The sequence below is a fragment of the Alphaproteobacteria bacterium genome (assembly GCA_023898725.1).
GTDB lineage: Bacteria > Pseudomonadota > Alphaproteobacteria > JAUHZC01 > JAUHZC01.
Genome location: CP060236.1, coordinates 115,343 through 230,685, shown reverse-complemented (window position 1 = coordinate 230,685; position 115,343 = coordinate 115,343). Strand labels below are relative to the sequence as shown.

102 protein-coding genes and 5 tRNA genes (2 of these 107 running past the window's edge) are annotated in these 115,343 nt (G+C 46.8%); 79 read left to right on the top strand and 28 right to left on the bottom strand.

What is annotated here, in order from left to right:
* A protein-coding gene (locus H6849_01085) for an NAD-glutamate dehydrogenase (protein ID USO01631.1) crosses the window boundary here: on the top strand, positions 1-1,403 show its 3' portion. 3,010 nt of this gene lie to the left of the window's left edge; the window shows 1,403 of its 4,413 coding nt (coding positions 3,011-4,413); the start codon falls outside the window, past its left edge; it ends in the stop codon at positions 1,401-1,403.
* Here H6849_01085 and H6849_01080 read toward each other — a convergent pair.
* Positions 1,393-1,986: a superoxide dismutase gene (locus H6849_01080; GenBank protein ID USO01630.1), complete on the bottom strand. Its 594-nt coding sequence runs from the start codon at positions 1,984-1,986 to the stop codon at positions 1,393-1,395. The genes H6849_01085 and H6849_01080 overlap by 11 nt on opposite strands.
* 170 nt (positions 1,987-2,156) lie before the next feature.
* Between H6849_01080 and H6849_01075 the strand changes: the two genes are divergently transcribed.
* From H6849_01075 to ald, 8 genes are all read left to right on the top strand, one after another.
* Positions 2,157-2,786: a hypothetical protein gene (locus tag H6849_01075; protein USO01629.1), complete on the top strand. Its 630-nt coding sequence runs from the start codon at positions 2,157-2,159 to the stop codon at positions 2,784-2,786.
* Positions 2,779-3,354 carry a hypothetical protein gene (locus H6849_01070; protein ID USO01628.1) on the top strand — a complete coding sequence of 192 codons (576 nt, stop codon included), beginning with the start codon at positions 2,779-2,781 and terminating at the stop codon, positions 3,352-3,354. Before H6849_01075 ends, H6849_01070 begins: the two co-directional genes overlap by 8 nt.
* A gap of 10 nt (positions 3,355-3,364) precedes the next feature.
* Positions 3,365-4,699: a type VI secretion system baseplate subunit TssK gene (locus H6849_01065; GenBank protein USO01627.1), complete on the top strand. Its 1,335-nt coding sequence runs from the start codon at positions 3,365-3,367 to the stop codon at positions 4,697-4,699.
* Positions 4,700-4,855: 156 nt separating this feature from the next.
* On the top strand, positions 4,856-5,644 hold the full coding sequence (locus H6849_01060) for a DotU family type IV/VI secretion system protein (protein USO01626.1): 789 nt from the start codon (positions 4,856-4,858) through the stop codon (positions 5,642-5,644).
* Entirely contained in the window at positions 5,641-9,945 is a 4,305-nt protein-coding gene (locus H6849_01055) for a hypothetical protein (GenBank protein ID USO01625.1), read from the top strand. The genes H6849_01060 and H6849_01055 overlap by 4 nt, the downstream gene beginning before the upstream one ends.
* Entirely contained in the window at positions 9,942-11,240 is a 1,299-nt protein-coding gene (gene tssA, locus H6849_01050; GenBank protein USO01624.1) for a type VI secretion system protein TssA, read from the top strand. Before H6849_01055 ends, tssA begins: the two co-directional genes overlap by 4 nt.
* 110 nt (positions 11,241-11,350) lie before the next feature.
* Positions 11,351-12,460, top strand: coding sequence for an MFS transporter (locus H6849_01045; protein ID USO01623.1), 1,110 nt, complete (start codon positions 11,351-11,353; stop codon positions 12,458-12,460).
* 69 nt (positions 12,461-12,529) lie between these two features.
* Positions 12,530-13,657 (top strand): alanine dehydrogenase, encoded by a 1,128-nt coding sequence (ald, locus tag H6849_01040; GenBank protein ID USO01622.1) that lies wholly within the window; start codon positions 12,530-12,532, stop codon positions 13,655-13,657.
* 47 nt (positions 13,658-13,704) lie between these two features.
* On the opposite strand, the gene xth is transcribed toward ald, so the two are convergent.
* From xth to H6849_01015, 5 genes are all read right to left on the bottom strand, one after another.
* Complete coding sequence (gene xth / locus H6849_01035; GenBank protein ID USO01621.1) at positions 13,705-14,475, bottom strand: exodeoxyribonuclease III; 771 nt, start codon at positions 14,473-14,475, stop codon at positions 13,705-13,707.
* 15 nt (positions 14,476-14,490) lie between these two features.
* Positions 14,491-14,910, bottom strand: coding sequence for a holo-ACP synthase (gene acpS / locus H6849_01030; protein ID USO01620.1), 420 nt, complete (start codon positions 14,908-14,910; stop codon positions 14,491-14,493).
* 334 nt (positions 14,911-15,244) lie between these two features.
* Complete coding sequence (locus tag H6849_01025; GenBank protein ID USO01619.1) at positions 15,245-16,657, bottom strand: Rpn family recombination-promoting nuclease/putative transposase; 1,413 nt, start codon at positions 16,655-16,657, stop codon at positions 15,245-15,247.
* Between the two features lie 343 nt (positions 16,658-17,000).
* The gene (locus H6849_01020; protein ID USO01618.1) at positions 17,001-18,425 is read right to left on the bottom strand and encodes a PD-(D/E)XK nuclease family transposase; all 1,425 of its coding nucleotides are present in this window, start codon (positions 18,423-18,425) and stop codon (positions 17,001-17,003) included.
* Positions 18,426-18,981: 556 nt separating this feature from the next.
* Positions 18,982-20,079: a hypothetical protein gene (locus H6849_01015; GenBank protein ID USO01617.1), complete on the bottom strand. Its 1,098-nt coding sequence runs from the start codon at positions 20,077-20,079 to the stop codon at positions 18,982-18,984.
* 397 nt (positions 20,080-20,476) lie between these two features.
* On the opposite strand from H6849_01015, the gene H6849_01010 reads away from it, so the two are divergent.
* From H6849_01010 to H6849_00980, 7 genes are all read left to right on the top strand, one after another.
* Positions 20,477-21,841: an Rpn family recombination-promoting nuclease/putative transposase gene (locus tag H6849_01010; GenBank protein ID USO01616.1), complete on the top strand. Its 1,365-nt coding sequence runs from the start codon at positions 20,477-20,479 to the stop codon at positions 21,839-21,841.
* 211 nt (positions 21,842-22,052) lie between these two features.
* Positions 22,053-22,241, top strand: a complete 189-nt coding sequence (locus H6849_01005) for a hypothetical protein (GenBank protein USO01615.1) — start codon at positions 22,053-22,055, stop codon at positions 22,239-22,241.
* Between the two features lie 75 nt (positions 22,242-22,316).
* Complete coding sequence (locus tag H6849_01000) at positions 22,317-23,126, top strand: lysozyme (GenBank protein USO01614.1); 810 nt, start codon at positions 22,317-22,319, stop codon at positions 23,124-23,126.
* Between the two features lie 78 nt (positions 23,127-23,204).
* Positions 23,205-24,050, top strand: a complete 846-nt coding sequence (locus H6849_00995) for a hypothetical protein (GenBank protein ID USO01613.1) — start codon at positions 23,205-23,207, stop codon at positions 24,048-24,050.
* Positions 24,051-24,168: 118 nt separating this feature from the next.
* Entirely contained in the window at positions 24,169-25,557 is a 1,389-nt protein-coding gene (locus H6849_00990; GenBank protein USO01612.1) for an Rpn family recombination-promoting nuclease/putative transposase, read from the top strand.
* A gap of 343 nt (positions 25,558-25,900) precedes the next feature.
* Positions 25,901-27,277: an Rpn family recombination-promoting nuclease/putative transposase gene (locus H6849_00985; protein USO01611.1), complete on the top strand. Its 1,377-nt coding sequence runs from the start codon at positions 25,901-25,903 to the stop codon at positions 27,275-27,277.
* A 159-nt stretch (positions 27,278-27,436) separates the two neighbouring features.
* Positions 27,437-30,079: a valine--tRNA ligase gene (locus tag H6849_00980; GenBank protein USO01610.1), complete on the top strand. Its 2,643-nt coding sequence runs from the start codon at positions 27,437-27,439 to the stop codon at positions 30,077-30,079.
* A 170-nt stretch (positions 30,080-30,249) separates the two neighbouring features.
* On the opposite strand, the gene H6849_00975 is transcribed toward H6849_00980, so the two are convergent.
* Positions 30,250-30,326: transfer RNA gene (locus H6849_00975), tRNA-Arg, on the bottom strand.
* A 183-nt stretch (positions 30,327-30,509) separates the two neighbouring features.
* On the opposite strand from H6849_00975, the gene tolQ reads away from it, so the two are divergent.
* The 5 genes from tolQ (at position 30,510) to H6849_00950 (ending at position 34,623) form a co-directional block, all read left to right on the top strand.
* Positions 30,510-31,247, top strand: a complete 738-nt coding sequence (gene tolQ, locus H6849_00970) for a protein TolQ (protein ID USO01609.1) — start codon at positions 30,510-30,512, stop codon at positions 31,245-31,247.
* 3 nt (positions 31,248-31,250) lie between these two features.
* A complete protein-coding gene (gene tolR / locus H6849_00965) occupies positions 31,251-31,691 on the top strand; it encodes a protein TolR (protein USO01608.1) in 441 nt (146 codons plus the stop codon).
* Between the two features lie 15 nt (positions 31,692-31,706).
* A complete protein-coding gene (locus H6849_00960) occupies positions 31,707-32,513 on the top strand; it encodes a hypothetical protein (GenBank protein USO01607.1) in 807 nt (268 codons plus the stop codon).
* A gap of 222 nt (positions 32,514-32,735) precedes the next feature.
* Entirely contained in the window at positions 32,736-34,088 is a 1,353-nt protein-coding gene (gene tolB, locus H6849_00955; protein ID USO01606.1) for a Tol-Pal system protein TolB, read from the top strand.
* 91 nt (positions 34,089-34,179) lie between these two features.
* Positions 34,180-34,623 carry an OmpA family protein gene (locus H6849_00950; protein ID USO01605.1) on the top strand — a complete coding sequence of 148 codons (444 nt, stop codon included), beginning with the start codon at positions 34,180-34,182 and terminating at the stop codon, positions 34,621-34,623.
* Positions 34,624-35,167: 544 nt separating this feature from the next.
* Here the strand turns inward: H6849_00950 and mgtE are convergent.
* On the bottom strand, positions 35,168-36,544 hold the full coding sequence (gene mgtE, locus H6849_00945) for a magnesium transporter (protein USO01604.1): 1,377 nt from the start codon (positions 36,542-36,544) through the stop codon (positions 35,168-35,170).
* A 388-nt stretch (positions 36,545-36,932) separates the two neighbouring features.
* Between mgtE and H6849_00940 the strand changes: the two genes are divergently transcribed.
* From H6849_00940 to H6849_00895, 10 genes are all read left to right on the top strand, one after another.
* A protein-coding gene (locus tag H6849_00940; GenBank protein ID USO01603.1) for an IS5 family transposase occupies positions 36,933-37,687 on the top strand; the annotation gives its coding sequence in 2 pieces (ribosomal slippage) (positions 36,933-37,251 and positions 37,251-37,687; 756 coding nt in all).
* A 433-nt stretch (positions 37,688-38,120) separates the two neighbouring features.
* Positions 38,121-39,326: a hypothetical protein gene (locus tag H6849_00935; protein ID USO01602.1), complete on the top strand. Its 1,206-nt coding sequence runs from the start codon at positions 38,121-38,123 to the stop codon at positions 39,324-39,326.
* A gap of 65 nt (positions 39,327-39,391) precedes the next feature.
* Positions 39,392-41,509: a hypothetical protein gene (locus H6849_00930; GenBank protein ID USO01601.1), complete on the top strand. Its 2,118-nt coding sequence runs from the start codon at positions 39,392-39,394 to the stop codon at positions 41,507-41,509.
* Entirely contained in the window at positions 41,509-42,072 is a 564-nt protein-coding gene (locus H6849_00925) for an SMI1/KNR4 family protein (GenBank protein ID USO01600.1), read from the top strand. Before H6849_00930 ends, H6849_00925 begins: the two co-directional genes overlap by 1 nt.
* Positions 42,073-42,278: 206 nt before the next feature.
* On the top strand, positions 42,279-43,004 hold the full coding sequence (locus tag H6849_00920) for a hypothetical protein (protein ID USO01599.1): 726 nt from the start codon (positions 42,279-42,281) through the stop codon (positions 43,002-43,004).
* A gap of 23 nt (positions 43,005-43,027) precedes the next feature.
* Positions 43,028-43,543 (top strand): hypothetical protein, encoded by a 516-nt coding sequence (locus H6849_00915; protein USO01598.1) that lies wholly within the window; start codon positions 43,028-43,030, stop codon positions 43,541-43,543.
* 132 nt (positions 43,544-43,675) lie between these two features.
* Positions 43,676-44,029, top strand: a complete 354-nt coding sequence (locus H6849_00910; protein USO01597.1) for an IS5 family transposase — start codon at positions 43,676-43,678, stop codon at positions 44,027-44,029.
* 209 nt (positions 44,030-44,238) lie between these two features.
* Positions 44,239-45,336, top strand: a complete 1,098-nt coding sequence (locus H6849_00905) for a lipase family protein (GenBank protein ID USO01596.1) — start codon at positions 44,239-44,241, stop codon at positions 45,334-45,336.
* A gap of 30 nt (positions 45,337-45,366) precedes the next feature.
* A complete protein-coding gene (locus H6849_00900) occupies positions 45,367-46,593 on the top strand; it encodes a hypothetical protein (GenBank protein ID USO01595.1) in 1,227 nt (408 codons plus the stop codon).
* 11 nt (positions 46,594-46,604) lie between these two features.
* Complete coding sequence (locus tag H6849_00895; protein USO01594.1) at positions 46,605-47,606, top strand: hypothetical protein; 1,002 nt, start codon at positions 46,605-46,607, stop codon at positions 47,604-47,606.
* 106 nt (positions 47,607-47,712) lie between these two features.
* Here the strand turns inward: H6849_00895 and H6849_00890 are convergent, their stop codons facing one another.
* Positions 47,713-47,877 (bottom strand): hypothetical protein, encoded by a 165-nt coding sequence (locus H6849_00890; protein USO01593.1) that lies wholly within the window; start codon positions 47,875-47,877, stop codon positions 47,713-47,715.
* Between the two features lie 166 nt (positions 47,878-48,043).
* Here H6849_00890 and H6849_00885 point away from each other — a divergent pair, with 166 nt between their 5' ends.
* The 8 genes from H6849_00885 (at position 48,044) to H6849_00850 (ending at position 59,536) form a co-directional block, all read left to right on the top strand.
* A complete protein-coding gene (locus H6849_00885) occupies positions 48,044-54,229 on the top strand; it encodes a hypothetical protein (GenBank protein ID USO01592.1) in 6,186 nt (2,061 codons plus the stop codon).
* A 3-nt stretch (positions 54,230-54,232) separates the two neighbouring features.
* Entirely contained in the window at positions 54,233-54,787 is a 555-nt protein-coding gene (locus tag H6849_00880; protein ID USO01591.1) for an SMI1/KNR4 family protein, read from the top strand.
* Positions 54,788-54,825: 38 nt separating this feature from the next.
* Positions 54,826-56,460 (top strand): hypothetical protein, encoded by a 1,635-nt coding sequence (locus tag H6849_00875; GenBank protein ID USO01590.1) that lies wholly within the window; start codon positions 54,826-54,828, stop codon positions 56,458-56,460.
* Positions 56,460-56,909, top strand: coding sequence for an immunity protein 39 (locus H6849_00870; GenBank protein ID USO01589.1), 450 nt, complete (start codon positions 56,460-56,462; stop codon positions 56,907-56,909). The genes H6849_00875 and H6849_00870 overlap by 1 nt, the downstream gene beginning before the upstream one ends.
* A 59-nt stretch (positions 56,910-56,968) precedes the next feature.
* On the top strand, positions 56,969-57,706 hold the full coding sequence (locus tag H6849_00865; GenBank protein USO01588.1) for a hypothetical protein: 738 nt from the start codon (positions 56,969-56,971) through the stop codon (positions 57,704-57,706).
* A gap of 98 nt (positions 57,707-57,804) precedes the next feature.
* Positions 57,805-58,152 carry an immunity protein 39 gene (locus tag H6849_00860; GenBank protein ID USO01587.1) on the top strand — a complete coding sequence of 116 codons (348 nt, stop codon included), beginning with the start codon at positions 57,805-57,807 and terminating at the stop codon, positions 58,150-58,152.
* A 59-nt stretch (positions 58,153-58,211) separates the two neighbouring features.
* The gene (locus H6849_00855; GenBank protein USO01586.1) at positions 58,212-59,018 is read left to right on the top strand and encodes a hypothetical protein; all 807 of its coding nucleotides are present in this window, start codon (positions 58,212-58,214) and stop codon (positions 59,016-59,018) included.
* Positions 59,015-59,536, top strand: coding sequence for a CdiI family contact-dependent growth inhibition immunity protein (locus H6849_00850; protein ID USO01585.1), 522 nt, complete (start codon positions 59,015-59,017; stop codon positions 59,534-59,536). The genes H6849_00855 and H6849_00850 overlap by 4 nt, the downstream gene beginning before the upstream one ends.
* Positions 59,537-59,681: 145 nt before the next feature.
* Here H6849_00850 and H6849_00845 read toward each other — a convergent pair whose 3' ends face one another.
* On the bottom strand, positions 59,682-59,945 hold the full coding sequence (locus tag H6849_00845) for a conjugal transfer protein TraD (protein USO01584.1): 264 nt from the start codon (positions 59,943-59,945) through the stop codon (positions 59,682-59,684).
* Positions 59,946-60,790: 845 nt separating this feature from the next.
* On the opposite strand from H6849_00845, the gene H6849_00840 reads away from it, so the two are divergent.
* The 8 genes from H6849_00840 (at position 60,791) to H6849_00805 (ending at position 66,964) form a co-directional block, all read left to right on the top strand.
* Positions 60,791-61,315 carry an HNH endonuclease gene (locus H6849_00840; protein ID USO01891.1) on the top strand — a complete coding sequence of 175 codons (525 nt, stop codon included), beginning with the start codon at positions 60,791-60,793 and terminating at the stop codon, positions 61,313-61,315.
* A gap of 54 nt (positions 61,316-61,369) precedes the next feature.
* Complete coding sequence (locus tag H6849_00835; GenBank protein ID USO01583.1) at positions 61,370-61,687, top strand: SMI1/KNR4 family protein; 318 nt, start codon at positions 61,370-61,372, stop codon at positions 61,685-61,687.
* A 13-nt stretch (positions 61,688-61,700) separates the two neighbouring features.
* Positions 61,701-62,189 carry an SMI1/KNR4 family protein gene (locus H6849_00830; GenBank protein ID USO01582.1) on the top strand — a complete coding sequence of 163 codons (489 nt, stop codon included), beginning with the start codon at positions 61,701-61,703 and terminating at the stop codon, positions 62,187-62,189.
* A gap of 717 nt (positions 62,190-62,906) precedes the next feature.
* The gene (locus H6849_00825; protein ID USO01890.1) at positions 62,907-63,146 is read left to right on the top strand and encodes a hypothetical protein; all 240 of its coding nucleotides are present in this window, start codon (positions 62,907-62,909) and stop codon (positions 63,144-63,146) included.
* Positions 63,143-63,586 carry a hypothetical protein gene (locus H6849_00820; protein USO01581.1) on the top strand — a complete coding sequence of 148 codons (444 nt, stop codon included), beginning with the start codon at positions 63,143-63,145 and terminating at the stop codon, positions 63,584-63,586. The genes H6849_00825 and H6849_00820 overlap by 4 nt, the downstream gene beginning before the upstream one ends.
* 232 nt (positions 63,587-63,818) lie before the next feature.
* A complete protein-coding gene (locus H6849_00815; GenBank protein USO01580.1) occupies positions 63,819-65,963 on the top strand; it encodes an HNH/ENDO VII family nuclease in 2,145 nt (714 codons plus the stop codon).
* Positions 65,960-66,382: an SMI1/KNR4 family protein gene (locus tag H6849_00810; GenBank protein USO01579.1), complete on the top strand. Its 423-nt coding sequence runs from the start codon at positions 65,960-65,962 to the stop codon at positions 66,380-66,382. Before H6849_00815 ends, H6849_00810 begins: the two co-directional genes overlap by 4 nt.
* 18 nt (positions 66,383-66,400) lie before the next feature.
* Positions 66,401-66,964, top strand: coding sequence for a hypothetical protein (locus tag H6849_00805; GenBank protein ID USO01578.1), 564 nt, complete (start codon positions 66,401-66,403; stop codon positions 66,962-66,964).
* A 41-nt stretch (positions 66,965-67,005) separates the two neighbouring features.
* Here H6849_00805 and H6849_00800 read toward each other — a convergent pair whose 3' ends face one another.
* Both H6849_00800 and H6849_00795 read right to left on the bottom strand, forming a co-directional pair.
* A complete protein-coding gene (locus H6849_00800) occupies positions 67,006-69,276 on the bottom strand; it encodes an NADP-dependent malic enzyme (GenBank protein ID USO01577.1) in 2,271 nt (756 codons plus the stop codon).
* A gap of 54 nt (positions 69,277-69,330) precedes the next feature.
* A tRNA-Leu gene (locus H6849_00795) sits at positions 69,331-69,419 on the bottom strand.
* A gap of 64 nt (positions 69,420-69,483) precedes the next feature.
* On the opposite strand from H6849_00795, the gene lipB reads away from it, so the two are divergent.
* Positions 69,484-70,128, top strand: coding sequence for a lipoyl(octanoyl) transferase LipB (gene lipB, locus H6849_00790; protein ID USO01576.1), 645 nt, complete (start codon positions 69,484-69,486; stop codon positions 70,126-70,128).
* Here lipB and H6849_00785 read toward each other — a convergent pair.
* Entirely contained in the window at positions 70,102-70,509 is a 408-nt protein-coding gene (locus H6849_00785) for an arsenate reductase (protein ID USO01575.1), read from the bottom strand. The two genes, lipB and H6849_00785, sit on opposite strands and share 27 nt — an antisense overlap.
* Positions 70,510-70,622: 113 nt before the next feature.
* Between H6849_00785 and H6849_00780 the strand changes: the two genes are divergently transcribed.
* From H6849_00780 to H6849_00765, 4 genes are all read left to right on the top strand, one after another.
* Positions 70,623-70,955: a rhodanese-like domain-containing protein gene (locus tag H6849_00780; protein ID USO01574.1), complete on the top strand. Its 333-nt coding sequence runs from the start codon at positions 70,623-70,625 to the stop codon at positions 70,953-70,955.
* Positions 70,956-70,963: 8 nt separating this feature from the next.
* Positions 70,964-72,385, top strand: coding sequence for a TolC family protein (locus H6849_00775; protein USO01573.1), 1,422 nt, complete (start codon positions 70,964-70,966; stop codon positions 72,383-72,385).
* Positions 72,386-72,468: 83 nt separating this feature from the next.
* Entirely contained in the window at positions 72,469-73,269 is an 801-nt protein-coding gene (locus H6849_00770; GenBank protein USO01572.1) for a DUF2497 domain-containing protein, read from the top strand.
* A gap of 39 nt (positions 73,270-73,308) precedes the next feature.
* Complete coding sequence (locus tag H6849_00765; protein USO01571.1) at positions 73,309-75,600, top strand: GAF domain-containing protein; 2,292 nt, start codon at positions 73,309-73,311, stop codon at positions 75,598-75,600.
* On the opposite strand, the gene H6849_00760 is transcribed toward H6849_00765, so the two are convergent.
* Together H6849_00760 and H6849_00755 are read right to left on the bottom strand one after the other, a co-directional pair.
* Entirely contained in the window at positions 75,593-76,489 is an 897-nt protein-coding gene (locus tag H6849_00760) for a hypothetical protein (GenBank protein ID USO01570.1), read from the bottom strand. The two genes, H6849_00765 and H6849_00760, sit on opposite strands and share 8 nt — an antisense overlap.
* A gap of 53 nt (positions 76,490-76,542) precedes the next feature.
* The gene (locus H6849_00755) at positions 76,543-76,932 is read right to left on the bottom strand and encodes a DUF4280 domain-containing protein (protein ID USO01569.1); all 390 of its coding nucleotides are present in this window, start codon (positions 76,930-76,932) and stop codon (positions 76,543-76,545) included.
* A gap of 147 nt (positions 76,933-77,079) precedes the next feature.
* Here H6849_00755 and H6849_00750 point away from each other — a divergent pair, with 147 nt between their 5' ends.
* Positions 77,080-77,595, top strand: coding sequence for a sel1 repeat family protein (locus tag H6849_00750; protein USO01568.1), 516 nt, complete (start codon positions 77,080-77,082; stop codon positions 77,593-77,595).
* 19 nt (positions 77,596-77,614) lie between these two features.
* On the opposite strand, the gene H6849_00745 is transcribed toward H6849_00750, so the two are convergent.
* Positions 77,615-78,685: a P-loop NTPase gene (locus H6849_00745; protein ID USO01567.1), complete on the bottom strand. Its 1,071-nt coding sequence runs from the start codon at positions 78,683-78,685 to the stop codon at positions 77,615-77,617.
* A 74-nt stretch (positions 78,686-78,759) separates the two neighbouring features.
* On the opposite strand from H6849_00745, the gene hflK reads away from it, so the two are divergent.
* From hflK to H6849_00730, 3 genes are read left to right on the top strand one after another with little or no spacing between them, the layout of a single operon-like run.
* Positions 78,760-79,866: an FtsH protease activity modulator HflK gene (gene hflK / locus H6849_00740; GenBank protein ID USO01566.1), complete on the top strand. Its 1,107-nt coding sequence runs from the start codon at positions 78,760-78,762 to the stop codon at positions 79,864-79,866.
* Positions 79,844-80,716, top strand: coding sequence for a protease modulator HflC (locus tag H6849_00735; protein USO01565.1), 873 nt, complete (start codon positions 79,844-79,846; stop codon positions 80,714-80,716). The genes hflK and H6849_00735 overlap by 23 nt, the downstream gene beginning before the upstream one ends.
* Before the next feature lie 12 nt (positions 80,717-80,728).
* Positions 80,729-82,258 (top strand): PDZ domain-containing protein, encoded by a 1,530-nt coding sequence (locus tag H6849_00730; GenBank protein ID USO01564.1) that lies wholly within the window; start codon positions 80,729-80,731, stop codon positions 82,256-82,258.
* 31 nt (positions 82,259-82,289) lie between these two features.
* Here H6849_00730 and H6849_00725 read toward each other — a convergent pair whose 3' ends face one another.
* Positions 82,290-83,423, bottom strand: a complete 1,134-nt coding sequence (locus H6849_00725) for an extracellular solute-binding protein (GenBank protein ID USO01563.1) — start codon at positions 83,421-83,423, stop codon at positions 82,290-82,292.
* A gap of 85 nt (positions 83,424-83,508) precedes the next feature.
* On the opposite strand from H6849_00725, the gene rplM reads away from it, so the two are divergent.
* Together rplM and rpsI are read left to right on the top strand one after the other, a co-directional pair.
* On the top strand, positions 83,509-83,967 hold the full coding sequence (rplM, locus tag H6849_00720; GenBank protein ID USO01562.1) for a 50S ribosomal protein L13: 459 nt from the start codon (positions 83,509-83,511) through the stop codon (positions 83,965-83,967).
* Between the two features lie 18 nt (positions 83,968-83,985).
* The gene (gene rpsI / locus H6849_00715; protein USO01561.1) at positions 83,986-84,450 is read left to right on the top strand and encodes a 30S ribosomal protein S9; all 465 of its coding nucleotides are present in this window, start codon (positions 83,986-83,988) and stop codon (positions 84,448-84,450) included.
* A 657-nt stretch (positions 84,451-85,107) separates the two neighbouring features.
* Here rpsI and ychF read toward each other — a convergent pair.
* The 3 genes from ychF to H6849_00700 form a co-directional block, all read right to left on the bottom strand.
* Entirely contained in the window at positions 85,108-86,208 is a 1,101-nt protein-coding gene (ychF, locus tag H6849_00710; GenBank protein ID USO01560.1) for a redox-regulated ATPase YchF, read from the bottom strand.
* Between the two features lie 9 nt (positions 86,209-86,217).
* Entirely contained in the window at positions 86,218-86,793 is a 576-nt protein-coding gene (locus H6849_00705; protein ID USO01559.1) for an aminoacyl-tRNA hydrolase, read from the bottom strand.
* Between the two features lie 113 nt (positions 86,794-86,906).
* Entirely contained in the window at positions 86,907-87,530 is a 624-nt protein-coding gene (locus H6849_00700; GenBank protein ID USO01558.1) for a 50S ribosomal protein L25/general stress protein Ctc, read from the bottom strand.
* A gap of 201 nt (positions 87,531-87,731) precedes the next feature.
* On the opposite strand from H6849_00700, the gene H6849_00695 reads away from it, so the two are divergent.
* Together H6849_00695 and H6849_00690 are read left to right on the top strand one after the other, a co-directional pair.
* A tRNA-Ala gene (locus H6849_00695) sits at positions 87,732-87,807 on the top strand.
* 90 nt (positions 87,808-87,897) lie between these two features.
* Positions 87,898-89,094 carry a MotA/TolQ/ExbB proton channel family protein gene (locus H6849_00690; GenBank protein ID USO01557.1) on the top strand — a complete coding sequence of 399 codons (1,197 nt, stop codon included), beginning with the start codon at positions 87,898-87,900 and terminating at the stop codon, positions 89,092-89,094.
* A gap of 130 nt (positions 89,095-89,224) precedes the next feature.
* Here the strand turns inward: H6849_00690 and uvrA are convergent, their stop codons facing one another.
* On the bottom strand, positions 89,225-92,050 hold the full coding sequence (gene uvrA / locus H6849_00685) for an excinuclease ABC subunit UvrA (protein USO01556.1): 2,826 nt from the start codon (positions 92,048-92,050) through the stop codon (positions 89,225-89,227).
* 236 nt (positions 92,051-92,286) lie between these two features.
* On the opposite strand from uvrA, the gene H6849_00680 reads away from it, so the two are divergent.
* Positions 92,287-92,871, top strand: coding sequence for a non-canonical purine NTP pyrophosphatase, RdgB/HAM1 family (locus tag H6849_00680; protein ID USO01555.1), 585 nt, complete (start codon positions 92,287-92,289; stop codon positions 92,869-92,871).
* On the top strand, positions 92,868-94,025 hold the full coding sequence (locus tag H6849_00675; GenBank protein USO01554.1) for a coproporphyrinogen III oxidase: 1,158 nt from the start codon (positions 92,868-92,870) through the stop codon (positions 94,023-94,025). The genes H6849_00680 and H6849_00675 overlap by 4 nt, the downstream gene beginning before the upstream one ends.
* 8 nt (positions 94,026-94,033) lie before the next feature.
* Here H6849_00675 and H6849_00670 read toward each other — a convergent pair whose 3' ends face one another.
* The 7 genes from H6849_00670 to tilS form a co-directional block, all read right to left on the bottom strand.
* Positions 94,034-94,708, bottom strand: coding sequence for a hypothetical protein (locus tag H6849_00670; protein USO01553.1), 675 nt, complete (start codon positions 94,706-94,708; stop codon positions 94,034-94,036).
* 198 nt (positions 94,709-94,906) lie between these two features.
* Positions 94,907-96,460 (bottom strand): NTP/NDP exchange transporter, encoded by a 1,554-nt coding sequence (locus H6849_00665; GenBank protein ID USO01552.1) that lies wholly within the window; start codon positions 96,458-96,460, stop codon positions 94,907-94,909.
* 220 nt (positions 96,461-96,680) lie between these two features.
* The gene (locus H6849_00660; GenBank protein ID USO01551.1) at positions 96,681-97,415 is read right to left on the bottom strand and encodes a response regulator transcription factor; all 735 of its coding nucleotides are present in this window, start codon (positions 97,413-97,415) and stop codon (positions 96,681-96,683) included.
* A gap of 159 nt (positions 97,416-97,574) precedes the next feature.
* Positions 97,575-97,650: transfer RNA gene (locus tag H6849_00655), tRNA-Phe, on the bottom strand.
* A 100-nt stretch (positions 97,651-97,750) separates the two neighbouring features.
* On the bottom strand, positions 97,751-98,119 hold the full coding sequence (locus tag H6849_00650; protein ID USO01550.1) for a hypothetical protein: 369 nt from the start codon (positions 98,117-98,119) through the stop codon (positions 97,751-97,753).
* A gap of 21 nt (positions 98,120-98,140) precedes the next feature.
* Entirely contained in the window at positions 98,141-99,985 is a 1,845-nt protein-coding gene (locus H6849_00645) for an ATP-dependent zinc metalloprotease FtsH (GenBank protein USO01889.1), read from the bottom strand.
* Positions 99,986-100,193: 208 nt separating this feature from the next.
* Entirely contained in the window at positions 100,194-101,201 is a 1,008-nt protein-coding gene (tilS, locus tag H6849_00640) for a tRNA lysidine(34) synthetase TilS (protein ID USO01549.1), read from the bottom strand.
* A 208-nt stretch (positions 101,202-101,409) separates the two neighbouring features.
* On the opposite strand from tilS, the gene rpsB reads away from it, so the two are divergent.
* From rpsB to H6849_00555, 17 genes are all read left to right on the top strand, one after another.
* Positions 101,410-102,315 carry a 30S ribosomal protein S2 gene (rpsB, locus tag H6849_00635; GenBank protein USO01548.1) on the top strand — a complete coding sequence of 302 codons (906 nt, stop codon included), beginning with the start codon at positions 101,410-101,412 and terminating at the stop codon, positions 102,313-102,315.
* A gap of 65 nt (positions 102,316-102,380) precedes the next feature.
* A complete protein-coding gene (locus H6849_00630) occupies positions 102,381-103,304 on the top strand; it encodes an elongation factor Ts (GenBank protein ID USO01547.1) in 924 nt (307 codons plus the stop codon).
* 114 nt (positions 103,305-103,418) lie between these two features.
* On the top strand, positions 103,419-104,078 hold the full coding sequence (locus tag H6849_00625) for a UMP kinase (protein USO01888.1): 660 nt from the start codon (positions 103,419-103,421) through the stop codon (positions 104,076-104,078).
* Between the two features lie 25 nt (positions 104,079-104,103).
* Positions 104,104-104,661 (top strand): ribosome recycling factor, encoded by a 558-nt coding sequence (gene frr, locus H6849_00620; GenBank protein USO01546.1) that lies wholly within the window; start codon positions 104,104-104,106, stop codon positions 104,659-104,661.
* 1 nt (position 104,662) lies between these two features.
* On the top strand, positions 104,663-105,409 hold the full coding sequence (gene uppS, locus H6849_00615; protein ID USO01545.1) for a di-trans,poly-cis-decaprenylcistransferase: 747 nt from the start codon (positions 104,663-104,665) through the stop codon (positions 105,407-105,409).
* The gene (locus H6849_00610; protein USO01544.1) at positions 105,390-106,100 is read left to right on the top strand and encodes a phosphatidate cytidylyltransferase; all 711 of its coding nucleotides are present in this window, start codon (positions 105,390-105,392) and stop codon (positions 106,098-106,100) included. Before uppS ends, H6849_00610 begins: the two co-directional genes overlap by 20 nt.
* 64 nt (positions 106,101-106,164) lie before the next feature.
* The gene (locus tag H6849_00605; GenBank protein ID USO01543.1) at positions 106,165-107,265 is read left to right on the top strand and encodes a site-2 protease family protein; all 1,101 of its coding nucleotides are present in this window, start codon (positions 106,165-106,167) and stop codon (positions 107,263-107,265) included.
* Between the two features lie 19 nt (positions 107,266-107,284).
* Complete coding sequence (bamA, locus tag H6849_00600) at positions 107,285-109,555, top strand: outer membrane protein assembly factor BamA (protein USO01542.1); 2,271 nt, start codon at positions 107,285-107,287, stop codon at positions 109,553-109,555.
* An 88-nt stretch (positions 109,556-109,643) separates the two neighbouring features.
* Positions 109,644-110,117 carry an OmpH family outer membrane protein gene (locus H6849_00595; GenBank protein ID USO01541.1) on the top strand — a complete coding sequence of 158 codons (474 nt, stop codon included), beginning with the start codon at positions 109,644-109,646 and terminating at the stop codon, positions 110,115-110,117.
* Entirely contained in the window at positions 110,117-111,169 is a 1,053-nt protein-coding gene (gene lpxD / locus H6849_00590) for a UDP-3-O-(3-hydroxymyristoyl)glucosamine N-acyltransferase (GenBank protein USO01540.1), read from the top strand. Before H6849_00595 ends, lpxD begins: the two co-directional genes overlap by 1 nt.
* A 15-nt stretch (positions 111,170-111,184) precedes the next feature.
* The gene (gene fabZ / locus H6849_00585) at positions 111,185-111,673 is read left to right on the top strand and encodes a 3-hydroxyacyl-ACP dehydratase FabZ (GenBank protein USO01539.1); all 489 of its coding nucleotides are present in this window, start codon (positions 111,185-111,187) and stop codon (positions 111,671-111,673) included.
* On the top strand, positions 111,670-112,488 hold the full coding sequence (gene lpxA / locus H6849_00580; GenBank protein USO01538.1) for an acyl-ACP--UDP-N-acetylglucosamine O-acyltransferase: 819 nt from the start codon (positions 111,670-111,672) through the stop codon (positions 112,486-112,488). Before fabZ ends, lpxA begins: the two co-directional genes overlap by 4 nt.
* Positions 112,489-112,494: 6 nt before the next feature.
* Positions 112,495-113,307 carry a UDP-2,3-diacylglucosamine diphosphatase LpxI gene (gene lpxI / locus H6849_00575; protein ID USO01537.1) on the top strand — a complete coding sequence of 271 codons (813 nt, stop codon included), beginning with the start codon at positions 112,495-112,497 and terminating at the stop codon, positions 113,305-113,307.
* 2 nt (positions 113,308-113,309) lie between these two features.
* The gene (gene lpxB / locus H6849_00570; GenBank protein USO01536.1) at positions 113,310-114,455 is read left to right on the top strand and encodes a lipid-A-disaccharide synthase; all 1,146 of its coding nucleotides are present in this window, start codon (positions 113,310-113,312) and stop codon (positions 114,453-114,455) included.
* 53 nt (positions 114,456-114,508) lie between these two features.
* A tRNA-Pro gene (locus tag H6849_00565) sits at positions 114,509-114,585 on the top strand.
* Positions 114,586-114,611: 26 nt separating this feature from the next.
* Entirely contained in the window at positions 114,612-114,971 is a 360-nt protein-coding gene (locus H6849_00560; GenBank protein ID USO01535.1) for a divalent-cation tolerance protein CutA, read from the top strand.
* Positions 114,972-114,976: 5 nt separating this feature from the next.
* Positions 114,977-115,343 carry the start of a class I fructose-bisphosphate aldolase gene (locus H6849_00555; GenBank protein USO01534.1) on the top strand. It continues 545 nt past the right edge of the window, so 367 of the gene's 912 nt are visible here — the first part of the coding sequence; it begins with the start codon at positions 114,977-114,979; the stop codon falls past the right edge of the window.

The window sequence follows — 115,343 nt, the reverse complement described above, 5'->3', positions numbered from 1 at the left end:
TTCCAACGACTATGACGGAAATTAAACCAGATGATTTGATACGAGCAATTCTATCTGCACGCGTAGATCTTCTGTGGTTGGGTGGGGTTGGAACGTTTGTGTGTGCGAGTTTTGAAACATCTGACACAGTCAATGATACCACGAATAACGCCGTACGTGTCTTTGCTAATACATTGCGGTGCCGTATTATTGGTGAGGGAGCAAATCTTGGCATTACTCAACAAGGTCGCATTGAGTTTTCACGACTGGGAGGGCTTTTAAACACGGATTCAATTGATAACTCAGCAGGTGTGAATTGTTCGGACTATGAGGTCAATCTGAAGATACTTCTGGGACATGCGCAAGCAGCCGGTAAAATCAGCGTTTCTCAACGCAATGCATTGCTTCGGAAAATGACACAGGATGTGGTGGCATGTGTCCTGAAAAACAATCATAATCAAAATCTTCTCCTGTCTCGTATGCAGCGTGAGGTGAAGATGAACCCAACTCGAATTCAGTTATTGATTACGTATTTAGAATCAAAAAAGATCATTCAAGCGGGTAGGGAACTATCTCGTGACTATTCCTTGATTTCGATGACACGCCCAGAGCTTTCACTCGTTGTGGCGCATGCAAAAAATTTATGGATTATGCATGGACTTGAAAATGACTTTGATCACAAAGCGTTTAAAACAGTTTTATACCAGTATTTCCCAGCTATTTTGGTGACCAAATATTCTGCTGAAATAGACAATCATCCCCTGGCCCCGAATATTATCTTAACGGAACTTATTAACACACTGATCAATACAATGGGTCTTGGTTTTTTGCCTATTGTTATGAGGGAGTCTGAACAAAGTTTATTGCGGTGTGTGCGTGCCTGGTTTGTGCTTCACCAGAATTTTCTGCACACAGAGTTTTTGGAGGACGTTCATTACGCTACAGTGATGCAAATTGCGTGTGTTTATTTGCTTAACACAAGCACAAGAGGGAGCGTGTGTCTTGATGATGATGATCTTGCTATTTGTATGCAAAACTTACGTCTTTCAAGTGCCATTGCTGATATTCCTGCTGCAATGATTTTTCTGGGTCTTACGATATATATGGGTGTGCATTGTCGCAGGAAGATTGTTGATACGGAAAAATTTGCAGATGCCTTGGCATCAGAAACTCTACGGTCGGTGGTGTCCATGCTGATACCGGAGCCGTCGGCGTCCCTTGCCGAGCATACGCTTTTTTCGCACGAACTTTGTCTTGTCATGAATGCGTGTGGCGCTTGTTTTTCAAAAGGATATGGGTTACAGCCCCCTGATCATCAAGAGATACCCGAAAACAGTGCTGATCTCACGTGCGCGGAGCGTGTTGTGTATGCGCGTGCGTATGTGAACGCTCTCACGGCGGCAATGACTACACCTATTGATTGAGGTTTTTGTTCGCAAAATCCCAATTTACAAGGTAATCAAGAAAAACTGATACATAGTCGGGTCTGCGATTCTGAAAGTCCAGATAATACGCATGTTCCCAAACATCGCATGTCAGTAAGGCCTTTTGCCCATGTACCAGGGGAAGATCTGCATTTCCTGTTTTTGTAATAGCCAAGCGCCCCTGGTCTTCAATAAGCCATACCCACCCACTACCAAACTGGGTGCTGGCTGCCTTTGTAAAGGCTTCTTGAAAAGCGCTGTAGCCTCCAAGTTCAGCGTCGATACGTGCAGCAATAGCCCCGGTTGGGGATCCTCCCCCGCGAGGTGTCATGCTTTTCCAATAAAACGTATGGTTCCATACCTGGGCGGCATTGTTGAAAATCCCTCCCTCTTTCTTATGGTGACTTTGGGTGATGACTTCTTCCAGCGACAAAGAGGCCTGGGGTGTATCGTGTATAAGGTTGTTGAGGTTCGTGACGTATGTTTGATGGTGCTTGGTATGGTGAAATGTCAGCGTTTCTTTGGATATATGAGGTGCTAACGCATCGTAAGCGTAGGGAAGGTCGGGTAGTGAAAAGGACATGTTTTTTCTCCTTGGGTTTGATCAGTAGAGCGCGCATGGGTTTAGGGGTGGGCTTATGTGGTGACGTTCTGCCCCGCTGCAAAACCTATACCATGAGTAACCTATGTTGATATAAAGCAATCTTCCGTGATAGTATCAGACTGATACCTAGGGAGGTAGTTTTTTTTGCGATGAACCAAATATCACTAATTGGTATTATTTTTGGTCTAATCTTGTTGAGCTTTTTATCGTTCACTGCAGGATTCATAACGTCATATGTGATGGTTTCTCAGGGGGGAAGTTCTTATGGGGCGACAGTTTCAGTAGCAAGCAATCCTCCTGCCTCCGTGATGCCATCGGGTGGGGAGCCTGGTGCACCTTCTGGTGCTCCGCAAGATTCGGCTGCTGATGCATCGGGCGCATCAGCCCCGGATTCAGCAGCTAGTGCGGCGTTATCGCCAGAGGCCACTATGGCTGTCCAGATCGAAGAGCAAAGTGAAAAAACAGCTTCTGCACGAATACCCACCGAGGGTGATGCCGGGAAGTTCTCTGTAAAACTAAAAACGGTAGGAGATAGGGTATCAGCTGTACAAATGATGGCTACACTGCGTCGTTTAGGGTATGGTGTTTATGCTGTACGCAGTCAGATGCAAAGTAGTAGCTCCATCACCCGAATAATCTATGATTTGCGTGTGGGGGTTTTTGAAGACTATGTGGCTGCTAATCAGTTTGCTTATAAGCTTCGTTTGATTGGCCATCGCATGGCAACAGTCACGGTCATTCCTAACAACTTAAAAATAGTGGTAAATCTTAATGATTAGCACACAAACATTGCGCGATAAGATTTGGTATTGTTTTCGTACAGGAATGTTGTTGTCCGCATTTCTCTCTTTAGGAGGTTGTCCCGCACTACAATTGCTGAGTGGGGGACTTAACCCATTTGCTCAGTTTATGGGAACCCCGGGAGCACCCACCGGCAAGGGAGATGACGGAACCCCAGCAGGGCCTGCTGTAGAGCTTGACAAACTGACAATCGTTCCGCAACCAGACGCTAATGACGGAAGCCCTTTGTGGGTTGGTATCGCTATCATTTATAAGGATGGCCCTGTGAGTCAGGTGCGGAGCATGGATGCGAAAACATTCTTTGATCGCTATGAACAGCTTTTGCGTGACTTTCCTCAACGAATTGAAGTGTTTCATGAGGTGGTTGTCGTTGGCGGAGGTCCTGTGGATAAGCCAATTCCGCGCACAGGCGCAAAGCCGATTGCTGGTTTTATTTTTGTGAACTACGACAAAACTGGAACGCATCGATTGCAGTTAGGATCAGGGGAACACTTGAAATTACTCCTGATGAAAGATGGCGAATATCTCAGCTTAATGAATAAATAAGGAGAAACATATGAAGTATGATCTTGACTTGATACAGTGGCACGAAGGTATGCTTTTGTCACCACAGCATTTTCAGGCATCGGATCATCAGAAGCAGGAGGAAATTTGGTTTCATCTGCGCAACAATGATCCCTTTCACTGGGGTGTTGCACACATTGAGGTAGATAACATTCTTTTGATGAGTGGGGCTTTGCGCGTTCAGGCTTTGGAGGCAATCATGCCAGATGGTTGTCCCGTTTCAGTTGCGCGGGCAAAAGAAGGTTTAGAAATAGACTTAGTCCCGCACCAAGATGCACTTATCGCCTCACCCCAAACGGTATACCTGTGCATACCCCCTTATCGAAGGGGGTATGGGAATGCAAGCGTAGATGCAGAGTTGCCGCGTTATGTTTCTTACGAAGTAAAAAATGTACTGGATGAAAATACGGGTGAAAATGCGATTCACGTGCCGCGCTTGCGTCCTAATTTACGGCTTGTTTTAGGAAAAGAACCGCCGGCGGGGTTTGTTTCTCTTCCGCTGATGCGGATCGAGTTTCGTTCCAATGCATACGTTGCAACATCCTATTTGCCTCCTTTTTTGCTTCTTGGTTCTGAAAACCCTGTGCATAAAAATTTTGCTGGATTGGCCAAGCGCTTGCGTAAAAAAATAGCATTTTTGGTTGAGCGAATGCGCGCAAATTCACGAGGATTATTATCCAGAGAAAGCGAAGATGCGGTGCGCATTTTGTCCGGAACACTTCTTCCGCTTGAGGCAGTTTTGAATCAAGCGAATCACCCTTACGCTGTGTATCAGCTTTTGTGTCAGTGTGCGGGCACCATTGCGGGAATTGATCCTGGGCAAATTCCCCCTACATTTCACGGATATGATCACCTTGATTTGCAGCGAAGCTTCACAGAGGTTCTTGCTTTTATGAATTCAATGATTGATCGCATTCAAGAAGGATATTCTGTTGTTCCCTTTCTTCTTAAGGAATCTCTCTTTGAGCTTAATCTCAAGGGTCTCGCTGTGAATGATACGCTCATTTTAGGTGCCCGGGGCAATGTAATGATGAGTGAAAAACAGTTAGCGGAGTGGGTCAGTGACGCTGTCATTGCCTCTCAAAATTATGCTGAAGCCGCAAGAGATATGCGCGTGCGTGGGGCAGAACGTAAATTGCTCGAACAGGTAGAAAGCTTGCAATTAATGCCTGCAAAGGGAATGGTTTTATTTGCTGTTAATGTGAGTGAAAAAATGATCGATGGTGATGATGTTCTTCAAATATTCAATGCGTCAGATAGTGATGATCTGCGCCCTGTTGAGATTGTTATGTACGTACCAAAAAAACAAAAGGACTCAAGCGCATAAAATCTTTTTTGAGAAAAAACGTATAGAAAGACTTCAAGCCTTAAGCGTATAAAAAATCCTTAGGAATGTTCGAGAAATTTAACTAAAATTTTACACAAATCCGCTTAACTGAAGATGGTGAATGCTATCTAATAAACGGAAATAGGCTTAAATAAAGTGAATAAGCAGCTAAAAAATGCAGAAACATCTTTTGTTATTCGCTTCTTTGAGGAGTTTGTGGCAAAGGTTGCTTATTACAAAAAGCTAATCGATCAACAGGCGTGGATTCCTTCCGAGGATTATCCAGGGCCGTGTGCCGCCAGCATGGCTGTTGTGACGGCACGTAACCTGAAGGAAACGCTTGACCGACAGGCTTTGGAGGCCCCGCGTTTTGGTGGAGAGTTTGCTTCGCAATTCTATCGTGAGGCCCAGTTCATCATGGCCGCGTATGCAGATGAAGTTTTTATCCATCATGTTTGGGCAGGCCAGAAAACATGGGAAAAAAACTTGTTGGAAAATCAAGTTTTTGGCAGCCACACGGCCGGTGAAAAATTTTTCACGAATCTTGATGATTTTCTCCAGAAGCGTGATGCGATGCGTGCGGATATTGGATACTTATATTTAATGGCCTTAGGTCTTGGGTTTTTGGGGCGATTTCGTGGTCATGACAACCTGATGGACTTGCATCACTATCGTCGCCAATTGTACGTATTCATTCACCATGAAGAACCTGAAATTGAGAATGTGAAAAAACCTCTTTTTGTCAGTGCTTATGTAAACACCCTTGAGGGTGGAGAATCAAAGTCGTTACACAACTTTCGTCCGTGGATTGTTGTTTTCTTTGTCATGGTCTTGACGCTTCTTCTGGCCTCGTATCAAATTTGGCATCACAACACACGCCCCTTGCTTGTAAAATCGGATGATATTGTGCGCTTACACGAAGCATTAAAGGGGCGTTCCCCATGATAGCCCTCCTGGAGCAACTTTCACCATATCTTGTGTATGCGATTTGGGGGTCAATGCTTTTGGCATTGATTATCGCCATAGGTGTTATTGTGAGCGCATCGTTGGCGCTCAAACGTGCGGCTAAACGTCGGGCTCTGGCTCCACCCATTCCCAAAGAAGATGAAACACCCCCTGAACCACAAAAATCTCTCTGGGAAAGATTTATTGGGTTCTTTAAGGGGAGTGCCAGTGATGACTTAGCATTATCTTTTGACAAGGCTATTGAGGTTCTCAAAACCTATATCCCAGGGAATAATTTTAAGTATGAAATCCCTTGGTATTTGATGATTGGCGCTCAAGGATCTGGAAAAACAGAGTTTTTGAACCATGTAAATCTTGAACTTCCAATCGGACGCCCCGACTTTGCAGAAAGCATGTCTAATAGTTATTGCCAGTGGTGGTTTTTCGATCGCGGGATTATCCTGGATACTGCAGGCGATCTTCTTGTCGGAAAAAAGACACCACACGGTGACGATAAGGGTTGGAAATACCTTCTCAATCTCATTGCCCGCCATCGCCCTCGCCGACCTCTAGACGGTATTATTCTAACAATCCCTGCTGATGAACTTGTCGGCGCCAATGTTTTGACACACGATGAGTTAACAGACCGAGCAAAACAGATTCATCAGCGGTTATGGCAGCTGCAAGCACAACTGCAAATGAAAGTTCCTGTGTATGTTGTTGTGACAAAGTCTGACTACTTGGAGGGCTTTAAAGAGTTCGCACACGAAATACCCCCCGAGCGCCGCAAGGAAATATTTGGTTGGTCATGTCCTTATGCTCTTGATGTTAGCTACTCGCCCCAGTGGGGCTATGACTTTTTCCACCATATGCGTTATATGGTCCAAAAGCTGCGAGGGTTAGTTTTTACGCAAGATGGTGATGCACAAACGCGGGAAGGGACTTTCCTGTTTCGTGAAAGTGTTGAGTCCGTCGAAAAAAACTTGCGCCTGTACATGGATAATATTTTTCGCGATAGCGCCTATCATGAATCTTTCTTTTTGCGGGGTGTCTATTTTACAGGCGATGAACACGCAAGCGCTACAAATACTGTAATACCTCCTCGTAAGAATATTGCCGCTGATTCACATGCTGATACAGTGACGAACAACCAGCAACCCTCACCAGAACCCCCCCAGAGTGTTTCGGTATCATCCCCACCTATCATGAATGCTGGCCCAAGAAAAATTGCTTTTGTAACGCATCTTTTTGAGTACAAAATTTTCCGTGAGGCAAATCTTGCGCAACCGATTTTACATATTCTTGTCTCTACTAACCGGGCCTTGAATTTTGCTAAAGGTATGATGGCTGTTGTGTGTCTTGGGTGGTTCATAGGGCTTTTATGGGTGAACGAAAATCTGACAAACACACACAAGCTGACATATCCATTGTTGCATCAGATTCACCGCGCAGTTGATGGCGTTCATAAATTGCAAGGACCTCGTAAAGAAGCCCAACGGAATATCTTTCTTAATGAACAAACGCGCTCAATTATTAATCTGATGGGGGGCGTTTCAACAACAAAAACGTGGAGTCTTTTTATCCCTTCTTCCTGGTTTGTTTCGTTGCAGGATCGGATTAATGATTCTTTGACTGTGGCCTATGATGATATTATTCTGGCGGCGATTCACAATGAATTGCGCAAAAAAGGGGATGTTATTACATCGTTGAGTCACTTAGAGGTAGACTTTGAACATGAAGTGTCCGCAAGCATTGATCCTATAAAATTACCAGAATTTCGGAACTTACGCAATTATGTGGCAGAAATAAGCGAATACGAAAAGCATATTGCTCTCTACAACGACATTGAAGTGAGCCAGAGCATTGATAATGTTCTTAAGCTTATTCGGTATGTGTATGACCGCGATTTTTCGGGGCAAAAATTTCAGAATAAAAGTTATTACCGTGTAGCTCTTTCAGATACGACCGATATCAATGTTCACGTACAAGGGATTAGGCGAAAAGCAGAAGAAAAGCTGAACCAGCGCCTTTCTGCCTTTATGGCAGCCTCATTTAACACAGAAAAAAACCTACCCCAGGTCATCAAATTGCGCGATCAGCTTGATGTGCTCAGCCGCCCAGGGGGGCTTGAAACAGATGATAAAGATTTGCGAAACTTGTATGCGCTTACGCAAGTAGTTATGCAAGATCTTTCATCGCCTACCATCAAATGGATTGAGAGTTCTGTTTTTAACCCTGGTGAGGATTTTTCCGAACTTATGACCACTATTGCAAGCTCAGAAATTTTGGGCATTGCGATAGCCAGTCAGGTCTCAGAAAAGATTCGCACAAGATTTGAGAAGTTTAAAGAAGAATTGCTTGCCATGCGAACACCTCTTTCGTCACATTTTTTTGTGCGTGCGAATAATGTTCTGCGAGCGGGGGTCTCCGATGGTCTTAAAAACCTTCATAAGGTTTTGGAGGATTTTCTCAAGCAAACGTTTATGATTGAAGATGCGGTTGTACAGAAATTACGTCCTGTACCTCCTGGAAAACTTCTTGTTTGGGATTCAGTAACCCTTGGTAATGCTGAAAAACTGATAGATACCTACACCCACTTTGTTGAAAATACCATGATGGAAATTCAGGGCCAATTCCGAGCGATTCTCAAGTTTGTTGCAACCAATAGCCTGCGTAAGAAAATTCTTAGTATTCTTGGAAAGTCACAGACTTTTTTTGATGCGCCTGTCCAGTTTATGAGCTATGGCGCGCAAGAGCGTCTTAATTCACAGGTGCAAAATATCCGGGTTGTTACCCCACAGTTCCGTAAAATTCTCTCAGTTTTTAACGTCAGAGACATTAAGTTTAAAGAAACGGGCCTTCCAGAGCTTCTCATTACGCAAACATATGACATGCTGCGGCGTGTTGATAAAATGCTCGACACACAAGATTTATTTAGCGTACGCAATGGAAATTTTGATTGGTGGGAGGGGGAAACAAATGTTGGATATAGGGCCTTTTCTGTTGATGATCAAGAGGGACTTGAGACATATCTTACAGCTCAAATTCAGCGTGTCTCTTATTTTGCAAAAGAACTGGCCCATCCGCTCCTTGATTTTTTGCGCTTAACAAATCTGGAGGATACACCCAGTGATCTTCCAACCATCCATCGCTGGGAGCGTGTCCTTGGTCAACTGGATTACTATACGCAAAAAAAACCGGGGAATTCCGTGGCCTCTTTGGAAGAGTATGTGATTAAAAATATGAATCTTGTCAGTATGAATAATTGTGGCATGCAGGTTTCTGAGGGAACGGGAGACTATTTTCTTGAGCGTCGTGGAAAAATCCAAACACTTTTGAGTAAGCGTTGCATCGGTCTGTCCCAAGGACGCTTTAAAGAGCGCTACAATCGCCTTGCAACGTTTTTTAATAGTACGCTTTCTGATCGCTTCCCCTTCACCAAGCGTGCCTATATGCCCGGCGAACGTGAGGCCTCTTTGCGTGACATGCACACATTCTATAAGTTGATGGATCTCTTGACACCGTATGATTATGAGCTTCTGGAAAAAGAAGCGCGACGTTCGCCATTAAAATCCAGGATTCTTCATTTCTTGAAGTTTATGCGGGCTTCTCGCCGGTTATTACATGCAGGGGGTAATAATGCCCAAGGTGAAGACATTGACGGTCTTACATTTGAGGTCGATGTTGATGCAAAGAAAAAACTGGAAACACAAAATAATTTTGTCATGCGCCGCATTTTTCGAGTGGGGGATCCGTCCGGTGGGCACGATAGCATGACTGCCATTCGCAATGGTGACAAACTCAAGACATTTGATTATTACTCAGGAGATAATACCCATCTTGAATTACAGTTTGTCAAAAGCACGGCAAACAAGAAATATCCCGCTCCAACGGCCAATCACGATAATGCCGCCTATGAAGTTGAGGAGGAAACAAAAGCTCTTTTCTTTTATGAGGGTCAGTGGGCTATGTTACATCTTCTAAAAGAAAACAAAGCGGAAATTGTAACTCCTAATGCAGGTGTCGAGCGTCATTGGACCGTGAAAATTGATATTCCAATTATGTTTCCTGAAACACCTGGGGCAAACGGTGCCCCTCCCAGCACCCAAAAAGGTGTGAGCACAATAATTTATGACATTAAGTTATTAGAAAAAAAGGGTGAAGGATCCCCAGAAGACTCTGCTAAAGAAGCCCAAAAAAGACTCTTGGATCGGGCGTTGTCATCGCTAAACTTCCCCACGCAATCACCGGTAATTCCCTCGGATGATGGCCTGGATCAGGAGGGAGGAGGCAGTGAATGACTGATCTAAACTACGCCCTTCTGTTGAAACCTCTTTCTGAAAAAAAACCATCTGGTGAAGATATTCGTCATGGTGATGAGTACGATGTGATCCAAGAAGCACGCAGAGAGGATGACCCAACCTTACCCCAAGGTGTCTGGAAAATAGAACTAAAACGGGCAGACTGGACAAAAATAATTCATCTGTGTAGCCAAATTCTTGCAGAAAAATCGAAAGATTTGCAGGTTGCTTCTTGGCTCATGGAGGCAGCCATCAAGAAAGATGGCCTCCGGGGACTTTCTGCAGGACTCAAGGTATTTGGAATGATATTTGATATGTTTTGGGACAGTTTTTTCCCGAATATGAAGGATGGTGATATTGATGCTCGGCTTGCCGTTCTTGATTGGGTTAATGAAAAAATACCCGAGCGCATGTATGAACTTTCCATTGCTGAAAAACTGGAAGAATCCGATACCTTCACGTTTGGTGAGTGGACCATTGTCAGCGCAAATCAAAAGGTTGAGGGTAATCGCGTTCGCCTTAAGCGGTTGCGCACGGCAATTTCTCGCACAAACCCTGTGGTATATCAGGCGTTTCAGAAAGATCTTGAATCTGCTCAAAAAACCCTTGCGCAGCTTGATGCACTCATGGGGGAAAAGCATCAACAAACCCAGGGTAGTTTATATAAGCTGAAGCGCGTGTTGAGCGATTTTGGTTCCTTCATTGATGAGGTTATTCGTGACATATGTCCGATTCCTCACAAAGCGATCCCCCATGAAAAAACCGATAAAAGCACCACAATTTTATGCGACTCTTCCCTTTCAGATAAACAAACACCACAGTCAGACACACACAGTGATTCTGGTTCAGAAGCTACCCCTCTTGCACACCATTCGGGCCCCCTTATGAGCCGTAAGGATGCATACAAACAGCTAGCAAATGTGGTGGCGTATTTTTCTGCTTATGAGCCGCATAATCCCGGACACTATTTGTTGCGTAAGGTTATGAGTTGGTCGGATCTTGATCTGGGGGAGATCATGAAAGAAATCATGCAATATCCCCAATTCTACCAAAACACATTTGAGCAGTTTGGGGCAAAACAGGGAAAAACGCTAGCGCCACAAGTTTCCCACACGCCAAACCCCGGGGTTACACCCTCGGGTGAAGAGAGAGCTTTTCCACAAGGAGAGTTTTATCCTATTCAACCAAAGAGTTCCCATGCACAGTATCAGAGACAGTATGATGCCCTGCGCCAATTTGGTGATGGGAATCCCCCTGTAGAAACACCTCCCCTTTCGTCCAAGCGGGGAAGTTAGATTACAGGTATTCTCTTGAGACCGTCGCAAAAAATAGTTTTGACTAGAATTTATGGAAACCTTCGTTATGATGTGGCATATTTTATAACCCATGCCAGATCATAAAGATATTGATGCCTATCCGTTCATCACGCTCAGGAATTGCCTTGGCCCTTACGCTTGTATTCGTATGTGCCGCCCTTCCCCTTGATTTGTTTTCACTTATTATCCCGGCCCTTTCTGTAAGGCCTGGTTTTACAAGTGAGGGGGTGAGCTTATATGTTCAGTTGTACCTGATGGGCTATTCGGTGGGGCAGTTAGTGTGGGGGATTGTCTCGGATTTTTTGGGTAGGCGTCGGGTTTTACTCATGGCTTTAGGGGGAATTTTCATCCTTAATACGCTTTTTTTGTGGGTCCCATTACATGAGGGCCGCGCTGTGTTGCGGTTTGGGTCTGGGGTGTTTGCCTCTGCAGGTCTTTGTTTGCCGCGCGCTATTTTTCGTGATCTGGCGCAAGGAAAGGAAATGGCGATTTTTTCGTCTCGGGTGACAATGTTTTCCGAATGTTTTATGACGCTTTCTCCTGTGATTGTGGGGTTTTTAGTCTGCCGCCATGGCGCAGAGGCCCAATTTGTTGTGGTAAGTATTCTTGTTTTTATGACGGCTGTTGCGACCTATGTGTATTTGCCAGAAACGCTAAAGACGAAGAAGAATTTTGCGTTTTGGCCATTTATAACTTCTTTAGGAGCAATCATGAGAGAGCCAAAGTTCCTTTTTTTTACTCTTTTGGCCGGTTTTTCCTACTTTGTTTTGATGTTTTATCTTTCCAATGGGGGAAGAGTTTGGGAGAATCACTTTGGGCTTTTGATAGCAGATTGGACCCCATTCCACAGTGTTATTTTGAGTGGACTGATCTGGGGAAGCCTTATTAATGCAATAATTTTACGTTATACATCAGTTCTTGTGATGATTTATGCGGGTCTTTTTTTGAGTGCCCTGATGATTGTTTTGGTCAGCCTATTTGGCTTGGAAAGCACTTACATGTTTACGGGAATTATGCTTATTCTGATGACGAGTATTGGTACACTTTTTGCCAATTGTCTTGCTAAGGCTATGGAACCCTTTGCTCATGAAGCGGGTGTGGGAAGTTCTTTGTATGGAGCTGTACAAGTCTTCACAGCATCTCTTTTAATGTACGTGGGGGATTTTTGTGTGCGTGCCGTTCCTTTTCTTGCGCACTAACACGCTTGCTTTTTCTTCCATTTGTGCGTAATTTCGGCGGATGATACGCACAGAAAAAAGCAAATTAGAATGATTATTGGTGTCCCCAAAGAGTCCAAGATTCACGAATACCGCGTAGGACTTGTTCCATCAAGCGTAAAAGAGCTTACAAGCCGTGGTCACATGGTTCATGTTGAGGCCAGCGCTGGCTTGGGTGCAGGATTCGCGGATGAGGATTACAAAGCTGTAGGGGCAAAGGTTTTATCCACGGCACCTGATATCTGGAAAATTGCAGATCTTATTGTGAAGGTGAAAGAACCTCTTTCGCACGAATATAGCCTCATGCGTCAAGAGCAGGTGCTGTTTACGTATCTGCATCTTGCTCCTGATCCTCAACAAGCCGAAGCACTGGTTCGTTCTGGTAATATTGCGATTGCTTACGAAACAATTACAAACCATCAGGGCCAACTTCCTTTGCTGGCTCCTATGAGTGAAATTGCTGGGCGTGTTTCTATTCAAGCCGCCGCCCGCAGCCTTGAGTGCCACCAAGGGGGCGCAGGCGTTCTTTTGGGGGGTGTTCCGGGTGTTTCTCCAGGAAAAGTCCTCATTATTGGTGGGGGTGTTGTGGGAGTGAACGCTGCGCGCATTGCCGTGGGAATGGGGGCACATGTTACCGTGCTTGACCTATCCCTTCCGCGGTTGCGAGAAATTGATAGTGCGTTCAATGGTCGCGTGCAAACACTCTACTCTAATGCGCATAATCTAGAAATGATGCTGTCACAAGCGGATGTCGTGGTGGGTGCTGTGCTTGTTCCTGGGGGGGCTGCGCCCAAAGTGATTCGCAGACACATGCTGTCATGGCTGAAAAGAGGAACCGTTCTTGTGGATGTGGCCATCGATCAAGGAGGGTGCTTTGAAACAAGCCGTCCAACAACCCATGAAAATCCAACCTATGAGGTTGACGGGATCATTCATTATTGTGTGACGAATATGCCCGGGGCTGTAGCCAAAACCTCAGCGCAGGCATTGAACAATGCAACACTGCCCTTTGTTCTGGCTCTAGCAAACAAGGGGTATGCGAAGGCGTTGTGTGATGACGAGCATTTCAGAAATGGTCTGAACGTGTGCTGTGGGCACATTACGCACCCTTTGGTGGCGCAGGATCTTCAGATGCCGTATGTGGATCCTATGACGTTTCTGTGTGAGGGTGTGAACTGACAACCGTTGCTTGTACCACTCGAGATTTTTGTGCCTGGGCAAGACAGTTACGTGCGTAACGCTACCCAAATAGGCGCATGATCAGAGGGACGCTCCCATCCGCGGGTATGGGTATCAATGCCTGCGTGTGTGATGCGATCACAGGCGCGCGCATTGAGTAAAAACTGGTCGATACGGTATCCCCGATTGTATTGCCAGGAACCCGCGCGATAATCCCACCAACTGAAAGCTTGTGTATCATAAGGATGAAGGGCACGAAACACATCAATATATCCAGAGTTTATCAGCATACGCCAGGCTTCTTGTTCTTGGGGAGAGCACAAAATGTGGTCTGGTCTGGGTGTGTGGTCGTGAATATCGTTGATGGTTGGGGCAACATTGAAATCTCCACCAATAAAAACATCTTCATCATTGGCGTGCAGAGTTTTCATATGCGCGTCTAGCGCTGCATAAAACTGCATCTTGTACGCGTATTTATCGGAGTCGATACTTTGGCCATTGGGTACATAGACACTTGATACACGGACTCCTCCCGTGAATGCAGAAATATACCGGGCATTTTCGTCGCTATAGTCAGGAATGCCTCTTATCACATCATCCAAGGGATGCTTGCTCACAATGGCAACCCCATTATAGGATTTTTGACCATATATGGCTAAGTTATAGCCTATGTCCTCCAACGGCTCTCTCGGAAATGTTTCATCCCGTGTTTTTAACTCCTGTAAAAGCATAACATCGGTTTTTGTTTCTGTGAGGTAGCGACAAAGGTGATCCAATCGCGCACCAATGGCGTTAATGTTCCAAGAAGCAATGCGCATTTTCATATCCTCTCGTTAGAGTAATGGCGGAATATTAATGGATTCACGAATAATCTCAAGTGTAACCATGGCAATTGCATCGTTACACGTATCAGAGGTGCTAACGTGTGTGCGCAAGATATAGTTGGAAGGGATTGTCTGCGTTAGTCGTGCATGAAGCGCAGGGGAGAGGTGCAAAATAGGGCGCCCTAGGGTATCATGCGTTGTCCACATATCTTGAAAAGTGACATCTTCACGAAATCCTGTTCCTAGTGCTTTTACGGCTGCTTCTTTCGTTGCCCATCGTTTGGCAATAAAAGGAATTTGATCGTTAGCGGGTATGCGTTCAATTTCCACTAAAGTACAGATACGTTTGGTAAATTGATCACCAAACTTTCCGACCATATCAGCAATGCGTGAAAGTTCGATAATATCAATTCCTGTGCCAATAATCATAGGTTAGGGGTTCATCGTGTGGTGCTCGTGTACTCTCAACCTACGCTGTAATTGAGAAAGAGTAAATCCTGATCTCATGTTTGTAGAGGTTCATAGGATATGAGACAGATCGCATATCTGCGGCATCTACACAAACGACACGCATCCATAAAGCAGATAGCAGCAACGTATCATTTTGAAGGATAGCTTTTTAGGCAGAGACAGGCGTTAGTGGCTTTGTCGCTCAAGAGTTTCTCCTGACCTTCTGTGCCATCATCCTTATATAAGCGTTCCTATCGTGTGGGAGAGAACAATCTTCTAAGGGTAGAATAAGGGTAGAATATGATCCGCTTCGTTAAGCGCGTTTGCTGGAGTCTGCTTCTGCATGCAGAATGGTGGTTACCGTTGTTACGTCTTCGTCAAGAAGCGCTGCAATCTCAGCAGGGGTTTGTCCAGCACGCGCAAGTCGTGCCATCACTTCCCGGAGTTTCTCCTGCGCTCCTTCTTCTTTTCCTTCTACTCTTCCTTGCGCTAATCCTTCTTCCTTTCCTTGCGCTAATCCTTCTTCCTTTCCACGGGCATGTTCTTCAGCCGTGTAGATTGAGAAACGATCATACTCAAGACCTTCAGCAACATATGCGTCGTGCACATCTTCGGGAAGGTTGGTGATCCGAATCATCTCAAAAGCCCTCTTGACAGCGGGGGTAGCGATGGTTGCCTCAACTTCAGTGGCACTCATAAGATGGGCACGCGTGAAGAACGTCAGCCAATCTTGTTGCTCACGGGAATCCACAACTGCAGGCGCATTAGCAAGCGAATACTGTACCAGTTCAATCCCATCAATAAAGCGCCGCGGCGTATGGAGTTGTTCTTGCATGCGATATCGTCGCACGTATTGTTCGGGGGTGTCGCGCCAATGATCCCCGCGTACACCCGCCAAAATGTTAATCCCAATGACTTTCTTGAGATCACGCCAATGGTCCCCACGGCGCAGTTGATTGCCATAAAAGGCGGCCACATAGGCAAGCGCACGTTCATCCCAATAGTCCTGAGGGATGACTTGCGTTTCGATCAAGGCATATTCACCCGTTTCTAACTGGCAGACAAAGTCCATGGTGCCGTTATACCGGACCTTTGGAAAAGCATGAACAAGATCATCAAACGATGCCACCATGCGGCGCAACAACTGGGTGGCTTGGGGATGTAGGGCTAACTCATCTTCGAGGGTATCTTGTAAGTGAACCTGAACCTGACGGGCACCGTCAAGTTCAGCAACAGTTTGACGGGTGTCCGCCCGATGAAGGAGGGTGCGCAAGGTTTGCATTTCTTGCAAGGGGTTCATGTGGTCATCCAGGCGTTTGGATTCCACAATCCCGATGTCGGGCACAAAGGCATGCAAAAAAGAGGGACGCACCTCATCGTCGGCAAGCACCAACTTAAAGGGGGCATCAAAGGTTGGGACTGTATAATCCTGTTGGCGTCCGCGGGGAAAGGCACTGATACTGTCGCGGGTGTTATCTGGGCCTCTTTTGGGTTTGGTGGCAAACCCACGACCAGGAACAATGCCCACCCAAGGAGCTAAAACGCTTCTTGCACTTTTTGGTGGGGTCTTAGCCCAGAAAACAGCTCGGGTTGATCCTCCCGCTGCGCGTGATCCCACCAGACAGAGTTCTTCAGCAGCGACCTTCCAGCTGGCATGCCAGCTGGCATGTAGGGGTGCGTGCAGAGAGCTTAAAGAGATAAAGGCAACAAGTAAAAACGGCATCATGGATAAAACCTCCAACAATTCACACAAAACCTATCAAAAGATTCCCAAATAGTCAAGATTTCATACACGGGTGGCACCCTGAAGGATAGGTAGATAGCTTCATAGGATATGAGACAGATCGCATATCTGCAGCATCTACACAAACGACACGCATCCATAAAGCAGATAGCAGCAACGTATCATTTTGAAGGATAGCTTTTTAGGCAGAGACAGGTGTTAGTGGCTTTGTCGCTCAAGAGTTTCTCCTGACCTTCTGTGCCATCATCCTTATATAAGCGTTCCTATCGTGTGGGAGAGAACAATCTTCTAAAGGTAGAATAAGGGTAGAATATGACCCGCTTCGTTAAACGCGTTTGCTGGAGTCTGCTTCTGCATGCAGAATGGTGGTTACCGTTGTTACGTCTTCGTCAAGAAGCGCTGCAATCTCAGCAGGAGTTTGTCCAGCACGCGCAAGTCGTGCCATCACTTCCCGGAGTTTCTCCTGCGCTCCTTCTTCTTTTCCTTCTACTCTTCCTTGCGCTAATCCTTCTTCTTTTCCTTGGGCTAATCCTTCTTCTTTTCCTTGCGCTAATCCTTCTTCTTTTCCACGGGCATGTTCTTCAGCCGTGTAGATTGAGAAACGATCATACTCAAGACCTTCAGCAACATATGCGTCGTGCACATCTTCGGGAAGGTTAGTGATCCGAATCATCTCAAAAGCCCTCTTGACAGCGGGGGTAGCGATGGTTGCCTCAACTTCAGTGGCACTCATAAGATGGGCACGCGTGAAGAACGTCAGCCAATCTTGTTGCTCACGGGAATCCACAACTGCAGGCGCATTAGCAAGCGAATACTGTACCAGTTCAATCCCATCAATAAAGCGCCGCGGCGTATGGAGTTGTTCTTGCATGCGATATCGTCGCACGTATTGTTCGGGGGTGTCGCGCCAATGATCCCCGCGTACACCCGCCAAAATGTTAATCCCAATGACTTTCTTGAGATCACGCCAATGGTCCCCACGGCGCAGTTGATTGCCATAAAAGGCGGCCACATAGGCAAGCGCACGTTCATCCCAATAGTCCTGAGGGATGACTTGCGTTTCGATCAAGGCATATTCACCCGTTTCTAACTGGCAGACAAAGTCCATGGTGCCGTTATACCGGACCTTTGGAAAAGCATGAACAAGATCATCAAACGATGCCACCATGCGGCGCAACAACTGGGTGGCTTGGGGATGTAGGGCTAACTCATCTTCGAGGGTATCTTGTAAGTGAACCTGAACCTGACGGGCACCGTCAAGTTCAGCAACAGTTTGACGGGTGTCCGCCCGATGAAGGAGGGTGCGCAAGGTTTGCATTTCTTGCAAGGGGTTCATGTGGTCATCCAGGCGTTTGGATTCCACAATCCCGATGTCGGGCACAAAGGCATGCAAAAAAGAGGGACGCACCTCATCGTCGGCAAGCACCAACTTAAAGGGGGCATCAAAGGTTGGGACTGTATAATCCTGTTGGCGTCCGCGGGGAAAGGCACTGATACTGTCGCGGGTGTTATCTGGGCCTCTTTTGGGTTTGGTGGCAAACCCACGACCAGGAACAATGCCCACCCAAGGAGCTAAAACGCTTCTTGCACTTTTTGGTGGGGTCTTAGCCCAGAAAACAGCTCGGGTTGATCCTCCCGCTGCGCGTGATCCCACCAGATAGAGTTCTTCAGCAGCGACCTTCCAGCTGGCATGTAGGGGTGCGTGCAGAGAGCTTAAAGAGATAAAGGCAACAAGTAAAAACGGCATCATGGATAAAACCTCCAACAATTCACACAAAACCTATCAAAAGATTCCCAAATAGTCAAGATTTCATGCACGGGTGGCACCCTGAAGGATAGGTAGATAGCTTCATAGGATAGGTGGATAGGTAGATAGGTAGATAGCTTCATAGGATATGAGACAGATCGCATATCTGCGGATTGGTGTTTTGAATGTATTGCATGGGGTAAGTTTTTTTGACAGAGAAGGGGTTCTGTATGTGTTATATTTTCAATAGCCCTTTCCCAACTCCCCGCAGATTTCTCCGAGGCTATTAGGCAGGATATCTGTCTGGGCATAGAATTCCTCCCGCATGGTGCCATTCTCCCTTATTCACCTCGCCACCGTATGGGGGACTTTGGGAGGAGGCACATAGAACAGTATCCTCCGCTCACCAGTGTCACTTTTCTTTGAACTCATTCAGTTTGGGCGGAAAACCCTAGACTGTGGGATCAGTGGGTGGTGTTTCAAAATAGGGCACAGGGGTTCCATGTTCGCCAAAGGGATTTTCCAGGTGTGCACCATGTAGTTGAATTGATGGATTCACTTATGGCAGGCGCTCTAAGTGGTAGTTTATTTTTCTGGGCTTTCCATTGATTTGATCCGTCGATGGAACTTTTTTCACCGTATAGCGTTGGCAATATTTTCCTGGTTTAATGAGGCTAAAATCAATATCCATAATCTTCGGTATATAGGAAAATCCCTTAATCCCAGATCTGGAGTAGCGATACACACGAGGTCCTAGATAGGAGTCTGCGCTTATAAACTCTGTACACAATTCAATGTCTGTCGCATTGATATGTGTGTAGGTGGGTATTTTTCCATTGTCCAGGGCGGTGAGTTTGTGAAGACTAGGCTTCCCTCCTGTTGCAAGGTGGGCGCTTTCAAGGGTTTCGGGAAGTTTAGTATGCCTTGCAAGATAATACTTGATATTATCAACTGCGTTTTCCAGGGCTAAGAAGCTACGTATATCTGTGCGAACTGCAGCTAACTTCCAGGGGGGTGAAAAGAGCAGCGTCACGGAAACACTAGCGATCAAAAATGCCATAGTGACCTTCGTGGTAATGGAGTTTGCAGTTCTTAAGGTGACTCTTGAGCAAGATTTTAAATAGTTAAGGTAAAAATACCCAGAGCCGATGCACAGCATTATGATGGTAATGATTCCAGGCAACAAGACTTTGAGGTGATTAACGCCGCTCAAGTATTGTCCCAGCAATAGGAAAAAATTGACCGAAGACAATACTAGGAAAATGATAGCAAGCGGGATATCATATTTCTTTTGGAGTGCGAAGTATTCACTGTTTCCATAGTTTTTATTGATGTGTGGTTCTATAAAGTTTCCAAACAGCATGATCCCCCCCGCAACAAGAGATAACGCAAGCGCAAGTGCATAGGAGCTACCCAAAATATACACGGGCGTCACCGTAAGCATGAAGGTATCTTCGACGGCGAAATGAAAGATTTTTGTAACACCGTAACTGAAGAGGAACAGAAAAAGGATCCTTCCTGCATGCGTCAGGGCTGTGAGTGTGTCTCCTCCTCTGACACCTGGCAGCATGCGCACAATAAAAAATCCTAAAACTGTGGCTAATCCTATAAGAATAAAAAAAACACAATAAAGTAAAAAGGATAAATCTCCACCCATAAAATAGACCCTTATTAATACTAGTAGTTTTTTATTATAGCTCACTAATTAAGCAAAGTCATCGCATAAAGTCTCTCGATGAGAAAATTTTTTCTCAAAGCTCTCCCACACGATAGGAACGCTTATATAAGGATGATGGCACAGAAGGTCAGGAGAAACTCTTGAGCGACAAAGCCACTAACACCTGTCTCTGCCTAAAAAGCTATCCTTCAAAATGATACGTTGCTGCTATCTGCTTTATGGATGCGTGTCGTTTGTGTAGATGCTGCAGATATGCGATCTGTCTCATATCCTATGAAGCTATCTACCTATCCTTCAGGGTGCCACCCGTGTATGAAATCTTGACTATTTGGGAATCTTTTGATAGGTTTTGTGTGAATTGTTGGAGGTTTTATCCATGATGCCGTTTTTACTTGTTGCCTTTATCTCTTTAAGCTCTCTGCACGCACCCCTACATGCCAGCTGGAAGGTCGCTGCTGAAGAACTCTATCTGGTGGGATCACGCGCAGCGGGAGGATCAACCCGAGCTGTTTTCTGGGCTAAGACCCCACCAAAAAGTGCAAGAAGCGTTTTAGCTCCTTGGGTGGGCATTGTTCCTGGTCGTGGGTTTGCCACCAAACCCAAAAGAGGCCCAGATAACACCCGCGACAGTATCAGTGCCTTTCCCCGCGGACGCCAACAGGATTATACAGTCCCAACCTTTGATGCCCCCTTTAAGTTGGTGCTTGCCGACGATGAGGTGCGTCCCTCTTTTTTGCATGCCTTTGTGCCCGACATCGGGATTGTGGAATCCAAACGCCTGGATGACCACATGAACCCCTTGCAAGAAATGCAAACCTTGCGCACCCTCCTTCATCGGGCGGACACCCGTCAAACTGTTGCTGAACTTGACGGTGCCCGTCAGGTTCAGGTTCACTTACAAGATACCCTCGAAGATGAGTTAGCCCTACATCCCCAAGCCACCCAGTTGTTGCGCCGCATGGTGGCATCGTTTGATGATCTTGTTCATGCTTTTCCAAAGGTCCGGTATAACGGCACCATGGACTTTGTCTGCCAGTTAGAAACGGGTGAATATGCCTTGATCGAAACGCAAGTCATCCCTCAGGACTATTGGGATGAACGTGCGCTTGCCTATGTGGCCGCCTTTTATGGCAATCAACTGCGCCGTGGGGACCATTGGCGTGATCTCAAGAAAGTCATTGGGATTAACATTTTGGCGGGTGTACGCGGGGATCATTGGCGCGACACCCCCGAACAATACGTGCGACGATATCGCATGCAAGAACAACTCCATACGCCGCGGCGCTTTATTGATGGGATTGAACTGGTACAGTATTCGCTTGCTAATGCGCCTGCAGTTGTGGATTCCCGTGAGCAACAAGATTGGCTGACGTTCTTCACGCGTGCCCATCTTATGAGTGCCACTGAAGTTGAGGCAACCATCGCTACCCCCGCTGTCAAGAGGGCTTTTGAGATGATTCGGATCACTAACCTTCCCGAAGATGTGCACGACGCATATGTTGCTGAAGGTCTTGAGTATGATCGTTTCTCAATCTACACGGCTGAAGAACATGCCCGTGGAAAAGAAGAAGGATTAGCGCAAGGAAAAGAAGAAGGAGCGCAGGAGAAACTCCGGGAAGTGATGGCACGACTTGCGCGTGCTGGACAAACCCCTACTGAGATTGCAGCGCTTCTTGACGAAGACGTAACAACGGTAACCACCATTCTTCATGCAGAAGCAGACCCCAGCAAACGCGCCTAACGAAGCGGGTCATATTCTACCCTTATTCTACCCTTAGAAGATTGTTCTCTCCCACACGATAGGAACGCTTATATAAGGATGATGGCACAGAAGGTCAGGAGAAACTCTTGAGCGACAAAGCCACTAACACCTGTCTCTGCCTAAAAAGCTATCCTTCAAAATGATACGTTAGGATTATACAGTCCCAACCTTTGATGCCCCCTTTAAGTTGGTGCTTGCCGACGATGAGGTGCGTCCCTCTTTTTTGCATGCCTTTGTGCCCGACATCGGGATTGTGGAATCCAAACGCCTGGATGACCACATGAACCCCTTGCAAGAAATGCAAACCTTGCGCACCCTCCTTCATCGGGCGGACACCCGTCAAACTGTTGCTGAACTTGACGGTGCCGGCAGAGGTTGAGAATATTGACCATTTGACAAATTTAATAGCCGGATTACACGTAAAATGTATCAACAAACATGAGGAGTATGAAAAATGATACGTCAAAATCTAAAGCTGGGTTCTCTCGCCTTAATCGCCTCCTTTCTTGCCAATGCCGCAAATACCCAGGCATCGGATGCGTCGGTATCGTTAATCAAGAGATTTGAAGGAGACCCCTTTTTAATGCCTGGCAATGACCCTGCAGGCATTTTAACGCTTGGTTACGGGCACAGAGTCTACCCCGAAGATTGGGGTGGTGTTTTAGCAGAATTGGGAATGGGCAAGGCCCGCTTTTATAAACCACAAGGTGCTGACGATGACTGGGAGCCATCACCATTAGATGAGCCTGAGGCAGCTGAGTTATTGCGTGCGGATATAACGAATCGCGCCGATGTTGCGGGGGTCGTGCCTGTCGATGATCTTACCGATAATCAGATTGCAGCGCTTACAAGTTTAGCGTTTAATATTGGTATGGGGGCGTTTAGCTCAAGTCCTGTTTGTGCGGCAGTGTGTGGTTCAGATAGTTATCACAGTGACGCGTTGGGGACGGATTTTGCTGGACCTGCACAAATGCGTATGCTCTCTCACGAAGGTTTCGCGTGGTATCGACGCGCCGGGGGCGTTGTGATGCCGGGAATGATTAAGCGCAGGTTTGCGGAGATGTATGTGTTTGCTGGGCGAGCGATGGGGGCTGATGAAGATAGCCCTTCTGATTTCTTCGGCTTTACAGAGACGGTAGAGGACGATGGAGGGGCAGCCGAAGAAAAACCATTATTGATGACGATCTCAGATCAGAATTGGGCAAATGGAAATTTTACAGTGGCACATAAAACCGAGGCACAGGAGATCGCAGAATCTGTTTAATGCGAAAGATTTAAATTTTGCATTTGACGTGGGGTCAGTAATGGCCCCATTTTATAAGATGCTTGGAGAAGAGGTTTTATGAAGCGTGTGATGCTACTTATTTTGGTTTTTCTATCTTCACTTGATTGTGCAGGGGGGGTGCGCAATAATTTGCAAGTAACAATTAAAACTGATGGTTGCCCTAATCATATGCAGGCCTTGCTTGAAGGTGGTAAGAATTTGAGGGTTCATGTGCTTTCAATTGAGTCTCCACTCAGATACGAACCACTGTCGTCAGTTAAAGACACAAGTAATCTGGATTTCCCGCGACTCAACAATCTTCGCATCGAGGGTGCAGGATATTTCTTTGCACCGGCACCTCAATTTTCAGAGTTATTTCTCAAGTATTTTAGTCGCTCCCCGCTTAAGAAGCTGACAATTTCTGGGGGATGGATATATCCAGTACATATGCGTCAGCTTGCCCAGGCTACGTTTGCGCAAAACCTTGAAGTCCTTGAGCTGGTAAATGTCAAGTTTCATTTAGATCTGAAGGACGGTCGCCATGTTTCGGGTGGGGATCTGTCGTGGTTAGGGAAGTTCCCAAATCTACGTGTATTGAAGATCGTGGAGTGCCGTGTTGGTGATTGTGAAATGCAAACACTGCCGCTGGAAAAATTCCCTTACCTGAAAGAGATTAACATCTCTGGAAACGCACAGGGTGCATGCGATGTTATATGTGCGAAAGTGAAACAAGCGAAGCGCACCATTAAGGTACACGGCCGGGGGATGTTCACGATACCCTATTTTAAAAACTTGCCTGCCAGAGGATATGGCTATTACAGTCCTGACACAATCAAACCTTGGCAAAGCGGCGTCCATTACCGAACCATGCCCCGCTGCACATGCGGGAGTATGATTCAGGATTTCTTTACGGTGCCCGAATAAAAGAGGGTTCTTGTAAAGGACTCTACACAGCTAAGCCCTCTCCCCATAAAGCGCATGAAATCTTGACTATTTGGGAATCTTTTGATAGGTTTTGTGTGAATTGTTGGAGGTTTTATCCATGATGCCGTTTTTACTTGTTGCCTTTATCTCTTTAAGCTCTCTGCACGCACCCCTACATGCCAGCTGGAAGGTCGCTGCTGAAGAACTCTATCTGGTGGGATCACGCGCAGCGGGAGGATCAACCCGAGCTGTTTTCTGGGCTAAGACCCCACCAAAAAGTGCAAGAAGCGTTTTAGCTCCTTGGGTGGGCATTGTTCCTGGTCGTGGGTTTGCCACCAAACCCAAAAGAGGCCCAGATAACACCCGCGACAGTATCAGTGCCTTTCCCCGCGGACGCCAACAGGATTATACAGTCCCAACCTTTGATGCCCCCTTTAAGTTGGTGCTTGCCGACGATGAGGTGCGTCCCTCTTTTTTGCATGCCTTTGTGCCCGACATCGGGATTGTGGAATCCAAACGCCTGGATGACCACATGAACCCCTTGCAAGAAATGCAAACCTTGCGCACCCTCCTTCATCGGGCGGACACCCGTCAAACTGTTGCTGAACTTGACGGTGCCCGTCAGGTTCAGGTTCACTTACAAGATACCCTCGAAGATGAGTTAGCCCTACATCCCCAAGCCACCCAGTTGTTGCGCCGCATGGTGGCATCGTTTGATGATCTTGTTCATGCTTTTCCAAAGGTCCGGTATAACGGCACCATGGACTTTGTCTGCCAGTTAGAAACGGGTGAATATGCCTTGATCGAAACGCAAGTCATCCCTCAGGACTATTGGGATGAACGTGCGCTTGCCTATGTGGCCGCCTTTTATGGCAATCAACTGCGCCGTGGGGACCATTGGCGTGATCTCAAGAAAGTCATTGGGATTAACATTTTGGCGGGTGTACGCGGGGATCATTGGCGCGACACCCCCGAACAATACGTGCGACGATATCGCATGCAAGAACAACTCCATACGCCGCGGCGCTTTATTGATGGGATTGAACTGGTACAGTATTCGCTTGCTAATGCGCCTGCAGTTGTGGATTCCCGTGAGCAACAAGATTGGCTGACGTTCTTCACGCGTGCCCATCTTATGAGTGCCACTGAAGTTGAGGCAACCATCGCTACCCCCGCTGTCAAGAGGGCTTTTGAGATGATTCGGATCACTAACCTTCCCGAAGATGTGCACGACGCATATGTTGCTGAAGGTCTTGAGTATGATCGTTTCTCAATCTACACGGCTGAAGAACATGCCCGTGGAAAAGAAGAAGGATTAGCGCAAGGAAAAGAAGAAGGATTAGCCCAAGGAAAGGAAGAAGGAGCGCAAGAGAAACTCCGGGAAGTGATGGCACGACTTACGCGTGCTGGACAAACTCCTGCTGAGATTGCAGCGCTTCTTGACGAAGACGTAACAACGGTAACCACCATTCTGCATGCAGAAGCAGACTCCAGCAAACGCGCTTAACGAAGCGGGTCATATTCTACCCTTATTCTACCTTTAGAAGATTGTTCTCTCCCACACGATAGGAACGCTTATATAAGGATGATGGCACAGAAGGTCAGGAGAAACTCTTGAGCGACAAAGCCACTAACACCTGTCTCTGCCTAAAAAGCTATCCTTCAAAATGATACGTTGCTGCTATCTGCTTTATGGATGCGTGTCGTTTGTGTAGATGCTGCAGATATGCGATCTGTCTCATATCCTATGAAGCTATCTACCTATCCTTCAGGGTGCCACCCGTGTATGAAATCTTGACTATTTGGGAATCTTTTGATAGGTTTTGTGTGAATTGTTGGAGGTTTTATCCATGATGCCGTTTTTACTTGTTGCCTTTATCTCTTTAAGCTCTCTGCACGCACCCATACATGCCATCTGGAAGGTCGCTGCTGAAGAACTCTGTCTGGTGGGATCACGCGCAGCGGGAGGATCAACCCGAGCTGTTTTCTGGGCTAAGACCCCACCAAAAAGTGCAAGAAGCGTTTTAGCTCCTTGGGTGGGCATTGTTCCTGGTCGTGGGTTTGCCACCAAACCCAAAAGAGGCCCAGATAACACCCGCGACAGTATCAGTGCCTTTCCCCGCGGACGCCAACAGGATTATACAGTCCCAACCTTTGATGCCCCCTTTAAGTTGGTGCTTGCCGACGATGAGGTGCGTCCCTCTTTTTTGCATGCCTTTGTGCCCGACATCGGGATTGTGGAATCCAAACGCCTGGATGACCACATGAACCCCTTGCAAGAAATGCAAACCTTGCGCACCCTCCTTCATCGGGCGGACACCCGTCAAACTGTTGCTGAACTTGACGGTGCCCGTCAGGTTCAGGTTCACTTACAAGATACCCTCGAAGATGAGTTAGCCCTACATCCCCAAGCCACCCAGTTGTTGCGCCGCATGGTGGCATCGTTTGATGATCTTGTTCATGCTTTTCCAAAGGTCCGGTATAACGGCACCATGGACTTTGTCTGCCAGTTAGAAACGGGTGAATATGCCTTGATCGAAACGCAAGTCATCCCTCAGGACTATTGGGATGAACGTGCGCTTGCCTATGTGGCCGCCTTTTATGGCAATCAACTGCGCCGTGGGGACCATTGGCGTGATCTCAAGAAAGTCATTGGGATTAACATTTTGGCGGGTGTACGCGGGGATCATTGGCGCGACACCCCCGAACAATACGTGCGACGATATCGCATGCAAGAACAACTCCATACGCCGCGGCGCTTTATTGATGGGATTGAACTGGTACAGTATTCGCTTGCTAATGCGCCTGCAGTTGTGGATTCCCGTGAGCAACAAGATTGGCTGACGTTCTTCACGCGTGCCCATCTTATGAGTGCCACTGAAGTTGAGGCAACCATCGCTACCCCCGCTGTCAAGAGGGCTTTTGAGATGATTCGGATCACCAACCTTCCCGAAGATGTGCACGACGCATATGTTGCTGAAGGTCTTGAGTATGATCGTTTCTCAATCTACACGGCTGAAGAACATGCCCGTGGAAAGGAAGAAGGATTAGCGCAAGGAAGAGTAGAAGGAAAAGAAGAAGGAGCGCAGGAGAAACTCCGGGAAGTGATGGCACGACTTGCGCGTGCTGGACAAACTCCTGCTGAGATTGCAGCGCTTCTTGACGAAGACGTAACAACGGTAACCACCATTCTTCATGCAGAAGCAGACCCCAGCAAACGCGCTTAACGAAGCGGATCATATTCTACCCATATTCTACCCTTAGAAGATTGCTCGCTCCTATGCGTATTATTTTTGCTGTTCACCCACGGACAGTCATGTTGAGTCAGGAAGAAATTCCTGATAATACGGGTATTACCTGATACATGTTCCTGAGAGGTTCATCACATGCTTGATAAAACATATAACCCGCGAAATCTTGAGAATAAATGGATTGCTGCGTGGGACGAGTCTGGCCTAACCGCTGGTAATACAGCTTCTGGTAAAAAACCATATGTCATCATGATGCCCCCCCCTAACGTGACGGGATCCTTGCATATGGGGCATGCGCTGAACTACACACTTCAAGATATTATGATTCGTTACAAGCGTTTGAAGGGCATGGATGCCTTTTGGCAACCCGGTATGGATCATGCGGGGATTGCAACACAAATGATTGTCGAGCGCCAATTGGCAGAGGAAAAGCGCACGCGTCATGATCTTGGTCGCGATGCCTTTATAGCGCGCGTGTGGGAATGGCGTGCGGAGTCCGGAAACCGAATTTTTGATCAGCAGCGTCGCTTAGGCATAACACCGGATTGGAAACGGGCCCGTTTTACAATGGATGAAGGGCTGAATGAGGCTGTGCGGGAGGTGTTTGTGCGGCTTTATAATGAGGGATTAATTTATCGTGCGGAGCGTTTGGTCAATTGGGATGTTGTTTTGCAAACAGCTGTCTCTGATCTTGAGGTGGAAACTAAAGACATCAAGGGTCATTACTATCACATTGCTTATCCTCTCTGCGATAGTAAGGACTCCCTTGTCATTGCGACCACTCGTCCCGAAACACTCTTTGGAGACACGGCTATCGCGGTGAATCCTAAAGATGAGCGTTATGCCCACCTTGTGGGAAAAAAGGTTCGGGTGCCGCTTACTGATCGAACCATTCCTGTTATTGCAGATGATTATTCAGATCCGGAGAAAGGAACAGGAGCAGTTAAGATTACCCCTGCTCATGACTTTAACGATTTTGAGGTAGGTCGTCGCCATGGGTTGCCACACATTACGGTGATGGATAAAGGCCTCAGATTGCTCCCGGGAGTTGTCCCAGAACGTTTTGTTGGCCTCGATCGGTATGCGGCGCGCAAAGCAGTAGTTGCAGCGCTTGATGCAACAGATCAGCTCATCACAGTCGAAGAAACGACGCGCCCTGTTCCGCATAGTCAACGCAGTGGTGTTGAGGTTGAGCCATATATGACACTGCAATGGTTTATGAATGTTGAACCGCTGGCTGCTAAAGCAATACAAGCCGTAGAAGAAGGGAAAACAAAGTTTGTTCCCGAAAAATGGACGGCAACGTACTTTGAGTGGATGCGGAATATTCAGCCGTGGTGCATTTCGCGCCAGATTTGGTGGGGTCATCAAATTCCCGTGTGGTATGGTCCGGATGAGGCTCACTTCGTGGCTCATGATGAAGAAGAAGCCCAAAAACTGGCGATAGCGCATTACGGAGAAGCGGTTTCCCTGAGGCGCGATGCTGATGTTTTAGACACATGGTTTTCTTCTGCTTTGTGGCCTTTTAGTACTCTGGGGTGGCCGCATCAAACAACTGAGCTTGCACGTTATTATCCTGGTGACGTTCTTGTGACGGGTTTTGATATTATCTTTTTTTGGGTGGCGCGCATGATGATGATGGGAATACATTGTATGGGTGAGGTACCCTTTCATACCGTTTATATGAATGCGCTGGTGCGTGACGAGCATGGTCAAAAAATGTCTAAGTCAAAAGGCAATGTGATCGATCCTTTGGTGCTGATAGACAAATATGGCTCTGATGCGTTGCGCTTTGGTATGGCTTCATATGCGGCCCCAGGGGTGGATATTAAATTTAAAGAATCTCAAATTGAGGGATACAGGAATTTTGGCACAAAATTATGGAATGTGGCGCGATTATGCGAGCACTATCAATGCCAGTACCGTAGGGCATTTGACCCATGTAGCGTGACGTATCCTGTCAATCAGTGGATTGTGGATCAAGTCTATGCCCAGAGTCGCGTGCTGGAAGCACATTTAGAAAACTACCGCTTTGATCGTGTGACGCACAGTGTTTATCAGTTCGTTTGGGGGGCGGTCTGTGATTGGTATGTGGAGCTCGCAAAGCCTGCCTTACAAAACAACACGCATAAGGCTCATCGTGAAACGCAAGAAACGCTTATGTGGGTGTTGCGCCAAGTATTGATTTTTGTAAACCCGTTGATGCCCTTTGTGACGGAGGAAATTCATGCGCATTTCTATGCGGAAGAAGGTATGCTCATAGCTACAGAGTGGCCCTCTTTTTCAGAGGCGTTAGAGGCGGACAAACACGCCATTGCAGGGATTGATACATTGATTCGCTTGATCAAAGATCTGCGAGGGTTGAGGGCTGATGCAGGTATTGCACCAGGGAAAGGCCTTGACCTGTTGGTTGAGACCAACAGTCAGCTGCCCTTTATTTTTGCCCAATTTCCGGATCTATGCACGATAGTAGCAAAGATTAATACCATTACCCCGGCGACGGATTTCCCCGATCAAGCGCTTCAATTTGTTTTTGATGGCACGACCATTCACGTGCCAGTCATGCATGCGCTTGACTCTGGAGAAGAACGCAAACGTCTGGAAAAAGAGCTTGCTGCGTTTGTAGCTGAGTGTGATGTCAATGCTCAAAAACTTGCAAATAAGAACTTTGTCAGCCGCGCCAGTCCTGATGCTGTCGCAAAAATACGCGCCAGACACGATGCTGCTCAGGCTGCACAAGAGAAAATCCTTCAAGCGTTGAAGCGGCTCCCCCACTAATGGATTTATGGCGGATGTGTTTATCGGATCTGTAGATTGCAACCAGCTATCTGCCTGGATCGTTGAGCGACGCAACTGTTTACCTTCCGGCGAATGTGTGGTGTCCCACCTCAGCGTTTCTTTGCCAGTAGAAAGTTTGGATCTACTATAATCCTGTGCCCTGGAAAGGGTGGTGCGTCCTGCAGGATTCGAACCTGCGACCCACAGCTTAGAAGGCTGTTGCTCTATCCAGCTGAGCTAAGGACGCGCAAACCATTTGTAATGTAAAGAAAGATTCCCCCAACGTAAAGGCTGTGCATAAAAAATGTGGTCTGCAGATTTTTCTCGCTGCGATCATTAACCACAACGGCTATGAACCCCTCTCTTGTTCTTGTCCGACCGTGTAATTTCACGTATACTGCTTCCATTACACAATTACTTTGTCGCACATATGTCTGTATCTCCCTCTTTGCCCGCCGTACAATCCCTGACGCCGAGTGCTGTGCAGTCTGCGGATCTTTCTTTGTGGCGTTTATTTGTTGAGGCTGACGTTACGATTCAATTTGTTATGCTTCTTTTGGTTGCTGCGTCTCTGGCGACGTGGGCGATCTTTATCTCACGGTACTTGTTAATCAAGCGTATGCAAAAAAAAGCAAATGCGTTTGAAGATATTTTTTGGTCAGGATCAAACTTGGATAAGGTCCATGGACAAGTAGATTATGATGATCCGGATCCCTTAAGTGCTGTTTTTATAAGTGGAATGCGAGAGTGGGAGCAATCAAAATCATCCAATCGGCTGACAAGCGAACAGCGTGCCAATGTGCTTGTGCGCATGACTCGGGTGATGAATGTAGCAATGGATCGTGAGCTTGAGCTCCTTGAGGGTGTTTCAAGTTATCTTGCATCGGTAGGATCTACGGCGCCTTTTGTTGGCCTTTTTGGGACCGTGTGGGGCATTATGAACAGCTTTCAAAGCATTGCGGCCAATCAAGCGACCAATCTTGCGGTTGTCGCCCCAGGCATTGCGGAGGCCTTATTTGCCACAGCAATGGGGTTGGTTGCCGCTATTCCGGCGGTTTTAGCCTATAACAAAATTTCCAGTGATGTGAACCGTTTTGCTACACGGATTGGCGGATTTATTGAGGAGTTTACAACCGTTTTTTCTCGTCAACTTGATAGCAAGGCATAATTTATGGGCATGAACGCAACACAGCTAGCATCATCACGCCGGCGGCGCAGCCGTCGTCAGCCCATGGCAGAAATCAATGTAACTCCTTTCGTGGACGTCATGCTTGTATTGCTTATTGTCTTTATGGTAACGGCGCCCATGTTAACGGTGTGTGTGCCCGTTAACTTGCCAAAAGTCGCAGCGAAATCATCCACAGAGCAAAAAGAACCCCTAACAGTCAGTATGAACCGTCAAGGTGACGTTTTTATCCAAGACCGTAAGGTAATCTTTAAAAATCTGGTGCCTCAATTAAAAGCTATTACCCAATCAGATCCGCAGGCACGTATTTATGTGCGCGGAGATAAGCGTGTCAGCTATGGTGCGATCATGAATTTGATGGCACACTTGCAATATGGAGGATTCCGTCACGTTGGTCTTGTGGCAACGCCTCCGGGTAAATCTTAAGAAAGCTTAGGGAACATGGAGCGCTCATCTGCCACTCTTAAGGCTCTGCATGCACGCAAAACATATACCCAATTCTCGCTGGTTGTAGGACTCCGATGGTCGGTAATTTTTCATGTGTGTGCGATACTCGCCTTGGCGCTGGACTATATTTTTTGGGCACGCTCGCAACCCATTGTTTTGGGTGGGGCTGTTGAAATTATTATGAACGATACATTGCCTTCACAAAAAGAGGCTCTTGGTCGTCATCAATCAAAAATTCCCTTACCCCCCAAGGTGATAGAAAAATTTAAACCAGCACCAACAAAGCCTTCAGATGTCAGTGACCCAGACGCGTATCGTTCGAAGCCAGCCCCTAAAAAACCGCAAGAAATCCCTAAGGAAAAACGGCCTCCTTCTCCACGACCAAAGACTAAGCCACAACCTCAGGGGGCACTAAAAAACTTGCAAGATGTTACAGAAAAACCCACAGATAAAGCCAATGTTCGGCATGGCTCTGCGGATGGTTCGGAAAGTGATGATGAAATTCGTACAATTCTTATGCGCCAATTTAATGCGTGTTGGAACAAGGGTACCTTTATGCACGCACCAAATTCTCGCACGTTTGTCGTGGTCGTAAGCTTGCTAATGAATCAAAATGGTACGGTAAATAAAGCAGAAATAATTTCACCCAAAAATACGCAAAATGCGTTGTACCAAGTAGCGGTAGATGAGGCACGAAATGCTGTGCTTGACCCACGTTGTCAGCCAATTGCTCTTCCTGTACAAAAGTACTCACGCTGGAAAGAGCTTGAGATTGTCTTTGATCCTAAGGCTATGAACTAGTGTATAACGAACAGGTGATGGGTTCGATGAAAGTTGTGTGATGAAGAGTACACGCACAGGGGTCACGTGGTGCTTATGACAAAAGCCTCCTGGATAAATGGTTTCCTAGACAGGGCGATTGAGAGAGAGCTTATGAACCATAATACACCATAGGCATGCGCTCTTTTTTTTGCTAATAATACTCTTATAATTCGTAATCAATATATTTTTCGTGTGGATCTCATGAATACTTCTTCAATTTTTTATCGCATGGTTGTTTTGGCTATGCTGTGCATTTTGCCAGCTCAGGCTAAAATTCACGTAAAATTGACCCAGGGATCGGCAACTGACCATCCCATAGCTGTAACAGACTTTCAGGGAGCAACACCGGAGCATGCCCAGTTTGGTCGGGAGATGGCAAGGGCGATGCGCACGAACTTTACCAATGCTGGTGTGTTTAATGTTATTAGTCAGAAGGCATTTATTCAAAATGCTGACGATGCCCTTAAAGAGCCAAAATTTAGAGATTGGCGTGTGATCGGTGCGCGATCCTTGGTGGTGGGGAAGCTCTCGCCAACCATGGATGGTCGGGTGCAGTTTAGTTATATTCTTTATAATGTTCTGACACAGAAGGAAGTTGTCTCTCACACGCTTACCACCGATAAACGATCATGGCGCCGTTTGGTACATATGGCCAGTGATGATATCTACAAACGCCTAATGGGGGAAGATGGGTTCTTTGACTCTCAAGTTGCCTATATTGCTGAGCGCAAGCAGGGTACACAAGCAATAAAGCAGTTAGCTATCATGGACCAAGATGGTGAAAATCATCGGTATCTGACTATGGGGAAAAATATTGTTTTGACACCTCGCTTTTCACCGACGCGCAATGAAATTGTGTATCTGGACTATGGCATCACAAACACGGTTCCTAAGGTTTATATCTTAAACCTTAAAACAGGCATGCGGACCCTGGTGGGGCGATTTCCCGGAATGACCTATGCGCCGCGCTATTCTCCGGATGGTAAGAAAGTCTTGATGAGCGCAACAGATAAGGGCGCATACTCTCACATATACGAGATGGACCTGGGAACAAAATCCATTCGCAAGCTTACTGAGGGTAAGTATATTGACACATCTCCTAGCTATAGTCCCGATGGAAAGAAGATCGTATTTAACTCAGATCGTCCTGGAACCCAACAGCTGTATGTTATGGACAGTAACGGCAAAAATATAAAGCGAATCAGTTTTGGCCCTGGTGGGCGTTATGCTGCGCCTGTTTGGTCGCCGCGTGGAGATATGATTTGTTTCACGAAAATTTTTGATGGGGCTTTTCATATCGGTGTTATGCGCACAGATGGCAAAGGAGAGCGCTTGCTATCAACGGGCTACATTGTGGAGGACCCATTCTGGTCACCGAATGGTAAGGCCATTATCTTCACCCGTCAGGATCGAGCCAAGGAAAAAGGGAAAAATGGAGACCGCCGCATTCGCATTATTGACCTTGCGGGCTTTTATGAGCGTAATCTTCCCACACCATCGGGAGTGAATGCAGTGACGGCAACTTGGTCACCTTCCCGGGACAAAATTTTATAAATTCTTGATTTCTTAAAATTTTACTTAATACCATAGGTTTTTTTTGATAGTATTGATTTGTCGTACAGAAAATAACTCTAGGAAATTAGACATGTTAAAAAATATACTCAGTATCTTGATCGTTGGCCTCAGCCTTGCTGGCTGTGCGTGCGATCGTAACTCATGCGCACAAGTTGGGCCTGGATCTTGCACAGACTTTCAACAATCAACCGCTGAGCGTGTGCATTATGATTACAACTCTGCCTCTCTTCGGGCGGATGCAAAAGATGCATTAGATGGGCAAGTGGCATGGTTGGCCAAATATCCAAATGTGAGCATTTTGGTTGAAGGGCATTGCGATAAGCGGGGCACGCGTGAATACAACTTGGGTCTTGGCGAACGTCGTGCAGCAGCTGTTCGTGATTATTTGTTCAGTCACGGGGTATCCAAAGAGCGCGTCCGTATCGTATCTTATGGAAAAGAGCGTCTTGCCGTTGAAGGCGATGACGAGCAAGCCCATACATATAACCGTCGTGCGGTTACCGTTGTTGAATAAAGAACTACTGCTATAGAATGAAAAAAACCTCTCGTCTGGGAGGTTTTTTTATGTCTGTCTGTATCAAAATTTACTAGTACTAAGGCCAGTTAAATAGGCCTAGCGAATATATGTACTTTGATTAAAAGTATATGACAAAACAATTTGTGTGTTGTCACGAAGATGACGATCAATAACAATAGGAAAATTTTTCCGTGATAATTCAAATGTTTATCTAGAGGGAATGAGTTGTTCGGACATGCGAGGGCCTATAATTTTTGTGAAATACTACCCTTTGGTGCCTGTTTTTTTTATCTGGCTTCATAGTATACGGGGCAATACCAATCACCGGAATCCTTCTTGCCAATTGTGTAGATCCAGTGTCAGTACTTATGGCACAAGATTTTCCTGTTCCCAAGGCAATAAGCAAAGACAATAAAAGCGCGATAAAAAATGCATAAGTAGTAATGGGGTAACTTCTGTTCTGGCCACAAGAAAGAACCCTACCGCCAGTTTTTTGCTCGGTTTTTCTTTGAACGCTTACACAAAATTGCAGTACAACATTTTATGTGCCAAAAATAAGTGTAGCCAGACTCAAGTAAATAAAATAACCCAGAACATCAGTAAGAATTGTCAGCATCGGGCCAGCGCCAATTGCGGGGTCCATGTCCAGTCGGCGTAGCATCACGGGAAGGAGTGTTCCTGCAAGACCGGCTAAAATCATATTAAAAATTAGTGCCCCCCCCACAACAAGCCCTAACCGTACATCACTTTCCCAGTAAGATGCCAGTGTCCCAAACACAAGAGCAAAGATAATCCCATTGAAATTGGCAACGGTGAGCTCTTTAATGACGGTGCGCATCTGATTTTCTTTACGCAATTCCTGTGTGGCGAGTGCACGCACGATAATGGTGATAACTTGCAGCCCAGAGTTCCCAGCCATTGCAGCAGAAACGGGCAGATAAAATGCCAGCGCGGTGACTTGGTCAATAAGCGTTCGGAAGTGACTCAGAACAAAAATCGAAATCATTACGTTCACCATCGTAATAACAAGCCATGGGATGCGCTGATAAGTTGTTTCGACTGGGCCAGCGTAAAAATCTGATTCGCGTACACCGGCAAGATTGAGCAAGTCTTCTTGGGCTTCTTCTGTAATGACGTGCACAATGTCGTCAACAGTGATCATCCCAATAATATGATTTTCTGTGTTGACAATAGGAGCGGACACAAGCCCATATTGGCGAAAAAGTTGCGCTACTTTTTCTTGGTCCATATCTGCGGGAATTAACCGAATATTCTCGTCAATAATTTTTGCAAGTGGTACATCGCGTTCCTCGCGAACGAGTTGGGTGAGTGAAACAATGCCCTGTGGTTTATCGCGAGGATCAACAATATACAAATCATAATAAGTATCAGGGAGATCCGTTGTCTTGGCAATATAGTCAAGAGCTTCTCCCACTGTCCAAAAACCTGGCACACAAGGGACATCCGTTTGCATGATACGCCCAGCAGTCTTTTCTGCATACTGGAGTGCTTTTTCAAGCACTTCGCGGTCTTCTTTTGAAATATGACTGAGCGCTTTTTCTTTCACATCATCGTCAAGTTCTTCAATGAGCTCAACGGCATCCCCGGTGTCTAACTCCGTAATGGCATTCGCAAGCTGTTGGGGGTTAAGGCGTTCAAGAACGAGGGGACGAAAATGATCCTCAAGCTCAGCCAAAACTTCTGGTAGCGCCTCAGCAGGAATCAAAGGAATAAAATGATTGCGCTCAGACCCATCAAGCAGTTGGATAATGTTAGCGATATCAGAAGCATGCAGCGGAGCCACGGTTTTTTTCAGGCGTGCCCATTTGTGGGCCCGGAGGTGTTGGCGCACCTCCTGTAGAACCTCAGAGGTTACTCCAACGTGATTCGCAAATGTGGGGTGTGTGTCACGGCTCATAAAGGTGCTTAAAACAATCTTGAATCAGTTAATTATCAGTGTATCAGGAAAATATCTATAGGTCAGTGACAATCTACGCGGTAGCAGGGTATAATATCAGCTTTGGTGATTATTTCTTTTTTTTGTTGTTATCACTTACAGCATAGGTGTTACATTTTTCATCCTCATGCAGGAATTTTCCCTAAAAAACGCCCTATTGCATAATGTGCCTGAAAGTACCTTGCTCATGTTAGAAAAAACTAGGTTACAAAATGGAACTCTGAAAGGCTACTTGGCCTGACACGTGTGGATGGCTGTGCCGCAAGTTTTCGTGACCTAGGATCAGGATCTATTAAATTGATTTAATAGATTAGTAGAATATGTTTCACTTATAAAAAAGGAGCGTTTTATGAGTGAAATACTTTGGTTAAGTGAGAAGCAATTTCAAGCGATCAAGCCCTATTTTCCATTGCCTCATGGGGTTCCTCGGGTTGATGATCGTCGTGTTGTGAGTGGGACTATCCATGTTTTAAAGCGTGGTTTACAATGGCGTGATGTGCCGGAGGTTTATGGTCCTCATAAGACCCTTTATACCCGCTTTCGTCGATGGTCTCTCTTAGGCGTATTTGATAAAATATTTGCTAACCTGGTCGCTGAAGGTGGTGCGCCAGAGCATCTGCAAATTGACGCCACACATTTGAAAGCCCATCGAACAGCAAGCTCGCTGTTAAAAGGGGGGATGTTGCCCGTGCTATCGGGGGAACAAAAGGTGGATTAAACTCAAAGCTTCATGCTGTATGCGATCAAGATGGCAAACCCGTTGCGTTGCATCTTAGCGCAGGACAAGTCAGTGATTATAAGGGTGCGAGAGCTTTGATAGATACGCTTCCAAAAGCCCAAGCCTTACTTGCTGATCGTGGTTATGATGCAAGCTGGCTAAGACAAGCCCTTAAAGCCAAAGGGATAGAGCCATGCATTCCACCAAAAAAGAACAGAAAAAAGCCCATATCTTATGACAAAACCTTATATAAACAACGCCATAAAGTTGAAAATATGTTCGCCAAGTTTAAAGATTGGAGGCGAATTGCAACACGTTATGACCGAAGGGCTGACATCTTCAAGGCCGCAATTACCATCGCTTGCATCGTTATATGGTGGATTTAATAGATCCTGAGCCTAGATTCCATTATCAATGATGTTCTTTTTTTATCATCATAATTAATTACCTAAATCTTCCGTTCTTTCTCAAGTGAGCTCTAAGGGTGTACAATATTTGGAGTATCTGAGGGCGCCTACCACTCCTCATCCGGCTTTAAGAGTTGCAAACCGTAGATGTGTTGGTGGATTAGGAAAGGCCTTATACGGGTATGTATAAACCATCTTCTAAATTTTTCGCCAACTTTATCCTTCATGGAGTATGTTAATTTTCACTTATGAGTATGCAAAAATACGTTTGTGTCGCAAGCACCTATATAAATAAGGGCATTGTCGTATTTAGAGGAAAAGTACCCCTGGACACATTCGTAAAACTCATTTGACGAATAGTTCAAATTCTTTCTAACCTGCCAGTAATTGGATGATACATTGAGGTATAGGTATGGATAAACATTCTTGGGATTATAGGGTTTTTCTCACACGCGTACTGACCGGGCGTTTATTATTCCGGGCACTTGTCGGTCTTACGTTTCTTGGGCTTCTCCCTTTAACCGCCTCTGATGGGCCTGACCCGGATCATCGGTTGCGGGTTCTCTCGACTTCTGCCGCATTTAAAGATGCTGAGGCGTTTTTAGCCGGAGTTTACGTTACTCCCGAAGACGCCCCCGCGGTTGCGGTTGCGGAACATACGCTTGGAAGTGCCTATACACGTTTATTGATGCGTACATCAGAGGGCGGCGGATATAATCTTTTGGCCGCAACAGCTGATGGGCCTGAAGTTCTTCTGCATTCTCTTGGAACCACAGATGCATTTACCCATGAAGAGGTTGCTGTCCATAATGGCGAGGCCGTTTATGTCATTGATGTTGATACCGCGCCAGATGGACGCCTTATTTTTAATGCGATTCGCGGCACCACTGAAATGGATTTTGCGTTAGATGATTGCCGTTTGGGGCGGAATAAAATTAACTGTTGTGAAGTTGATACAGGGCGCAATAATCTGACGATCAAGGCGCGCGCATTTTGCCTTGATTTCGGGCGCATGAACGCCCATACCACCCGGATCGAAAGTGAAACTGATCCGGTGTTTGGGAACTATATCCCCGCTGATGAAGAACAAACGGCAACTGTGGCAGGTGTGCCTTTTAAATTGCGCCCGCACATCCCGAATGGGAGTCGTATGGACATTAGTGGTGACCTTATCTTGGTTGGTCCCGAAGGGGGCCACATTTATCTGAACTACCTTGATATCGAGATTGATTCAGGGCTCAGCGTGAACATAACATTCAATCCGGCAGGTTATTTTGAGCCTCTCTCTCGCTTAGGTTTCCTCCACATGAGTAGCTGCCATATCAAAATGGTAGGATCAATGTTTGCAAATGCAGAGACACGAGAACTTATGCAAATGGGGGATACACGTGAGCATCGCGGAAGTGGGGGTGTCAGCCATGTGAACTTCGCCATTGCCCGGCCCCCGTATCTTGAAATTGGGGGCCAATCCCATATGTTGGCAGGAACATTTGCTTTTGGTTCAGAGGATGGAAGGCTCCCCAATGGTCACGATGGCGCGCCCTGTGGTATAAAGCCGGAGAGGATTGCCCACACGGGAGTGTTAAACTCCAACCCGTATCAGCGGCAAATACCATAATTGATCTTACACCGATTCCAATTCCAAGCCCTTATTTTGGCCGACGGGGACCGCTCGGGTTTGGTATGGGTGCCCTTGGCATGGCCGCGGGCGAAATGGATCGGATGCGTCATGCGGCTATGGCAATGTCGCCTGCCCGGGCAATGCGCTACGACGTGTCGCTGCCAAGTTCTTCGGCGATGCTCGCCTCTGTTGCCCATCGCTTATCAACCCCGGCGGGACAAGCCATGCACGCCATTGAGGTGCAAGCTCGCCAAGAACGGCGCTTGCAAGAAGCCCGCGCAGCGGCTATGGCGCGGCGTACCTTCGAAAGTCCTGATTACGCTAAGGCGGCAGCTGTTCCTCGCGTCGAATCTGATGCGCTACACAAAAGCATTCGCGCCGCCTCTCCGCCGAAAGATACCAAACCTGTCCAAGGGGAACCGGCTGCACCCTCTGCGGTTGTGCGTAGTCTTCCCCCTGAGGCCATTCAAACGGTTGAAGATATTCTGGCTATTGGCCAAGATGTTCATGCGCGCACTGCCGCCCGGGCAGGCGCCCTGGTGCCGGGACTCTCCCCGATAGATGCGGAGCATTTACAAGCGCGTATTTGGCGCGCGGTGGCCGTTGATGCTGAAACAGGTGAACTTGTGGCGGATGCTTCGGCGGGGGCTGAAGCGCCGCCGTTAAGCGAGGATGCTCCACGCAAACCCCTGGGATATTTACCGGACGGCGATGTTGAATCAACCATGCCTGCCCTCGGGGCCGCGGTAGAACGAGGGTTTGGCGTAGCCGGGCGCTACGTATGGGATCGTATCGGGGAAGGTTCGCCGTTGATCCCTGCAACAGTTGAAGCCCTTACCGATGCTCATGATTATTATCGCACGCACATGCTTGCTACCTATGAAGAGGGCCCTGAAGCCTATATGCGCGCACGGGAGGCTGATTATAACGCCACCGAAGGCGAGGGGGCATTTGCAGGGTTATCGCAACGGGATCGTGGGCGTCTTGTTTCTGAATGGGCGGATGACTTTAATAACCTGCGCCCCTTGGGCGTTGTGGGCACCCTTGTTGATGGGATCACGCATACGGCGGTTGCTGCAGGAGAGGGGGTTCACTGGGTCTCGCATGCTGGAGGAGTTCTTCTTGCCCGGGGTCTTTTAGAAGCAGGTGTACCTGCTGCTATGGCCCAAGATGTGGGATATACAGTTGATGTTGCGGGGCAATGGATAATTCCGTGGCAGGCGCCGCGCTTGGTTGGTGCCGCTGCTGCAGGTGCCGGAGCGGTGAGCCGCTCTGTGGTGCGCACGGGACGCAGTATCATGGCCCGGGGTTTTGCCCGGAACTTGAGTCGTGAGTTAGCGGCGCAACGGTTGGCGCGCACGGCTCTGATGATTGAGGCGCAACAGGGTTCTCAGGGTCTTCAGGCGTTAAATCTGAATCTTTCGACCCGTGCGGTAAACATGAATACCCATCCGCTTCCACCGGTCTTTGCTCGGGCAGTTGGTGCCGAGACAGCCGCTATGGGGGGTGCTGCACGTGCGCCAGTATCTGGGGGAGAGGGAACCCTTATGCGTGCCACAGGTGGGGGAGGTGGCCCCCGTCCCGCGGCAGCGGCCAGTTCTGCCCGCCCAGCTCCTGCAACTGGTGCCGCTTCAGGAGGTGGTGCTTCAGCGCGCGCGGGAAGAGCGGCAGGCCCTACTGCACCGACAAGTGAAACCCTTTCTTCCGCACGGGCAGGGGATTTGGCCACATCAGGGCAAACCGGGATTTCGCGGCGTGCGGTCTTAGCAGCTCATTATGTGCGTGACATGGAAAGAATGTCTGGCGTATCATTTACAACAAAGCAGAAGTCACATCTGGAGCATGCCTTGCGTACACAGCGTTTTTCACGATTAGCTGCAGCGGAAAAGTCGACTCATACGAGTAAGTTTGGAGGGCTTAGAGAGTCTCTGATATCTGAGTGGGAAAGAGAAACTGGAAATCTCTGGCCTACTTATAGAGAACGAGTGTTTTCTAGAAGAACTGGGGATGTAATAGGTGAAATAGGGGAGAGATATCAAGCTCATCATATCATTCCACAACAAAACGGAGGTCCACATAAATGGTGGAATATGAAACCAGTGCGCATAGATGATCACTTGGGAGGGCTGCACGGTTCTGGTTCAGCCTTGAGAATGCTTCAGGCTATTGGAGCAGAATAGTGAAATACGAATATTTAATGAAATTTCGATATGAACCATTTGCCACACCGGTACATAAGAATTTTTTATCTATGCCCCGTTTAATAGATTTAAAAGAGGCAGAAGAGGAAATAGGCTATCAATTTCCATCGGAACTTAGAGAGTTTTATCAAAGCTTTAGTGGCGGACGAATTAGAGAGTCAAAAGGCGGTAATTTGGAAGATTATAATACAAGTATGATTCTTCCTCCTAAAGTCGTTGCAACTTTTCATAATGCTATCATAGAGGCTTTAGATACCCCACCTGATACCCCAATAGAGTGCGATGGAATGTACATGGATGACTCGATTCTCGATATGTTTGAACCAGGGGACATTCCGTTTTTTGATATTATTCAAGGTTCAAGATATTTGGTTCTAAAGCCAAACTCAGAAAACCCCAATGCAGTTTGGTATATGTCTAATAACATAAAAATAGAAGATTCATTCGAGAAGTTCATTTGGAACCTTTATCACAAATCTCCTTCTTACTTCGAGAAAATCATAGAAGACCAGTTCAATATACAGAACAACCTTTATCAATAAAGTACGAGGAAGCGCTGGAAAACTACCAGTCTATGCTTTTTCACGAAATGTACCATAGTAAAGATGGCGAGAATATGGAGCTTAAAGATATTCTGGCCCGAGCTCGCGCGAAAAACAAACCCATCATCTTAGGCGCTCAATCAGGCAAGAAATAAGGCTGAACAAGTCTTCAGCGCGATCTGACCCGTAGGTTAGCGGCGCAACGGTTGGCGCGCACGGCTCTGATGATTGAGGCGCAACAGGGTTCTCAGGGTCTTCAGGCATTAAATCTGAATCTTTCGACCCGTGCGGTAAACATGAATACCCATCCGCTTCCACCGGTCTTTGCTCGGGCAGTTGGTGCCGACGAGACAGCCGCTATGGGTGCTGCACGTGCGGCAGTATCTGGGGGAGAGGGAACCCTTATGCGTGCCACAGGTGGGGGAGGTGGCCCCCGTCCCGCGGCAGCGGCCAGTTCTGCCCGTCCAGCTCCTGCAACTGTTGCGACCTCTGGCGGGGGATGTGGTGTTGGAAGCGCGGGCGTGCGATCAGGCGGGAGGCCTGTCGCTCCAACAACCGCCGAAGGTACTGTTTCTCGTATAGAAAGAGCAGTAACAGGGGAGGGCGCACGTCCTTCCGTGGTTCCCAGTGAAACTCTCACTTCAGCAAGAGCCGGTGATTTGGCTGCTACGCCTGCTTCAGTTGCTGGGCGTTTACCAGCTAAGCTCTTTAAGAAATATGGAGATCGTATAGACTTAGGTAGAATGACTGTGAGAGTATCTCAAAGAAGAGCAGCACCTCTTTTTAAAGATCCGAAGACAGGATATGCAATTCAGCGTGATCGTGCAGTTCATTCTGGATCAGGGGCTCATGGACCTAGTTATTGGAAGCTATATGATAAAGAATTACGTTGCGTAGCAACTCTTGATAAGCAGGGTAGAGTATTTAAATAAAAAAGATCAGGGGGTCTTGCTATATGAATAGAAAAAAACATGAAAACTTTGTCCGTAGGGTCTATCGGTCGATAGAAAATGAAACGGATGTAGAGAGTGTTTCTCTTCCCACACGAAGATTAGATAGGTTTGACCACTGGTTGACGGGTACAGAGTATCAGCAGGAATTATTTATGGCGTTTAGACAGGTGAAAAGTAACCATCACTTTCTTGAGTCATATCTTGAACTCGAGAATAAATTCACAAATTTTTATGCAGACTTATTTGCGCTTGATAAGCCATACCTCGTGTTTACAGAAGATAGCTCTTCTAAATCATATGATATGTTTTTTCAAGAAGAAAGGGATCTCCGAAGCTTCAAGACCAAAATTATCTCAAGTTTACGAGAAGAGGAAAGATACGATTTTATGTTTCCTGGGTTAGGTGTTCTTTCGACGGGCTACAATGATATTTCAACATACTTATATTTTGAGAATGAAAAGGAGATTAACCAGATCGAGATACTTGCTAATCAACATGAATTGTATCTTCTGAAGTAAGCGTGGGAGATTAATATTCTATGATGTTAAATGAAGACTTCTCTGTACAAGAGAACTATAAAAGTAGGGGAGAGATATCAAGCTCATCATATCATTCCACAACAAAACGGAGGTCCACATAAATGGTGGAATATGAAACCAGTGCGCATAGATGATCACTTGGGAGGGCTGCACGGTTCTGGTTCAGCCTTGAGTTTGATAGATACGCTTCCAAAAGCCCAAGCCTTACTTGCTGATCGTGGTTATGATGCAAGCTGGCTAAGACAAGCCCTTAAAGCCAAAGGGATAGAGCCATGCATTCCACCAAAAAAGAACAGAAAAAAGCCCATATCTTATGACAAAACCTTATATAAACAACGCCATAAAGTTGAAAATATGTTCGCCAAGTTTAAAGATTGGAGGCGAATTGCAACACGTTATGACCGAAGGGCTGACATCTTCAAGGCCGCAATTACCATCGCTTGCATCGTTATATGGTGGATTTAATAGATCCTGAGCCTAAATATTTGTGTATGGCGATATTTTTTCACATCACTTCGTTACTGGGTTCTATGGTATTGAGTAAGTATTTTATAAAAAAATAAGAAAATACTGGTTTTTTATGAAAAAAAGAGTGCCTTATTTGCCACATTGACAATCTCAACGACCAATGTACATTTTTCAATGACAGTCAATTTTTAATTGAGGGACCTGGTATGTATCCTTTTTTACGTGTGACTTTAGTCTTTGTTTGTATTTTTTTGGGGTGTAGTGAAAAACTTTGTGCCTCAGAGGCCCGGCGTATGTATGAGCAAGCTGTTGACGTACACCCGGCAAAGATCTCAACGGTGGTGAAAGCCACCCTTTCTTCCTATGAAATTGCAGGATTTGGAGAAGGGAGAAGCGTTAGCTACATGGTAGCAGGAGAAGGCCCCGATCGCTGGACTATTTATCCATTTAAGGGGGCGACGGGCCATCTCCTGCGAGAAGATGCGCATGTAATGGGTTCCCTCGCGTACAATGCCCATTTTGGTACAGTCATCTCTTACCGAGGAAGTCATTGCTTTTCTGATTTTTTTACCGATATTGATGCGAAGCTAGTTCCTGCTGCAAAATTTGGTTATGGAGGAACCCCTGGGAAGATTCATCGCGGTTTTGCCAAGGCGGCAGCATCCACACGCCCCCATTTTGCCAAGGCGCTAAACAGTCTAATGAAGGACTATCGTGAGGCATCTACGAATGATTTTTATGTGTGCGGCCATAGTCTAGCGGGTGCACTGGCAAAGCTTTCTGCAATTGAATTAAAGCAATCAGGTATCATTGACTTTCAGCCCAATCAACTAAAGACCCTAACCTTCGCTTGTCCACAGTTAGGAGATAAGGCATTTGTTGAGCACATTGAAGGACATACACTCCTCAAAGCAAATGTGCTTAATTTTTATGCAGTCAATGATCCTATTCCTGGGATGCCTTCAGGATTGCTGGGGTATAAAATGGGTATTGGGTATAACATCCCCATCCCAACCTCTGCCATCGAGGTGGACATTCTTTCTTTAGGATTTCAAAAGGTTTTTCACTCATGTTGTTGGCGTCGTGCGGAGGGTGCTCGTGATGCATGGCGTTTTTTCAGAGGTACTCCTCTTTCTGTTTTGATGTGGTGTCACAGTGTCCATGAGAAAAGTGCGTTACGTGCATATAAACATTTTCAGGTGAAATTAAGAAGTGGCAGTCTGTGTATGGATGACTTGCCCTCAGTAATTTCCGCACCGAGTAATAGTCTATTTACCCAAATATACAAATTTTTATTCTCATAACCTTTTTGCTTTGAAAAGAGGAGTTCAATCATGAAACCCTATACTCTCTATGTTAGTGCTTGTGTGATAGTAGCTGGTTTTTTCCATAGTCACTTGGTGGCATCAACAGCAGCGATAGATCTTGGGAAAAACGAACTTGAAACAGTAGCCCGTCTTCAGGTGTTTGATGGTCAAAATGGTGATACCGATTGTGGTGCGTATCGAGGGCTTGCCCTTATGCTTGAAACACGTCCTTGTGGTACACGAAAGTATATATATAAGAATTCAGATGGAAGTGACGGGGGCTATCTTTGGGCAGCTCAGGTCACATTTGCCCTACGACGTGTTCCAGGTCTCGTTAAAGGGAACAGTGCAACACCCGGAATACTTGGTGCGAAAAAATCTCAGGTAAGGGTAACATATATTCATGATCGGGATTATTTTTCCAGGGAACATACCTATGGATATTTCCCCGATCCGGCAGCCATCCTTGAGTCCGCTGATGAGGATAAGATAGTCTTAAAAAGATGGGCAAGCTATCATATGAGGAGTGGGGCTGGGCATCGCCATGCGCACAAAGATTGGATGAGCAGTTCTTTTTTCGAGTGGACATTAGAGAGGGCTTTTACTCTGAATGATCTCATAGCTTCCATTAACACTCTCAGGCGGTTGCCATCGTCGTGTGAGACGGGGCGAGCGGAAGAGTTTCCGCTTTATTGTTTGCGCGGGGCCCATACGTACCGTACCTCCGTTTTGAATTGTGCCACGTTTTCAGTGCAACTGTTGCAAATGCTGGGGGCCATTGATAGAGATCATGATGTTTTTAGCGATTATGCCCCCCCGTCAGGCTGGCCAAGATTTGGCACAGTAGCTGCCGTTTTGGGGATGGGAACTTTAGCAGTGGCGACAGGTGGTGGCTTCATTCTGGGAGCGATGTTTCTGGAAGCAGCTGGGGCATCTACGGCCTTGCTGGTGGGGACGGGCGTAGCTGCTGAAGTTGCAGTGACAGCAACTGGCTATACAGTGGGAGGATTTGTGAGATCACTGCGGGATATTGTTTCTCCTGAATCTGCAGTTAAAAGTCTCACAAATCATTATTTGCGCAAGAGAAATGCATCCACCTATTTGCACGAAGCTGATGGTATCACCCTGGCCCATAGGCCCCGCGTTGTGCGTATAGGGGGGCATATTACTGGATTGAGCGGATTGAGCGAAACACTGGCTGATGATGTTAGGAGAACGATCAACAGAAGTGACCGTCGTGTCACTTATAATTAAAGGAAAACCACATGTTTTTAAGAAAATTTGCACGACTGATGATGTTATCAATTGCATCGCAGGCTTGCTTCGCCTCCTTGGCAATGGAGCCACTTATTGATCGCCCAGTTGATGAAGTGATGTCTGTGGTGAGGCACTTTAAGTCTGATCATCGTACGTTTGCGGATGGCGCACTTTTGTTTTATAGCGACAGAACAGCTGCAACACACGTCTTTGTCCACAAGAGAGAAGGGGCCCTAATATTTTCTCTTTTGAGAGCAGGAGGAAAGGCAGACACATGCGCTCGTAACTATGAATCGCTTGGACAGATGTTTACGGAACGGCTTCTGCCAGAGCTTGATAAGGTGCATACGCTGAGCGCAACCACACGCATTTATTTGATTGGAGAAGGAAGGGAAGCTACGCTGGGGGGAATAGGAGGCCTTTCTATTGCCAGGCGCTACCCAAGCCACCATCAAAGTAACACAATCGGTGTGATAGGGTTTTCTCCGACACGGCTTCCCCAAGATGCTATTGAGGATATCCATGCTTCCATCGGGCGTGAAAATATTCTTTCTTTCTTTCCTTCAAAATTTCTTTCAACACGCGGGTGGTTTAGACAATCAGCAGAAGAGTTTCCCCCGAAAATGGGGATTCCCATGATGATTCTTCCCTCAGAACAGTTGGCGGATAATTGGATGAGGAAAAAGTACCTGTTGGCGAATCTGGGACAGCTGAGTTCTCTTGGATATCTTTTTTACTTGGCCGCTTATCAGCGGACAACACCTCAAGAATGGAGGACCTTTCTTCCTCATCTGACTTCTGTAGGGGCTTTTTTAACAACAAAAATTTTGGGAGACTTATCACTCAGCCAAGTTCCTTCCAACAAAACCATTGAAACAGCGATACGCTATACCCAGTTTAATATTCGATCGAATAGTTATGAAGGCTATAACATTGAAGGTGTTGGTGTTCCCCCCTTGCTTTCTCCCTATAGGGGCATAGGAAAAGTATTTCACAGGCTTTTTTCTTAGAAGGTAACTAAACCGCTTAAATAGCACCGTGGTTGATTTTTATCTGCCGTGCGTGGGCTCATCATGCGAATAACGCATAAATCTAATATAGCAAGGATCTATCAATCTATTGACGGAACTTAGCCCCCCGAGCGAGCTCATTGAAGACCTTGATTGTCTCTATGATGCGCATCCTGCGAGGGCGTAACGCATCTTTGGTTGATGGGGTCGTTGCACCACCTTTAACGGGGAGACTTGCGTACGTTTGCGGATATGTCTGTGATGAAGACATCTTTCTCCTATAGTTTGCTTGTCTTTCTCTTGGAAGAGTGTCGTAGAATATTGCGAGTGCAATTATGTCAATTTCAAATACTGTCAATGCATGCAAAAATAGCATTAGACAATATACATTTTTGATGACTAGTGTTTTTCTGACATATTTTGAAAGTAACAGTTCTATGCGTTCATCCATTTCTTCTCATCATCCTCACGAAGGTAACCCTATTCCTCCTCACGCCTCGATACCTTTATGGCGGCGGATGTGCTCCTTGCTTGTGACGATAGCTTATATCCACGCATGTGTGATACCAACACCGGTAAAGGCTCACCCTACGTTTGATGTCGTTTTTGATTCAATTCGCCCTTTTTTAAAGAGCATAGAGGATTCTGATCGGGAAGATGGTTCTGCATCACCTGTCTTTGAGACGCGTGTGTTAGGAACGCCGCTGTCTTTTCTTTCGTCCACAAGCCTTTTGTCTGAATCTGATGATGAGGCATCTGATGCAAAGGGAGTTATGGGAGATCAAGCCTGCGAAGGATCGGTGTGGGAGCTTATGGTTCGGGGACGGACGGAGCCTTTTGTTGTCAGGATCGGGCAGAAGAAGACCGTAAGCTTTGGCGATGGTCATACGCTGGAGCTTGGCCTAAGCCGAGATGGGATTGAGGTGTATAATTTTTGTGGCACAACGCTGTCTTCGCCTTTTTTACCAGTGATTGTTCCGGTGGGTGGACGTGTGGTTGCCCGTGAGGTGAACGTGGGAACCCTTACGGCTTCGGGAGATGTCCATGCCCATTTTCTTCATGCGGATACATTGTCTGGTGGGGGACGTGTGTGTGTTGATCGCCTTACAGCATCATCCCTACGTCTGGATGAGGGTAGCACATTGTGTGGTTTTGATGATGCAACAAAAGTCCCCGAAGAGCAGGGCGTGCGTGTACTAACGGGACGTGAGGTTACACTAGCTGGCACAGCACGTATCCACGAAGCAACCATTTTTCAGTGTACGGTTTCGGGTGTGCTGGCTGGATCTCTGATTCGTGGGGATAGCTTGCAGGTTCTGACTGGTGGGGCGATAGCCCCACTTTTGGATGGTGTCCTTAAGCTGCATCAGCAGTCAGAGATAGCACTGGACCCTGGAGCCCGTGTAGAGGCCGATTTCCTGGAAATAGGATTGCGTACCTCTCCTTCCTTGCTAAAGATACGCAACGCAGGATCACTCACAGCAACAATGATAGCGACGCATTGTGCGCACATGTCTAATGAGAGCGGAGGCCTTGTTGAGGCAGCTTGTTCACAAGGTACGCAGGAAAGGGCATCTGAGATTACTGTTCAAGGATCGTGGAACAATAGGGGAGTAATCAAGGGATCATCCATTACTCTTGGTGGCACAACCAGTGGTTCTTCTTCTTCGTCAGAGGAGAGGAGTGAACACACCCCTCAGTACGTGAATGAAAGCACAGGAACAATAAGCGCTCATGATCTAACGCTTCCTCTGCAAGGGAGGGGAGTCGTTGATAATCACGGTGTTATCCGTGCACATACACTCCATAGTGTCCGGCATCGTTCTGACGTACCGGTGGGTAACGACGCACCCGCTTTAGTCACGTCAATGTCCCTCACCCGTCTGAAGAATTATGCAGATCTATCATTCTCACACATAAACGCGGTGTGTTCTTTTGCGGCTGAAGAAAACCCCACCGGAAATTTTCCTGAACAGATCATTGAATCTTTGGGAGGCGAGAGCCACATTCATATCCCGACACTTCCTGAAAAGATTCCGGGGAGTTGGACCCGCCATGGGCATGTGTATGTAAAGACACTGCGGACATCATTAGAGGCCTTGGTACATGCCTCTGAGGCGGCGACCGATCCATGGCTCTCATCAACGGATGATACGATTGATCGTGGGGAAATTGTGGGAGAAAAGCCGAGTTTTCCCGGTGTGGTTGTGACTGATAGACTTTATGTGGATGTGGGGGAAGCAACGGATCTTACGACTCCTCTTGTGTCATCGGCGCACGTGATCCTTCATCGATCTGGCGCTAATACGCAGGATATTTCATCACGATTGGATGCTGCGTATGGTCTTGCTAAGGCACGTGAAGCGTCTATGAACATTCCTGGCCTTTCATCGGGCTCTGGTGCGATAACTGATTCTGCCGGTTCGGCACCTGCACGCGATGATGTTTATGAGGGACTACGAGCATCAGCCCTTGATCCGGAAGGTATGGCAATGCCTGCAGGGCCTGACTTTCATATTAGGGCTGATATTCGTGCAGGAAAGGGACTGGCGCTTTATCTCGGTAATCGCCTTGTGCGTATTGGTGACAACGTGGCGACTACCTACCCACAGATGGAATCAGGGTGTGGCGCGCTGAGCCTTCTCGTAGGGGCGCTAGATTTTCAAAGCGGTCTTATCGCGGCTGTTGAAGGGGGTGGCTTTCATACCCTCAACGATCAACGGCTGGGGAGTAATGCATCTCGGGATCCCACCAAACAAACAACGCTTTATGGGAATGACTTATTTTGCACAGTCTCAGAAGCGGGAGATGTGCAGGAAAAGTATCTGCACACATGGTTGGAGTCACAGGGTGTTTGGTCTCGAGAATGGCGGGTCATATCATCGCAACATCATCAGCGGGGAAATTTATTGGGGGCTGTTGATTCTTTAACAGTAAATGCTGAAAATAACGGAGGTTTTGCTGTTTCTTGGGAACAGAATATTGGTGGCCCTCCTTATGGGTACGACAATATCTACAAAGAGTGTCCCACTACCCCCAAGTCCGTCTTTGAGATTCATGGGCGTATGGGAATGACGTTTGCACGGGCGGTGAATTTGGGGATTGCCCTTTTGGGAACAGACTTCATCGCAGACATTAGGGCAACTTCTGCCCACGCACACATTCTTTTGAATGCACACAATGGCGGCAACCCTCGCCCCTATTACTTAAGCAAAGATGAAGTATGTTGGTATATGGGTGGGTGGCGCGCAGGCAGTGAAAGATATCGCTATACGCATAAGCGTCATTTAGGCACGGCGCAAACAGAGTTCTCATCATCATCGGGTCTTATTTTTCAGGCGGATAATGTGGGATTGGGTGGTGTTTGCGTTGGCCCACAGGTGCGCATTATTCATGATGAGCTAATGGCAATAGGTGGCGTAGGGTATATGAAAACACGCCAACCATTTGTGCGCTTGGACACACTATTTAACCCCTCAAGCCCTCTTGTGCTTACTCCTGCTCCAGGCGATGGTTCTCTTGTGCATCGGTTGCGCTACCCCCTTAAGATGGCCACTCCTCAAGTAAACTGGCCTTTTTATTACAAAGGAAAATTCTCTCACACACAACCCACCGGTGTTCCCTTGCTAATGGACCCCCACTTCTTGGGTCTTCTCACGGGAACAGCTATCAACCAAGCGGGGTTTCCTGGAATGCACCTTGTCTTTAATCATACAGATAGTCAAGCGAACCTCCTTGGTAGTAATGCCCATGGGTTGGTGGATGTCATTACGCGCCGGCTTCCTGAACTCAATGGTGATCCCCAGCTCTTAGGCGATGGGTCTGTAGATGAGGGTGCGGGTACACCAGATACCCTGGCCAGCGTATCTGGTAGTGATGTTTTAGCGACGGGCGCCGCGTTAAGCGCTTTATTGCGTCAGGGTGTACCGGAATTTTTCGACCAAGCGAGTGGTTGGTGGGTCTATGATGAAACGGTCCAGGCGTTGATTCCTGTGATTGCGACGGCGCCCCAGGCGACGGATCTTGGTTCTGGTCAGCGCGCAGCAGAGATTTTGGTTCCAGAAGGCAAAGGAAACCACCTTGCATTGATCCCTCAAAGAAAGGAATCACGGGCGTCTTTGCGTGCAATTCACACACGGGCTCCACGCACGCTTTTGGCTTCTGGCGCGGAGCTTATTGATGAATCCCAACGTGTTGTGTTCACACACGCGTCTGGCCATGGGAGGACGCGCTATGAGCGTGTGCACGTAAGCCACGTAGGCTCTCTCCATGAGACGACGGGTGCGTCTGGGCCTGTTGTAGCGGCTCTTGGTGACGAAGGGCGTGTGATGACCCATGGTCCTGTGGGATATGCGTCACGGGGTCCTGTGTTACTTGCTGGCGCGGGCGGGGTGTATTCATCTGCGACGGAAGATACGGATCAGGTGATGTCATATGGCAAGAAGCATCAATCATACACCAAGAGTGTCAAAACACAGGGCATACAGTTGTTGGATGGCACGCCTGGTTTGGTTGTTGCTGGTTCGGGGTCTGTTTTAGCGGGTGTTAGCTTAGCAGGTGGTACCTTGGGTCTTTTGTGTGACACCGCTGTGGTATCAGGTTCATCGCATAGGCATGAACATCAGGAGACGCAGGTCAAGAGAGGGGCTCTCCAGACGCGGGTTCGCACGCACAATGCTGGTTTTCATAGGCATCGTCCGGTTGGTGGTCGTGTGGTTGCGCTGGGCGCGGTAACCATTGATGATATTCATTCGCCGAATGCCCCCCGGGGCGTGGGGGTCAGTGCCGATGCGCTGGTGTCTGTGGGTTCGCGAGGGGTTCTTGCCACGGTGGATCGAGGTATTGATACACTGGATCATACGCTGAGGGCGCTTGGTCTTGGTGGTGGCGCTTCTGGATTTATGTCTTCTACGGTTCGTTCGCGGTTGTCCCGGTTACGTGGAGGCGTTGATCTTATCACTACCCGGATGGGTGATGGCACAGGTGTGATGTACCCGGTGGAATCTGCGCCTGTGATGATGCCTGTTTATGACAGTCATTATGATCGCCGTCATACGCGTCGTCGTGCGGGCTATGCGGTTAGCACAGCGGCGGGTCTTGCTGTTGGTCTGTTGACGCAGGGTCTGGGTGTGTCTGAAGGATTGGCAGGTATTCTGGGGACGTCAGGTTCGGTTTCATCGGGTATAGCCGGTGGTATTACGGCGGCGGCCTCAACCATTACGGCGAACAGTATTGGCAGCGGCAGTCTCGGTCAGGGTATTGGTTCGACGTTTGGTCGTGATGGTTTGCGGGGTATGGGTGTTGGTGCTTTATCGGCTGGTGTGTTGGATGGTTTGGGTGTTACGGGTCCTTCTGTTACGTTTGGTTCGCGTGTGCGCGCATCGGCTGTTAAGGTTCCTGTTACGACGGGTTTGGAGATAGGCATTGGTCGTCGTGATCCGGTTGAGGCGTTTCGTTCGGGTGTGACCGGTGGTGTTGTGGATGTGTTTGGTGGCACAGCTGCCCAGGCCATCGGGGGTGCGTATATCCCTGGAAGTGGTCAGAGTGGTCTTGGTTATGTCAGTCATAAACTTCTTCATGGGGCCTTAGGTGCGTCAGGTGGGGCGATTCTGGGTAGGGATGATCCTCTGCGGGGTGCTTTGTCCGGAGGGATTGGTGCGATTATTGGGGAAATGGTCATTGAGGCTACAGCTCCTGATCCAGTGGTTGAGGTGGGTCGTATTCGGGAAGAAATTCGCCGTGATAAGCCCTGGTTAAGTTCGGAACACGTGAGTCGTGAAGCCCTGAGGCGTTATGAATCCCAGGTTCGGTTTCATCGGGATGTGGCGCAGGTTCTTTCAACGTTAGGGGCGGGAGTGGGAGGAAATCCGGCAGTGGCATCGCAGATGTCAGCAAATGCGCTTGATAATAACTTTATTGTTACGACGCTGTTGGTGGCGGGTGGTCTGTGTACGTTGTATGAGACGTACGAGTCCTATCAACGGGCGGGTGTTTCCGGAGCCGCGACGACCCTGACGCAGGCGGCAGTATTAAGCCTATTGGGAGCGCAGGCTTTTAAAGGGGTCGTATGTGTTGGTGGGAAGGTATTTGCCCGGGTGGGTCCACAGCTTGTGGAACTGAGCCAGCCCGCCTTACGCTCCCTTGCCCAAAGTCCCGTGGGTCAGAAATTCTTTAAGTCAGGCGTTGAGGTTGTAGGAAGCACGGGAGATATGCGTTGGGCAACGACGGTGGCGCATTATATTCGTGATATGGAGGTACGATCAGGGTTTCGATTTATGCAACCCCAAAAAACAGCATTGGCAAATGCCCTGCGAACAGGTACGTTTAAGAAGTTAGATCCTGTTGCCAAACAAATGCACACCAATCAGTTTACGCGATCAACGAGAAATCGCTTGATTTCAGAATGGGAAAGCAATACAGGGCAAGTGTGGCCACGGCAAATGCGTTTGATCAAAGGAGAGATGAAAAACGTGAAAGTTGATGCTCACCACATCATTCCCCAACAAGTGGGCGGTCCCCACCAGTGGTGGAACATGAAACCTCTTGAGTTTGGACGACACCATCAAGGGGGCGTCCATGGAGCGAGAGCCCCTCTGAGAAGATTGCTAGACAAGGTAGAATAACAAATGGCGTATCAATATTTACGGCAATTTAAACCAGGGGGCAGTGGTGATAATGACAACTGGTTTATGTCAATTTCTTTTGAAGAAATTGAGGGTGCAGAAAGAGAAATGGGAATCACGTTTCCGCCGCAATTAAGAGAGTTTTACACAGAAATTGGCTTTGGTATGTTGCGCTCCCCGATCCTTCCACCAAAAGGTTATGAATTTTACAGTGCGAATGAGATTCTTCCACCTCGGGTGGTGGCGCGTTTTGCTAAGGCTATTATTGATCACAGGAAGACTCCTTTTGAGGAACCGATAGAGTATGAAGATCACTGGATCAATCATGACGCGCTTGATTTATTGATGCCTGGGGATTTACCCTTCTTTGAGATAGCTGATTCGTATCGGTTTCTGGTTATGAGACCTTTGTCAGAAAATGCGAACGCCATTTGGACCTCTAGCGGTATGAAGATTGAGGACTCCTTTGAACGCTTTATCTGGCGACTTTATCATGAAGACCCTGGTTATTATGATGATCTTATAGAAGACCACTACGGACTCCCTGATCACGACTGATCGAATCGCGGTTTGTGTGGCCCGCAGTCAGGGCGCGGTTGTCCCGGTTACGTGGAGGCGTTGATCTTATCACTACCCGGATGGGTGATGGCACAGGTGTGATGTACCCGGTGGAATCTGCGCCTGTGATGATGCCTGTTTATGACAGTCATTATGATCGCCGTCATACGCGTCGTCGTGCGGGCTATGCGGTTAGCACAGCGGCGGGTCTTGCTGTTGGTCTGTTGACGCAGGGGCTAGGTGTGTCTGAAGGGTTGGCAGGTATTCTGGGGACGTCAGGTTCGGTTTCATCGGGTATAGCCGGTGGTATTACGGCGGCGGCCTCAACCATTACAGCGAACAGTATTGGCAGCGGCAGTCTCGGTCAGGGTATTGGTTCGACGTTTGGTCGTGATGGCTTGCGGGGTATGGGTGTTGGTGCTTTATCGGCTGGTGTGTTGGATGGTTTGGGTGTTACGGGTCCTTCTGTTACGTTTGGTTCGCGTGTGCGCGCATCGGCTGTTAAGGTTCCTGTTACGACGGGTTTGGAGATAGGCATTGGTCGTCGTGATCCGGTTGAGGCGTTTCGTTCGGGTGTGACCGGTGGTGTTGTGGATGTGTTTGGTGGCACAGCTGCCCAGGCCATCGGGGGTGCGTATATCCCTGGAAGTGGTCAGAGTGGTCTTGGTTATGTCAGTCATAAACTTCTTCATGGGGCCTTAGGTGCGTCAGGTGGGGCGATTCTGGGTAGGGATGATCCTCTGCGGGGTGCTTTGTCCGGAGGGATTGGTGCGATTATTGGGGAAATGGTCATTGAGGCTACAGCTCCTGATCCAGTGGTTGAGGTGGGTCGTATTCGGGAAGAAATTCGCCGTGATAAGCCCTGGTTAAGTTCGGAACACGTGAGTCGTGAAGCCCTGAGGCGTTATGAATCCCAGGTTCGGTTTCATCGGGATGTGGCGCAGGTTCTTTCAACGTTAGGGGCGGGAGTGGGAGGAAATCCGGCAGTGGCATCGCAGATGTCAGCAAATGCGCTTGATAATAACTTTATTGTTACGACGCTGTTGGTGGCGGGTGGTCTGTGTACGTTGTATGAGACGTACGAGTCCTATCAACGGGCGGGTGTTTCCGGAGCCGCGACGACCCTGACGCAGGCGGCAGTATTAAGCCTATTGGGAGCGCAGGCTTTTAAAGGGGTCGTATGTGTTGGTGGGAAGGTATTTGCCCGGGTGGGTCCACAGCTTGTGGAACTGAGCCAGCCCGCCTTACGCTCCCTTGCCCAAAGTCCCGTGGGTCAGAAATTCTTTAAGTCAGGCGTTGAGCGAAATCTAAGAGAAGGTTACCAATTGCGGGTTGTCAAACTCATGGAAAGAGTTTCCCCTCGTATAAGGCCGCATGGAAATAGTGTTGCTTACCAAGGTGAAACACATGTATATCTGATTCGAGACGCCCGTACAGGGCACGTATTTAAAGTTGGAGAAAGTATGCGAGGTGTTAATGAACTGGGATTGTCGCATCGTGCTGAGGAACAGGTGAGGCGATTGTTAAGGAACCACAACCGTGAGACATTTTCTCATGTTAGAAAGATGTTTTCATCAAAAGCTGAAGCAAAGGCTTACGAAACCCAGTTGATCCAAACAATACGGCGGTTTGCGGGTAAGGATGCATTGCCTGGTAACAAGGGAGTTCATTAATGAAGAATGCGTTTGACCGTGTAATTGGATTTTCTGCAGTAGACATAACTCCAACGAAAATTAGCTTCCCCATTCCGATGCCGGGTGAAGTAATGGACAAACTTATTCGTCAGTCAGCGGTTATACCTAATGATAAATTTCTGTGGATTAGTGTCGTTTATCTATTTGGGGAATCTTCAGGAAATGTAATATTTCGGAAAATTGATAAAAAACACGGGGATTTACCTATTTCTGTTGGATTAAATTCGGCGATTTTATCCTTTTTAGACAAAAGAAATCCCATCCTCCTCCAAGACATATTTATGGTAGCCGCTTTGGAAGCACTGATAGCCGTGTGTAAAAAATACACGTTGGATGATAGGGCATTTGTGTCTGAGCGGGCAAAGTATGGGGATATTCCTGAAACTGTGGAAGCGTGTCAAAGAATTGACCGGTTGTTAATCAGCTAGGTCTTGTTCACAAATTATGCATTAACTGAAATGAATCCCAGGTTCGGTTTCATCGGGATGTGGCGCAGGTTCTTTCAACGTTAGGGGCGGGAGTGGGAGGAAATCCGGCAGTGGCATCGCGGATGTCAGCAAATGCGCTTGATAATAACTTTATTGTTACGACGCTGTTGGTGGCGGGTGGTCTGTGTACGTTGTATGAGACGTACGAGTCCTATCAACGGGCGGGTGTTTCCGGAGCCGCGACGACCCTGACGCAGGCGGCAGTATTAAGCCTATTGGGAGCGCAGGCTTTTAAAGGGGTCGTATGTGTTGGTGGGAAGGTATTTGCCCGGGTGGGTCCACAGCTTGTGGAACTGAGCCAGCCCGCCTTACTCTCCCTTGCCCAAAGTCCCGTGGGTCAGAAATTCTTTAAGTCAGGCGTGGAGCGAAATCTAAGAGAAGGTTACCAATTGCGGGTTGTCAAACTCATGGAAAGAGTTTCCCCTCGTATAAGGCCGCATGGAAATAGTGTTGCTTACCAAGGTGAAACACATGTATATCTGATTCGAGACGCCCGTACAGGGCACGTATTTAAAGTTGGAGAAAGTATGCGAGGTGTTAATGGATTAGGACAATCTATCAGGGCACAAGAACAAATCCGCACACTTATGAAAAGACACAACCTAAACCTGGTGTCGGAAATTAGAAAAAAATTCCCTGCTAAGATTGCAGCAAAGACTCATGAGACCCAGTTGATCCAAACAATACGGCGGTTTGCGGGTAAGGATGCGTTGCCTGGTAACAAAGGCGTTCACTAATGAAAAGTGAGAGCCGCTTGATTAATATTGGAGTTGTTGAAGAGGAGTCGACAAACTTGATCTATCCAGTTCCAATTTCTATAGATCAAGTTAAGTTAATGATAGATGAGTCCGAACTTGTACCGAATGATATATTTGAGTGGATAAGCCTTATACATGTTATTTCGAATACGTTACATCCTATCAAAATTGGGCGGATAAGCAAATCTTACAAGGATCTTCCAGTGACCACCTGGATATCTGCAGACATAGTACGGTTTACAAACTTCGAAAATCGTCAATTGCTCCAAGACATATTTATGGTAGCCGCTTTGGAAGCACTGATAGCCGTGTGTAAAAAATACACGTTGGATGATAGGGCATTTGTGTCTGAGCGGGCAAAGTATGGGGATATTCCTGAAACTGTGGAAGCGTGTCAAAGAATTGACCGGTTGTTAATCAGCTAGGTCTTGTTCACAAATTATGCATTAACTGAAATGAATCCCAGGTTCGGTTTCATCGGGATGTGGCGCAGGTTCTTTCAACGTTAGGGGCGGGAGTGGGAGGAAATCCGGCAGTGGCATCGCGGATGTCAGCAAATGCGCTTGATAATAACTTCGTGTTTACAGCGTTGGCGTTAGCTGGGACGGCCATGACTCTCTATGAGATTGCGGAGGCCGGATACCGCGAGGGCGCCACAGGTGCTGCCCGTGTGGCCGGTCAAGCGGCGGCGTTTGCACTGGTGGGTGGTGTAGCGGTTAAAGGTGTGGTGAAAATCGGCGGCAAACTTTATGCCGCTGTAGGTCCCCGCATGATCGAGCTTTCACGCCCCATGCTCCAACGTGTGATGGCAGGAGATTTAGGGGAAACGATTGGACGCACCATGGTGCGGGTGGGACACCCCCGTGGGGAGTTCCTTGGAAATGTCCACACCCAAGGCATGTCGTTTGAAGACTATGTCGGGCGCATGTTCCGTTCGCAAGACCGTTTGCCACCAAACTTTAAGACGTTTGACTTTTTCCATAGACCTACTGGTTCAGCGATTAGTGTAAAAACGATGGATACGTTAACTGCAGCGAAGCTTGCGAATCCACGACAAGTGTATTACTCATTAAAGAGAAATATCGATGCTGTAAGAGGATTCACACATTATAGGTTAAAGTCACCTGATTCAGGTGTGCGCAGAGTTCTGTCAGCAAGAGATGTAAGTAATCGAGTGGTATATTTGGGCATTCCTAAATTAACGCGTTCTGAGCAAATAGCCCAGATCCAAAGAGCAATGCGCTATGGGCGGGAACAAGGCGTTCAACTAAGGGTATTTAAATTAGAATGATTTTTAATTACTTTAAAAAGAAAGGGCCGCTTCTCAGAGCTGATATTGATGTTTCTGAAAAATTTATAATTATTCAAACAATGTCGTCATATGGTTTCAGTGTTACCGATCCTGAAGGCGTCTGCAGAACTATGAATACTACTGTGTCTGATAAAGAAGTAGTAAACGTGTTGATGGAGGCACTACAAAAAAGCCGAGAACTTAGTGCCAGTGAATATAATAAGATCGTGGCAGAAGAAAAGAACGGTGAAGCCAAAAAAGAATTGGAATCTTTAATCAAAAAGCTAGGGTATAAAGAAAAAAAAGAATACTACAAAGGCCTTCGCTCAATCTCAGTTGAAAAAGATAGATGTGAGTTACGTTTTATACCCTCTCATCAAGAAAATCTTTATGGATATGGACCAACTGCCGGTGGAGAAAAGGACTATGTTATTATTCCCGCTGACAGTTCGCCTGAAGAAATCGGCAAAGCACTTCGGCTAGCCATCAGCCGCTGCACATCAGTGTTCGATACTTAGAAAGAAGGATTTTACGAAGTCACGTCCTTGAACAACGGGAACTATATAGAATGCTTATTTAAGTATTTCTTATAAATACGAATCTGCAGGTATATATAAAATAAACACCAATTATTTGATACAACATAATTATGCTTTTATTTTTTTATTGCCAATCTTTTTCTTTTATAATACTTATTCCTCGCTCTTTCCATAGATTTCTACTATAGTCACCACGTCCCATCTCTTCCTCTAATGAGGACAGAGCCCCTAAAAGAACAAGCACTTCGTCTCTCAGCGCGTTATCTCTTTGAAGGTCTTGCCCCAGAGAAATAGACAACCGATCCAAGAGTCCAGACTTTTCAACTAATCCACCGATCTGAATCAAGGTACGTGTCCGTGCTTTGCGGAACTTGTGGTTATTACTCATGCGGTAGTTCTTTGCTTCGCTGCGTGCCAGCAGGCGCCTGTTTCGATGAGGTGTCTGGGCGTTTGGGGTTGAGCAGGGGTTTAGGAACGTTTATCGGAGGCGTTGTTGGTCATGACCCAGTGGCAGCTAGTGTTTGTGCGGGAACGATCCTTGCTTATAACGACATGGCCCATAGGGGTGTACCCAGTCGGGACGGCACCCGACTTGTCAGCGAGAGTGAGCGTGACGCTGAGGATGAAATGTTTATCAGACAATATCGTGAGCACTACCCGGAATCCAGCTACAAAGAAGCGCGCGCAGCGGCTCAGTGGGGGTCATCCTCTGAAGCAGAGCGTCAAGAGATCTTAGAAACTGCCCGCACCCTTGGCATTATTAACACCGTTGGTCATTACGTGGGAACCGCAGCCCTGACGGTGGGGTACGTGGAAGCTGGTCTTGCCGGGGCCCGCGCGGGGGCAACCCTTGGTGCGCAAGCAACCGCGTTCCTTGGGCCTGAGGCCGTTCCTGCTGGAATAGCCGCGGGAAGTTTTGTTGGTGGCCTCGGAGCTATGGCTGGCGTTCATGCCACGGTGCTGGCATTTGAGCATGCAATGACTGTCGCCCGCCCCGAGCTTCGCGCGCGTGCCGAAAGTCTCGTGGATGAATGGTCAGCGTATCGTGGTTATGATGCGGGGCACACATCGTTGGCCCGCAGGTTGTTGGCACCTGAGGTGATGGCGCTTCCGGGAACGGGCTTGGCGTTTGTCGGTGGTGGCTTTGCGACACGAAGCGTTCTTGGACGCGTGGGCGGTATGGATGGGCTTCGCGCAAGCCTGAGGACTCTTTACGAAACCGCCCGCGATCGCATGGTCAAACTCTGGGAGGTGGGAAGTGAAGTGCGGAGTCCTTACTGGACTGCCGAACTTCAACAACCTTACAATCCGAGAGCCTTCTTACGCTTGCTCGAGGAACGATACGGAGCTGAAAATGTAACTCCACACACTGTGTTGAGAGTTGGTGAACGTAACGCACATCTAGGAATCACCCAAACTCCCCATCCGGTTACAGGTATACCATTTGATATAAGAAGTTTTGCCGTGTTCGACAGCGTTATGGCATACGAAACTCGTGTGACAGATAGTTTAATGATTAGAAATAGAATCCCCCACATGAGAGAAGCCACTCTTAAGTTAAAACAATCTATTGAGCGGGGAGAAGTTTCTTCTTCAATTTTTAATGCTGATCAACTAAGAGCAATAGAGGCGAGAGCACCAAAAATTCCTGGGTACACTTGGCATCACAATCAAGAATTAGGTAGAATGCAATTGCTAAAAAAGGAGCCACATGATCTTACAGGTCATGCAGGTGGCATGGTTACATGGTTTAACTAGGATATTAAAAACATGGATAAATTAATGCTTCAGAAGGCACAAGAGGTAATCGAAATGGCGAAAACCAAACTTGAAGCTGGTCAGAACTATTTGCCTTACTTTGATAGCAATCTCAACATTGAAACGTATACGTATGTAACAGATTTCTGTGACTTTTTTGAAAGCAAACCAGAAGAAATGGATACAGCTTTGTTACCCATTTCTGACATAGGTAATGGAGATTATTTATGTCTTAAGACTTCGCAAGAGAATCTTCCTGTTTATTACTGGTGTCACGAGCTTTCAGACAACAACGAGTTTCTTGTTGTCGACAAGCTTGCCGATTTACCTGATAAGCTGGTGAATGAGGAAGAAGTATCACACCTTGAGTAGGGCAGTCAGCAAAATGAATCAAAACCTGAATTTTACTGATTGCAGTGGCAAAGCTGACTTGGCTGTAATTAAACAATTCCAAGAAAAAAACAAAGTCACACTTCCTTCAGCTTACGTTCAGCTTGTCACACGTTGTGATGCAGCGAGGTTGGAAAAAACAGATTTAGTTTTTTACGATGACAATAGGAAGCGTTATGTACAGGTTGGTATAGATGTTTTTCTCTCATGGAGTTCAGACTATAAATATTCGAAGCTTATTGATTACTATCATGCTCCCCCAGAGTTTTTCCCTAAAGGCCTCCTGGCCTTTGGTTTAGATGGAGGCGGAAATCTATTTTGTTTTGACTATAGAGAGAATCCATTGGAGTGTGATCCTCAAATCGTTTTTTGGAACCATGAGTTAGATAGTGTAAATATAATAGCTAAGAACTTTAATAGCTTCATAGCTTCGTTGATGTCTTTCGAAGAGGCCTTCGAAGCGTTTGGCAGGCATGAGAGTTAGCTTCACATTTTACCAATTCTCTATATCTGTTATGGGGATCCAGTGTTTGATTATACGGGGTTGGTTCGGGATATGCGTGCCGCTCGGGACATCTATGAAGAGGGGCAGATTGGGTTACTGGCAGACCGGCTAGACACCTGGAACACCGGGTTTGGTTTTGCGGCTCAGGGGGCGCGTTTGTGGGCGTATGGTCATGCGGCGTTGAGTGGGTTTTGTTTTTTGAATCTTCCCGGTGCTGTGGCAGGCATGGGTCTTGTATATGCGGGTGAAACAGTGGCAGGCGCGGTTTTAGCTCCTGTGATGGCAAGTGCTGAAACAGGTGTATCCTATGGGATACGAAGAATTGCACGGGAATATGGCTATAGCGCCTTTATGCAAGAGCGTGCTTCTCGTGAGCTTGCGCCTCGGACAATAGGGGCCATCGGTGGTCTCTTTGCGGCCCGAAGCATTCTTGGCCGTATAGGGGGCACTCCCGGGTTCATGAGTCGTACGCGAGAAACATTTTCTCCCATCTGGGATGTCAGGTCTACCCGTGGGGCTGGCACGTCTGCGGATGTTGCTGCAAGAAATTCTTTGCTACCCAATGAAGGTCGAGTAGGAACGTTCGCGGAATTGAATAGAATGTACGGTCGTAGAGGCGATAATCTGACAGCTAATCATGTGCCGCAATCAGCATTGATGGTTCAGCAAGGTGTGAGCCGTTCGGAGGGTTTTGCTATAATGATGGAACAACCACATCCTGGCATTGGTGGTCGCCATCGTCGCACGCATACTTATGGAAGATCCCCGCATACAAGTATTACCCCGAGACAGGCTCTGGCCAGAGATATTGTTGACTTGCGCCGTATATACATGGAAGATGGCGCATATACCGCAGGAATACAGCGCAGTCTTCTGGATTTAATACGCCGCAATCGAGAAGCCTTCCCAGAGGTATTTAGGAGAATGGATCAATGAGGGATAAGATAGAGCGACTAAAAGAGCTTTCCCTGTGTGGAAAACCAGAGGCTATTTTTGAATTTGAAAGAATTCTGGTTGAGCTAGGCAAGGATCAGAGAATTGAGATTTTAAAGGAGCTTTTCAGTGTTTTTGATGATCGATGCCAGGATACTAACATGCTGTATTCGCTCACGCATGTAGTCGAAAGATTTCCCGACGAGATTTACCTCAAGACTCTAGTTCTTGGAATTTGCGATATGGGCAGGTCAGACATGCGTTGGCTTAAGTTCTTATTTTACAGGATTTTAAATGACCCCCCAAGCTATAGTTCGTTTAAGAAGTTTGTCCGTGAGCCCGATCCAAGCCTCCTAACTTCTTTTCTTAACAAAATCAATCAAGAGTCGCCCGAACATCGACAGCAAGTTGAAGAGCTTAAACAAATTATTGGGTCAAAGTAACTTTTCCATGGAACAGCATTACCCTGGGATCACTAGACAGGTTACTCCTGGAGCAAGAGGCTCTTTTCCCGCCCACCCTCAAGTGGACTTGGGCTAACGTGGCATCACAGTGCCCAAGTAGAAGGATCTTGATGTGCGGATTGACCATCCGTTGATTCCCGAGGAATTAGTCACACAAAACCTTAGCGGGTTATAGTCTCCCCACCCGCGCGTAATAGGTGCGATAGGGGGAATGGCGGGTCACTTAGCCTTTAACAGTATGGTGGATCGTGAGGAACAGGCTGATGAGGTGTCTGTGGGTTCGCGAGGGGTTCTTGCCACGGTGGATCGAGGTATTGATACACTGGATCATACGCTGAGGGCGCTTGGTCTTGGTGGTGGCGCTTCTGGATTTATGTCTTCTACGGTTCGTTCGCGGTTGTCCCGGTTACGTGGAGGCGTTGATCTTATCACTACCCGGATGGGTGATGGCACAGGTGTGATGTACCCGGTGGAATCTGCGCCTGTGATGATGCCTGTTTATGACAGTCATTATGATCGCCGTCATACACGTCGTCGTGCGGGCTATGCGGTTAGCACAGCGGCGGGTCTTGCTGTTGGTCTGTTGACGCAGGGGCTGGGTGTGTCTGAAGGGTTGGCAGGTATTCTGGGGACGTCAGGTTCGGTTTCATCGGGTATAGCCGGTGGTATTACGGCGGCGGCCTCAACCATTACAGCGAACAGTATTGGCAGCGGCAGTCTCGGTCAGGGTATTGGTTCGACGTTTGGTCGTGATGGTTTACGGGGTATGGGTGTTGGTGCTTTATCGGCTGGTGTGTTGGATGGTTTGGGTGTTACGGGTCCTTCTGTTACGTTTGGTTCGCGTGTGCGCGCATCGGCTGTTAAGGTTCCTGTTACGACGGGTTTGGAGATAGGCATTGGTCGTCGTGATCCGGTTGAGGCGTTTCGTTCGGGTGTGACCGGTGGTGTTGTGGATGTGTTTGGTGGTCATCTTGCTTATGAAGTTGGTGAGATGGGCCTTGATCTTGGTGGGTCTACGCCGTTGCACGGAATGATTGGTGCTGGCATGGGGGCAATGACGTCTGGAGCAATGACCGCCCGTGACTGGCGCGAAGGGGCGCTCAGTGGTGCGATAGGGGGAATGGCGGGTCACTTAGCCTTTAACGGTATGGTGGATCGTGAGGAACAGGCTGATGAGGTGTCTGGGCGTTTGGGGTTGAGCAGGGGTTTAGGAACGTTTATCGGAGGCGTTGTTGGTCATGACCCAGTGGCAGCTAGTGTTTGTGCGGGAACGATCCTTGCTTATAACGACATGGCCCATAGGGGTGTTTTTGATAGCCAAGGACGATTGTTTGCCACCGAAGAAGATCGGGCGGCTGTGGAAGCGCGTGAATCCGAAGCGGGCATTGCCCATCTCCAAGAGCTGTTTGATGAGGGGCAGCTGCCCACTGTTGGGGACCTCTGGCGTGAGGAGGTTTCTGACCCTTATTATTATGGGGATCCAGTGTTTGATTATACGGGGTTGGTTCGGGATATGCGTGCCGCTCGGGACATCTATGAAGAGGGGCAGATTGGGTTACTGGCAGACCGGCTAGACACCTGGAACACCGGGTTTGGTTTTGCGGCTCAGGGGGCGCGTTTGTGGGCGTATGGTCATGCGGCGTTGAGTGGGTTTTGTTTTTTGAATCTTCCCGGTGCTGTGGCAGGCATGGGTCTTGTATATGCGGGTGAAACAGTGGCATGCGCGGTTTTAGCTCCTGTGATGGCAAGTGCTGAAACAGGTGTATCCTATGGGATACGAAGAATTGCACGGGAATATGGCTATAGCGCCTTTATGCAAGAGCGTGCTTCTCGTGAGCTTGCGCCTCGGACAATAGGGGCCATCGGTGGTCTCTTTGCGGCCCGAAGCATGGTACGTGGTATGGCCCGAGGTCTCACCCCACCCCCTGTGCGTGTCGTGCGCGACTACGGCATCGGCTACAAAGTGCCTGGAAGTGCTGATAACCGTGGTACTTACGCAAGTGAGCCCCAATACTGGAGTCCGATTACATTTGAACACAGAGGCGTAGCAACGCGGGTGTACCAGCGCAATGATTTGATTGATCCTCGCCTTGTAAACCCAAGGACGGGTGAGTCGAATCTTGTTTCTATGCAGCGCGGCCGAGCTCCACTTGGATCTGATGGAAAGCCACTGGAGATTCACCACATGACGCAGAGAGATTCAGGAGCACTTGCAGAAGTAACGTCTAGGTTCCATAATGAATTTGGTTCACAGCTCCATATAAATCCATCCTCAATACCAAGTGGGATAGATCGAGCGCAATTTAGAAGGTTTAGAGAAAATTATTGGATGCAACGTGCGAAAGATTTTGAATGACCAACATTAGGAATGTAACTGCTCGTTTGGTAGAGCTTTCTGGGCGAAACATCCTTGCCAATGCGAAAGTAACAGAAGGCCAAGTTAGAAACTTCGAAAGTCAGGTAGGGATTGAACTCCCCGATGACTATAAATATTTTTTAAAGGAAGTGGGAAGTGTAATTTATTCGACTCTGGAGCCTGCCATAATTAGTGATGAAAAGGTATACTACTCCTTAAAAAACATTATGAATGAAGGCCATCAAGTGGGGGTTCCTGAGTTATTGATCCCATTCTGTTGTGACAACGGAGATTATTACTGTTTTACGAAAGATGGGAAGGTGGTTTTTTGGTCTCATAACGGTTTAACGAGTGAGTCGTGGCCTAGCTTTGCTTCGTGGATTGAACAAGTTTGGATTGGGGAGTCTCTGGCAGACTGAAACACCCACACTACCCGGATGGGTGATGGCACAGGTGTGATGTACCCGGTGGAATCTGCGCCTGTGATGATGCCTGTTTATGACAGTCATTATGATCGCCGTCATACACGTCGTCGTGCGGGCTATGCGGTTAGCACAGCGGCGGGTCTTGCTGTTGGTCTGTTGACGCAGGGGCTGGGTGTGTCTGAAGGGTTGGCAGGTATTCTGGGGACGTCAGGTTCGGTTTCATCGGGTATAGCCGGTGGTATTACGGCGGCGGCCTCAACCATTACAGCGAACAGTATTGGCAGCGGCAGTCTCGGTCAGGGTATTGGTTCGACGTTTGGTCGTGATGGTTTACGGGGTATGGGTGTTGGTGCTTTATCGGCTGGTGTGTTGGATGGTTTGGGTGTTACGGGTCCTTCTGTTACGTTTGGTTCGCGTGTGCGCGCATCGGCTGTTAAGGTTCCTGTTACGACGGGTTTGGAGATAGGCATTGGTCGTCGTGATCCGGTTGAGGCGTTTCGTTCGGGTGTGACCGGTGGTGTTGTGGATGTGTTTGGTGGCACAGCTGCTGCCCACTGTTGGGGACCTCTGGCGTGAGGAAGTGTCTGCTGGGCATTATTACGGTGACCTCGTGGCTCTTAACGCTGTTGTCGTTGTGCCTCAACCACAGCCAGAGCCACCATATTGACAATGTCTTGAGCGTTAGCTCCTGCTGTCATGATGTGGGCAGGGCTACCAACCCCTAAAAGCACGGGGCCAACACTATCAGCGTCAGAAGCAAACTTTGCAACATTGTAGGCAATATTTGCGGCATCCATAGTGGGGCAAACAATAAGGTTTGCCTGTCCCTGCAAGGGTGATTCTGGCATTAGCCACGCCCGCACTTCGGCATCAAAAGCAGCTTCAGCCTGCATTTCACCGTCAATTTCAAGATCAGGCCAGCGATTACGCACAATTTTGCAGGCTTCTTGGAGTTTTCGAGCACTATTCAGGCGGCTAGATCCAAAATTTGAGTGGGATACAAGGGCAATTTTAGGGGTAACACCAAAGTGTTTTACATGATTGCTCGAGAGGTAAACGATATTTGCAAGCTGCTCTGCTGTGGGATCAGGGTTCACAAAAGCATCACAAATAAAAACAAGCCCCTTAGGTGACATCAGAATATTCAGTGAGGTAACAAAGTTTGGGTCTTTTTGGGCCCCAAGTGTATCCAGAACATCGACAAGATGGGGGCGATAAAGTCCGCTAGGCCCTACAATCACAGCATCAGCGTCCCCTTTTTTGACAAGCAAGCACCCAATAACCGTATGGTTGGTGCGAACAATAGTTTGCGCTGTGTCAGGCATGACACCCTTGCGTTGCATCAGGTGGTGATAGAGCTGCCAGTACTCACGGTAACGTGGGTCATCTTGCGGGTCGACCAGAGCAACATCGTTGCCCAGTGTATAGGTAAGATTCAATCGTTTAATGCGCGCCTCAACAACGGCGCGGCGTCCAATGATAATTGGCGTTGCAATATCTTCATCAAGAATGTACTGCACGGCACGCAAGACGCGGGGTTCTTCGCCCTCAGAAAGGACAACGCGTTTTGGTTGTGTTTTTGCTTGGGCAAAAATAGGGCGCATCACTTGGCCAGATTTTGAAATAAGCCCCAGCAGTTCCGCACGGTAAGCATCAAAATCATCAATAGGATCCGAGGCAACTCCCGAATCCATGGCTGCTTTTGCAACAGCTGGTGCAATGATCAGCATCAAACGGGGATCGAAGGGTTTTGGAATCAGGTAGTCCGGTCCGAATTGAAAATCCATGCCACCGTAGGCATCAGTAACAGCCTCGGTTGTGGGTTCTTTTGCAAGTTGAGCGATGGCATGTACAGCGGCAAGCTTCATAGCATTGTTAATTTCACAAGCCCCCACATCAAGTGTGCCACGAAATATGAAGGGAAAACATAAAACATTATTGACTTGATTGGGGTAATCAGAGCGTCCCGTTGCCACGATAGCATCCTTGCGAATGGCGTAAATGTCTTCGGGAAGGATCTCTGGTGTGGGGTTTGCAAGAGCTAAAATAAGAGGTCGGGCAGCCATGCCCGCAATCATGGAGGCTGTTACAACACCAGGCCCTGACAGTCCCAAGAATATATCAGCACCTATTAGGGCCTCTTTGATATCTTTTACCTTCGATAGGGTAGCATAGCAGGCCTTATGAGGAGGGATATTGTCACGTGTGGCTGCAACAACTCCTTGGCGATCACACATAATTATATTGTTCTTAGCAACGCCAAGCGTTACAAGCAAGTCCAGACATGCAATGGCAGCCGCACCTGCCCCGGAAACAACAAGCTTGACCGCCTCCAGTTCTTTACCTACAAGCGCGAGTGCGTTCATTATGGTAGCCGTTACAATGATTGCTGTTCCATGCTGATCGTCATGAAAAACAGGAATGCCCATCCGTTTTGTGAGTTCTTGTTCGATGTGAAAACATTCAGGGGCTTTGATATCCTCCAGATTGATTGCACCAAAAGTTGGCTCAAGTCTGGCAACTGTTTCAATAAATTTTTCGGGGTCTTTCTCGTCAATTTCAATGTCGTAGCAATCAATCCCTGCAAACTTTTTAAACAGAACGGCTTTGCCTTCCATCACAGGTTTGGACGCAAGAGCCCCAATATCACCAAGGCCTAAAACAGCTGTCCCATTGCTTATAACGGCAGCAAGGTTCCGTTTTGATGTATACTTGCGCGCCAGAGAGGGGTTCCGAACGATCTCCTGACATGCCGCTGCCACGCCTGGTGAGTAGGCAAGAGCAAGATCCTTCTGTGTGATCATGTGCTTTGTGGCAATTGTCCCAATTTTCCCAGGTGTTGGGAATTCATGATACGCAAGAGCCTCTGCGTAGAGCTTTTTATCCATAGATCTGAGGTTGCTCCTTGATGTGTGGTGCACATATGCATGCATACCAATACATGGTGCGGTCGAGAAGACTTGAACTTCCACGGGAGTTAATTCCCACAGCGACCTCAACGCTGCGCGTCTACCAATTCCGCCACGACCGCAAGAATTGCATAAATACAGAATTGTTTTATTATCATGGCACTGTAAAAGCAAGAAGATTTTATTGTGTCTTTCAAGCGACCTTTGATCGTGAAGCGCCATACGGCGTTGCAGCCCTATTTATCAACACTTCATGAGATGGAGGTGTGCGTCGATAATCTTGCGCACTTACGCGATAGTGTCCACCTGTGGTTGCTTGAACATGATCCTGTGATCACCTATGGGGCAATGACCGATGTTTCACGCGATCTTGTTGATGCAAAAGTTCCCTGCATCCCAACCAATCGGGGGGGGAAAGCAACATACCATGGTCCTGGCCAGCGGGTAGCCTATGTGATCATGCCGCTCGATGAGGTTGATTTGCGTGGGTATGTCAATCAACTTGAGGCATGGGTTATTCAGACACTTGCCACTTTTGCTATCACTGCTTTTCGCCACAGAGCCGGCAATGGTATCTGGGTAGCAGATTCGAAAGGAGGAAACCAGAATATCGCAAAGATTGCAGCCGTTGGTGTTCGCGTGCGTAGCCGGATAGCCTATCACGGGGTTTCTCTGAATGTGTGCCCGGACCTTGCTGTGTACAAGCAGTTTTACCCTTGTGGCCTTCTGCAACCTGTCACCAGCATGCAAGCTCTGGGTGTTTCTCCTGAAATGGTAGAGGTGGATAAGGCCCTACAGCACAACCTAAAGGATCTTTTTCAGCTGCGATAACTCATCATTGAGAAGGCTCCCATATTTTTTGGCGCTGAATCCGAAACAAACAGGTGCGCCATCTTTCTCGAGCACCGGACGCTTTACGAGAGCAGGTTTTTCAATAATGATGCGACACTTTTCAGCGTCAGAAAGAGAGGGAAAAGTATTTTTGAGGGGGCGATATGTAAAACTTGCCGTATTGACGGGCCAGTCACCAAAGGCTTCTTTCCAGCGCTCCAACCATTCAATCAAAAGAGGTGTTTGCGCGTAATCTATCAACGTAACCGGCGCTTTATGAAACGCAATAAATGCAAGCGCCTTTTGAACAGTTGAGCAGTGTCCAAGTCCGTAAAGTGTAAACATCGTTTCTTTTTCCTCCTGTGTTTCTTGAATACTCATAACGTACATTGATCAATATACCCATATACCTAGATAAAAATATTTTGTTCTCCTCTCGCGTTACAGGCAATCATCAAATATAATTCGCCGAACGATTGATCGATAATAGACAGATGACAGTGCTGGAAATTACGCCCATGGCTCTTGGAAAAATTATCCAAGAGGAGGAAACTGCAGGCGACCTCCTTCTCTTGGATGTGCGCGAACCTTGGGAATTTGCTATTACACATATTCCCGGTAGTATCAATATGCCGCTGGGTACTCTTTGCGATAACGCTTATCACCTACCCAAAAATCGCGCCATCATAACCATTTGTCATCATGGTGTGCGTAGTTTGAGGGCTTGCTTGATCCTACAGAAAGATGGTATTACAAGGGTGAAAAGCCTCCGTGGTGGGATCGATCTTTACACGCGCACCTGCGATGGGACACTAAAATTATATTGAGGAAACTTATGAAAAATACCCCGAATTCTTGGATAAGGAATGCCTGGAAAAAATCACTTCTTGCGGGATGTTGGACGTTACTGATCCCCTGCGTGTGTGCACAGAGTGATGAAAAAAAAGCCCTCGCTGTTGATAGCAAGCGTGTGGGTTCAGTGGCCCAGAGCGCCGCGCAATCTGCGAATACGCACTTCCTTCACATGTTGCAAAAGGGATTTTTCAGAGACCCAAAGGTTCAAGCAGCCCTCGAATCATATAAGGGCTCAAAATATGATATTGCAGCGGCGTGGTTTAGTAGCTTTATGCCCAATGTCTCTGTGAGTGGTCAAATCAGAGGATCAAAAAAAAATCCGAGACCATCACCTATCGATCATACTCGGTCGCATACCGGATCATTAAATATTTCCCAGAATATCTTCAACAGTGGGGCCTCTTACGCCCAAATGCGCAAGGCACAACTGACAACAGAAAAAAGTATTTATGACTTTCAAAATGCACAAAATGATTATGTGTTGCGCGCAGCAGGAGCATACATGGGGTACATAACAGCCAAGAGGGTTGTTGCTGTTAACCAGGCGAGTGTACGCGCGCTCTTAAAGCAATATGAATCCGTCAAGGTGCGAGCGGAGCTCGGTGACTCAACGCTGACGGATGTGGCCCAAGCAGAGGTGGCTTACGTGCAAGCGCAATCAAAACTTTTGAGTGCAGAGTCTAATTTTGCCACCGCTATTGAGGCTTACCAAGTGATCTTTGATGAGTTGCCACCGTCTGTCTTGCATAAGCCGTCCCTTGCAGAAAATTTGATTCCCTCTTCAGTGAAGGAAATGCAGATGAAATCTGAAAAGGAAAACCTCGAGTTGCGCGCGCAAAAAATACAAGCAGATTCAGCGCAGTATGATGTCACGGTGACGCGCGCAGCGTTATTGCCACGTGTAGATGCTGAAGCTTCTATCGGACATGCAGAAACCTCTTACACCAAGCTTCGTGGACGTCACCGTGCAACAACCACTGATACTGCTATTAAAGTGACCATTCCAATCATAAACAATGGTGGAACATCCTATATCCCCTCCCTGATGAAGGTTCAGCACATGGCATCGTCCCAGATGAATGCTTATCAAGCCAAGCGGGAAGAAGTACGTATCAAGGCGGTTCAAAACTGGAAAGAATTTATGGCTCTTCGTAAGATATTGGCCCATAATCAGTCCGAAGTGAAGGCTGCTAGCTTAAGTCTTGAGGGCGCTCGCGAGGAATTCAAGGTGGGCTCACGCACGATGCTTGAGGTTCTTGATTCAGAGGCTAAGTACCTACAGGCACAGGTACAGCTTGCCCAGAACGAACAAAAATACATGGCGCAATTTTTCATGGTTCTGGCGTTTAGCGGAACCCTTGATCCCAAAAACATTGGGCTTGATGCGGCAAAGCTCTCATAGAAATATTCTCCACCTACTTGCTTATACAGGATAGTTGTGTGTATTGTTTATTATAAGACTGAAATATTCTGATTAGTAAAGCGATGAGCAAACCAGCACACAAAAATGACGCATCAATGGATGATATCCTTGCGTCGATTCGTAGCATTATCTCTGATGATGTGAAGCAATCTGTGGGTGGCGCAAAGAATCAGGTAAAGTCATCCTCCCAATCCAAACAGACAGATCTTTCTAGCAAAGAAGGCCAGTTCGATGCTGATCAAAACTATCCTATGAAGGCCAATTCTCCTAAAGATGGTACCTTGGAGAGTCGGGCTGTAGAAAGCGATTCCTCTCCTGCACAAGAATATTTCCGTGATGAAGACATTTCTATGCAGGTGACACAGGCCATTCCTAATCAAAAGCGCTCTTTAGACGATAGCATTACTGATCGCATCCGGTCACGTATCCGTGCGGAGGTATCGCATGAAACCATACCAGCATCATCCATCGATTCCCTTGTGGATGATGCTATATCACCATTTTCTGGTGTTACGGAATTGTCTGAACCACAGGATTCCTCCTCTACTGCCGATACGCTGATGCGCCAGGATGCTATGCTTGATGCCAACCACGAAGCGTTGAATTTTCCTGAGCTTCTTTCTGATGAAACTGTGGAGCGCTCGCTGGAGGCCTTATCATCACTTGATACAGTTATGGGTGATCAGAAAACGAGCGCCTCCGACTCATCCCTTTCGCAAAAGACAGTGAAAACACTGGAAGACATCATGCAGGAGGCTTTGCGACCTCTGCTAAGGGAGTGGCTTGATCGCAACTTACCTGTCGTTGTTCGCAGTGTTGTTCGTGAGCAAATTGAAAAAATCTTGGCCTTACGGCAAAAGTAAACCATAGATAAAGCTATGGGCGTTTAGGGCAGGCACTTTATGGCGATAGACGTAAGTCAAAAACTCCAGCACCGTTGGCAAGAACTTGAATATTTTTTGCAAGAGACAACGTTGCCTTTTCAGACAATTCTTGATCACATTACGATCTTGCTAACAGAGTACTTCCAAGTTGATGCCTGTTCTTTGTATGCAGCAATTAATCGCAGTGTGGTGTTAGTTGCTTCTAAGGGCCTTTATCCAACATCAATTTATAGAACACGCCTGGATTTTGGATCTGGGATTATTGGCAATACCCTTTGCTCACGAAAACCAAAGTCACTGGCAAACATGCGAACAAGCTCCATATTTGTTTATTGTCCAGGAACAGGAGAGGAGCGCTATAGCTCTATGCTGAGTGTTCCGATTTTTTACAAGGCAGATGTTGTCGGTGTTGTTGCCCTTCAAACCAAAGATGAGCGTTTTTATACCCCGCGCGAAATTTGTGATCTTGAACACTATGCTGCCGCTATAGCCGGTTATCTGTTCACAGCCTATCCTTCTATTGCAGAAAGTGCGGCTATTCACAGTCATATCCCGGAAAAAGTCCCTGAAAACTTACGCTTAAATGGAAAAAGTAGCACCACAGGCTATGCAGAGGGTCATGCTCATATTCATCGTCCAACGGTAAATATTGAGCGATACTTTGCTGAAAACCCTACAGAAGAAAATCAAAAGCTCACAGCAGCCATTGCACACATGCTGGATGATCTTACGCGTACGACAAGCCAGGATGAGGAGCAATCCGAAACCCGCAATATTATTGAGAGTTTTAAACTAATGGCTTCCGATGAGGTTTGGCACAATCGTGTGCGCCGAGGAATTAACGAAGGGCTGAGTGCTCAAACGGCCTTGCAGCAAACTTATGTGCATTATGCCGGTGAAATCACAGCCTCCAAGAACCCCTATATGTTGGGCAGACTAAGCGATATTGATGATCTTACGAATCGCTTGATGAGCTATCTTGTTGATAATGCTCCGGATCCCACAGAAAAATTGTTGCGTGATGTTAATATTGGGGCCAGCAAAGATAGCCACTTAATTGTTGTGGCGACGCGCATTGGACCAATTGAGGTATTAGACTACTACCGCGCAGGGCTTGTAGGATTAATCCTTGAAGATGCCCAGGAAAACTCTCACGCGACGATTCTGGCAAAAAGCTTAAATGTTCCTGTAATATCTGGGGTAGTGCATGCCTGTGAGCGTATTCCCGTGCGTGCTGGTGTTTTGATGGACACAGAAAATAAGGTCATTTGGCTGAACCCTGATCAAGAGGCGTATGAAGATTTTCGCGTGCGTCGGATGCACTACGATCGTGCTTCAGCAATGTATGAGCAAATAAAATTAGCACCAGCAATTACCCAGGATGGTGTCTCTATTGATCTTGGTTTAAACGTAGCCCTTCATTCAGATTTAGACGATATCGCCATGAGCACGGGAGTGGGATTGTATCGTTCCGAGGTGCCTTTTCTTTTGCATAAGACCATCCCATCAGTTGAGGTTCAAGAAGCGCTCTACCGGGACCTATTTACCCGTGCAGCCGGTAAGGAAATCAATTTTCGCTTGATGGACATTGGGGGAGACAAAGGAATCGAGAATTTGATTTCTCATACAGAAGCAAATCCCAGTATGGGATGGCGAGCTATTCGCCTGGCTCTTGACATACCCTTACTCATGCGCGAGCAAGTGCGTGCTCTCATCCGTGCGGCAGAAGGGCGTGCGGTGACGATTCTTGCCCCGATGGTGGCAAATATTCATGAAATACAAGCAATAAAGCGTATTATTCGTCATGAGGTTTCTCTCATTGAAAAAAATAGTGTGTACCCGCAAACACAGCTCAAATTCGGTGTGATGGTTGAAATCCCATCGCTTTCTTGGCAGATTGAATCAGTCATTAAGGAGGTGGATGCTCTTTTTATTGGCAGCAATGATCTTTTTCAATTTTTTTATGCGTTCGATCGTTCGAATCACAATATTCATAAGCGCTATAGTGTTTTTGACACCGCATTTTTGAGTTTCATTCGTCATCATGTCTTCTGTGCAGAAAAATCCAATACTCCCTTAAGTGTATGCGGTGAAATGGCCGCAACACCTTTAGGGGCACTCACGTTGATGGGGTTAGGAGTTCGAAAACTGAGTGTTCCGCGAACGGTTCTGCCTGCCATTAAGCTGATGATTCGGTCTCTTGAGCTACAGCCATTTACGGGGTTCTTACATAAGTTACTTGCTAGTGATGATCCTAAGATTCAACTAAGTCTCCAATCTTATGCACGGGATCATGATATTATCATTTAGGCCTGTACAAGCTGCGATGAAAGCGTTTGTGTAACCAAAGCCACTGTGTGGGAGCCTGGCGTATCCATTGCTCACAGAGATTATTGAGCTTTTGTGTAATGGCGCGCACAGGTTCTGGCGTGTTTGAAAAGTCATGCGGCCAAATAACGGGAGAAAACGTAAGCGTGAATGTTCCGTCGGTGTTGCGTTGGCACATGAAGGGCAGAATCGGCCGGTTGTGTTTGTACGTTAGAAGCGCTGCACCAGGAGTTGCTTTTGCCTCTCTTTTCAAAAATGGTAGGGAAATACCAGCATTGTTTTTTTGATCGATGAGCATAAAAATAGATACATTATCGTTTAAAAGGCGCACAAGCTTTTGGCCGGCGTAGATGTTTTTTTCAACAATAACATCGGCAAAAGGCGCCTGGATATAGTGCACACATGTGTTTAAGACCCAATTGTTCGGAGGGCGGTGCACCATGGCTACTTTGGTGCGTGCATGGGCGTGAATATACGCCCCGGCAAGGCCCCAGTTCCCAATATGCGCGCCTGCAAAAATCCCAGCTCGTAGGCTGTTGTTGAATGCCTCCAAATGCTCATGACCTTTTACATGAAGATGTGTGTGGATAAGCTTGGAGTAACTATGTGTGTGGGCGTATTCGGCTAGAAGTGCCGCACAATGCCCCCACACCTCTGAGACAAATTGCGCCCGATTGTTTGTGGGAAACTGTGTCAAATGAAGGTTGCATTCGATGATGCGGGATGCGGGATGAATCTTACTTAAAAGCCATCCAATCCTCATCGCGATTTGCTGGGATACGCGCAAGGGAAGCACTCTAAAAAAAACATACATCCCCAAAAACCCTAAGATTTCAATGGGAAAAAGAATCCAGCTTTTCCACGTTTTCATATTTTTTCAGTGATTTCTTTGATAACTACTGCTCACTTTTACGCAGGAAGAGATTATTTTGCAATAACTATAGCCTGTCCCGCATAGACTGGATTTATCACGCCTGCCCAGTTGCACATCATTTTCCCCATTTGATTCGCAATTGGTGCTCCCTTAATCATAATCATCGGTGCAGCGGGAATCCAGGGAGCTGACACCGCGGGAATACAAGGCTGCGGTGTTAAAACACCCAGCGCAGCTGCTGTAGCAGCGGCCACAGCAGGATTTGCCAAGCTCGTACACATACCGAAGGGCAAAACATTCATGAGGGGTTTATGATCCATAATATTGGCAGCAGGATAATTATTTACCATTACCATATTCATGGGCAGCACAGATAGGGTCCCAGGTGCAGTGCCAAAACTGCACATGAGTTTTCCATTCATGCAATTCACACAGCCCATAAAAAAACCCTCCCTCTATAATTACTATGCCCGATAGTGGCGTCGAAACCAATACCCAATCGTAATAGTTGCCAAATCGAGCAAGGATTAACTCTTGTGCAGAGGAGGTGCCGTCGTATGATAGAAAAAAATTAATGAAAGAAAAATATGAGAACCTTCTTCACTATTCTATTGGTTATGCTTACAACATCGTGTGATGGGGGTGGATCTCAGATCGCAAACAAAAATCCAGAAGCAGCAACCCATCAAGGCAAAAAAACGAATCCATCCAAACGCCGAAGTGGGCGCAGTGTTATTATGGAAAACATACGCCAGTATCTTGATTTGCAAAGCACTCAAGAGGATATACGGGCTCTTGAGATCTCTGGTGGAATGAAACTCTATGGAGTTGTGTATAAAAAAGACTATTCTGGAGCACAAGAAGTACTCAAACAAGGTGTTGCGCGCGGATCCGCAGAAGCAGCATATTTGCTAGGAATTCTCTATAATAAAAAAGACTTCACTGGTGCAGACCGTGCCTTGTCTCAACAGTATTTTGAGAAAGCCTGCACGCAGGACCATGAAGCCGCATGCAGGGCCATCCGTACGCGCCAAGTCCGAAGAAAGTTTCAGGAAAAGAAAAAGAAAAATCCCAAAAACCTCAAAACAAAAGAGTTATCCTAGGCTGTAATGTTTTCAGGATCTATGACAAGGGTTCCTTCGGCCTGCGCAGAAACAAAGCATAAGCAATGTCAGCAAGTGTTTGAAGGTGTGCTGGTTTGATAGAAGGCGTAAAAGGGATGTTCACTTGTCGCTGTGTTTTTGGGAAAGTAGGTGGTGGCTGTTCGGATTGAAAAAGTGGCATTGTATGAGCGCATGTGGGGCATGTTATGGTTGCCATGTTTGAGACTATGGCCCCTATTGGTATGTGGAGTTTTGAGAACATGTGCGTTGCTCGCAAAGTATCGGCCTGAGAGAGAACATGCGGCGTCGTTACGAGGATTGCTGCATCAATTCCCAGAATTTTATGCATACTAATAGGAACATCGCCGGTTCCTGGGGGGAGGTCAACAATCAAAATATCGAGGGGTTTCCAGGAAACGCCATGCACGAGTTGTTGTAAGGCTTTATGAACCATGGGCCCTCGCCAGACAGCCGCGCTATCGGAAGAAATTGCATAGCCGAAAGAAGCACACACGAGTCCTTTATGATTCATTGTTTCTAATCTTTGGGTATGGGGTTTCTGCCCGCCGTCTTTGTGGATGAGTGTAGGAAGGGAGGGACCATAAATATCCGCATCGAGGATGCCGATTGTCAGATTTTTATCTGCCTGTTGGAGGGCTTTTCCAAGAAAAAAAGAAAGCGTAGACTTACCCACGCCTCCTTTGCCAGCCCCTACGGCAATAACCATGGTTTTCAGGAGAGAAGGAGGCCTTTTGGATTGGTGCTGTGCCTCATCATACGGGGATCGTGCCAGTGCCTGATGTTTTGTGGTCTCTTGCAGGCCCGATACATCAGAAACATAGTGCGTATGGACACGAATGGAGTAGGTGGCAAAGTCTTTTCGTAGTTCCTGTTGGATGCGGTTTGATGCCTCTGTAACAAAAGCCCTGGACATATTGGTTTGGGGAATCCACAGAATTGTAATGCGATTTTTCCGATGCGAAATGGCATCAACCACACGGGCATCCAAAAGGGTTAGTGATGTATGTGGAATTACAATATCGGCCAAAATGGTGGCAAGCTGGGCGTAGATATTTTCAAGGGTGTGCATAAATAGATAACAGGATTGATTGCCTTTTTGTTAAATTAATCCTATAAGATAATAAGTTTAGCATGATTGCAAGAATGAGATTCAAACAAATTCTCTCCTATGACCCATGGGGGGGCTCAGATGGTTCAGATAAAAATCCTCCTCAAGTGAATCCTACTCCACTATCTCGCCGCAAAAAGTCTGGTGGTGGTGGATCCGGTTTCCCTTCGTTGTCCAATATGCCCAATTTTTCACTCAATCCTCAGACGATCATGCTTTTGATCGTTGTGTTCTTGGGGTTCTGGGCTTTTAGCGGTATTTACCGCATCCAAGAGGGTGAGCAGGGGGTTATTCTGCGGTTTGGGCGGTGGTCTCAAACAATTTCACGTACGGGGTTGGGGTGGCATTTTCCGGCACCTATTGAACGGATCGCTATTAAAAAGATCACAGAAGTGAATCGCATTAATATCGGAGTTGCTAATATTTTTGGATCGCGTAATGAGTCGCAGGTCTTCATGTTGACGGGCGATGAAAACATTCTTGACGTGAATATGACCATTTTTTGGTACATTACAGATCTGAAGAAATTTTTGTTCCGTGCCGCTGATCCTGAACTCACTGTGCGTATTGCAGCAGAGAGTGCTGTGCGCGAGGTCATTGCTCAAACGTCTATGGAGCTTGCCCTGACAAAAGGTAAAAGCGAAATTGTTCTACGGGTTCAAAAACTTCTCCAGGCGATTGTTGATGAGTATCAAATCGGGGTTCAAATTTCTAAGGTTGATCTGCAAAAAGTTGATGCACCTGCTCCGGTTATTGATGCTTTTCGGGATGTGCAAAGTGCCCGTGCCGATCAGGAGCGCGTAATTAATGAGGCCACAGGCTATCGTGACTCTATTTTGCCGACGGCGCGCGGAGAAGCAGAGCGTATCATTCAAACAGCCCAGGCGGAGCGTGACCGTTTGATTGCACAATCTGAGGGTGAGGCAAAGAGGTTTCTTTCCCTTGTGAAGGAATACAAGTTAGCCCCTGCACTTACAAAGCGCCGTATGTATCTTGAAAAAATGGAGAGCGTCTTTGCGCACATGAATAAAATCCTTATTGATGACCGCTCAAAAGGTGTGATGCCGTACTTGCCCCTTCCTGGACTTGCGCCCCATAACTCACAAAAGGAATCTTCGCATGCAGAATCAACGTCTCATTAGCGTGGCTATCGCCGTATTTCTCCTGATTATCTGTGTATCGCAGAGTGTCTTTACCGTGCATGAAACTCGTAAGGCTATCGTTTTTCAATTTGGTGAACTCAAGCATATCTACAATGAACCTGGTCTTAAGTTTAAGCTCCCATTTATACAAGATGTTGTTTATTATGATCGGCGGTTACAGAATTATGCTATGCCAACCCTTGAGGTAACAGCCGGTGACCAAAAACGCATAGTTGTTGACTTATATGCACGTTATCTTATCGATAATGTCCGTTTATTTTATAAAACAATTGGCTCAGATGATCGCCAAGCAATTGAACAGCGCCTGTCGGCTGTTGTGGAGTCAAGCATGCGCATTGTTTTGGGGCAATACCCACTGGGCGCACTTTTGTCCACACAGCGAACACAAGTAATGAATCAAATTCACGATAGTGTGCGCAAATCCCTTCAGGAGTTAGGTGTTGTTGTGCATGATGTGCGCATCGTGAAAGCTGACCTTCCGAAAGAAAATAGCAATGCTGTGTATCGTCGCATGGAGAGTGACCGCATTCGAATTGCCAAGCGTATCCGTGCGGAAGGCGGTGAAAAGGCCCAGTTTATTAAAGCCCAGGCTGAGCGTGATCGTGTGATCATTTTGGCTGAGGCCCGTAAAAAAGCGGATATCTTTAACGGGGAAGGTCTTGCTAAAGCGTCAGCGATATATGCTACTGCCTTCAAAGAAGATCCTCAGTTTTTTGATTTTTATCGATCAATGAGTGCGTATGAAAAGGCATTATCTGGTGAGAATACAACCATGGTGATGTCTCCGAATCATCCATTTTTTAAACAGTTTAACGGCAGTGAAAGGTAACTAAGAATGTGTGTGAGCAAGAAAATTCTGCGTGGAATCAGGACAACAGTACGAGTGACTATCGTCGCTTTTTTGATGGCGCACTCTGAGGTCATAGCCAAAGTTCCATCCCGTGGGTTCTCAAAAATTATTGCACCCATTTTGCCCTCTGTGGTCAGCCTGTCTGTCACCATGAAGCCTGAGGCAAATAAAGATTTGGATGGGGTTCCTACGCAAATTCTCGAAGAGTTCGCACGCAAGCTCCCCCCTGGGTTTGCAGAAGATATTTTACGGCGTCAAGGACGTCAGGTTCCTCGGCGCACCCGTGAAGCGGGCGCACTCGGTTCAGGTTTTGTGATTGAGTATGATGCCACGAAGCAAGAAGCCTACATTGTGACCAACGACCACTTGGTGGAGTCGGTGAAGGATGTGAAAGTCTTGCTGAAAGATGAGCAAGAAAATGCCACAGAAATAAAAGCTGAGATTGTTGGGCGTGATCCTCGCACAGATATTGCCTTGATTAAAATTAAAACGAAAAAACCAATGAAACCCCTGGAATGGGCTGATTCTGAAGCCGCAAGTGTGGGTGATTGGGTCATTGCTATTGGGAATCCTTTTGGTCTTGGTAATACAGTAACTGTTGGTGTGATCTCTCACAAGGGACGCAGTATCCCCCATGCTGATTTCGTGGATGGATTCATTCAAACAGATGCGGCTGTCAACGTTGGCAATTCGGGTGGTGCTTTGTGTGATATACAGGGTAAGGTACTTGGCATTGTTGTTGGGCGGATTATCCCCGGGGTTGGCGATGGTGTAAGTTTTGCTATTCCTGCGCGCGTGGCACAAGAGACTATCGCGCAGTTGCGTAAGTATGGTCGCACGAGCCGTGGATGGATTGGGATTGGGATTCAAGCCGTCTCTGATGACATCGTCAAGGCTATGAAGCTAAAGGATGCCTCAGGAGCCCTAGTCGGCAATGTGACAACCGATGGCCCAGCGGACAAAGCGGGCGTTAAGCGCGGTGATATTATCTTGCAGGTTAATGATAAACCCGTTCGTGATTCACGGGAAGTTCCCCGTATCATTGGAAATATGAAGATTGGTTCAAATGTAACCCTCAAGGTTTTGCGTGATGGTAAGGAAATTGCCATGAAGCTCAAATTAGGGGAGTACGAAAAGGCTGAGAAAGAAGGCCGACTGGCTACGGAATCTGAGGCAGAGAAACCCTCAAAAGATTCTGCGGGGAAACATGAGGATTTAGGTCTTACATTTTCTGATATTTCAAAAGAAAATCGCAAGATTTTTAGTATTGCCCCCACAATGAAGGGGGTTCTGGTTGTGCGCGTCTCCGTTGACAGTGAGGCCTACGAAAAGGGCATTCGTGCAGGGGACGTACTAGAAAGCGTGAATATGAAGCGTGTAACTGATTTGAAGGGCCTGACGGCTGTATTGAAGTCTATTCATGATCGCAAGGAATCGGCAGTATTAGTCGCTCTTAACCGTCAAGGAAATGAGTTGCCTTTCATAACACTTACGGTTGATGGTGAAGAGAAAAAAGACTAGCAAAAATAGGTGTTGGTGGTTGCCCTTCCTATTAATCGCTGGCGGTAGGTGTGAAGATAATGCGCTCCATCGCTTGGCTGAGTGCGCGAACATGATCACGATCAGAAATGGTAATCTTTACCAAATTTTTCTTATGGGTAGAAATTTCTTTTTGCAGGTTTTCCATATCAGCATTGAAGTATTTCTCAGAGCCCTTGCGGGCGTTAAACTCGTAAAGATAGTTGGAAATATGGGCCATATTTTCAGGACGATAAATAAAGTTAATAAACCGATAGGCATTATCCACATGCGGTGCATTTTTGGGAATGGCCAGCACATCCATCCATATCGGAATACCCTCCTTGGGATACCGCAGGTCGATATTTATAGGTGATCCAGCCGTGATCATGTCACGCCGCATTTTGTGCGTCCCACTGAGTGTTGTTTGCGAGAAACAGAGAGAGCCAGACGCAAGATCTTGTAAGCTTTGCAAGAGTTCAAATTTTCGGATATAAGGACGAAGTTGTACAAAACGTTCAAAAGCTTTGTCGATGTCCTTTGTTTTGAGATACCGCATGATTTGTGGAAAAATATCAAGGGCTTCATCAGGAAATGATACCCCGCAAGTCGCCAACCGCTTAATGTTTTTTGGCTCATAGACAGCTGCATAAGAGTCCAAAGGAAGGTCTTTGAATGCAGCCATTTTTTCTGTGTTAAAAGCGAATATGATAACACCCCAGACATAGGGAATACCATATGTCAGATTCTTTTTTCCATCGGTAAGGAGGTGCACAATTTGGGAGTCCAGATCCTGTAAGAAAGGTAGTTTTGCCGTGTCAAGCTTCTGGTAAATACCGGCCTTCGCTTGTCGAGAGAAATAGGGCCAGGCAGAAGGAAACACGATATCGTATCCAGCAATTCCAAGAAGGAGCTTAGCTTCCAGTGTATCATTATTTTCAAAATTGTCATAAATAACGCGGATTCCGGTTTCACGCTCGAATTTTTTGATCAAATCAGGCGGGTAACTCTGGCTCCAGTTATATAAGTGAAGGGTGTTCTGATGTGGCTCTGAGCATCCCCCCAGAAGTGCCATCAATGCAGACAAAACAAAGATGATGGGGGTTTTCAAAGGGGGAAAAAATGTCTTCATGGCCTGATTATAACCTGTTTGATTGATTCGATACATGTTTTTTTACATTCACGCAAAGGTTTTGCTTGCGTATTGAATGGGAAGTGGTTAAAACAAACTGAATTGAAAACCTATTGCCGGAATGAAAACGTATACTTTAAAGCCATCTGAAATTAACAAAAAATGGCTCCTGATCGATGCAAAAGACTTGGTGCTAGGCCGCCTGGCCAGTATTGTTGCTCTTCGTTTGCGTGGCAAACACAAGCCTGAGTTTACGCCTCATATGGACTGTGGTGATAACATTATTGTAATTAATGCAGAAAAAATCCATGTTACAGGGAATAAGCGTGAAAATCGGTTATTCCACTGGCATACTGGACATCCAGGTGGTGTAAAGACCCGCACGGTAGCAGAGCGCCTTGATGGTCGCTTTCCCGAGCGTGTTATCCAAAAAGCTGTTGAGCGCATGATTACGCGCAACCCTCTTGGTCGTGAGCAAATGCGTAATCTGCGTATATATGCAGGTGATGTCCATCCTCATGAAGCACAAAACCCTGAGGTTATTGACCTTGCGGCTATGAACCCCAAAAATAAACGATAAAAGCAGAGATAGATTCTTATGGTAGAAAACCAACAAACACTTATCAAAGCAAAAGATGCGGCAGCTGAGACTCCTCGTAAAATTAAGCGTGATGCTTTAGGTCGTGTGTATGCGACAGGAAAACGCAAAAATGCTATTGCTCGTGTCTGGCTAAAGGCCGGTAAGGGGTCAATAACCGTTAATGGCCGCCCACTTGAGGCATATTTTGGCCGCAGCACCCTTCGCATGGTTGTTAACCAACCTTTTTCTCATATCGATCGGGTTGGAAGCTTTGATATTATGGCAACTGTCGTAGGTGGTGGTTTATCGGGTCAAGCCGGTGCGATACGTCACGGCATTAGCCGCGCACTGAACGATTTCGATTTGGCCTTTCGACCTGCCCTAAAGGTAAATGGATGTCTGACGCGTGATGCACGTGTTGTTGAGCGTAAAAAATATGGTCGCCACAAGGCCCGCCGCAGCACACAATTCTGTAAACGCTAATTTTCTTCTTGTCGCTTTCTCAAACAAAAGAGCCCCAATCACTTTTGCGGGCTCTTTTGTTTTGCAAGAATCAAGTTCATGGATAACAGAAAAATTGCTCCCAAGATGTGGGGTATTTCCGCTGTAAGAAAGAAGAAGGGGGTAAGAACGCAAGTTTGTCCTTTCGTTTGTGTTTGCGTTTTCTTTCTCTTTTTCATATCTCTCTATTTTCAGAAACTTGATTTTTAGGTTTTTTCGCAAAATCGATCTAGTGATAAATTAAATAGTTTTGCCTAAAAAACGCCACTATTTTTCACACAATAGTGCTCATTTGGGAATTCCCCACCTCAGAGCTATCCTTCGTAATGGTTGATCTGGAGAGGATATTTCTTGCTGTGTCTAGTGTCTGATGACGCAAATTTTGCGACGAATTGCCTGTGGATCCGCAAAAGAACAACAATCACTCTTGCGTTTATATTTGTGGAAGGACCGGCGTGACTGTTTTGGCGTGCGGCGAGGAACTCCTATCTACCAAAATTCACAACCCTGAAAAGCTATTATACGTGTCAGCAAAAAAGTGTTTGTTTGGAAAAACAAGACCTTATTGTCTTTGAATCACAAACATGATCCTCGCAAAGTCAAGAATCACCCCAACGTCACCTCTTTATAACTGAGGGTTTATACGTTAAATCGGAAAAGAATAACATCGCCATCGCACACTTTATAGGTCTTTCCTTCTTGGCGAAGTTTCCCTTGTGCTTTTGCTGTTGCTTCGTTTCCGCAGGCTACGTAGTCATCATAAGCCGTTACCTCCGCACAAATGAATCCCCGTTCAAAATCACTATGAATTACACCCGCAGCCTGAGGGGCCTGCGTTCCCTCTGCTATTGTCCATGCCCGGGTTTCTTTGGGCCCAGAGGTAAAGTAGGTAATTAAGCGCAGCAGAACGTATGCTTCCCGAATAACACGACTCAAACCTGTTTCGGTTAAATGCAGCGAATCCAAAAACTCACCTTGATCTTCGGGGGGTAGCTGTGAAACTTCGGCTTCAATTGCTGCTGAAATTGTGACGACACGGGCGTTTTCTGTCTTTGCTAATTTCTCTACCTGCTGAACATAAGCATTACCGGTAGAAGCGTCGTCCTCCTGCACATTACAAACGTACATGATTGGCTTTGCGGTTATGAGCTGAAGCATAGAAAACTCTTTGCGTTGATCAGAAGAAACCTGTAATTGACGGGCAGGGTTTCCCGCACTTAAGAGGTCCTTAACAGCGTAGAGTAATTCCAGTTGCGTCACCATCTGAGGATCTTTGGCACTTTTTATTTTTTTCTCAAGAGCAGGAATACGCTTTTCAACGCTCTCCAGATCGGCAAGCATTAACTCTGTATTAATGACCGCAATGTCGTCACAGGGATCAATTTTTCCAGAAACATGTGTGATATCATCATTGTCAAAGCATCGCACAACATGGATAATCGCATCTACTTCCCGAATGTGGCTAAGAAACTTATTTCCTAAACCCTCTCCCTGGCTTGCTCCCTTTACAAGACCGGCGATATCAACGAACTCTAGTGAGGTCGGTAGAATTGATTGAGATTTATTAATGATACCGAGTTTTTCCAAGCGGGGATCTGGAACAACGACACGCCCTACATTTGGTTCAATGGTACAGAAGGGAAAATTGGCCGCCTGAGCTTGGGCTGTTTGGGTCAGTGCATTAAAAAGTGTTGATTTTCCAACATTGGGTAAGCCAACAATTCCACACATTAATGCCATTTTTTCCTCCTATTTTTTGAGCGACTGTTGAAAACTATGTGTATCGTTGATAATCCACTCAGTGAGATGAGAAGCAAGGGTATCAAGCGCACTCCCAACACGATTGATTTCGGGTTTGGAAAAATTGCTGAGAACGTAGCTACTCACATGTGCAGAGTCCCCAGGGTGGTCGATCCCAAAACGGATACGCCAAAAATCCTCACCACAATGGGCCTTAAGGTCCTTAATGCCGTTATGCCCAGCACTTCCTCCCCCTTTTTTGAGTTGCATCTGTCCAAAAGGAAGGTCAAGCTCATCATGAATCACCAGAACATTATCCAAGCCAATAGTGTAATAATCCATACACTGTCGCACAGGTTTCCCCGAACAGTTCATGTACAACAGTGGTTTTAAAAGGAAAACACGAGCTCCATCAATGCGTGTTTCAGCAAGCAAAGAAGATTTCTTTGCTTTAAACTCAGTGACATTGAAGCATGCTGCAATCTCATCAAGTGCCATAAAGCCAACGTTATGGCGATGAAGAGCATACGTCGATCCGGGATTACCAAGCCCAACGATCAAAAAAGGTTCAGATGTTACAGGCATGGATTACCAAAGTTTCAGAACGTTGAAGTTGAACAACATTATGTCCTCTATGAAACAAAGGACCACAAAAAATCTATGAGCAATCATTTCACTGCAGAAACGGGTGGGAAGGCTTAGGCGTCTGTGGCGTCTTCTTCAGCTTCAGCGGCTGCTTCGGTTTCTGCCTTTACAGATGAAGGAACAACAATTGTCGCGAGTGTATTGTCACGCTCGGGATGCGCTATTTTCACACCCTTAGGGAGCACTAACGCATCAGTGTGCAGGCTGTGGCCGAGAGAAACCCCCGCTAGGTCCGCCTCAAGAGATTCAGGTATGGACCCGACAGGACACACAACCTCGATCTCATGAAGTATTGTGTTAAGCACTCCACCACGTTTTAGGCCCTCACACTTATCTTCATTGATAAGGTGAACGGGAATATGCACATGAATGGAATCAGATCCAGACACACGCATAAAATCAATATGAAGGGGGACATCTGTTACGGGATGGCGCTGAACATCACGTGGGATCACACGCTGTATTTTTCCACCAAAATTAAGCTCATACACATGCGTAAAAAATCGCAAAGTCTGAATTTCATGAAAGATAGCTTTAGGGCTTATCGTAGCCGCTACGGGTTTTTCTTTGCCACCATAAATCGACACAGGGAGCATTCCTGCACGCCGAGCTTCCCTTGCTGAACCAGTACCAACGCTTTCACGTACCGCGGCTTCAATTTTTACATTATCTCTCATCGTTTGCGCTCTTTTTCAATTTAAAAGTAGGTATCATTGCGGTCTTTATAGCTGACAATTTCTCATATGTTAATACAAAAATATACTTTTTCCCAAAAATCTTGACCTATCATCGTGTTTTTCTTCTTCAATTTGTACCCAAGAGTCATACGCAGGAGCTTGACAGCACCCTATTTTTTGGTTCATAAAGGAGCACATCGTGGGGTTGTAGCTCAGCTGGGAGAGCGCTACAATGGCATTGTAGAGGTCGTCGGTTCGATCCCGATCAGCTCCACCATGTTAGATCTTTTTTGGGAATTCTATATTCACGTGTTGCGATAAAGCGTTCTTAGTTATAGAGTGTAATTATTATTAGAGTCGTGATTTAATGTTCCTGAATTCTCTTTACTTGCGGATGATCTCTTTTATTTTTCTTGTGTGTGCCATTCTTGGATACAACTGGGAAGTTCTTCAGACGATTTTTCTACAGAATCCCATTCTCAATGGGACGATCGCACTGGTTGCAAGCATTGGTATTTTTCTTTCCTTTCGCTACGTACGTCAGTTCACCCCGGAGCTGAAGTGGCTGAAAAGCCTCACGGATGAAACTCCAACGCTTAAACTTCTTGGGAAAAAACCACGCTTGCTGTCTGGGCTTAAAGATCTTCTGGCGGATGAAGACAGCCCGATAACACGCACAGCTTTGACGGCCGTTCATGAAGCGGTGGAAGCGATTCTCGTGGAGCAACGTGAGATTGCGCGTTATATTATGGGGGTCACCATTTTTCTGGGGCTTCTTGGAACATTCTGGGGGCTTTCCATCACCTTACAGTCTGTATCAAACGTTGTTGTTGCTATGCCTACGGATGCTAACCTGGGTGGGGATTTCCTCGCTACGCTTAAGGCCGGTCTTGAAAGTCCTCTGAGCGGCATGGGAATTGCCTTTAGTTCCTCTCTGATTGGACTTTTTTCGTCACTCGTTCTTGGTTTTCTTGAGCTTCACACGCATCAAGCCCGCACCCGTTTTCTCGAACATATAGGCGCATGGATGAACACAAACTGCATTCCTTCGGATGAAAAGTTACGCACGACGTCTGCCGAATCACCGCAGCTTTTACACGCGCTCCTCACCCTTACATCTGAAAACTTTGAAAGCATTGTAAAAGCATTTACTACGCAACACAATCAACAGCAAATCTTGACACATGCGGTAGAGCGTCTGAATGATAGCTTGGCGCGGGTGGTTGATCAGCGTTATGCGGAACATGATGTGTTGTTAAAGGTTGCAGAAAACATTCTTTCCTTACAGGACTCTACAACGGAATTCAAAGAAGCCATTCGCACGCATAATTTTGGTGTGGATAATGCGACCGCTGCTCATATTCGTAGCTTGGAACAAAGTGCCCGCCAGCTTGTCGAGACAACAGCTCAAGGCAATGAGGCCCTTACCAGAGACATACGCAGCGAAATTCGCATCCTTAGTAGAACCCTTGCAACGATTGCCAATCATGAACTGGCGGAAGAGGCGACTGTCTCGTCCCAGGCTTCTGTTAAGACCACTGGTGTGCGCAAAAAAATGGCCTAGTGTAATCGAGCACAGGTCGAGTGCCGATATGTGGGCTTTGAAGAACTTTTATTTACGAAAAACTTCTATAAAGATTCTCATAATAAGCAGAAAATGTTTTCTTATGTGTCCCTGTTATTAGTCAGTACACCTATGGTTTTAGACAGGCTTTCAAATATTTTCCCGTGAAGCTTTTGTCACACATGGCTACATTCTCGGGGGTATCTGCAATGACCAATTGCCCTCCACCGTCACCTCCTTCTGGACCAATATCAATGATCCAATCTGCAGTTTTGATGACATCCAAATTGTGTTCAATCACAACAACTGTGTTTCCTTGATCAACAAGGGTATGCAGAACCTCGAGCAGCTTTCGAATATCATCAAAATGCAAACCGGTTGTTGGCTCATCAAGAATATATAACGTGCGGCCTGTGGCCCGCTTGCTTAACTCTTTGGATAGTTTGATACGCTGTGCTTCACCACCGGAGAGCGTTGTTGCCCGTTGCCCAATGTGCATGTAGCCCAGACCTACTTTTTGTAAAGTTACCAGGCGGTTTGCAATGGTTGGAATAGCCGCAAAAAAGTCAGCTCCTTCATCGACCGTCATATCAAGAACATCGGCAATGGATTTATTTTTATAGCGTACTTCTAAGGTTTCTCGATTGTAACGGTGTCCTTTGCACTGGTCACATGTCACGTATACATCAGCAAGAAAATGCATTTCTATCTTGATGACCCCGTCGCCTTGACAAGCTTCGCAGCGCCCCCCTTTCACATTGAAAGAAAAGCGTCCTGCTTTATAGCCACGAACTTTTGCTTCAGGAAGCCCTGTAAACCAGTCGCGAATAGGTCCAAAGACACCTGTATAGGTAGCCGGGTTTGATCGTGGTGTGCGTCCGATCGGTGACTGATCGATGTCGATAATCTTATCAATAAAACTCACGCCCTCTAGAGACTCATGTGCCCCAGGGGTATCAGTTGCTCCATTGATCTTCCGGGCAAGGGCTTTATACAGGGTTTCAATGACAAGGCTCGATTTTCCACCTCCCGATACACCTGTAACACAGGTAAAAGTTCCCAAAGGGAAGTCCACAGTGAGATTGCGTAAGTTATTCGTGGTCGCGTTTCTAATGGTGATATTTTTCCCTATTCCCTTGCGTCGCTCTGTTGGCACTGCTATCTTTTCTTTTCCGGAAAGATAGGCAGCCGTAATGCCTTTGTTGTTTTTGATAACCTCATCAGGGTGACCAGCATCAACAACTTGCCCCCCAAGACTTCCTGCGCCAGGTCCCATGTCAATCAGGTAATCTGCCATACGCATTGCATCCTCATCATGCTCTACCACAATGACAGTGTTTCCAAGATCACGCAGGTGTTTGAGCGTTTCTAAGAGACGATCGTTATCACGCTGATGAAGGCCAATTGATGGCTCATCAAGAACATACATAACACCTGTCAAGCCCGAGCCAATTTGGGATGCCAGACGGATACGCTGGGACTCTCCTCCTGAGAGCGTTCCTGAGGTACGATTGAGTGTGAGATAGTTTAACCCCACACGCGAAAGAAAAAATAGTCGCTCGTGTATTTCCTTGATGAGGCGATCAGCAATAGATTGCTCTTGTGTCGTAAGAAGACCTGGTAATTCTTGAAACCAGGATAAGGCTTCAGAAATAGAAAGTTGGCAGATTTCCCCAATGTGTTTGCTCGTAATTTTGACAGCACGGGCCATTTCATTGACACGCATGCCATGGCAGTCAAGGCAGGGTTTTTGGCTTTGATACACAGAGAGCTCTTCTTTCATTTTGTCATCACCATTTTCGTAACGGCGCTGCAGGTTGGGAATCACGCCCTCAAAGGCTTTATTACTGCGGTATGTGTTGCTGCTATCCTCGAGCGCCATAGGAATTTTTTCCCCTTTCGATCCATATAAAACGATGTCTTTGATTGTTTGGGAAAGCTCTTCATAGGGGGTATCAAAAGGGATTTTATAGTGATTGAGTACAGCGCCTAATACCTGATGGTAGTAAAAACGAAAGCTCGTATTCCAGGGTTTGATGGCACCGTCGATAAGGGGTCTATGGGGATCAGGGATAATGCGCCCTGGATCAAAGTCTACCTTAATGCCAAGACCACCACATGTAGAGCAAGCACCGTATGGGCTGTTAAACGAGAAGAGTCTTGGTTCAAGTTCATCAATAACAAACCCAGATTCAGGACAGCTATAGCGTGACGAAAACAACGTTATATTATCATCGCCAATTGTTAGAATCTCTGCAAGTCCGTCACTTAAATGAAGCGCGGTTTCAATTCCTTGTGCTAAGCGAGTCCCAAGATCAGGGCGCACGACCAGACGATCAATTACCACGCGAATGGTGTGCTTAAGCTTTTTGTCGAGTGCTGGCGTTTCATCGATATCATACAAAACACCATTGATATGAAGGCGCTGAAATCCCTTTTTACGCAGATCATCAATATCTTTCTTATACTCACCCTTGCGTCCACGCACAATGGGAGCGAGCAGAAGTATTTTTGTCCCCTCTTCTAAGAGAAGGATCCGGTCAACCATTTGCGATACAGTTTGGCTAAAAATTGGCTTACCCGTTGCTGGAGAGTAGGGAACACCAATGCGCGCAAATAATACGCGTAAGTAGTCATAAATCTCTGTGATTGTTCCTACCGTTGACCGAGGATTTTTAGACGTTGTTTTCTGTTCAATAGAAATTGCAGGAGACAAGCCATCAATACTGTCTACATCTGGTTTTTGCATCATGTTCAAAAATTGTCGTGCGTAAGCGGAGAGACTCTCCACATAGCGCCGTTGTCCTTCAGCATATAATGTATCAAAAGCAAGTGACGATTTCCCCGAACCACTCGGTCCTGTAATAACAACGAGTTTGTTCCGAGGAATGGTAACCGTTATATTTTTAAGGTTATGCTCCCTAGCTCCTGCGATGTGTATCGTTTCATTCACCATGATTATTCCTGTACATGCTTAGCCTTTGTACAATCTCTTGCTGCATTAGGCAAGTTTCCCAGGTGGACTTCTTGCCAAGGGTTATTACACGTGTGCAGAAGCGATAGACACAATCATAGGAAAGTTAGGCTATCAGGAGGAAAATTTTCTTGGGACAAAGAGTGGTATAGTATGGATTCTTGTTTGATAATGTATCATTGTGCATGGGTATGGAATAATCATTAGGAATCAGTTAAATGAACCTTCTTTTTGCTTCGGCAAACGAGCACAAACTAGGAGAGTATAGGGAACTTTTAAGTCCTTCTGGTATCAGGGTACACTCAGCGCAAAGATTTAAACCCCAAGCAACCATTGAGTCGGGAGAGACGTTCACCGAGAATGCCATTATTAAGGCCACAACCCTTGGAGAACATTCAAAAAAACCTACTTTTGCAGATGATAGTGGTCTTGTTATCCCTCTCTTCCCACATGTTGCAGGGGTTCATTCATCACGTTATGCCATTAGCAATGGGGGTTTCCCCAAAGTTTTTTCTGTCATGCATGCAGAATTAGGGTCTGATGTGGTGCCAGCATTTTTTGAGTGTGTCATTGCGTACCATGACTCTTCTAGCAATGTGACACGAACATTTTGTGGGCGTGTAGATGGGCATGTTACATTTCCGGCTCGTGGAAAAGATGGGTTTGGCTATGATGCTATTTTTATTCCGCTAGGATATGCAGAGACATTTGCAGAACTCGGTGCCACTATTAAACGACTGATAAGCCACCGTGCGCGGGCATGCAGTATTTTTAGTGACTATATGAAGGCACTTGGGGCGTGATAGATCCTCTTGCGCTTTATATCCATTGGCCATTTTGCAAGTCGAAATGCCCGTATTGCGATTTTAACAGCCATGTGAGTGCACATATTGATGTGCTGCGATGGGAAAATGCCTATCGAAAAAGTATTGGCTATTGGGGTTCTATTCTGCCTCGGCGCACCATAACATCTATTTTTTTTGGTGGAGGAACACCATCCTTAATGCCACCGGACTTAGTGGGTAAAATTCTTGCGATGGTTCGGGAGACCTGGCATGTATTACCAGAGTGTGAAATAACACTGGAAGCCAATCCTACATCTTCTGAAAACAAGTCTTTTGAGGCTTTTTCTGCGTCTGGCGTTAATCGGGTGTCAGTCGGAATTCAGTCCTTGCGCGCCGAGCGCTTACAGTTTTTGGGTCGCGAACATTCATCAGCGGAGGCTTTGCAGGCCTTATCCTATGCGCGAAGGCACTTTCATCGCTATTCGTTTGATTTGATTTATGCGCAGCCCAATCAATCCATCGAAAACTGGGAAGAAGAACTCACCGAAGCCATGATGCACGCGAATGGCCATGTGTCCCTCTATCAACTAACAATCGAAGAAAAAACAGCTTTTTTTACAAAACACCAAAGGGGCGATTTTATCATGCCTTCTGATGATGTGGCAGCGAAACTGTATGCATGTACAGGACGTATTATGGCAGCGCATGGGTATAAATCTTACGAAATATCCAACTACGCTAAACCAGGCCATGAAAGTCGCCATAATTTGACCTATTGGAAATATAAGGATTATCTAGGGATTGGACCAGGAGCACACTCACGCATACAACGCGATAGCAACAAATATGAGGTATACATGTGTAAGGCCCCAGATGTATGGCTACGCGCCGTGGAGGGCCATGGGTCTGGTGTAAAGACGGAATCTGTGATTACTTCTGAAACCGCATTTAACGAGTGCATTCTCATGGGGCTTCGCTTACAAGAAGGCCTTAGTGTGACTTACCTTGCGTCCTTATCTCAACAGTTATGTGAGAGGCTTTTTGCCCACCTTAAGAATCATTGGTTACTGGAGGATGGATATCTTGAACACAGAAACCAGTTTCTACGCATCCCTGAAAAGTATCGTATTGTAACGAACCGTATTACGCGTTATGTGTGCGAGCTTCTTTAGCCGGTTGGCTAATGCGTGTTGCCAAAATGCATATTAATACGCACACGAAACTCATCAACGCGTTCGACCTTATGAAGCTTATTTTTAATTTTGCTTCTCAATGAGTTTCCACTCCCACTATTTGTTTCTGAATGGTGCAGGCCAAACTTAGGGTTATACTCTGCTTCAACATTAAAGCGTGGTGTCAAGGTTACTTGCACACCCACACTGGGGCCATAATGAAGAGCTTCTTTGGTAGCTTGATGAAACATCCCGGATGAATTGCTTGTTGCTGTGCTCTTATCAAAGTCAAAGCGCATAAAAAGAGAAGTAGAGTCACGGCCATTAATACGCAAAAGTTTACGAATGCTCGATGTACCATAAAGAGGTGTTTGAAACTTCAATGAAGCACGAGGTAAAGCCGCTGTGGCCCGTCGCCCCACACCAAGCATAAATGTGCTTCCCTGATTTCCTGTGTTGGGGGAACTATTCCATGTAGGTCGTATTGTGAAACTTACATTTTCGAATGTCTGCTGATGAAGATTCTGCGCACTAAGTGTAGGTGTGGTGGCTTTTGTTGCCAGATAAGTACTGTGAGCACCATGAGGTAGGGTCTTTGTATCAAAGTTTTTGGCAGCACACGCTAGGCTTATTCCCCACATACACACAATAGTTTTTAGAATAATGGGCTTTACCCGTATCATCTGCCTGTTTCCCCCTTTTGTTATTAAACCCTAGCATGAATATACAAATAATAAATAAAAATTAGATTAAATTTGCGTTAATACTGGATAGTTGATGAGAAGCAGATTTCCGTATGATGTTGCATAAAAAAGCCCGTGTTTGTAACACGGGCTTTTTGGTTAAAAGAGTGAGCCATTCCTTTCAGAACGTGAAAATTATCAAGCCTTTGTGGTTTTTGCTCCTGCCTCTTCAACTTTTTTGCTCAATGCTTTAACGGCAACAAGCCATAGAAGCGCGATTGTAATAAAAACACCACAGGCAATCGGCGCAATGGTAAAGGCTTCTTTTGTGCCATATAGCATCAAAAGTGTGGATTGCACGAAGGCACCACCACTTTTTCCTGCACGCCCACCAATAACGTCTACCGCCGCTTTACCCTTGCTTTGCAGTTCGGCATTTAAAGGAATATAAGCCATTTCCTTGGTTGGATCAAACAGCGTATACTTGATTGATTTAGCCATAACAATCACAGCAAACCCAAGAGCTGTCGCAGCAACGATGGCATTGCGGGTAGCCCCTTCATTAAGGATTGTCGACAAGAACGCACCCATGTCTGACTTCAACAGGATAAATGCGAAAAATAGCGCACCACCCAAAAGCATAAACAATGGTGTGATCGACGCAGCTGTACGCCATGAAAAACGGCGCAAAATCGCTGAACCAATAAACCAACCAAACAAAATTGTGATCAGCCCATTGATGAATGAGAAGCGTCCCATAAATGCAGCATATGCAGCCTTAGGATCCACTTCATTACTGACGAAAAGCCTAATCTGGTCCTTCCATTGTACCTCAGCTAAGTTAATCGTGATACCGTAGGCCATGATAAGAAGCGCAATTAGTCCAAGTTCTGGGGAGCTGAAAATAATTTTTGCGCTTTCTGCTAATGTCGGCTTTTCTTTCTTCTTCTTAACCGTCACTTCTGTGGCATCGAAGAACTGTGGGTCTGTTAGTACAGATGTGTGCATCCAGCGATAAAGATACATGGAAACAAGACCAAAAAATACGACAGCACCCATAAAGAACTTAACAATCACCTCAAAGGGATCGTTTATTTCTGGGAAAAGACTAGCAATAAGCTGCGGATTGTTGGACTGCACGAGCAGCTCACCTGAAATCATAAGGGCTACGTTTCCTAACACAACAAATAGTCCATAAAAACGCTTTGCTTCCCGGATCCGTGTTGTTTGGTTAGCAAATTGCCAGAAAAGCAAGGCTACCATTGAGCTTCCCCAAATTTCCGCCATAATATAGAAAGATGAATATCCCCAGTTACCCGCAACATCGATTAGCCCACTGAGGAATGGATAGGCAGCATGCCAGCCTTCGAGAGTTTCCGCGGAGGCCTGAAGAGCGTGAGCGTTCGGGTGAATGAAAAAGCCATAGGCGCCAAAGTACACAAGAAATGCTGTGACAAGCGTATAAAAAACACCCTCACGTGTCATTGCATTGCTCAGCTTTGCATACAAAATAACAAATAAGATAGCCGTTGGTGTAACACCCCATAGTTTCAAAAACGGGATAGTTCCCGCGCCACTGGCATTAACAATGATGGAGTCCTTCAAATCACGAAGAATCGTGTAATTGAAGAGAAGGCAAAACAAAATCAATCCCATGGGAAGAAATTTCTTGAGCTCATGGCCGTGAATTGGCCACAAAACAGACCGTAGTTTGCCAAATTCTGGCGTGTTATCCGAAGGCTTAGTAGACATGAATCGGGTTCGTATCCTCTCTTGTGTTAATAGATCATAATAATATTCGGGTTGTGCCATTCAGCACAAATCCCCACATGCTTATACACGAATATTTCAACGAAGGTAAATAGTTTTTTTGAATCTGTTTAGGGTTACACGGTGCGAAGAACAAAAACTCTCAGGGGCGCAGACCCTCTGAGAGTTCTTCACTGTCATGCATTTTTTATTCAGTGCAGCATTAGTTTGATGCAACGGCCTTTATGGAAATCGTATGGATAGGTTTGGCGGGGTTTTCATCAGATGGTTCGCGCAATACATACCCGCGCCCCCAAACGGTCTCAATATAGTCATCGCGCCCCAATACATCAGAGAGTTTTTTGCGCAATTTACAAATGAAAACATCAATGATTTTGAACTCAGGTTCTTCCATGCCTCCGTAAAGATGGTTCAGAAAAACCTCTTTGGAGAGCGTTGAGCCTCGCCGAATAGCCAGAAGTTCCAGAATAGCATACTCACGTCCGGTGAGACGCAGTGTTGTTCCATCAACTTCTGCTAACTTTGTTGTGAGATCCACCGTCAAGCGTCCAATCTTAATTTGAGAGTTGGCATGTCCTTTTGAGCGGCGAATAATAGCGCGCACACGGGCAATAAGCTCTTGGGCGTTGAATGGTTTTGTCAAATAATCGTCGGCGCCAAAGCCTAATCCTTTTGTCTTATCATCAATTTCGTTAAGACCCGATAGAATGAGTACAGGAGTTGATACTTGGGCAGAGCGCATCCGGCGTAAAATTTCATACCCGTCAATGTCAGGAAGCATTAAATCAAGAATCAAAAGATCATATTCATAGTGACGGACGATCTCCAGACCATCTTCACCTATGTTTGTTGCATCGACCACGAATCCCTCTGACTTTAGTGCCAATTGAATGGATTTTGCCGTCGATGAGTCGTCTTCAATAACGAGTACCCGCATATTATTAGCCTCCCCAGTAGCTATCTATTAGTATACATAAATTATGTAAAAATTTAAGAATTTTCTTAAGATTAAAAGAATTTAGGTTAATAAATGATTAATAATGGGAATTTAAATTTAACTGTGAGGAGATGACGACGTGTAGGGGGCACGCGTGCGTGGTGCCTGGGGAGGGAATTGAACCCCCGACACAGGGATTTTCAGTCCCTTGCTCTACCAACTGAGCTACCCAGGCTTTATATCAATGCGCTATCACTAATCCTACCATAGGTTCTATAAACAATCCCACGAACCTTGTCTAGGAAAAATAGCAAATATGGCACAACTAAATCGCTTTATGCGCCGGCAATATCTGTTTCATCCGGTGGCGCCGATGCACTCTTTCTGGCTCCTGTCCTGCCCTCGGATTTTTTGCTTGTTTTTTGCTCTGATGCACTGATATGCCTTTGCAAGGCGCTCCAATTTCTGCACCCTGCATCATACATTTTTTGAAAATAGTCACTTGCATGAGAGCTAGACAACCAACCAATCATGAACCATATGGGCCAGAAATAACCAACGCCTGTCAGCAACCACAAAAGCGTTAAAACAAACAGCGCAAATCCGTATACAGGAAGTGCCTTCAAGAGATCCGCTGGCTGAGATGAAGAAGTTTGTTTATTGACCATCACTAAAATAATTTCACCTCCCGTGATTATGTTCATAGTTTATTAAACTTACAAGCTCTATTTCGAGGGTTTTCTTTTTGCTGTAGGCTTTTTTGTCTCTGCATCGGCCGTTTTTGTGGGGCGGGTTTTTTTATCAGCGTTTTTTAAAATATCACCAAGCGAAGAACGTTCACTTTCCTTTGGAGCGGTTGATGCAGAAAGACGAGAAGGCCTCTGACCGTTGGTGAGGAGGTCGTTAATCTCGCTTCCTGAAAGTGTTTCAAATTCGATTAGAGCCTGCGCCAACGTTTCTAGTTGGTGCTTGTTCTTTTTCAAAATAGCAGTTGCTTGCTTATGCCCATCTTCTACAAGAGCGCGCACCTCATTTTCAATTTCATGGCTCGTGCGATCAGAAACAGGCCTGTAAAAGCGCGCATTTTCTCTGTCACTATAATTAAGAGGGCCTAAACTTTTGCTCATTCCCCATTCAGTAACCATGGCTTGAGCCAGCCGCGTAGCCATTTGAATATCGCTTGATGCTCCTGTGGTTACCTTGTTTTTGCCAAAAATCATTTCTTCAGCAACACGCCCACCCATAGCAACCACAAGATCAGCAATAAGCTCTTCGTGGGTTTCTGAGTAGCGATCTTTTTCAGGTAGGCGCATGACCATCCCGAGCGAACGACCCCGCGGAATAATTGTTGCTTTGTGTATAGGGTGTGAGCCCGCCACATGCAGGGCTGTAATTGCGTGTCCGGCTTCGTGATACGCGGTGAGTTTTTTTTCTTCCTCACCAATAGCAGTTGAGCGTCTCTCTGGCCCCATGAGAACCTTATCTTTGGCTTCTTCCAGTTCTGCCATCGTAACAAGCCTTTTGTTACGCCGTGCCGCGAGTAAGGCTGCCTCATTGACAAGATTGGCGAGGTCTGCGCCAGAAAAACCAGGGGTACCCCGAGCAATGATATGCGGATCAATCCCCTCAGTCATTGTTATTTTTGCAAGATGAACCTTCAAGATAGCCGCTCTGCCGGTTACGTCAGGGAGAGGAACCGTTACCTGGCGATCAAAGCGCCCTGGGCGTATAAGCGCAGGATCAAGAACATCCGGACGGTTGGTTGCAGCAAGCAAAATAACCCCTTCATTGGACTCGAACCCATCCATCTCCACAAGAAGTTGGTTCAGGGTTTGTTCGCGCTCGTCGTTGCCGCCGCCATGGCCGGCACCCCGATGGCGACCAACAGCATCAATTTCATCGACAAACACGATACAAGGAGCATTTTTTTTTGCTTGTTCGAACATATCACGTACACGACTTGCGCCCACCCCCACAAACATTTCAACGAAATCAGAACCAGAGATTGAGAAGAATGGCACATTGGCTTCGCCTGCAATGGCCCTACCCAAGAGGGTTTTGCCTGTACCTGGTGGGCCAATCAGGAGAACACCCTTGGGGATCCTGCCCCCGAGCCGTTGAAACTTTCGAGGATCCCGTAAAAAATCCACAATTTCCTGGACTTCTTCTTTTGCTTCGTCAGCACCAGCCACATCAGCAAAAAGAACGCGACCAGAGGGCTGGTTCAGCATTTTTGCCCGCGATTTTCCAAATCCCATAGCCCCATTTCCACCGGCGTTCATCTGGCGAATAAAATAAACCCACGCGCCAACCATAAGAATGATGGGCAGCCATGATAGGAGAGCCAGTAAATAATTAGGGGAGCGATTATCGGCTTTAATACTGAAGGGGGTGCTTGTTTCTTGCAGCATTTTTAACAGATTCCCATCATTGCGGAAAATCGTCACCTGATAAGGAGATGTCGGCGCTGCACTGGGGAAAATGGTGGCTATACCGGCTTCGTTGTCAATTTCCACGGATTGAATCGTTTTATTTTCCAGGTCTACACGCATTTGGTCATAGCGTTTCATTTGGGAAGAGCTTTGTGCGGGGCGCTGTGCCTGAAATAACCAGGCAAGAACAAGAAGACCAGAGAAGATAAGAATAAGATTTTTTCCAGAGGTATTCACAAATAATTCCTTTATGTTGCGGTGTGCACTCAGAGCTCTGACAGGAGAGCATTCCCTAATTTTTATCAAGAGTACGCCTCAATGCAAGCGAAATAAAACAAAAAACGCCTTAACCGGTGGATTTGTGGCGAGAGGGTTCGGGTGTTATCTGAATGATGGTGGGGCGTGGGCGAATAATCCATCCTCCGAGGGTTGTGGTTACCTGTTTTGCCAGGCGCTCTTGGAGGTTCATAATGGACTCCCATCGCGGCGGGTGATCGGTAAGGCTGATTTGCCAGATAAGCGTTTCTAATACGTGACGCTGGAGTTCGGGATGTAGGGCGTCAAATGCTTCTCGGTTAAGGATTGTGCGGGTGGGGGATTGGTGGCTGTGCTCGGTAAGAAATTGGTTAACACAATCGGAAAAAAACCGATGCGTTTGTGTGATTTTTTCCGACCAACGAATGAGTCCTTGAGGGGTGAAACCAAGGCGTGCAATCTCTGATGTTGGGGTTGTGAGGGCTGTGCGTGCGTGCGTGCGTGTGTATCTTTTGTTGGCATTTGATGGGTCCGTGATCCACGTATGATTGTGGTCATTAAGGTAGTCCTGCACGTGTGCTGGCCATACACTAAGCAATGGCCGCAGAAGTATTACTCCCTTGATTGCCCGTCTTTCGTCGAGTCCACGCAATCCCCGAATATGGCTTTGACGGGCAAGGCGCATGAGGATGGTTTCGGCATTGTCTTGGGCATGATGACCCGTAATCAGATACCCTAGCTTGTGTTCGATACAATGATTCACAAGACATTCATACCGCCCGTGTCGCGCAGTACCTTGGGAAGGTGCCTGGGTTTTAGCGTGCCATTGAAGGGTGTAATGGGGGATGTCTAGGCTGCGCATTCTATTAGCCACAAACGCGGCTTCGTCGGCTGCTTCCGGCCGCAGGTTATGGTTGACTGTAGCCGCAATAATGGTAATTTTTTTGTTTTTTCGTGTGCATGCCCATTGATGAAGCATATGAACAGCAAAAATACTGTCTGCTCCGCCAGACACACCTACACACATGCGAATCTCCTCGTGTGTGGAGGGGACAAGGGTATCCATTTTGGTGATCATAGCATCGATAAGGGGGTGCATAAAAATGAGGTACCTCTGAAGGTTTTTGGTGGGGATCGCGCACGATCAAAAGTCTTGATTTAATGAGATCTACAGTGTATACAACCGAGGATGTAAAAATACAAGCGCAGTACGCGGTACGTGATTCACGTAAAATTCATGCGATCGCTCCGGTGTTCTTTGGGGAACTAAGCTGCGTAAGTTTAACCGGTAAAGGAAAATATTGAGTATGAGTATCCCATCATTTACAATTCGTGATTTATTAACGGCAGGTGTGCATTTTGGTCATCAACCACGGAAGTGGAACCCTAAAATGGCCCCGTACATTTTTGGAACACGCAGTGGTATCCACATTTTGAACCTGGAAAAATCAGCACCCATGCTATTTAATGCGCTTCGCTTTGTGCACGATACAGTAGCAAAAGGAGGCCGTGTTCTGTTTGTAGGAACCAAGCGTCAAGCTTCGGATATTGTTGCTGAATCGGCCAAGCGGTGTGCACAGTACTATGTTAACCATCGTTGGTTGGGTGGCATGTTGACCAATTGGAATACTATCTCTCAATCGATCCGTCGATTGAATGCGACAAAAGAACAACTGGCTTTGCCTGTTTTGAAAATCACCAAAAAAGAGCAACTCAAGCTTCAGCTTGAGATGGCAAAGCTCGAGCGTAACCTGGGCGGCATTCTTGAGATGAATGGGGCGCCTGATGTTTTGTTTGTTGTTGATGTTGTGAAGGAGCATACTGCCATTAGCGAGGCGCGAAAGCTTGGGATTCCCATTGTGGCCATAACGGATACAAATGCAGACCCTGAGTCTGTGGACTTTCCAATTCCTGGAAATGATGACGCAAGCCGGGCAATTGATCTTTATTGCCGATTGATGGCGGACACAATTATCGAGGGTCTGAAAAAGCAAATTTCGGCGTCAGGACTTGACCTTGGGGCGCGAAGTGATTTAGGTGGAGACTCCTTAGGGGCCAGCCGCCCACGCAAGGCAAAACCGGCTGCGGCTATAAACCCAGTGACGGATGCGGCAGATGTGGATGCCGTTGTGAGTGCTGGGGAGTCCAAAGCATCTCAAGAGGGGTCACCAAAAGCATCTGTCCTAGAAGAAGAGCCCGCGGTGGAGGGATAATCATATAGCAGCTTCCTCACAAGGGGGCATTCATTAACAGTATGTAACAGAGCAAGAGGGTAACAATGTCAATAACACCGGCAATGGTAAAGGAACTACGTGAAACAACGGGTGCGGGGATGATGGATTGCAAAAAAGCACTCATTGAATCGGAAGGTGTTATGGATGCCGCTATCGATTGGTTGCGTACGAAAGGACTTTCAGCGGTTGCGAAGAAAGCCTCTCGTGTTGCGGCAGAGGGCTTGGTTGGTGTGGCATCTATGGGCACTGTTGCGGGAATTATTGAGGTAAATTCAGAAACTGATTTTGTGGCGCGTAATGATACCTTTCAGGGTTTTGTTCGTGCGGCTGCAGAGATTGTGGCGCACAATGTTACGGAAGTTGCTGCACTGAAGAATAAACCGTTTCCTGGATCAGAAAGAACCGTTGGGGATGAGCTCACCCATATGATCGCAGTTATTGGTGAAAATATGAACATTCGTCGGGCGCACGTACTTTCCGTGGATACGGGGGTTGTTGCCACATACGTTCATAATGCTATTGCTGAGGGGATTGGTAAGATTGGTGTTCTTGTGGCGCTGGAGTCAACAGCAAATACGGCCGCGCTGGAGGATCTGGGGCGTCAGATTGCCATGCATATTGCCGCGACGCGTCCTGAAGCAGCCACAGTGGCTGAACTTTCTGAGGATTTTATTGCGCGTGAAAAACAAATTTTTATTGAGCAAGCCCGTGAGTCAGGGAAGCCCGATACGATCATTGAAAAAATGATAGAAGGACGGATGCGCAAGTTTTATGAAGAGGTTGTTCTTGTTGAGCAGTCCTTTGTCATGAATCCGGATAAGCGTGTGAAGGAAGTGCTTACGGATGCGTCCAAGGATTTGGGTGCGCCTGTAGCGTTGTCCGGTTTTGTGCGTTTTACACTGGGTGAGGGCATTGAAAAAAAAGAAGAAGACTTTGCCGCTGAAGTAGCAGCCCAGCTTGGTTCTTAAGAAGTTCCCTTTTTGTTGTGAGGGTATTTCGCTCGCGTGCGATAGTTGAAAAAGAGAGGTGTGAGTGTGGAAAAACATACCCGAGTTCTTCTGAAGATTTCTGGAGAGGCTCTTATGGGCTCACACACATACGGTCTTGATGCGCAAATGGTTTCTCAGGTGGCGGATGATATCTACGCTCTTGTACAGTCAGGTTGTCAAGTAGCCCTTGTTGTCGGCGGTGGCAATATTTTCCGGGGTATGCGTGGGGCAGAAATGGGGCTCGAGCGCACAACTTCTGATCACATGGGCATGCTTGCCACAGTCATTAACGGTCTTGCTATGCATGCAATGTTGACGCAAAAGGGCTGTCGTTCGCGTGTTTTGTCGGCAGTGCCAATGCCCAATTTTTGTGAAAGCTTCACCAGCCACCGGGCACGCGAGTATCTTGACTCAGGAGAGGTTGTGATTTGTGCGGCAGGCAGTGGCAATCCATACTTTACTACTGATACGGCCGCGGTTCTTCGGGCGGTTGAGCTTACGTGTACACTGCTTTTGAAGGGGACAAAGTTTGATGGCATTTATACGGCAGATCCTGCAAAAGATGTCACAGCCGAGCATCTTTCATCAGTCTCCTATGCGGATGTTGTGAGTAAGAAATTGCATGTGATGGATATGACGGCTATTACGCTCGCACAAGAAAATGCTCTTCCCATTGCTGTCTTTTCGATATACAAAAAAGGTCAGTTGGGAAAAGTTATGAATGGCACCGCGGTGTGTACCTACGTATCATAGCATAGTTTAGAGAGATGAGATTGTAATGCAGAGTGAATCTTTACAAAATTTAAGCACGCGTATGGAGGGGGCTCTTGAGTCCCTCAAAAAAGAATTCAATGGGCTTCGCACAGGGCGTGCGAACGTCAACCTCCTTGAGGGCGTGCGCGTTTTGGCATATGGAACGTTGACGCCACTTAATCAAATTGCATCGGTGGGTGTTCCTGAGCCACGGTTACTGGCGGTTCAGGTATGGGATGCGTCTCTTGCAAGTGCCGTGGAAAAAGCAATTCGCGAGTCAGGGCTTGGGCTTAATCCATCGGCCGAAGGCGCTGTTGTTCGCGTGCGTATCCCTGAGTTGAGCCAAGAGCGGCGTCAGGAATTGGTAAAGGTTGCAGCCCGCTACGCAGAACAGGCTCGTGTTGCTGTGCGTAATGTGCGGCGCGATGGCATGGAAACAATCAAGAAGTCAGAAAAAAAGGGTGATATTTCTGAGGATAATTTCCGCACCACATCGACAAAAATTCAAGATTTGACGGATGATTTCGTCAAAAAAATTGATGCCCTTCTTGTTGAAAAAGAAAAAGATATACTCGGGGAATAGTATGGGGTTTCCTTTACCAAACCTAAAAACGCGGGATGAATCACCCCCCCATCATGTTGCGATTATTATGGATGGAAACGGCCGCTGGGCAACGAAGCGTGGTTTGCCTCGCGTTGAGGGTCATCGTCAGGGGGCTGAGGCTCTGCGTCGCACAGTGGAGGCCTCCATTGATTTGGGAATTTCACAGCTTACTGTCTTTGCTTTTTCCACAGAAAACTGGAAACGTACCAAGCAAGAGATTTCCGGTCTTTTTTCTCTTATCCGTTTTTATGTGAAGCGTGAACTGAATGATCTCATCAAAAATGGTGTGTGTCTGAAAATTATTGGCGACTATAGGGCTTTTCCCAAAGATGTGGTCCAAATTTTGGAGGATGCTTGTGCCAAGACTGCCTCATTTACACGGATTGGCGTGTGTCTTGCCCTCAACTATGGTGGTCAACAAGACATTGCTGCTGCAGTCAAAAAAATAGCATTGGATGTAGAAAAGGGCAAGTTAGTTCCAGCTGATATTGGGGTGGATACGATTACGGAAAATCTTTCCACTGCACAGCAGAATCTTTCCGCGCCTGATTTGCTTATACGCACGAGCGGGGAAAGGCGTTTGAGTAATTTCCTCCTTTGGCAGCTTTCTTATGCAGAGATGGTTTTTCAGGATGTGTATTGGCCTGATTATAATAAAGAGCACTTTGAGGATGCTTTGGCACAGTTTGCGTCAAGAGAAAGGCGTTATGGTGCGACTCCACGCTGATGTTTTCAAGCGTGTTCTGGCATCGTTTGTGCTGATGCCCATTACACTAACAGCTCTTTACGCAGGAGGAGTAATTGCCACTTCTTTTGTGGCTTTGATGTTTGTGATTTGCCTCTGTGAAGTGTATAGCGTGCTCTTCTTGTTGCGATCACGGCAGTCATGCATTTTATTAAGCGCGTGGTTGTTGTACTTGGCTATCTCCTTTACAGGCGTGTGGCGTGTCATAAATGACCTTGGCTCTTTGTATCTAATTGCGCTGACCGTACTCACTTGGGCCAGTGATAGTGGGGGCTATATTGTGGGAAATCTTGTGGGTGGTTGTAAGTTTGCTCCCTACATTAGCCCGAACAAAACGTGGTCAGGGGCGTTTGGCTCTGTTGTTTTTGTAGTTGTGGGCTGCACTCTGTTGGTTTCTTTTGGGGGTATGGATGCTTTTGAAACCCCTTTTCATTTGGTTTTTTTTGCAATATTTGTGAGTGCTCTTGTGCAGCTGGGCGATCTTCTGGAATCACTGTTCAAACGTCACTTGAGCCTTAAGGATGTCAGTAACATTATTCCGGGGCACGGCGGTGTGGTCGATCGTCTTGATGGCCTTATTATGCTCTTTTTTGTGCTAGGGATTTCTTTTTGGTTTGTACCAACAAAACAGGTATTTTGTATGATGGGTATACAGTCTTTTTGTGGTGCGTGAAAGAGCTTGCACTTACTGAGATTATGTGTAAGTTTTTGGAGTATTTAGAGAAAAGGCCATGCAAGTGACAAGTGTAATTTTAAGTGTTTTGCCGTTCCTGTTGGTGCTTACGACGCTGGTTTTTGTTCATGAGTTAGGACACTACTGGGTGGCGCGCCGCCATGGTGTACACGTAGAGACATTCTCGATTGGTTTTGGCCCCGAACTGTGGGGATGGACAGATAAAAATCAAACACGCTGGCGTCTTTCTATGTTTCCGCTGGGTGGTTATGTGCGTATGCTGAGCGATGAAGATAATGCCAGCAATAGTTCGCCAGAGGCACTGAAAGCCCTGACCCCAGAGCAGTTGGCAGGTGCCTTGCACGCAAAAACACCCTGGCAGCGCATTCAAGTTGCCGCTGCTGGTCCTCTTGCGAACTATCTGTTTGCGATTTTTCTGATGTGGGGCCTTATGCTTGCTTCTGGCGAACCGGTTTCGAACCCTGATCCTGTTGTTGGGCGTGTGCTTGTAGGCAGTGCTGCTGATCAGGGGGGGCTGCGTGCAGGCGATCGTATCCTTGCCATCGATGGTCGGGCTGTGGACACCTTTATCCAGATGTCAGAGATTATTAGGAGTAAGCCTGAAACAAAAGTGAATATTCAGGTAATGCGTAATCACGCAGAACTCATCCTAAATACCACGCCCTCATCGATGGATGTGACAGCTGCTGGGAGTTCGACGAAAGTAGGTGTTTTGGGCGTTGAGCCTCAGCAAATATTCCATCAACACACCGTTGTTTCCTCTGGGTTGCGTGCGTGTGAGCGTGTTGTAGCCCTAACTGTCGCGAGTTTTTCGGCTATTTCTCAAATGATTTTTGGGGAGCGCTCAACACGGGAGCTTGTGGGTCCCTTGGGTATTGCGAAGAAAGTGGCCGAACTTGCACATACACAGCTGACCAGTGTTCTGTGGGCGATGGCTTTTTTGTCTGTTAGTCTTGGTTTTATTAATATCCTCCCTATACCGCTTCTTGATGGTGGGCAGATAGTAATGTATGCCGCTGAGATGGTGAATGGCGCTCCTTTTTCAGAGCGCGTACAAACCATTATTGGGTATGTGGGGCTTGTTGTTGTGGGGTTGCTTTTCTTTGTGAGTACTTCCAATGACGTCGTGCGATTTTTAGGATAATTCAGAGAGTAGGTTTCGAATGGTGGGAGTTATAAAGCATATTTTTGTTGCGGCGTTGGTGGCTTGCTCAACAGTAAGTGCAATGCGTGTTGATGCAATAGTGATTGAAGGCAATAAGCGCATTGATAAGGCTACGATTGAGTCTTACCTGAAAATAGAGGTTGGAAAAGATCATACCAATGATGCTCTTAATGATGGCCTAAAGCGTCTTTATCAGACTAATTTTTTTGCGGATGCCAAACTTGATGTCAAAAATAACAAACTCCACATTGTTGTTGTGGAGAACCCTCTTGTAAACCGTGTTGCGATTGAGGGTAATAATCAGATAGAAGATAAAGTTATTACGCCTCGGCTAGATCTTAAGCCGCGTCAGGTGTATACACTGGCGCGCGTGAAGCACGATGCGCAAATTATCCAGGATTTATATCGACTGAAGGGATACTTTGCGGCCGTTGTGACTCCAAAAGTCGTTCGTAAGGAGCAAAATCGTGTGGATGTTGTTTTTGAAGTTAAGGAAGGAAAGGCAACAGCTATCCGTAAAATCGCCTTCAATGGTAATCGCGCTTTTGGCACATCCAAGCTTGAGTCTGTTATTCAAACAAAGGAGACGCGCTGGTATCGTTTCTTTACTTCTGAAGATAACTACGATCCCGAACGTTTGGGGTATGATCGCGAGTTGTTGCGAAAATTTTATCTGGAGCATGGTTATATCGATTTTAAGGTTACGTCTGCTATTGCGGAACTGACGCCGGATCATAAAGACTTTTTTATCACCTTTACCCTGGATGAGGGTGGGCGTTATGCGATTGGGGATCTTTTGGCACGATGTGTGATTAAAGGTGTGACGCCTGAGGAACTTTTGAAGGTTGCAACCTTCAAAAAAGGAGATTGGTATAGTGCTCGCAGGGTGAATGATACAGTGATTAAGATCTCTAACTATCTTGGGAATAAAGGGTTTGCATTTGTTGATGTCAATCCAGAAATTAAAAAGAAAGATGGTAGAGTTGTTGATATCACTTTCGAAGTTTCTGAGGGTCCCAGTGTTTATATTGATCAGATCATTATTAAGGGGAATCATCGCACCAATGGGGATGTGATTCGTCGAGAGATGCTGGTCTTTGAAGGAGATCCCTACAATGCGGCAAAAATTCGTGAATCTGAGCGCCGTATTAAGAATCTTGGGTATTTTAAAAAGATTGAGATCCAGCGCGAAGCCTCTGACCAGCAAGATAAAGTAAATCTTATCGTGGATGTCGATGAAAAACCATCAACGGGTGAGTTTACCTTTATGTTTGGATATAATACCCAACAGGGAGTTATTGGTGGAATTTCTGCTGCAGAACGCAACCTGTTTGGCGAAGGAAAATTCCTGGGCGTTGGCTTGCAGGGTGGTAAGCGAAGCCAGGATATTACTCTTGACTATTCCCACCCAAACTTTACCAATCGTCCGATTGTTGCTGGTATACGCTTAAATATGGGACTTGAGAAAAGCGTGGGTACTGTGGGAACGCACCACAAGGGGTATCGTAACCAAAGCCTAGGTTCTGAAATTTACATGAGCTATGAGTTGATGACTGATCTTTATCAAACTGTTACGTACGGGATTAGCCAAGATAAGCGCAGAAACAACAATCAGTCAGAAGTTTCAAGCTTTATCCGTGCGGAACCTTCGCACATTGTTCGCTCCTATGTAGATCAGGAGCTTTTATGGGATAAAACGGATGATCGCAATGAGCCCACTGAGGGATATAGTATTAGCTTTTCTAACCGCTTCTACGGCCTTGGAGGGGATGCCAATCATCTTCGCAATCAATGTGGAGCGAGCTTTTATCATCCCATCTATGAGCAAGTCATTCTGCACCTGAATGCTCGTGGTGGTATAATCGCTAAGATGGGCAAGCGTGTTTTAAGCGCGGATAGATTCACTCTTGGCGGCTATAACTTCCGTGGGTTTGAGTTTGATGGTATTACAGTGCGCGATAAGTTGCGTCCGGATTATTCCTTGGGGGGATATAAGTACTACGCGGGATCTGCAGAGGTAACAATGCCTGTTCCGGGGGTCCCTGATGACCTAGGAATGAAGTTTAAAACGTTTATGGATGCAGGAACAGTGTGGGATGGTGGGTATAATAAAACCCTTGTGCACGATAGCTCTGCGCTCCGTTTGACTGCTGGATTTGGTCTGGGTGTTCGTACACCCATGGGTAACATTGAGGTGACCTTTGCGTGGCCTGTGCGCCGGAAATCAGGTGATGAAAGCCGCTCATTCTTGCTCAAGTTTGGTAACTAGAGGATTTTATCACGTGTCACCATACGCGAATATCTTGTGCCGATTTTGGGGCGTTTTTCATGGTCTTATCCTGGTGTGGTGTGTTTTTATGTCACCAGTTTCCGCTTCACGCGTGGGTGTTGTAGACTACGATAAGATCTTGTCAGAGGCGACTCCATTTGTTGATGCGGCTAAAGTGTTTAGCGAAAAGCGTGATCAGTTTTATAAGGAGTTAGGGGAGCTTGAAAAAACGCTCTCTGTGGAAAATAAAGCGCTTATGTCTTTGCGGAAATCTGACCCTCAGAAATTTCCAGAAGCACAAGAAGCCTTTGAGAAAAAATTAAAAGCGGCGCATGAAAAACTGAGTGCGCGCAAAAAAACGCTTGTTTCTCTTGCAGAAAAAGAACAGAGTCAGGCGCATATGTTATTTCAAAAAGCCCTTAAGCGCGTTGCTGAGCAAAACAATATTCAGCTGATTTTGCCCACCAATATGATGTCAACAACCTTTGTTTTGTATAGTGATCAGAAACTTGATCTGACGAATCAGGTGATTGCAATTTTAGGCACAAAGGAGGCACCGTAATGCCGCACCCCCGCTTTTATGCTAAAAATAGAACGTTTACACTCCAGGGTGTGGCAGATTTTATTGGCGGTGATTTGTGCCAAGGAAGTGTTCGCCAGGCTTCTTTGACACAGGTGGTCAATCGTCTGGCTTCGTTGAGTGATGCTGAGAATTGCGACATCACTTTTCTGCACAATGCACGCTATGTCCCCTCCCTTAATGATGCGAAAGCTCTGGCTTGCATAACAGATAAAACCTTCATTGGAGGAGGGGAGCCCAAAATCCCTTGTATTTTTCATCCGCAACCCTACCGTGCGTTTGCAAAGCTCGCGGCCTGCTTTTATGCGCCTCATCCTCGTGATTTGCGGCCACGTGTTCAGAACCCTGAAGGGGCATGGGTTCATCCGGGCGCAAAAGTTTCCCCACAAGCAACTCTTTCTCCCGGTGTTGTGATCCAAGAAAATGTTATAATTGGTTCAGGCACACACATTGGTGCGCACACTGTCATTGAGAGTGGCGTTACTATTGGTGAAAACTGCTCTATCGGATCGCATGTCTCGTTGCAGTTTGCGACGCTTGGGGACGGTGTGTCCTTGAGTGCTGGTGTAAAAATTGGGCAAGCAGGGTTCGGCTTCGTCATGGATGAAAAAGGGCATGTATCCGTTCCGCAATTGGGGCAGGTAATTATTGAGAATCATGTTGATATTGGGGCGGGGACAACTATTGATCGTGGAACGCTTACGGATACAATCATCGGTGAGGGAACGCGTATTGATAACTTGGTGCAGATTGGTCATGGTGTGCAGATGGGCCGCGGTTGTGTGGTTGTTGCTCAGGTCGGAATCGCAGGTAGTTGTATTCTTGAGGACCATGTGATTATTGGAGGCCAAGCAGGTATTGCGGGGCACATTCGTATCGGAAAAGGTGCGCGTATAGCGGCAAAAAGTGGGGTAATGAAAGATATTGCCCCGGGTCAAACTGTTGCAGGATTACCAGCTGTTCCAGTGACTCAATGGCATCGACAGACTGTGACGCTTGCGCAGATGGCGGCGCCTAAGCCTGTTTGTAAATAGGAGAAAAGTGCAATAATGCGTGAGAATATAAGTTTGTCAGCGGAGAAAAAACAAGAGGCACCTGTAACGTTGGGAGTCCAAGATATTAAGAAACTGATCCCTCATCGTTATCCGATGTTATTAGTGGATTGTGTGGAGATTGTGCAAAAAAGCACAGAAGGTCTGGGAATTAAGAACGTTACGGTTAACGAACCTTACTTTGCTGGACACTTTCCTGATACCCCTATTATGCCAGGTGTTCTCATTGTAGAAGCAATGGCACAAACAGCCGGTGTGATCGTCATTCATGGCATGGATACAGCAGACCAACAAAAGATGGTATACTTTTTATCCATTGAGGATGCAAGGTTCCGCAAACCTGTTTTGCCCGGTGATGCGTTAATGCTCCATGTGACAAAAAAGCAAGAACGATTCAATGTTTGGCGTTTCAAAGGTGTCGCAAAAGTAAAAAATATTGTCCATGCAGAAGCCACGTTTACAGCGATGATTGCGAATAAAAAATGATCCAACCTTTTTCTAATCCCCCGGAAAATTCTGTGACTATTCACCCCACTGCTATTATTGCCCCTGGCGCACGCCTTGGTGAAAATGTTCAAATAGGCCCTTACTGTGTTCTTGGTGCGCGCGTGACCCTTGGTGATAATGTTCGCCTGCATAGCCACGTTGTGATCGAGGGTAATACAGAAATTGGTGAGGGAACTGAGATATTTCCCTTTGCTTCGATCGGCCATGTGACCCAGGACCTTAAGTATTCTGGTGAAGATTCGCTTTTGATTATCGGCAAGAACAACAAGATTCGTGAATATGCAACGCTTCAAGGTGGCACACAAACTGGGATAATGAAAACAGTTGTGGGTGATAACTGTTTATTGATGGCCAGCACACACGTGGCCCACGATTGTCTTGTTGGAAACAATGTGATTCTGGCCAATAATGCAACACTTGCTGGCCATGTGGAAGTTGGGGATAATGTGAATATTGGTGGCCTCAGTGGCATCCATCAATTTGTAAAAATTGGATCCCATGCGATTATTGGAGGGCTTTCAGCCGTGGAAAGTGATGTCATCCCATTTGGCTTGGTGAAGGGAGACCGTGCTTTTTTGAGTGGTCTCAATATTATCGGTTTACGCCGGAGAGGATTTACGCGGGAACGCATTGATACTCTTATGTGGGCATACGAAGAGATTTTCCGAGGCGTTGGAACCCGTCAAGAGCGTATTGATAACCTGAAAAAATCCCACCAAGATTCCCCGGACATCAATATGCTGATTGCGTTTGTTGAAAAATCAACGCGTGGATTATGTGTGCCGCGGGGGTAGTCGATCGTGACAAAAGTTTATGCGCTTTTAGGAGGAGGAGGTTTGCTGCCCGCGTCGTGGGCGGAACTATTGACCCGTCAGAAAAATACGTTCCTGCCTATTGGGTTCGCAGGGGTTTCGGATAAGACCTTTGTCACGCAGTATTCCCCCAGAATTTTTCGTTTGGGTGCCATTCAAAAAATTATTCATTATCTCAAAAATCAAGGTGTCACACATGTGATGATGGTGGGTTATTTTACCCGCCCCACGCTCTTTTCCTTGCTTCCCGACTGGAAAGGGTTTTTGTGGTTGCTGACGCTCATGAAGCAAAGAGGCGATGACAGCTATTTGCGTTGCCTGATTCGCTTGCTTGAAGCAGAAGGTTTTCAGGTGTGTTCTCCCGAAGATATTTCCGATGATGACTTGACCCTTTTACCGGCATGTTATACGCACGTAATGCCGTCAGCATCCCAACGGGCGTCCATTGCCCGAGGGATAGAGGTCTTGGCTGCATTGAGTCCTGTAGATGTAGGTCAAGCTGTCGTTGTGAACAATCAGCATGTTCTTGGTATAGAAGCTGTTGAGGGAACGCAGGGTTTGCTTTCTCGTTGTGCTTTATACCTTGAGGCAAAAGGTGCGGTTCTTGTGAAGTGTGCAAAAGCAGGGCAGGATCTTCGGCTGGATCGTCCTACTATTGGGCCAGATACAATTGATCAGTTGGTTGCTGCCGGTTTTGCGGGTGTGGCTGTTCAAGCCAGGTGTTGTTATGTCATCGATGCACAAAAAACACTTGAAAAAGCAAATGAGTCTGGAGTTTTTGTGTGCGCGGTGGATGTGTGAAAATGCCCCTTGTGTACGTCATTGCAGGAGAAAATTCCGGAGATGTTCTGGGTGCATCCTATGTGCGCTCTTTAAAAAAAATATACGGAAATAATCTACGTTTTCGAGGTGTTGGGGGTGAAGAAATGCGGGAAGAGGGTGTAGACATCCTCTTTGATGCTAAACAATTAAGCTACTTTGGTATTGCGGAAGTCGTTCGGCATTTTGTCACAATTATCCGTTTACGTGCACGTATTCTTGCCGATATTCGTTCGCATAGACCAGATTTTTTGCTCACCATTGATTTGCCCGATTTTAATTTTTCTATAGGAAAATGGGCAAAAAAAAATGGCATTCCTGTGGTGCATGTAGGTGCTCCTACTGTGTGGGCTTGGCGTGCGCAGCGCGCGCATAAAGTAGCCCAGTTTCTTGATGGGTTGGCGTGTTTATTTCCTTTTGAGCCCCCTTATTTTACGAAATATGGCCTGAATGCGGAGTTCTTGGGTCATCCAAGTGTCGCAAAAAAACAATGTGACCCTGAGTCTTTGGTAAGAAACTATGGTCTTATGGGGAAAATGTGCATTTGTCTCTTGCCTGGTAGCCGCGCTAGTGAAATTGAGCGCTTAGGTCCTCTTTTGTGTGATGTAGCTTTGCGGCTGGCCGCTGATGACTCACGGGTGCACTTTTTGCTTCCCATAGCGGCAGGACACCATGATCAGGTGCGAAAAAACTTTGTGCGGTGTGGTGATCGGATTACCTTTGTTCCTCCTCATAAGCGCTATGAGGCCATGACGGCCTCTGTATGTGCGCTGGCGGCATCGGGGACGGTGACTCTTGAGCTTGCGATGTGTCAAACGCCTATGGTTGTTTTGTACAAAGTCCATGCACTCACAGCACTATTCGCGCGTTGGTTGGTGTATGCCCCTTATGCTGCGCTTCCAAATATCATCAGTGGACATAGTATTGTACAGGAGTTTATCCAAAATCAATGCACAGCTACGCGTGTATATGAAGAAGCACGAAAGCTTATGGACGATGCCTCGTACCGTTCTGAAATGAAAAAAAACCTATCTCAGGTACGTGAGCGTCTTAGTATTTCGGACGAACTTCATGCCCGACGCCTTCGGAAAATCTGCGATTTTTTTATGCTTAAGAAAAAAGCAGAGTGAAAAACACCTTGTGCAATGCGTGGGAGATCAGTATAGTTCTGGAACAAAGAGTTCGGAGCGTAGCGCAGCCTGGTAGCGCACCACGCTGGGGGTGTGGGGGTCGTGGGTTCGAATCCCGCCGCTCCGACCATGTTAAAAATGGATGTAAGTGACCTAATGTTTGAACAATACGACGATCATACGTTTGAGTTTGTTTATGTAACCTTTCCAAATCTTACAGAGGCCACACGGGTTGCTCAGGATGTTATCGCAAACAATCTAGCAGCGTGCGTGAATATCATTCCTGGTGTTCTGTCAATTTTCCGGGACGGGGACAGTATTCAAAAAAAACCAGAAGCTATTTTTGTCGCTAAAACCCGCGCAGAAATTCGCTCTATTTTGCAGGAATACATCATTGCTAACCATCCTTATGCTGTGCCTAGTTTGGTTGTGTTGCCCATACGGGACGGCCACCCTGATTTTTTTGAGTGGATTATCCAAAAAACAGGCGACGCGTCAATAAAAGAAAGCAATTAGAGCTCATGTCACAGGCGATACGCACGATTCTCGGCAAATATGAAGGTGAAAACCCTGGTTGCAAGGCCAAGCTTTACACAATGATGAACCATGGCAAGCTTGCTGGTACGGGGCGTATGGTTATCTATCCTGTGGATCAGGGCTTTGAGCATGGACCAGGGCGCTCCTTTGGCATGAATCCATCTGCCTATGATCCTCATTTCCACTATAAACTAGCGATTGACAGTGGTGTTTCTGCCTTTGCGGCTCCTTTGGGATTGCTGGAGGCGGGGGCGGATAGCTTTGCTGGCTCTGTGCCGTTGATTCTCAAAATAAATAGTGGGAATACGTTAACAAAGCCCTACGGTGGTAGTGATCAAGCGGTTACATCCG

Bases quoted from the DNA above. Each gene is read 5' to 3' on its own strand.
- hflK (USO01566.1), top strand. From the start codon at position 78,760: ATGAGATTCAAACAAATTCTCTCCTATGACCCATGGGGGGGCTCAGAT.
- H6849_00750 (USO01568.1), top strand. From the start codon at position 77,080: ATGAGAACCTTCTTCACTATTCTATTGGTTATGCTTACAACATCGTGT.
- H6849_00860 (USO01587.1), top strand. From the start codon at position 57,805: ATGATAGATGAGTCCGAACTTGTACCGAATGATATATTTGAGTGGATA.
- H6849_00810 (USO01579.1), top strand. From the start codon at position 65,960: ATGACCAACATTAGGAATGTAACTGCTCGTTTGGTAGAGCTTTCTGGG.
- H6849_00820 (USO01581.1), top strand. From the start codon at position 63,143: ATGAGGGATAAGATAGAGCGACTAAAAGAGCTTTCCCTGTGTGGAAAA.
- H6849_00625 (USO01888.1), top strand. From the start codon at position 103,419: ATGGGCTCACACACATACGGTCTTGATGCGCAAATGGTTTCTCAGGTG.
- H6849_01080 (USO01630.1), bottom strand. From the start codon at position 1,986: ATGTCCTTTTCACTACCCGACCTTCCCTACGCTTACGATGCGTTAGCA.
- H6849_00690 (USO01557.1), top strand. From the start codon at position 87,898: ATGTTCCTGAATTCTCTTTACTTGCGGATGATCTCTTTTATTTTTCTT.
- H6849_00770 (USO01572.1), top strand. From the start codon at position 72,469: ATGAGCAAACCAGCACACAAAAATGACGCATCAATGGATGATATCCTT.
- H6849_00765 (USO01571.1), top strand. From the start codon at position 73,309: ATGGCGATAGACGTAAGTCAAAAACTCCAGCACCGTTGGCAAGAACTT.
- H6849_00610 (USO01544.1), top strand. From the start codon at position 105,390: ATGGTGCGACTCCACGCTGATGTTTTCAAGCGTGTTCTGGCATCGTTT.
- H6849_00835 (USO01583.1), top strand. From the start codon at position 61,370: ATGGCGAAAACCAAACTTGAAGCTGGTCAGAACTATTTGCCTTACTTT.
- H6849_00595 (USO01541.1), top strand. From the start codon at position 109,644: ATGTCACCAGTTTCCGCTTCACGCGTGGGTGTTGTAGACTACGATAAG.
- H6849_00725 (USO01563.1), bottom strand. From the start codon at position 83,423: ATGTATCGAATCAATCAAACAGGTTATAATCAGGCCATGAAGACATTT.
- H6849_00780 (USO01574.1), top strand. From the start codon at position 70,623: ATGACAGTGCTGGAAATTACGCCCATGGCTCTTGGAAAAATTATCCAA.
- H6849_00915 (USO01598.1), top strand. From the start codon at position 43,028: ATGAATAGAAAAAAACATGAAAACTTTGTCCGTAGGGTCTATCGGTCG.
- H6849_00760 (USO01570.1), bottom strand. From the start codon at position 76,489: ATGAAAACGTGGAAAAGCTGGATTCTTTTTCCCATTGAAATCTTAGGG.
- H6849_00880 (USO01591.1), top strand. From the start codon at position 54,233: ATGGCGTATCAATATTTACGGCAATTTAAACCAGGGGGCAGTGGTGAT.
- uvrA (USO01556.1), bottom strand. From the start codon at position 92,050: ATGGTGAATGAAACGATACACATCGCAGGAGCTAGGGAGCATAACCTT.
- uppS (USO01545.1), top strand. From the start codon at position 104,663: ATGGGGTTTCCTTTACCAAACCTAAAAACGCGGGATGAATCACCCCCC.
- lpxD (USO01540.1), top strand. From the start codon at position 110,117: ATGCCGCACCCCCGCTTTTATGCTAAAAATAGAACGTTTACACTCCAG.
- H6849_00830 (USO01582.1), top strand. From the start codon at position 61,701: ATGAATCAAAACCTGAATTTTACTGATTGCAGTGGCAAAGCTGACTTG.
- H6849_01075 (USO01629.1), top strand. From the start codon at position 2,157: ATGAACCAAATATCACTAATTGGTATTATTTTTGGTCTAATCTTGTTG.
- mgtE (USO01604.1), bottom strand. From the start codon at position 36,544: ATGAGCCGTGACACACACCCCACATTTGCGAATCACGTTGGAGTAACC.
- H6849_00850 (USO01585.1), top strand. From the start codon at position 59,015: ATGATTTTTAATTACTTTAAAAAGAAAGGGCCGCTTCTCAGAGCTGAT.
- acpS (USO01620.1), bottom strand. From the start codon at position 14,910: ATGATTATTGGCACAGGAATTGATATTATCGAACTTTCACGCATTGCT.
- H6849_00845 (USO01584.1), bottom strand. From the start codon at position 59,945: ATGAGTAATAACCACAAGTTCCGCAAAGCACGGACACGTACCTTGATT.
- tolB (USO01606.1), top strand. From the start codon at position 32,736: ATGAATACTTCTTCAATTTTTTATCGCATGGTTGTTTTGGCTATGCTG.
- H6849_01055 (USO01625.1), top strand. From the start codon at position 5,641: ATGATAGCCCTCCTGGAGCAACTTTCACCATATCTTGTGTATGCGATT.
- xth (USO01621.1), bottom strand. From the start codon at position 14,475: ATGCGCATTGCTTCTTGGAACATTAACGCCATTGGTGCGCGATTGGAT.
- H6849_00870 (USO01589.1), top strand. From the start codon at position 56,460: ATGAAGAATGCGTTTGACCGTGTAATTGGATTTTCTGCAGTAGACATA.
- H6849_01025 (USO01619.1), bottom strand. From the start codon at position 16,657: ATGATGCCGTTTTTACTTGTTGCCTTTATCTCTTTAAGCTCTCTGCAC.
- frr (USO01546.1), top strand. From the start codon at position 104,104: ATGCAGAGTGAATCTTTACAAAATTTAAGCACGCGTATGGAGGGGGCT.
- H6849_00805 (USO01578.1), top strand. From the start codon at position 66,401: ATGGGTGATGGCACAGGTGTGATGTACCCGGTGGAATCTGCGCCTGTG.
- H6849_00985 (USO01611.1), top strand. From the start codon at position 25,901: ATGATGCCGTTTTTACTTGTTGCCTTTATCTCTTTAAGCTCTCTGCAC.
- fabZ (USO01539.1), top strand. From the start codon at position 111,185: ATGCGTGAGAATATAAGTTTGTCAGCGGAGAAAAAACAAGAGGCACCT.
- H6849_01010 (USO01616.1), top strand. From the start codon at position 20,477: ATGATGCCGTTTTTACTTGTTGCCTTTATCTCTTTAAGCTCTCTGCAC.
- H6849_00890 (USO01593.1), bottom strand. From the start codon at position 47,877: ATGTCTTCATCACAGACATATCCGCAAACGTACGCAAGTCTCCCCGTT.
- H6849_00735 (USO01565.1), top strand. From the start codon at position 79,844: ATGCAGAATCAACGTCTCATTAGCGTGGCTATCGCCGTATTTCTCCTG.
- H6849_00895 (USO01594.1), top strand. From the start codon at position 46,605: ATGTTTTTAAGAAAATTTGCACGACTGATGATGTTATCAATTGCATCG.
- H6849_00705 (USO01559.1), bottom strand. From the start codon at position 86,793: ATGCCTGTAACATCTGAACCTTTTTTGATCGTTGGGCTTGGTAATCCC.
- lpxA (USO01538.1), top strand. From the start codon at position 111,670: ATGATCCAACCTTTTTCTAATCCCCCGGAAAATTCTGTGACTATTCAC.
- H6849_00990 (USO01612.1), top strand. From the start codon at position 24,169: ATGATGCCGTTTTTACTTGTTGCCTTTATCTCTTTAAGCTCTCTGCAC.
- H6849_01015 (USO01617.1), bottom strand. From the start codon at position 20,079: ATGGGTGGAGATTTATCCTTTTTACTTTATTGTGTTTTTTTTATTCTT.
- H6849_00840 (USO01891.1), top strand. From the start codon at position 60,791: ATGGTCAAACTCTGGGAGGTGGGAAGTGAAGTGCGGAGTCCTTACTGG.
- H6849_00905 (USO01596.1), top strand. From the start codon at position 44,239: ATGTATCCTTTTTTACGTGTGACTTTAGTCTTTGTTTGTATTTTTTTG.
- H6849_01070 (USO01628.1), top strand. From the start codon at position 2,779: ATGATTAGCACACAAACATTGCGCGATAAGATTTGGTATTGTTTTCGT.
- H6849_00935 (USO01602.1), top strand. From the start codon at position 38,121: ATGGATAAACATTCTTGGGATTATAGGGTTTTTCTCACACGCGTACTG.
- H6849_00885 (USO01592.1), top strand. From the start codon at position 48,044: ATGCGTTCATCCATTTCTTCTCATCATCCTCACGAAGGTAACCCTATT.
- H6849_00680 (USO01555.1), top strand. From the start codon at position 92,287: ATGAACCTTCTTTTTGCTTCGGCAAACGAGCACAAACTAGGAGAGTAT.
- H6849_01065 (USO01627.1), top strand. From the start codon at position 3,365: ATGAAGTATGATCTTGACTTGATACAGTGGCACGAAGGTATGCTTTTG.
- H6849_00980 (USO01610.1), top strand. From the start codon at position 27,437: ATGCTTGATAAAACATATAACCCGCGAAATCTTGAGAATAAATGGATT.
- H6849_00745 (USO01567.1), bottom strand. From the start codon at position 78,685: ATGCACACCCTTGAAAATATCTACGCCCAGCTTGCCACCATTTTGGCC.
- ychF (USO01560.1), bottom strand. From the start codon at position 86,208: ATGGCATTAATGTGTGGAATTGTTGGCTTACCCAATGTTGGAAAATCA.
- H6849_00815 (USO01580.1), top strand. From the start codon at position 63,819: ATGGCGGGTCACTTAGCCTTTAACAGTATGGTGGATCGTGAGGAACAG.
- rpsI (USO01561.1), top strand. From the start codon at position 83,986: ATGGTAGAAAACCAACAAACACTTATCAAAGCAAAAGATGCGGCAGCT.
- H6849_00910 (USO01597.1), top strand. From the start codon at position 43,676: ATGAAACCAGTGCGCATAGATGATCACTTGGGAGGGCTGCACGGTTCT.
- H6849_00665 (USO01552.1), bottom strand. From the start codon at position 96,460: ATGTCTACTAAGCCTTCGGATAACACGCCAGAATTTGGCAAACTACGG.
- tilS (USO01549.1), bottom strand. From the start codon at position 101,201: ATGCACCCCCTTATCGATGCTATGATCACCAAAATGGATACCCTTGTC.
- H6849_00660 (USO01551.1), bottom strand. From the start codon at position 97,415: ATGCGGGTACTCGTTATTGAAGACGACTCATCGACGGCAAAATCCATT.
- H6849_00775 (USO01573.1), top strand. From the start codon at position 70,964: ATGAAAAATACCCCGAATTCTTGGATAAGGAATGCCTGGAAAAAATCA.
- H6849_00930 (USO01601.1), top strand. From the start codon at position 39,392: ATGGGTGCCCTTGGCATGGCCGCGGGCGAAATGGATCGGATGCGTCAT.
- H6849_00995 (USO01613.1), top strand. From the start codon at position 23,205: ATGAAGCGTGTGATGCTACTTATTTTGGTTTTTCTATCTTCACTTGAT.
- rpsB (USO01548.1), top strand. From the start codon at position 101,410: ATGAGTATCCCATCATTTACAATTCGTGATTTATTAACGGCAGGTGTG.
- H6849_00960 (USO01607.1), top strand. From the start codon at position 31,707: ATGGAGCGCTCATCTGCCACTCTTAAGGCTCTGCATGCACGCAAAACA.
- H6849_01020 (USO01618.1), bottom strand. From the start codon at position 18,425: ATGATGCCGTTTTTACTTGTTGCCTTTATCTCTTTAAGCTCTCTGCAC.
- tolR (USO01608.1), top strand. From the start codon at position 31,251: ATGGGCATGAACGCAACACAGCTAGCATCATCACGCCGGCGGCGCAGC.
- rplM (USO01562.1), top strand. From the start codon at position 83,509: ATGAAAACGTATACTTTAAAGCCATCTGAAATTAACAAAAAATGGCTC.
- H6849_00650 (USO01550.1), bottom strand. From the start codon at position 98,119: ATGAACATAATCACGGGAGGTGAAATTATTTTAGTGATGGTCAATAAA.
- bamA (USO01542.1), top strand. From the start codon at position 107,285: ATGGTGGGAGTTATAAAGCATATTTTTGTTGCGGCGTTGGTGGCTTGC.
- tolQ (USO01609.1), top strand. From the start codon at position 30,510: ATGTCTGTATCTCCCTCTTTGCCCGCCGTACAATCCCTGACGCCGAGT.
- H6849_01000 (USO01614.1), top strand. From the start codon at position 22,317: ATGATACGTCAAAATCTAAAGCTGGGTTCTCTCGCCTTAATCGCCTCC.
- H6849_00950 (USO01605.1), top strand. From the start codon at position 34,180: ATGTTAAAAAATATACTCAGTATCTTGATCGTTGGCCTCAGCCTTGCT.
- H6849_00755 (USO01569.1), bottom strand. From the start codon at position 76,932: ATGGGCTGTGTGAATTGCATGAATGGAAAACTCATGTGCAGTTTTGGC.
- ald (USO01622.1), top strand. From the start codon at position 12,530: ATGATTATTGGTGTCCCCAAAGAGTCCAAGATTCACGAATACCGCGTA.
- H6849_00700 (USO01558.1), bottom strand. From the start codon at position 87,530: ATGAGAGATAATGTAAAAATTGAAGCCGCGGTACGTGAAAGCGTTGGT.
- tssA (USO01624.1), top strand. From the start codon at position 9,942: ATGACTGATCTAAACTACGCCCTTCTGTTGAAACCTCTTTCTGAAAAA.
- H6849_00645 (USO01889.1), bottom strand. From the start codon at position 99,985: ATGAAACGCTATGACCAAATGCGTGTAGACCTGGAAAATAAAACGATT.
- H6849_00630 (USO01547.1), top strand. From the start codon at position 102,381: ATGTCAATAACACCGGCAATGGTAAAGGAACTACGTGAAACAACGGGT.
- H6849_00785 (USO01575.1), bottom strand. From the start codon at position 70,509: ATGAGTATTCAAGAAACACAGGAGGAAAAAGAAACGATGTTTACACTT.
- H6849_00670 (USO01553.1), bottom strand. From the start codon at position 94,708: ATGATACGGGTAAAGCCCATTATTCTAAAAACTATTGTGTGTATGTGG.
- H6849_00800 (USO01577.1), bottom strand. From the start codon at position 69,276: ATGGATAAAAAGCTCTACGCAGAGGCTCTTGCGTATCATGAATTCCCA.
- H6849_00900 (USO01595.1), top strand. From the start codon at position 45,367: ATGAAACCCTATACTCTCTATGTTAGTGCTTGTGTGATAGTAGCTGGT.
- H6849_00560 (USO01535.1), top strand. From the start codon at position 114,612: ATGTTTGAACAATACGACGATCATACGTTTGAGTTTGTTTATGTAACC.
- lpxB (USO01536.1), top strand. From the start codon at position 113,310: ATGCCCCTTGTGTACGTCATTGCAGGAGAAAATTCCGGAGATGTTCTG.